The 82,240-nt window shown below is 55.5% G+C and carries 78 protein-coding genes and 2 pseudogenes; 34 read left to right on the forward strand and 46 right to left on the reverse strand.

What is annotated here, in order from left to right; translation table 11 throughout:
- On the forward strand, window positions 1-966 hold a 966-nt coding region (locus tag ACT3T7_RS15000), incomplete at its 5' end, for a LysR family transcriptional regulator (protein WP_444631457.1).
- A gap of 72 nt (window positions 967-1,038) precedes the next feature.
- Here ACT3T7_RS15000 and ACT3T7_RS15005 read toward each other — a convergent pair.
- Window positions 1,039-1,701, reverse strand: a pseudogene (locus ACT3T7_RS15005) (ATP-binding protein); the annotation flags it as partial.
- 141 nt (window positions 1,702-1,842) lie between these two features.
- On the opposite strand from ACT3T7_RS15005, the gene ACT3T7_RS15010 reads away from it, so the two are divergent.
- The 5 genes from ACT3T7_RS15010 (at window position 1,843) to ACT3T7_RS15030 (ending at window position 7,837) form a co-directional block, all read left to right on the forward strand.
- The gene (locus ACT3T7_RS15010; protein WP_022521280.1) at window positions 1,843-2,523 is read left to right on the forward strand and encodes a heteromeric transposase endonuclease subunit TnsA; all 681 of its coding nucleotides are present in this window, start codon (window positions 1,843-1,845) and stop codon (window positions 2,521-2,523) included.
- Window positions 2,516-4,444 (forward strand): Mu transposase C-terminal domain-containing protein, encoded by a 1,929-nt coding sequence (locus tag ACT3T7_RS15015; RefSeq protein ID WP_016916422.1) that lies wholly within the window; start codon window positions 2,516-2,518, stop codon window positions 4,442-4,444. The genes ACT3T7_RS15010 and ACT3T7_RS15015 overlap by 8 nt, the downstream gene beginning before the upstream one ends.
- Window positions 4,441-5,325, forward strand: a complete 885-nt coding sequence (locus ACT3T7_RS15020; RefSeq protein ID WP_022521282.1) for a TniB family NTP-binding protein — start codon at window positions 4,441-4,443, stop codon at window positions 5,323-5,325. The genes ACT3T7_RS15015 and ACT3T7_RS15020 overlap by 4 nt, the downstream gene beginning before the upstream one ends.
- A complete protein-coding gene (locus ACT3T7_RS15025; RefSeq protein ID WP_081139052.1) occupies window positions 5,325-6,413 on the forward strand; it encodes a TniQ family protein in 1,089 nt (362 codons plus the stop codon). The genes ACT3T7_RS15020 and ACT3T7_RS15025 overlap by 1 nt, the downstream gene beginning before the upstream one ends.
- A gap of 353 nt (window positions 6,414-6,766) precedes the next feature.
- Window positions 6,767-7,837, forward strand: a complete 1,071-nt coding sequence (locus ACT3T7_RS15030) for a hypothetical protein (RefSeq protein ID WP_444631458.1) — start codon at window positions 6,767-6,769, stop codon at window positions 7,835-7,837.
- Window positions 7,838-7,963: 126 nt separating this feature from the next.
- Here the strand turns inward: ACT3T7_RS15030 and ACT3T7_RS15035 are convergent, their stop codons facing one another.
- The 4 genes from ACT3T7_RS15035 to ACT3T7_RS15050 are packed head-to-tail and all read right to left on the reverse strand — an operon-like array spanning window position 7,964 to window position 13,284.
- The gene (locus ACT3T7_RS15035) at window positions 7,964-9,007 is read right to left on the reverse strand and encodes a L,D-transpeptidase family protein (RefSeq protein ID WP_016916424.1); all 1,044 of its coding nucleotides are present in this window, start codon (window positions 9,005-9,007) and stop codon (window positions 7,964-7,966) included.
- Window positions 9,008-9,060: 53 nt separating this feature from the next.
- Complete coding sequence (lnt, locus tag ACT3T7_RS15040; RefSeq protein WP_016916425.1) at window positions 9,061-10,593, reverse strand: apolipoprotein N-acyltransferase; 1,533 nt, start codon at window positions 10,591-10,593, stop codon at window positions 9,061-9,063.
- A gap of 4 nt (window positions 10,594-10,597) precedes the next feature.
- Window positions 10,598-11,101, reverse strand: coding sequence for a signal peptidase II (lspA, locus tag ACT3T7_RS15045; RefSeq protein ID WP_016916426.1), 504 nt, complete (start codon window positions 11,099-11,101; stop codon window positions 10,598-10,600).
- Window positions 11,098-13,284, reverse strand: coding sequence for a heavy metal translocating P-type ATPase (locus ACT3T7_RS15050; RefSeq protein WP_027965783.1), 2,187 nt, complete (start codon window positions 13,282-13,284; stop codon window positions 11,098-11,100). Before ACT3T7_RS15050 ends, lspA begins: the two co-directional genes overlap by 4 nt.
- Window positions 13,285-13,370: 86 nt before the next feature.
- On the opposite strand from ACT3T7_RS15050, the gene ACT3T7_RS15055 reads away from it, so the two are divergent.
- The gene (locus ACT3T7_RS15055; protein WP_082051477.1) at window positions 13,371-13,829 is read left to right on the forward strand and encodes a MerR family transcriptional regulator; all 459 of its coding nucleotides are present in this window, start codon (window positions 13,371-13,373) and stop codon (window positions 13,827-13,829) included.
- Window positions 13,830-13,857: 28 nt separating this feature from the next.
- Here ACT3T7_RS15055 and ACT3T7_RS15060 read toward each other — a convergent pair whose 3' ends face one another.
- The 4 genes from ACT3T7_RS15060 to ACT3T7_RS15075 form a co-directional block, all read right to left on the reverse strand.
- Entirely contained in the window at window positions 13,858-14,640 is a 783-nt protein-coding gene (locus ACT3T7_RS15060; RefSeq protein ID WP_027965781.1) for a ZIP family metal transporter, read from the reverse strand.
- Between the two features lie 111 nt (window positions 14,641-14,751).
- On the reverse strand, window positions 14,752-15,741 hold the full coding sequence (locus ACT3T7_RS15065; RefSeq protein WP_051233885.1) for a M23 family metallopeptidase: 990 nt from the start codon (window positions 15,739-15,741) through the stop codon (window positions 14,752-14,754).
- Entirely contained in the window at window positions 15,741-16,418 is a 678-nt protein-coding gene (locus tag ACT3T7_RS15070) for a DsbA family protein (protein ID WP_022521292.1), read from the reverse strand. The genes ACT3T7_RS15065 and ACT3T7_RS15070 overlap by 1 nt, the downstream gene beginning before the upstream one ends.
- A gap of 113 nt (window positions 16,419-16,531) precedes the next feature.
- A complete protein-coding gene (locus ACT3T7_RS15075) occupies window positions 16,532-17,446 on the reverse strand; it encodes a cation diffusion facilitator family transporter (protein WP_027965780.1) in 915 nt (304 codons plus the stop codon).
- Between the two features lie 205 nt (window positions 17,447-17,651).
- Here ACT3T7_RS15075 and ACT3T7_RS15080 point away from each other — a divergent pair, with 205 nt between their 5' ends.
- On the forward strand, window positions 17,652-18,137 hold the full coding sequence (locus tag ACT3T7_RS15080; RefSeq protein WP_231125682.1) for a hypothetical protein: 486 nt from the start codon (window positions 17,652-17,654) through the stop codon (window positions 18,135-18,137).
- Here the strand turns inward: ACT3T7_RS15080 and ACT3T7_RS15085 are convergent.
- Both ACT3T7_RS15085 and merR read right to left on the reverse strand, forming a co-directional pair.
- Window positions 18,134-19,435, reverse strand: coding sequence for an ISL3 family transposase (locus tag ACT3T7_RS15085; protein ID WP_027965779.1), 1,302 nt, complete (start codon window positions 19,433-19,435; stop codon window positions 18,134-18,136). The two genes, ACT3T7_RS15080 and ACT3T7_RS15085, sit on opposite strands and share 4 nt — an antisense overlap.
- A 78-nt stretch (window positions 19,436-19,513) precedes the next feature.
- Window positions 19,514-19,960, reverse strand: coding sequence for an Hg(II)-responsive transcriptional regulator (gene merR / locus ACT3T7_RS15090; RefSeq protein WP_006911920.1), 447 nt, complete (start codon window positions 19,958-19,960; stop codon window positions 19,514-19,516).
- A 73-nt stretch (window positions 19,961-20,033) separates the two neighbouring features.
- Between merR and merT the strand changes: the two genes are divergently transcribed.
- The 7 genes from merT to ACT3T7_RS15125 all read left to right on the forward strand — a co-directional run bounded on the left by merT (window position 20,034) and on the right by ACT3T7_RS15125 (window position 23,713).
- Window positions 20,034-20,384 carry a mercuric ion transporter MerT gene (gene merT / locus ACT3T7_RS15095; protein WP_027965778.1) on the forward strand — a complete coding sequence of 117 codons (351 nt, stop codon included), beginning with the start codon at window positions 20,034-20,036 and terminating at the stop codon, window positions 20,382-20,384.
- Window positions 20,385-20,397: 13 nt separating this feature from the next.
- Window positions 20,398-20,694, forward strand: coding sequence for a mercury resistance system periplasmic binding protein MerP (gene merP, locus ACT3T7_RS15100; RefSeq protein WP_022519794.1), 297 nt, complete (start codon window positions 20,398-20,400; stop codon window positions 20,692-20,694).
- A gap of 79 nt (window positions 20,695-20,773) precedes the next feature.
- Complete coding sequence (merF, locus tag ACT3T7_RS15105) at window positions 20,774-20,950, forward strand: mercury resistance system transport protein MerF (protein WP_240470511.1); 177 nt, start codon at window positions 20,774-20,776, stop codon at window positions 20,948-20,950.
- A gap of 73 nt (window positions 20,951-21,023) precedes the next feature.
- Entirely contained in the window at window positions 21,024-21,263 is a 240-nt protein-coding gene (gene merF / locus ACT3T7_RS15110; protein ID WP_027965777.1) for a mercury resistance system transport protein MerF, read from the forward strand.
- Window positions 21,256-22,905, forward strand: a complete 1,650-nt coding sequence (merA, locus tag ACT3T7_RS15115) for a mercury(II) reductase (protein ID WP_082051506.1) — start codon at window positions 21,256-21,258, stop codon at window positions 22,903-22,905. Before merF (ACT3T7_RS15110) ends, merA begins: the two co-directional genes overlap by 8 nt.
- Window positions 22,906-22,986: 81 nt before the next feature.
- The gene (locus tag ACT3T7_RS15120; protein ID WP_008957399.1) at window positions 22,987-23,121 is read left to right on the forward strand and encodes a hypothetical protein; all 135 of its coding nucleotides are present in this window, start codon (window positions 22,987-22,989) and stop codon (window positions 23,119-23,121) included.
- 97 nt (window positions 23,122-23,218) lie between these two features.
- The gene (locus tag ACT3T7_RS15125) at window positions 23,219-23,713 is read left to right on the forward strand and encodes a bile acid:sodium symporter family protein (protein WP_246638315.1); all 495 of its coding nucleotides are present in this window, start codon (window positions 23,219-23,221) and stop codon (window positions 23,711-23,713) included.
- A 110-nt stretch (window positions 23,714-23,823) separates the two neighbouring features.
- On the opposite strand, the gene ACT3T7_RS15130 is transcribed toward ACT3T7_RS15125, so the two are convergent.
- The 6 genes and pseudogenes from ACT3T7_RS15130 to ACT3T7_RS15155 all read right to left on the reverse strand — a co-directional run bounded on the left by ACT3T7_RS15130 (window position 23,824) and on the right by ACT3T7_RS15155 (window position 31,415).
- Window positions 23,824-25,593 (reverse strand): hypothetical protein, encoded by a 1,770-nt coding sequence (locus ACT3T7_RS15130; protein ID WP_128082404.1) that lies wholly within the window; start codon window positions 25,591-25,593, stop codon window positions 23,824-23,826.
- Between the two features lie 80 nt (window positions 25,594-25,673).
- Window positions 25,674-26,522 (reverse strand): annotated as a pseudogene (locus ACT3T7_RS15135) (YifB family Mg chelatase-like AAA ATPase); the annotation flags it as partial.
- A 137-nt stretch (window positions 26,523-26,659) separates the two neighbouring features.
- Window positions 26,660-27,541 carry an ABC transporter substrate-binding protein gene (locus ACT3T7_RS15140; protein WP_444631459.1) on the reverse strand — a complete coding sequence of 294 codons (882 nt, stop codon included), beginning with the start codon at window positions 27,539-27,541 and terminating at the stop codon, window positions 26,660-26,662.
- 141 nt (window positions 27,542-27,682) lie between these two features.
- Window positions 27,683-29,800, reverse strand: coding sequence for a TonB-dependent siderophore receptor (locus ACT3T7_RS15145; RefSeq protein WP_444631460.1), 2,118 nt, complete (start codon window positions 29,798-29,800; stop codon window positions 27,683-27,685).
- A 111-nt stretch (window positions 29,801-29,911) separates the two neighbouring features.
- A complete protein-coding gene (locus ACT3T7_RS15150; protein ID WP_444631461.1) occupies window positions 29,912-30,835 on the reverse strand; it encodes a helix-turn-helix transcriptional regulator in 924 nt (307 codons plus the stop codon).
- Window positions 30,836-31,034: 199 nt separating this feature from the next.
- Window positions 31,035-31,415, reverse strand: a complete 381-nt coding sequence (locus ACT3T7_RS15155; protein ID WP_444631462.1) for an accessory factor UbiK family protein — start codon at window positions 31,413-31,415, stop codon at window positions 31,035-31,037.
- Window positions 31,416-31,767: 352 nt separating this feature from the next.
- Between ACT3T7_RS15155 and ACT3T7_RS15160 the strand changes: the two genes are divergently transcribed.
- The 3 genes from ACT3T7_RS15160 (at window position 31,768) to glnK (ending at window position 33,903) form a co-directional block, all read left to right on the forward strand.
- A complete protein-coding gene (locus tag ACT3T7_RS15160; protein ID WP_444631463.1) occupies window positions 31,768-32,106 on the forward strand; it encodes a P-II family nitrogen regulator in 339 nt (112 codons plus the stop codon).
- A 46-nt stretch (window positions 32,107-32,152) separates the two neighbouring features.
- On the forward strand, window positions 32,153-33,400 hold the full coding sequence (locus ACT3T7_RS15165) for an ammonium transporter (protein WP_444631464.1): 1,248 nt from the start codon (window positions 32,153-32,155) through the stop codon (window positions 33,398-33,400).
- 164 nt (window positions 33,401-33,564) lie between these two features.
- On the forward strand, window positions 33,565-33,903 hold the full coding sequence (glnK, locus tag ACT3T7_RS15170) for a P-II family nitrogen regulator (RefSeq protein WP_027337179.1): 339 nt from the start codon (window positions 33,565-33,567) through the stop codon (window positions 33,901-33,903).
- Window positions 33,904-34,065: 162 nt separating this feature from the next.
- Here glnK and ACT3T7_RS15175 read toward each other — a convergent pair whose 3' ends face one another.
- Entirely contained in the window at window positions 34,066-34,842 is a 777-nt protein-coding gene (locus tag ACT3T7_RS15175; RefSeq protein ID WP_087110558.1) for a ferredoxin--NADP reductase, read from the reverse strand.
- A 166-nt stretch (window positions 34,843-35,008) separates the two neighbouring features.
- Between ACT3T7_RS15175 and ACT3T7_RS15180 the strand changes: the two genes are divergently transcribed.
- Window positions 35,009-35,935: a LysR family transcriptional regulator gene (locus ACT3T7_RS15180; RefSeq protein ID WP_087110560.1), complete on the forward strand. Its 927-nt coding sequence runs from the start codon at window positions 35,009-35,011 to the stop codon at window positions 35,933-35,935.
- A 4-nt stretch (window positions 35,936-35,939) separates the two neighbouring features.
- Here the strand turns inward: ACT3T7_RS15180 and ACT3T7_RS15185 are convergent, their stop codons facing one another.
- The 8 genes from ACT3T7_RS15185 to phnD form a co-directional block, all read right to left on the reverse strand.
- The gene (locus tag ACT3T7_RS15185) at window positions 35,940-37,796 is read right to left on the reverse strand and encodes a methyl-accepting chemotaxis protein (RefSeq protein WP_192527778.1); all 1,857 of its coding nucleotides are present in this window, start codon (window positions 37,794-37,796) and stop codon (window positions 35,940-35,942) included.
- A gap of 97 nt (window positions 37,797-37,893) precedes the next feature.
- Complete coding sequence (locus ACT3T7_RS15190) at window positions 37,894-40,005, reverse strand: methyl-accepting chemotaxis protein (RefSeq protein ID WP_444631465.1); 2,112 nt, start codon at window positions 40,003-40,005, stop codon at window positions 37,894-37,896.
- Window positions 40,006-40,056: 51 nt separating this feature from the next.
- Window positions 40,057-41,928, reverse strand: coding sequence for a methyl-accepting chemotaxis protein (locus tag ACT3T7_RS15195; protein WP_444631466.1), 1,872 nt, complete (start codon window positions 41,926-41,928; stop codon window positions 40,057-40,059).
- Between the two features lie 119 nt (window positions 41,929-42,047).
- The gene (locus ACT3T7_RS15200) at window positions 42,048-42,479 is read right to left on the reverse strand and encodes a host attachment protein (protein WP_172116903.1); all 432 of its coding nucleotides are present in this window, start codon (window positions 42,477-42,479) and stop codon (window positions 42,048-42,050) included.
- 65 nt (window positions 42,480-42,544) lie between these two features.
- Window positions 42,545-43,354, reverse strand: a complete 810-nt coding sequence (gene phnE, locus ACT3T7_RS15205) for a phosphonate ABC transporter, permease protein PhnE (protein ID WP_172116904.1) — start codon at window positions 43,352-43,354, stop codon at window positions 42,545-42,547.
- Entirely contained in the window at window positions 43,348-44,160 is an 813-nt protein-coding gene (phnE, locus tag ACT3T7_RS15210; RefSeq protein ID WP_193054097.1) for a phosphonate ABC transporter, permease protein PhnE, read from the reverse strand. The genes phnE (ACT3T7_RS15205) and phnE (ACT3T7_RS15210) overlap by 7 nt, the downstream gene beginning before the upstream one ends.
- Window positions 44,147-44,944 carry a phosphonate ABC transporter ATP-binding protein gene (phnC, locus tag ACT3T7_RS15215; protein WP_172116906.1) on the reverse strand — a complete coding sequence of 266 codons (798 nt, stop codon included), beginning with the start codon at window positions 44,942-44,944 and terminating at the stop codon, window positions 44,147-44,149. The genes phnE (ACT3T7_RS15210) and phnC overlap by 14 nt, the downstream gene beginning before the upstream one ends.
- Window positions 44,945-44,997: 53 nt before the next feature.
- On the reverse strand, window positions 44,998-45,984 hold the full coding sequence (gene phnD / locus ACT3T7_RS15220) for a phosphate/phosphite/phosphonate ABC transporter substrate-binding protein (RefSeq protein WP_172116907.1): 987 nt from the start codon (window positions 45,982-45,984) through the stop codon (window positions 44,998-45,000).
- Window positions 45,985-46,166: 182 nt separating this feature from the next.
- On the opposite strand from phnD, the gene ACT3T7_RS15225 reads away from it, so the two are divergent.
- Entirely contained in the window at window positions 46,167-46,763 is a 597-nt protein-coding gene (locus tag ACT3T7_RS15225; RefSeq protein WP_193054096.1) for a histidine phosphatase family protein, read from the forward strand.
- A gap of 20 nt (window positions 46,764-46,783) precedes the next feature.
- Here ACT3T7_RS15225 and ACT3T7_RS15230 read toward each other — a convergent pair whose 3' ends face one another.
- The 13 genes from ACT3T7_RS15230 to ACT3T7_RS15290 form a co-directional block, all read right to left on the reverse strand.
- Window positions 46,784-47,512 carry an amino acid ABC transporter ATP-binding protein gene (locus ACT3T7_RS15230; protein ID WP_193054108.1) on the reverse strand — a complete coding sequence of 243 codons (729 nt, stop codon included), beginning with the start codon at window positions 47,510-47,512 and terminating at the stop codon, window positions 46,784-46,786.
- Between the two features lie 95 nt (window positions 47,513-47,607).
- On the reverse strand, window positions 47,608-48,708 hold the full coding sequence (locus tag ACT3T7_RS15235; protein WP_193054095.1) for an amino acid ABC transporter permease: 1,101 nt from the start codon (window positions 48,706-48,708) through the stop codon (window positions 47,608-47,610).
- Between the two features lie 20 nt (window positions 48,709-48,728).
- The gene (locus ACT3T7_RS15240) at window positions 48,729-49,919 is read right to left on the reverse strand and encodes an amino acid ABC transporter permease (protein WP_444631467.1); all 1,191 of its coding nucleotides are present in this window, start codon (window positions 49,917-49,919) and stop codon (window positions 48,729-48,731) included.
- Between the two features lie 88 nt (window positions 49,920-50,007).
- Window positions 50,008-51,033: an amino acid ABC transporter substrate-binding protein gene (locus tag ACT3T7_RS15245; protein ID WP_193054093.1), complete on the reverse strand. Its 1,026-nt coding sequence runs from the start codon at window positions 51,031-51,033 to the stop codon at window positions 50,008-50,010.
- 224 nt (window positions 51,034-51,257) lie between these two features.
- The gene (locus ACT3T7_RS15250) at window positions 51,258-52,268 is read right to left on the reverse strand and encodes an amino acid ABC transporter substrate-binding protein (RefSeq protein WP_193054092.1); all 1,011 of its coding nucleotides are present in this window, start codon (window positions 52,266-52,268) and stop codon (window positions 51,258-51,260) included.
- Window positions 52,269-52,351: 83 nt separating this feature from the next.
- Window positions 52,352-53,212, reverse strand: coding sequence for a polyamine aminopropyltransferase (speE, locus tag ACT3T7_RS15255; RefSeq protein ID WP_193054091.1), 861 nt, complete (start codon window positions 53,210-53,212; stop codon window positions 52,352-52,354).
- The gene (gene hemE / locus ACT3T7_RS15260; protein ID WP_193054090.1) at window positions 53,212-54,324 is read right to left on the reverse strand and encodes a uroporphyrinogen decarboxylase; all 1,113 of its coding nucleotides are present in this window, start codon (window positions 54,322-54,324) and stop codon (window positions 53,212-53,214) included. The genes speE and hemE overlap by 1 nt, the downstream gene beginning before the upstream one ends.
- Window positions 54,325-54,545: 221 nt before the next feature.
- Window positions 54,546-54,953, reverse strand: coding sequence for a monovalent cation/H(+) antiporter subunit G (mnhG, locus tag ACT3T7_RS15265; protein WP_193054089.1), 408 nt, complete (start codon window positions 54,951-54,953; stop codon window positions 54,546-54,548).
- Window positions 54,950-55,228, reverse strand: coding sequence for a K+/H+ antiporter subunit F (locus ACT3T7_RS15270; RefSeq protein ID WP_087110601.1), 279 nt, complete (start codon window positions 55,226-55,228; stop codon window positions 54,950-54,952). The genes mnhG and ACT3T7_RS15270 overlap by 4 nt, the downstream gene beginning before the upstream one ends.
- Window positions 55,229-55,240: 12 nt before the next feature.
- Window positions 55,241-55,738 (reverse strand): Na+/H+ antiporter subunit E, encoded by a 498-nt coding sequence (locus ACT3T7_RS15275; RefSeq protein ID WP_444631468.1) that lies wholly within the window; start codon window positions 55,736-55,738, stop codon window positions 55,241-55,243.
- Complete coding sequence (locus ACT3T7_RS15280; protein ID WP_444631469.1) at window positions 55,735-57,354, reverse strand: monovalent cation/H+ antiporter subunit D; 1,620 nt, start codon at window positions 57,352-57,354, stop codon at window positions 55,735-55,737. Before ACT3T7_RS15280 ends, ACT3T7_RS15275 begins: the two co-directional genes overlap by 4 nt.
- Window positions 57,354-57,695: a Na+/H+ antiporter subunit C gene (locus tag ACT3T7_RS15285; protein WP_172116917.1), complete on the reverse strand. Its 342-nt coding sequence runs from the start codon at window positions 57,693-57,695 to the stop codon at window positions 57,354-57,356. The genes ACT3T7_RS15280 and ACT3T7_RS15285 overlap by 1 nt, the downstream gene beginning before the upstream one ends.
- Window positions 57,695-60,601, reverse strand: a complete 2,907-nt coding sequence (locus ACT3T7_RS15290) for a monovalent cation/H+ antiporter subunit A (protein ID WP_444631470.1) — start codon at window positions 60,599-60,601, stop codon at window positions 57,695-57,697. The genes ACT3T7_RS15285 and ACT3T7_RS15290 overlap by 1 nt, the downstream gene beginning before the upstream one ends.
- 260 nt (window positions 60,602-60,861) lie before the next feature.
- On the opposite strand from ACT3T7_RS15290, the gene ribA reads away from it, so the two are divergent.
- The 4 genes from ribA to trhA all read left to right on the forward strand — a co-directional run bounded on the left by ribA (window position 60,862) and on the right by trhA (window position 64,246).
- Window positions 60,862-61,497, forward strand: coding sequence for a GTP cyclohydrolase II (gene ribA / locus ACT3T7_RS15295; RefSeq protein WP_172116919.1), 636 nt, complete (start codon window positions 60,862-60,864; stop codon window positions 61,495-61,497).
- A gap of 159 nt (window positions 61,498-61,656) precedes the next feature.
- Complete coding sequence (locus ACT3T7_RS15300; RefSeq protein WP_193054085.1) at window positions 61,657-62,826, forward strand: zinc-dependent alcohol dehydrogenase; 1,170 nt, start codon at window positions 61,657-61,659, stop codon at window positions 62,824-62,826.
- 22 nt (window positions 62,827-62,848) lie between these two features.
- Window positions 62,849-63,385, forward strand: coding sequence for a hypothetical protein (locus ACT3T7_RS15305; protein WP_444631471.1), 537 nt, complete (start codon window positions 62,849-62,851; stop codon window positions 63,383-63,385).
- Window positions 63,386-63,574: 189 nt separating this feature from the next.
- Entirely contained in the window at window positions 63,575-64,246 is a 672-nt protein-coding gene (gene trhA / locus ACT3T7_RS15310) for a PAQR family membrane homeostasis protein TrhA (protein WP_444631472.1), read from the forward strand.
- A gap of 14 nt (window positions 64,247-64,260) precedes the next feature.
- On the opposite strand, the gene ACT3T7_RS15315 is transcribed toward trhA, so the two are convergent.
- Together ACT3T7_RS15315 and djlA are read right to left on the reverse strand one after the other, a co-directional pair.
- The gene (locus ACT3T7_RS15315; protein ID WP_444631473.1) at window positions 64,261-64,881 is read right to left on the reverse strand and encodes a glutathione S-transferase family protein; all 621 of its coding nucleotides are present in this window, start codon (window positions 64,879-64,881) and stop codon (window positions 64,261-64,263) included.
- A gap of 153 nt (window positions 64,882-65,034) precedes the next feature.
- A complete protein-coding gene (gene djlA / locus ACT3T7_RS15320) occupies window positions 65,035-65,802 on the reverse strand; it encodes a co-chaperone DjlA (RefSeq protein WP_172116922.1) in 768 nt (255 codons plus the stop codon).
- Window positions 65,803-66,462: 660 nt separating this feature from the next.
- Between djlA and cheZ the strand changes: the two genes are divergently transcribed.
- A complete protein-coding gene (gene cheZ, locus ACT3T7_RS15325) occupies window positions 66,463-67,146 on the forward strand; it encodes a protein phosphatase CheZ (RefSeq protein ID WP_444631474.1) in 684 nt (227 codons plus the stop codon).
- A 125-nt stretch (window positions 67,147-67,271) separates the two neighbouring features.
- Here the strand turns inward: cheZ and dxs are convergent, their stop codons facing one another.
- The 3 genes from dxs to ACT3T7_RS15340 are packed head-to-tail and all read right to left on the reverse strand — an operon-like array spanning window position 67,272 to window position 70,366.
- Window positions 67,272-69,194, reverse strand: a complete 1,923-nt coding sequence (gene dxs / locus ACT3T7_RS15330; protein WP_444631475.1) for a 1-deoxy-D-xylulose-5-phosphate synthase — start codon at window positions 69,192-69,194, stop codon at window positions 67,272-67,274.
- Entirely contained in the window at window positions 69,195-70,085 is an 891-nt protein-coding gene (gene ispA, locus ACT3T7_RS15335; protein WP_444631476.1) for a (2E,6E)-farnesyl diphosphate synthase, read from the reverse strand.
- Window positions 70,079-70,366 carry an exodeoxyribonuclease VII small subunit gene (locus tag ACT3T7_RS15340; RefSeq protein WP_172116926.1) on the reverse strand — a complete coding sequence of 96 codons (288 nt, stop codon included), beginning with the start codon at window positions 70,364-70,366 and terminating at the stop codon, window positions 70,079-70,081. Before ACT3T7_RS15340 ends, ispA begins: the two co-directional genes overlap by 7 nt.
- Before the next feature lie 262 nt (window positions 70,367-70,628).
- Between ACT3T7_RS15340 and serA the strand changes: the two genes are divergently transcribed.
- Window positions 70,629-71,873, forward strand: coding sequence for a phosphoglycerate dehydrogenase (gene serA, locus ACT3T7_RS15345; RefSeq protein ID WP_172116927.1), 1,245 nt, complete (start codon window positions 70,629-70,631; stop codon window positions 71,871-71,873).
- Between the two features lie 116 nt (window positions 71,874-71,989).
- Here the strand turns inward: serA and ACT3T7_RS15350 are convergent, their stop codons facing one another.
- Window positions 71,990-72,679 (reverse strand): pirin family protein, encoded by a 690-nt coding sequence (locus tag ACT3T7_RS15350; RefSeq protein WP_444631477.1) that lies wholly within the window; start codon window positions 72,677-72,679, stop codon window positions 71,990-71,992.
- A 240-nt stretch (window positions 72,680-72,919) separates the two neighbouring features.
- Here ACT3T7_RS15350 and trhO point away from each other — a divergent pair, with 240 nt between their 5' ends.
- From trhO to ybiO, 4 genes are all read left to right on the forward strand, one after another.
- Window positions 72,920-73,879 carry an oxygen-dependent tRNA uridine(34) hydroxylase TrhO gene (trhO, locus tag ACT3T7_RS15355; protein WP_444631478.1) on the forward strand — a complete coding sequence of 320 codons (960 nt, stop codon included), beginning with the start codon at window positions 72,920-72,922 and terminating at the stop codon, window positions 73,877-73,879.
- Between the two features lie 177 nt (window positions 73,880-74,056).
- Window positions 74,057-74,878, forward strand: a complete 822-nt coding sequence (locus ACT3T7_RS15360) for an IclR family transcriptional regulator (RefSeq protein ID WP_172116930.1) — start codon at window positions 74,057-74,059, stop codon at window positions 74,876-74,878.
- 18 nt (window positions 74,879-74,896) lie between these two features.
- Window positions 74,897-75,334, forward strand: a complete 438-nt coding sequence (locus ACT3T7_RS15365; protein ID WP_444631479.1) for a YqaA family protein — start codon at window positions 74,897-74,899, stop codon at window positions 75,332-75,334.
- Between the two features lie 171 nt (window positions 75,335-75,505).
- On the forward strand, window positions 75,506-77,893 hold the full coding sequence (ybiO, locus tag ACT3T7_RS15370) for a mechanosensitive channel protein (protein WP_444631480.1): 2,388 nt from the start codon (window positions 75,506-75,508) through the stop codon (window positions 77,891-77,893).
- A gap of 107 nt (window positions 77,894-78,000) precedes the next feature.
- On the opposite strand, the gene ACT3T7_RS15375 is transcribed toward ybiO, so the two are convergent.
- Window positions 78,001-78,747 (reverse strand): SDR family oxidoreductase, encoded by a 747-nt coding sequence (locus ACT3T7_RS15375; RefSeq protein ID WP_193054074.1) that lies wholly within the window; start codon window positions 78,745-78,747, stop codon window positions 78,001-78,003.
- 160 nt (window positions 78,748-78,907) lie between these two features.
- On the opposite strand from ACT3T7_RS15375, the gene folK reads away from it, so the two are divergent.
- From folK to ACT3T7_RS15395, 4 genes are all read left to right on the forward strand, one after another.
- The gene (gene folK / locus ACT3T7_RS15380) at window positions 78,908-79,354 is read left to right on the forward strand and encodes a 2-amino-4-hydroxy-6-hydroxymethyldihydropteridine diphosphokinase (protein ID WP_193054073.1); all 447 of its coding nucleotides are present in this window, start codon (window positions 78,908-78,910) and stop codon (window positions 79,352-79,354) included.
- Window positions 79,355-79,459: 105 nt separating this feature from the next.
- Window positions 79,460-80,272: a flagellin N-terminal helical domain-containing protein gene (locus ACT3T7_RS15385; protein WP_444631481.1), complete on the forward strand. Its 813-nt coding sequence runs from the start codon at window positions 79,460-79,462 to the stop codon at window positions 80,270-80,272.
- A 190-nt stretch (window positions 80,273-80,462) separates the two neighbouring features.
- Window positions 80,463-81,722 (forward strand): 2-aminoadipate transaminase, encoded by a 1,260-nt coding sequence (locus tag ACT3T7_RS15390; protein WP_444631482.1) that lies wholly within the window; start codon window positions 80,463-80,465, stop codon window positions 81,720-81,722.
- Window positions 81,719-82,240: FAD-binding oxidoreductase (locus ACT3T7_RS15395; protein ID WP_444631483.1), on the forward strand; the 522-nt coding region annotated here is incomplete at its 3' end. The genes ACT3T7_RS15390 and ACT3T7_RS15395, both read left to right, overlap by 4 nt.

Here is an 82,240-nt window from a genome sequence, read left to right on the forward strand (position 1 = left end):
TATAAGTTTTTGTTTAGATGGAATGTCTTTTTTTATCTCACGGTGAGTGGTTTTATGTTTGAGCTTAAACAGTTACGTTATTTTGTTGCAGTAGCAGAGGAGCTTAACTTTAGGCGGGCGGCCGAGCGTTTACACATAACCCAGTCGCCACTAAGTCAAACAATAAAAAATTTAGAGGAGATGCTAGATGTAAAGCTATTTTTAAGAAATACGCATGGGGTACAGCTAACGCGTGCAGGTGAGGTTTTCTTGATAGAGGCGATTAATCTTTTATCATCGGCAAGGCAAAGCTTGAGCCTTGTTCGACAAGCTGATGCCGGTGAAGCAGGTTCTCTCCACATAGGTTACTCCGCGAGCGCTATTTTTTCGCCAGTGTTTACCTCAGCGCTGGCCACAGTGCTTGAAAAAAGGCCTCATCTTACACTTCAGCTTCATTACGGAAATGCGCTTGACCACCTTTCCTCGCTGCGTTCGGGCCATCTGGATGCGGCTGTTTTAAGAGCAGATATACCTGAAACTGCTACCAAGGGCTTGAGAAAACATCTCTTGGGAGAAGAGCCACTTTATGTCCTCATCCATCCAGACCACCATCTTGCCCCAGCCCATCGACTCTTTCTTAAAGACCTAAGTAACGAGCGATTACTTTTACAACCTGCCACCCAGCAAACCTTTCTTCGACGTCAGATCGAATGCTTGTCAGAGAGTGCCGGGCTATCATTGGCGAATGCTTTAGAGGTGCCTGATATTTCAAGCATGCTTTGCTTCGCCATGGCCAGGATTGGCATAGCCGTGCTGCCTAAGAGTGTGGCTGAAATTTCGTCCAGTTTAGTCGCAGTCCCCTTGGCAGATATTGCATCCAATTGCCCGCTTATCCTTGTTACCGCTTCTGAAAGCCCTGTTGTAGTAGCACTGGAAACGTTGATTGATAAGAAGTGCCTGGATTTTTCGCTGCCAGGTAAGCAATGACATACCTATAATTTGATGACCTGACAGGCAATGCCTAATTCAGAGAACTATATACGCTGCTCAGCCACTTCATTAAGCACCCTTCAACAGCCTATCCAGCTGCCGATAGCCAATGGCCTCGATCAGGTGCGGTTGGGAGGGCTTGGGCTCGCCCTGTAGGTCAGCCAGCGTCAGTGCTACGCGCAGCACGCGGTGGTAGGCGCGGGCGGAGAGCTTGAGCTTTTCCAGAACGCTGGCAAGCCAGGCGCGCTCCTCATCGTCAAGTGCGCAGGCGGCTTCCAGGACTTTACCGCTTAACTGGCTGTTGAGTGCGCCGCGCGCCATTTGGCGCTCTCTTGCGGCCATCACGCGCTCGCGCACTGCTTCTGATGATTCGCCCTGGGTCTGGGCGGTGAGTTGTTCGGGCGGTAGCGCGGGAACTTCGACCTGTAGATCAATACGATCCAACAGCGGGCCGGAAAGCCGCGCTTGGTAGCGCTGAATCTGGCTGGCGGTGCATTGGCAACGCTGGCGTGGGTCGCCCAAATGCCCGCAAGGGCAAGGATTCATAGCGGCTACCAATTGAAACTGAGCCGGGTATCGGCGTTCGTGGCTGGCCCGGGCCAGATGTATTTCGCCTGTCTCCAGTGGCTGGCGCAGAACTTCTAGCACGTTGCGGGAGAACTCCGGCAGCTCGTCTAAAAAAAGCACACCGTGATGGGCAAGCGAGATTTCTCCTGGTTTGGGTTTTGAGCCACTGTCATTTTCAGCAATTAGTGCGACCCTCAGGGCGTAATATCGGGCTATTATGGTAGTCTGTACAGGATTGAGTGCGACAGAATTAATAGCAATTGATGCGACAGGTCTTGTTTTATTCAACATTTGGTGCGACTGCCCATGCCACTGCCTACATCCGTTCGTAAAATCGGCCCTACCCGACGAAGTGTGTCTGGCTACTATGCCTTTCGCGGGGAGGAGTCTATTGCGTTCGAGTCGACGCTCGAACGTGATTTCCTCATCAAGGCTGACTTTGATGTGAGCGTCCTTGGTGTGATATCCCAGCCGTGCGAGATCCCGTTTCATCATCCCGTGACCGGTAGGCGCTACACCTACACACCTGACTATTTGGTTTATTACCGTCTCGGTAACCGTCATTACAGGGATTACCCAAAACCTCTCCTGGTGGAGGTCAAACCACGGGAAAAGTGGCAAGCACATTGGCGTGAATGGTCGCCTAAATGGAAGGCGGCGATACGGCATGCCAACAATGAGGGCTGGGCGTTTCGCATTCATGATGAAAGCCGCATTCGTGATAAGACCTTGGACAACATTACCTTCCTAGCGCGCTACAAGCGGATGGTGTTTCCCTCTGTCGAAAGCCAGGCAGTCCTCAACACGGTGAGGGAAATGGGGGTGGCGACCTTGGATTACCTGCTTTCTCGGCACTTTATGGGCGATATTTACCGGGCAGAGGGGATTGCGCATTTATGGCATCTACTGGCGACTCGGCAGTTAGATTGCGATATGGCCCAATCCTTCAGTCCTCTATCGGAGGTATGGGTACCCGATTATGAATAACCATCGTGGCAGCGCAACTGAACCCAATAACGGCGTCGCCCAAACACGCCAACACTTGCAGATTATGGTGGGTGAGCAGGTTCAGAAAGATGGCACCGTTTACCGAATTTCCCAGGTGCTCGATTTTGAGACAGTCATTGGCATTGCCGTTGAGTCCGGGCGTAGTTGCCCGCTTCGCATCAAAGAACTAGCGCCTCTCAATAGCGGGTCCGTATCCCCTGAGCAGGATATGTCCGAGATTGGGGATGCCGATTGGCGGGAGGCCGAGCATCGCTTTTCCATCATTAAGCCCTTGGTGGATCGCCATACGGTGGGGCGGGATGCAGCGGAGGAGCGTGCGAAACAAACGGGGGTTGATACGGCTACGATCTACCGTTGGTTGAAGCGGTATAAAGCGACGGGCTCGGTGCTCGCATTGATTCCTCAAAAGCCAGGGTGGAAGAAGGGAAAGTCGCGTATTCCCGCGCATGCCGAGGCAGTGATTCAGGAAGTCATCAAAGAGGTGTATTTGACGCTGCAGCGTCCGTCCGCACAAAAAGCGGTACAGGAAGTCATGCGGCGCTGCCATGAACGGCGCATCGACCCGCCGAGCCCTGGTACCGTTCGTGCTCGTCTGCGTGATATCCCAGAGCGTGACCGGTTGCGTGGCCATGGTTTTAGAGACAAAGCCATTAACAAGTTCCAGCCGGCTGCCGGAAAATTTCCCAATGCGGACTATCCGTTAGCCGTTATGCAGATTGACCACACGCCTGCCGATATTATTTTGGTCGATGACGTGTATCGCAAGCCGATTGGTCGCCCATGGATTACGTTGGCCATGGACGTGTTTACTCGCATGGTCACGGGGTATTACTTGTCGTTTGACCCGCCCTCTGAAACATCTGTCGGCATGTGTGTGGCGCACTCCATGCTTCCTAAAGATGAGTGGTTGCTACTGCATAATGTGGAGGCTGAGTGGCCGGTATGGGGCACACCCGCCACGATTCATGTCGATAACGGCCCAGATTTTCGCTCTGAGACGTTTCGGCGCTCATGCCTAGCCTATGGGGTCAACCTTGAGTTTCGGCCTGTTAAGCAGCCTCGTTATGGTGGCCACATTGAGCGGGTACTGGGCTCTCTTCTAAAGGAAATCCATAACCTGCCTGGGACGACCTTCTCCTCCATTAAAGAGAAAGAGGGATACGATCCAGAGAAGCACGCGGCCATGACGAAAAGCGAGTTTGAAGAGTGGCTGGTGACGTTGATTTGCAAGGTTTACCACCAGCGCCTTCATTCTGGGATTGGTATGTCGCCGATGAAAAAGTGGGAAATTGGTGTGTTTGGCAATGCGGATGTGCAGGGAGTGGGATTAGCGCCGAGGCCTGCTGACAGGCTCTCTGTATTGCTCGATTTTTTGCCCAGCTTTCAGCGTACGATCCAGACCTTTGGTGTGACCATCGATGGCATAAACTATTACGATGAAGCGCTAAGACCTTGGATCAATGCCAAAGATCCAGACATGCCAGACAAGAAACGCACCTTTGTTTTCCGGCGCGACCCTCGCGACATTAGTGTCATTTGGTTCAAAGACCCGGAGCTCGGGCACTATTTTCGCGTGCCCTTTGCCAATCTTGCCCTCCCCTCGATGAGTGTTTGGGAGTATGCCCAAGCTAAAGCGCGCCTTCGGCAGGAAGGAAGAAACTCGGTCAATGAGACTGAAATTCTACGCGCTATTAGTGAGCTGCGAACCCATGTGGAGGAGTCGCAAGCACGTACTAAGCGAAGTCGCCGTCAGGCACAACGACGTAAAGAGCATGAGAAGAAGGTGACGCCTGCAGATCCCCTTTTACATGCGCCCTCAACTGCGGCCCCTAAAGAGACACCCGCTCAAGGGGACGGTCTTTTAACGGGTGATATCGATGTGAACTGGGACATAGCATGAGCACACACCTTCATCCTGATCTTCGTCACGTCTTGGGGCTGTCCGCTAAAGAGCGAATGGAGTTTATGGATCAACCGCGCTGGTTGGGCTATCCATTGGCCAATCGTGTCATTGAGGTCATGCGTGGGTTGATGGAGAAGCCCAGTCGTCCTCGTATGCCTAACCTCTTGCTCGTGGGTGACTCCAACAACGGAAAGACAACCATCGTTCAACGGTTTCGTAAGCAGTACGGTGAAGGCTACGTGAATGAAGACGTAGAGCCCGTGAAGCCTGTTGTTGTCACTCAGGCTCCCCCGAGTGCCGATGAGAAAAGTCTGTATATCGCAGTGCTAGAGAGTTTCTGGGCTCCCTACCGGCCTACAGATCCTGTTCCCAAGCTGCGCTACCAGGTGATTCATCAACTGCGTGCTTGCCATACGCGCTTACTGATCATCGATGAGTTTCACTCTCTGTTAACCGGTGGTGCTGTTAAGCAGCGCGAAACGATGAATGCCATTAAGCTTTTATGCAATGAGCTAATGATTCCCATCGTTGGTGTGGGGACGCAAGATGCTGTGCGTGTGCTGCATTCAGACCCACAGCATGCGAGTCGCTTTGATGTGGTCGCGTTACCAAAGTGGGAGCTCAATCAGGAGTTTCAGAAGCTGCTCGCTGGCTTTGAGAAGATATTACCTCTCAAACATCCTTCCCAACTGCATGAGCCCCAATTGGCGACCCAGCTCCACGCGATTTCTGGCGGTAATTTGGGTGACCTGCACCGGCTGCTGATTGAGTGTGCAAATGCCGCTATTTTGTCTGGAGCTGAGTGCATCGATGAGAAAATTATTCAGAGTAAATCATGGGTGCGGCCCACCCGTGGCATTAGGGAAGTGATGCTGTAATGACCTGGGCGCTGAGTGTGCCCCTGCTGCCTGAGGAGTCCCTTTCATCATGGCTCGTTCGGGCGGCGTTGCGACAGGGGTGTGATCCTTTGTCGCTCACCGGGGCTATTTGGCCAACATGGCGTATATGGACGAGGGACATTGATAGGGAAATACCCCTCGCAAGAATGCGCCCATTAGTGAATGCCTCGGGGATATCTTCCGCTAAGTTTCAGAAAGCGGGGATGCGGGACGATTGTGAGAAAGTGGTCGGTTACTCGTTACCGGAAACCCGGACTTGGCCCTGGTTGTTGGCACTCGGCAGCCGAAATCGAACCCGCCATGGAGGACAACAGGTATGCACGTTGTGCTTGGCAGAGGACTCAACCCCCTACTTGCGCCGGCACTGGCGATTCGCTTGGCACACTGGGTGCCGCTTTCATGGGGTGCAGCTGGTAGATGAGTGCCCAGCATGCAAGGCCCCTATAGAGCCCCATCGCCTGACAGCGGAAGATCAACATTTAGCTCAATGCAGCCGGTGTCATAACGATTTTAGAAAGGCGGTATGCACGTCGCCTTTACCTGAAGCGTTCAGTGTTCAAGTGATGGCTGATCGTGTGTTAGAACAGGATAAGGTGACGTTTAGGCAGGCCTCTATCGCACCCGCCGATTGGTTTTCTATGGTGGCCTTTTTTATTGGCGTTATACGGCGTGCAAGTCGGCGGCCTGTGTCACCCCTGGCCGATGCGCTTCTTTCATTGGGCATTTCGGTTACGGATTGCCGAATGCCTGTGTCTGGCCTGGCGTTTGAGCTGCTGGCTGTCAGCGAGCGTAGTGCCTTATTGGTAGCGTTGGAACGCTTGCTCAGTATGGGCCTTGAAGAAACGTTCAGCGTTCTGGTCGCGTGCAATGTCAAAACGAGCGCGCTTCATGATCCCCGAAGGTCGCCCCCCGTTGTGTTGTTGCCGCTGCTATCACGGTTATCTCACCACCCTCATGGGCCGCATCGCCGCCGTGTTCCCCCGGCTTGTCGCCCCATGTCGGAACGCGCTGTTAGAGCCTCATGGGCGCGTTTAAAACGCAGAATGAAAGCGGAGCCAACCTCTTGAATCAACACCAAACGGTCGACTGCGATGAGTGTGGCCGAGAAGTCTCCAAATTGTGGCGACGCCATAAAGGGCACGGCTACTGTTCAACTTGCTATGCTCGTGTGTTTAAGCGGCGGATGTGCCCACGATGTGGTGAGTTAGCCCGTCTGCCTAAGAATGACCCAGACGCCGTCTGTCGTCAGTGCAACGTTGACAAACCGTGTGCACGATGTGGAAAAGCCAGTTCAGACTACAACATCGGCAAGGTCACTCCCTACGGCCCTGTCTGTATCGCCTGCGCTCCCTATTTCAAAGAACCAGAGCCCTGCGAGGCGTGTGGGAAAGCATCTCAACGTCTTACCCGAGTGGCGCGTATGGGGCATGATCATCGCTTATGTCCACGCTGTTCGACAGCAGACCACGGTACCTGTTCTGCATGTCGTCGACATCGTTTATTGGTGGTGGCACCCAACGGGGATGCGTTGTGCAAAGCCTGTAATGAGCAAGGGGAAATTGCCTGCCCATCGTGTGGTAATCCCATGCCAGCGGGTCGAGGTGATGCCTGTGAGCCCTGCTATTGGACGCGAACATGCCGTAAACGCATCACCATTGGCCAAGCCGGTATCACTACCAAAGCGTTAAGTGAGGCCTTTGGGGAATTTGGTGAATGGCTGATTCGTATCACTGGGCCGCATAAGGCTGCCCTCAAGATCAATCATTTCTTCTCGTTCTTCCTTGAGCTCGACCAGGCATGGTCACGGATACCGAGCTATTCGGAGCTACTTCATCACTTCGGGGCGGAGGGCTTGCGGCGTGTGAGGCTTCCCATGCGATGGTTGCATGAAGAGCAAGGGGTAGAGCCGGATCACCAAGCAAAGCGGATCGACTCAGAGAAAAGACGTATTCAAGCGTGTCTCAGTTCTATGCCGTTCGCTTCGCTATCAGACCAAGTGCTGCAAGCCTATTGGCTGCAATTGGAAACCCGTATAGAGGCGGGCAAAACGTCCCACACCTCCGCACGACTTGCACTAAGAGCGGCAGCCGCATTGCTACTCGCTACTGACCGGGAGGGGCAGCGACTGCCTCAACAGGGCGATGTGGACAACTATTTGCATGCGGTGCCCGGACAAGCAGCCTCGGTCACGGGGTTTACTAATTTCTTAAATCGCCAACATGCCACCACGTTGGCTCCTCGGGTGGATGTAAAACGGGCAAGAAAGCGGCGAAAAGAAACACTAGCCCGCACCCTGATGACGATGGCCCGGTGTGCTGATCAAGGAGAGGCCTGGAGGGAGGCATGGATCGTTGCTGCCATGGAGTATTTCCATGACACAAAATTAACGCAGAAAATGCTTCGACAACAGACCGTAGAGCGGACGACAGACGGGATACAGGTGGTAGTGGGTGGCGTTACCTACTGGCTGCCTCTGGATATTGAGTGCTAAGACACTGATAGCGCGCAGTCACTTGGAGGGCCCCGCGACTCTGTAGGCGAATGTCGCCCCGCCGTTTGGACGGGGCTATGGCTCTCTACCTATATGCCAGGGCTCAACGGGGTGCCAAAAGGCGTGTCATGACCGTTGAGATGACGTCAAAACCAGGTCTTCATAAATGCCCTTGATAGCCTTCTCTTCTGGGCTGTGGCGCTGTGGCTCCTGTTCCTGCTTTGGATGTAGTGGGGTTATAAGCCCGTTAGAGAGTGACAGGACATCGCTGAGCTGCTCGTAATCGAGGTTTACGTTATCGACATTGTATTGGTTAAGGCGTGTCATGGTCTCTGTGAGTGCGGTCATACTGTGCTCTTCTTCTCCAAGCGGCGGAAAGGCTTGAATCAGCGGCTGACCGCCTTCCCAACCTATCTTGATCGGCTGATTGATGATGTTGACTTGGGTGCCGGGTGGAATGCGGTCAAATATAGATTCGATGTCTTTGGGTAACATGCGGATACAACCTCGGCTTGCGCGCATGCCAATGCCATCGGGCTGGTTGGTGCCGTGAATCAAATAGCCATCGAAGCCTAGGATGATGGCATGGTCTCCTAGCGGGTTATCGGGGCCGGGCGGTACAACGCTTGGTGCGGTTTCGCCGCGTGCTTCCGCTTCACGTTTTACCGACTCAGGCGGGTACCATGCGGGGTTTTTAATGTTCATGGTAGTCTCGGTCACACCAAGGGGTGTATCAAACCCTTCGCGACCGATGCCGATAGGATAGGTCTCAACGCGCGGTGTCTCACCGGTTTTGACATCTGGGTAGTAGTAAAGCCGCAGCTCGGCGATATTGATGACGACCCCAGTACGCTCGACATTCGGCAGGATGAAGCGTCCTGGAATGGTTACTTCAGTACCCACTCCGGGCACCCAAATACTGACCTCTGGGTTAGCACGTACAATCTCCTGGTAGCCAAGGTTGTGACGTCTGGCAATATCAATCAGAGTATCCTCGTAATTCTTCACGATGAAGGTGTCAGCCTCTCCGATAATATTGCCTTCCTCAGGTAGCGGGTAATGCCCCTTGGGCCATTCCGTCTCCTGGGCAGTGGAAGGTTGTGCCGCCATGGCGACAGGGAGCCATGCCAGAAACGAAACCATCACACTCACGATGAAGCCGATCTGCATTGGCCATGGGAGGAATCTCTTAAGTATTGCTGCGTTCTTTGCCAAGAGCATCGCTAGGTTCCTTTTTCATCTAATGCGTCGTTTTTTGATCGAGATAAGTTCAGTTGTAACCCGAGCAGTGTCAGCACCGCAGCGAGTATCCAAGCGGGGCCACTACCGGTGCGTGTGAAAGGAGTTAGGCCCTGCATCGGGGTCACCTCGCCCGTTAAACTGGCCTGTTCAAACTGTGGGGCACGGGCTGTGACGTGACCTTGTGAATCGATGATGGCCGTCACGCCATTACTGGTAGCTCGAAGTAGGTGACGACCATTTTCTAAGGCACGTAGACGCGCCATTTGAAGATGTTGGTGTGGGCCAATGGAGCGCCCAAACCACGTATCGTTGGAAACCGTTAATAGCAGCTCGGCATTACGCGCCTGTTGGGCGACATGGTCGGCAAAAATGATTTCGTAACAAATGGCATTGCCAATGGTGGCTCCAGCCACGTGTAACGGAGCCTGTTCGCCTGACCCTGGGGTCAGGCGAGGTACTGGCAAGTCGAAAAAAGCAAGGGTGCCAGCGAGGAGACTTTGGAATGGCAAATACTCGCCAAAGGGCACCAAGTGCGCCTTCTGGTATTCGCCCTGCACATCATTTAGCCCTATGACGCTGTTATAAGAGCGCCCTTCACTGTCGCGTTGCAAAATGCCGGTCAACAAGGCGGTGTCAGGCCCCAGGTCGGACGCTACTTGCTCAAGTATTTGCTGTGCTTCCTGCTCAAGCATGGGAAGGGCTGCCTCAGGCCAAACGATGAGATCGATATCCCTTGCTTGCTCCCGTGTCATCGTCGTGTAGATACTGATCGCTTCGCGCTGCCCTTGGGCAGTCCACTTAATGCGCTGGTCAAGATTCCCTTGCAGCAATGCCACCCGGATGGGCTTGCCAGCCGGGGTTGTCCATTGGGCGGGCAATAGGAATGGAACGATCCACAAGGCGGCCATTGGGACAAGGAAACTCCAGCGGCGACGCAGTACCTCTACCCCTAACGTACCTGTCAGCGCGGTCATGAGTGACAGCAAGTACACACCACCAACGGGCGCCCATGGGGCTAGTGGAGAATCAATCTGAGAGGTGCCCAGCAATAACCAGGGAAAGCCGGTGAGCATCCAAGTGCGTAGCCATTCGCTCACCACCCACATACCGGCAAAGCTAAGAAAGGCGAACCGTGGCCCCGTGATGCGTCGATAGAGCCCAAAGGGGACTGCAAAGAAGAGCGCCAGGACGCTGACAAAAAGAGTGGTGAGGAGCATCGCCACCAAGGCCCCGGTGCCACTGAAATCGTGAATAGCAACGAAGACCCACGACGTGCCTGAACCGAACAGGCCTACCCCATAGCACCACCCACGCAGGGTGGCCATGGCGGGCGTTAGCGACGCTATTCTCCAATAGACCAGTGCCACGCTCACTGGGCCAAGCCACCATAGGGAAAAGGGGGCGGCACTCAAGGTGGTCAGCACCCCAGCGGCGAGCGCTACAACGCAATCGACTATTGGTGAGGAGCGCCCAGCAAAAAGCGTATATTCTTTATCTTTATCGACCACATCCATAGCGTTACTCAGAGCGCTTAAAAGCAGGACTTTCACGCCATAACGCCACCGCGAACATCAATACACCGGCAAATAGCGCGATATCGGCCATGTTAAAGGCGGGCCAATGCCATTCGCCCCAGTAAATGTCCAGATAGTCGACGACGTACCCTCGCGCTAAGCGATCAACAGTATTACCGAGCGCGCCGCCAAGAATCAGGCTGTACGCACAGGCCTCCAAGCGCGACAGGGGTTTGCATAGCTGCACAACCAATACGACGACCACCACCAACGCTAAACCAAGAAAGAGGTAGCGCTGCCAACCCCCTGCTTCTGCGAGAAAGCTGAAAGCGGCTCCTGTGTTCCCGGTATAAACCCAGTTAAAAAACGGCGTTAGCGGAATGACTTGGCCAAACGACATCTGGGCATGCACAATTTCCTTGACCAGTTGATCGGCTAGAGCCATCACGCAAGCTAATGTGAACCATGGCCAGCGACGTGAAGGGCTATCGTTTGGCGCTGTTCTCATGACGTTGTTTTTCCTTGTGACAGGCCTGTCATTGCGGTACTGGGCGAAAAGCGGTAACCCAGCAGTCGCATGGCGTTCAACGTCACCAGGACGGTAGCACCGGTATCGGCCATCACCGCAATCCACATGCCGGTAATACCCAGCGCCGTTGTAACTAGGAAAATGGCTTTTAAGCCAAGGGCGAGAACAACGTTGGTTTTCACATTGCGCAGCGTGGCACGAGAGAGGTCTATCAGCTCAGCGATGCCGGTAACGCGGTTCTTGAGCAAGGCTGCATCGGCGGTTTCCAACGCCACATCCGTGCCACCCCCCATCGCGATACCCACATCTGCTGCCGCGAGTGCCGGTGCATCGTTGATGCCATCGCCTACTTTACCGATGGGGCCACGGCCTGCCGCTTGCCAGTCTCGAACATACGCTGCCTTGTCTTCAGGCATTAGTTCGCCGTACGCTTCAATGCCTAAGCGACCCCCCGTGGCAGCGACGGTGCGGGCATTATCACCGCTGAGCATGACCGCCTGTACGCCTAAACGGGATAGCGCCGCTAGGCCTTCCATGGCATCTTCGCGTGGCTCATCGCGAACCGCGATCAAGCCCAGTAAACGCTCGCCTTCGACGAGGAGAGCGAGGCTCTTACCGGCTTCTTCTAACGCGACAATCCGAGCACTGAGACTTTCCTCAAGGATGACTTTCTCGTGAAGGTGACGAGGCGTCATTAAGCTCAGCTCGCGACCCTCCACCTGGCCGGAAACACCGCGCCCCGCCAGAGCGCGGCCGCCGGTGACGGTGGGGAGGTTGATGCCCGACTGTCGGGCATGCTCAACGATAGCCGTGGCGATAGGGTGACTGGAATCCCGCTCTATTGCGGCGGCGAGCCGCAATACGCTGTTATCGTCTTCCTCAGCAATCCAAGACTCCACATCTGTGACTCTTGGGGTACCCGCAGTGAGGGTGCCCGTTTTATCTAATGCCACCAAGCGAAGCTTACCTAACTGTTCAAGAACGGCTCCCCCTTTGATCAGTAGTCCGCGCCGAGCTCCCGCCGAGAGACCGGCGGCGATGGCGGCAGGGGTGGAAATGACTAACGCGCAGGGGCATGCGATTAACAGCAATGCTAACGCACGGTAAATCGACTCCGACCATGCCATGGTCGATACCAGCGGTGGCACTATCGCCATCAGTAGGGCGAGTAAGACGACGGCGGGCATATAGTAATACGCAAAACGATCAATAAAGCGTGCTATCGGTGCCTTGGCGGCCTGTGCTTCTTCAACCAGACGAATAACGCGTGCGATCGTATTGTCATCAGCGCCTCGTGTTACCTCCACCTCCAGGGCGGCATCAAGATTCACTGTGCCAGCAAAAATGTCATCACCAGGCGCTCGCGAACGAGGTATGGACTCGCCGTTTACCGGCGACTCGTCAATGTCGGAGGTGCCCACCAGGATGCGTCCATCGCAGGGTACGCGATCACCGGGCCGCACCAGCACACGCTGACCGGGTTTAAGTGACTCCGCCGAGACATCACGCAGATGGCCGTTGTCCATCAGCCTCGCCGTTGAGGGTGTTAAGTTTGCCAAGGCTGAGATACTGCGGCGCGCCCGTGACGCAGCTACCCCTTCGAGTAGCTCACCTACGGCGAACAAGAACACGACCATCGCAGCTTCAGCAGCAGCATTGATGGCCAATGCGCCAACCGCAGCGATGCACATCAGCATCTCGATGGTAAAGGGGTTGCGCATTTTGAGGGCGCCCCAGGCACTCTGCGCAATGGGCATTAAGCCGACCAGCGTGGCCAGAATGAACGGCACATTACCCAGCGCAGGCCATGCTAAACGAAGCGCGAAGGCTACGATCAGCAGATTTCCCGTGATAATGACCAAGCGCCCTTTAGCGGTTTGCCACCAAGAGGATGAAGCACCAGATGCGCGTGTTTGGCCAGCAGGGGAAGTCACTTGATAGCCTAGTTCGTTCAGGATGCCCTCAATGGTCTGTTGCGAGGGGCCTCCATGATCGCGCTGGTGAATCTTCACCGATCCTGTGACGGAGCTTGCCGTGACTTCCTCAATGCCGTCCAGCCGCTCTAGCGCCGACACAACCTTGCGCTCACAACCGCCGCAGTCCATGCCTTCAACACGCAGTGTCAAGACGGTAGGCGCTGTCGCCTGCGTTGATGTTTTCATGGTGCCTCTTCTCCCAATGAGCTATGGTTTTGAAGTGTAAACCTTGTAGCAACTACAGCTTCAAGCCCTGCGTAAGGAGTTTTACCATGTCGATGATGGGGCAAAGTATCAGCATTGGTGAGTTAGCACGACGAGCCGATTGCAAACCTGAAACGGTTCGCTATTACGAGCGTATTGGGCTGTTGCGCGATGCGACACGAACCGGCGGAGGACAGCGCCGCTATGGAGACGACGCTGTGCGGCGCTTGACCTTTATTCGTCATGCCCGTGACTTTGGCTTTTCGGTGGAGTCAGTGCGAGAGCTTTTGGCCATGTCAGATCAACCTGATATGCCTTGCCAAGAAGTCGATGCCATCGCCACGCATCACCTAAAGAAAGTGGAGTCCCGCCTTCAACGACTGTCCATACTGCGTGAGGAGCTTCAACGGATGGTCACACAGTGTGCCGGTGGTAAAGTGGAAAGCTGCCGAATCATTGAGGTCATCAGTGATCATCAGCTCTGTATCACTGAAAAATCGCACGGAGGGGCTCACGACTTGGGTTAGCACTAACGCTACGCCCCACGCCCAATGGTTAGCCCAGCGAAACATCCAAAAACAGCATGAGTACCAATCCGATGGAGAGGCCCAGCGTGGCCTTTTTTTGGTGCCCGCTCCGATGAGTTTCGGGAATAATCTCATGACTGATCACATACAACATCGCCCCCGCTGCAAAGGCCAACCCCCAGGGCAGTAGCGCTTGTGACATGCTGATGACTCCAGCGCCTAATAAGCCACCCAACGGCTCAACAAGCCCCGTAAGGGCGGCAATCGTCCATGACCGCCAACGTGAATAGCCCACGCTTAGCAGTGATACTGCTACGGCCAGTCCTTCTGGGGCATTCTGAAGTCCAATGCCAATCGCTAGCGGCATGCCTCCTTCGCTTCCCCCTGCGCCAAAGGCCACGCCAACGGCCAGCCCTTCTGGCAGGTTGTGTATCGTAATGGCAATAATAAACAACCAGATACGGCGTAGTGAGGCAGCCTCTGGCCCTTCTCGCCCCTGTTCGAAGTGCTCATGAGGTAAGAGCTCGTTCAGTAGTGCGACCATTCCAATCCCTAGCAAAATGGCCGCACAAGCAATGGCAGCAGGTACCACGCTACCGCCATAACGCAGCTCCGAGGCTTCTAAGGAGGGTATGATCAGTGAGAAGAAAGAGGCCGCTAGCATGACACCAGCGGCGAACCCCAACGCTAAATCGCGAACACCACGATTCGGTGTTTTGGTAAACAAGACAGGAAGCGCCCCTACAGCCGTCATCAAGCCCGCCGCAAGGCTTGCCAATACCCCCATGGTGACGGGAGAAACCTCTTCCATACCGATTACCTGTGTTGTGATAGATGAGTGATTACACGGCTTGGGTTCCATAACGAGACAAGCGCACGTTCACGTTACTAACCCCCATGCAACGTTGTTAAGCACGAGTGGTTACGGCTCGTTAAACGAGATCAAGTCATAAAGTGACGCCGTACCGATAGCTTGTTCTAAGCGATCTCTTGCCTCGTAAAGTGACGCTTGATATTCACTTTGAGTCGGCTGTTCGCCTAGCATGATGCGTTGACCTTGACCAAGGGGGTCAACAGGCTGGTTATTGACTCTCACTTCGTAATGTAGGTTGGGCCCCGTGGCGACCCCAGAGGCACCTACCTCTCCGAGCGACTCTCCCGCATTGACTAAATCCCCAACCACTAGCTGTGGGGAAAATCGGCTAAGGTGTGTGTAGCGACTGATTGCCCCTGTGTCGTGCTCCACCTCGATCACCTGCCCATATCCCCCTTGGCGACCCATAAAGGATACGCGCCCAGGTGCGGTGGCAATGACCGGCGTTCCTGTCGGCGCAGCCAAGTCAATTCCATTATGAGGACGCATCCCTCCATACACAGGATGTCGCCGATTCCCAAAGCGAGACGTTAAGCGGGCACTAAGCACGGGCAACCGCAACGTGCCTAGCAGGGTGTCGCTTTTGAAAAGAGCTACGTCCCCCTTTTGGGTGACCGGCCATATGACCTCCAAGGGCTCTGCCTGATCAGGCAGAGCGGCATAACTGAGGCGTGGTGGCCCAACACGGGCGCCGTCCTGGCGTCGATCTTCCTCCCACACTAATTGAATACGTTCACTGCCAGAAAACTCCAGCGGCGCTGCGATAAACTCGCTGAGCAGTGTTTCCAGTTTAGTGGCGAAACGCGTTGGGACACCTTCTGCTGCCAAGGCCTCGTAGAGGGTGGTATCAATGACGACATCACGCCCAAAGGTTAGGGTATCAACGCTATCGAGCGGTAATGTGCCTTCTTGCTCGCTAGCCGCCTGTAACTTGACAGGGCTAAGTTCAGACGGAGGCAATGACAGATGCGTTTGCCAATTGGCTTCGGCTAGCAAGGGGTAAAAGCCCACCAAGCCTAGTAACCACCAGCGCTGCATCACTGGCCATCCTCTTCCCCAGAGATCTCCGCTACTTCACTCTCGACGGCATCAATCAGCTCTTGCATACCAAAGGGGTCTAAAGGCTCGCCATTGACAAAAAAGGTAGGTGTTTGGCGAATCTGATTGGCTCTGACATCCGCCATGTCTTGGTCAATCACCGCCTGCACCTCAGCAGAAGTCAGTTGCTCTTCGGCAGCCGCTAAATCAAGGCCTCCTTGGCTCGCGATATCGAGGATAGCGGATTCATCAAAACTGCCATGTGAAGCCCATTGATCCTGGCGAGCCAGCAGCCTCTCCAGTACCGGTTCAAAGACGCCCTGACGACGAGCAACTTCTAATACCCGAATGGCCTTGTCCGATACGTCGCCGTGGAAAGGAGTGTAGCGCACGATGAGCCGCACTTTTTCTGGGTAGGTTTCCAGAATACTTTTTGTCAGGGGATAGAAAGCACGGCAGGCTTCGCAAGCCGGATCGAAGAATTCCACAATCGTCACCGGCGCGTCTTCTCGTCCCAAGATGGGGGAGTGTGAACGCACCAAGGAGTCCTCGGCCTGGACACCGCTCTCTTTTGCTGCCTGAGCTTGCATGTCTAAGAGGGCAGGCTTCGATACGGCGACGATCGCAGCGGTCAGCATTAACGTACCGGCCAATATAAAAGACGCTTTTTTGAACATGTTTCTCTCTCTGTCTCAACGATGGGGTGGAAAAGTAGGGTTGAAAAATAAGCCAATCGCTATGGGAGTAAGCTGCTCGCTATCTACCTGAGCTGGGAGCCGGCCTCGGTCTGTCACTCATGCCCATATAGATTGGCATTTTGATGCGCGTGGTCACTATGCTCAAACTCTAGGCTGGAATGAGCAATACTGAAGCGCATTTTAAGCTGCTCCTTGATCTCTGCTTTGACGGATTCAAGCTGCTGCCAGCCGGTTTCTGTCAGAACCACGTGGCAGTCAAGGGCTGCCATGTTTTCCTGCATCTGCCATAGATGCACATGGTGAATATCCTGGACTCCCTCGATATCTCGTACGGTCTCAACGACTGCCTGCCCGTCAATGTCCGGGGGAGATCCCAGCATTAGCGTACGGATAGGGCCGCCAATTTCAGAGAAGGCTAGGTAAAGAATATATAGCGCAATCCCTATCGTGATCGCGGGGTCTACCCAGCGCATGTCGTACAGTAAAATAAGCGAACCACCGATAATCACGGCGATGGAGGCAAACGCATCCGATAAGTTATGCAGAAAAAGGGCGCGGATATTGACACTCTCTTTTTGCATTGACCACGTGAGCATGGCGGTAAGGGCATCGACGACGAGCGCGACGCCACCAATAATCACGATCGTCCATCCCTCTATCTCAGGGGGATCGACCATCCGCATAGCGCCTTCGTAAATCAGGTAGACACCGACAATAATGAGGGTGGTGTAATTGATGAGTGCTGCCACTATCTCGATGCGGCCATAGCCAAAGGTCATATGCACATCGGCAGGCCGTCTGGCGATTTTACGAGCAGCAAAGGCAATGACTAATGCTGCCATGTCAGAAAAGTTATGTAACGCATCAGCGATCAGCGATAGGCTCCCCGCCATAATGCCACCGACGATTTGAGCGATGGTTAAGAGCCCATTGGCCCAAATGGAGATGCTGACGCGCCGGTCGCCAGAGGCAGGATCAATGTGGGGATGATCATGATGATGTCCCATCTGTTACCTTCTCTCGAATTATCTGTTCTTGGTACTATAAAACCTCTAGCAACTAAAGCTTCAACCCTTGAGCATTATCTATTTGCATCGCTGGATTGGGAAGCACGTCCCTAGCTACCAAGCGAGCCATGGCGCGCTGGGCCGAAGGTGATCATGTTTTAGGTGCGGGGCTCAATCCACTTCAACCGGTAACGTCTAATCCACCATGGGTAGATTCATTTATTTTGTCGAGGCGCACCTTGTCTGGTTTGTAATCGTCGTCGCGGGGGGAGGCTTACTCTTTCCGGCCACCGGAATAATGCTTAAGTTCGCGATTGGGCCATTACTGGCATTACTGATGTTGATTATCAGCCTCACATTCGATGCGCATGCAGTGCGCATCGTGTTCCGAAAGCCGTCACGGCAGTTGTTGGCATTGGGGCTGGTCTATGGGCCTATGTCGATTGCCGGGTGGCTAACGGGCCGTCTATTTTTTGGAAGCGGCCCGCTGGCTGCTGGCCAAACCTTGCTCGGCACGCTGCCGACAGATGTGTCCTCTCCTCTTTTGGTACTGATGGCAAAAGGCAATGTGGCGCTTGCCGCTGTTTTCAACGCAGTCAACACCGCGTTATGTCCGTTTATTGTTCCCTTCCTGTTTTGGGTATCCGGATTAAGTGGTAGATGGAGCCCCCTTGCTCCTTCGAACCCTTAACTCTCCCAGAAGGTTGATAGATCGACGCCGTAGTTTTTCTCAGGCTCGGGAAGACCCATGCTGTAGGTCATGGTGGCCTTGCCCAGGAAGGGGGATTCCTTGATCTGCGGCACCTTCTTCTTGTGCTTGGTGGTGTAGAGCATCCGGGCCCGCATCACCTCGAATGAGTAGCCCCGGCCATCGCGGTTCTTGTCCTTGGCCAGCCGATTGATCGACTCCGTGAAGGCGTTGGTGATTGGGGTGTCGGTTTCGAAGTAGGCCAGCACCTCCTCGCGCCATCCGCTGACGGCGCTGACGAGATCCTTCCACACCTCTTTCTGCCCCTGTGGAATGTCGTCAATCCAGCGGGCCAGCGCCTTTTCGGCATCACGCCGGGTGGTGCTGTCCCAGATGTGGTAGAACCGCTCCTTGTGCTCGTAGGCCGCCAGGAGCTGAGGGAAGGCCCCTGTCCATGTCTCCATGATAAGCTGCTCGCGATCTGAAACGTCGTGGGCACGCTTCAGCAGGATCTTCCTATCGCCCTTGAGGGTCCGCCGCTGGTTTGGCTTCAGATCCTTCCTGAGTCCCTTACGCACCTTCTCCAGGGCTTCGTTGGCCATCCGCACCACATGGAACTTATCGACCACAATGCGAGCCTGCGGCAGTACCGCCTGGACAGCACGGCGGTAGGGTTTCCACATATCCATGCTGACGATCTCGACCTGGTGGCGCTCGGTCATGCTCATGAGGCGCCTCGTCACCGCGTCCTGCTGGCGACCGGGCAGCAGGTCCAGTAGGGTACGCTCCTCCAGGTTGGTCAGGATGCAGCGGTAGCGGCGGTTCAGGTACAGCTCGTCGATCCCCAGGCAGCGGGGTGTCTCGAAACGATGCCAGGCTGCCAGGAACTCAGCCTTCTTCTTGAATATCTCGCGGACAGTCTTCTCGTCGAGGCCCGTGGTATCAGCCACGTAGGCGTAGGGGTGATTGAAGGCTTCCTTCTCGACGTGGTTGTAAAGCCTCCGCGTCATGCGGTGATCGTCTACCATTTCCGGAAGAGCTGGCCGGAACGTCCTTCCACACGCCCGGCAGGTGTAGCGGCGACGGACCACCCAGAGGGTGACCCGCTTTCCGTGGATGGGTAGGTCGCGATAGGCCACATCGCGCTTGCCGAACCTGACAAACTCACTCTCAACGCCGCATTCCTCGCAAGCTAGAGGCTCAGGAGCTTCGACCTGGTAGTGGAGATCATGCTCTTCCATCTTGGTGCCTAGGACGTGGTACTCGGGAAGGTGAAGGATGTTGTCAGGCAAGCTAGTCATGCAAACTTTCCTTGTCGACATGGTCCATAGATGATCGCGACTCTTTGACCGCGTTGTTTTCAACGAACTGAAGGTGAGTTACTCCCTTGGGTCTTCTGCTTCTCTGAGCCCTTCATGCAATGACGCAATTAGCGGGCAAGTGATATTGCCTTGTTGTGCATGGCATCTGTCGACCATTTCGCTCAGCACCTTCTCAATTCTTTCAAGCCTGTCGATCTTCTCGCGAACGTCCCCTAACTTGTGCTCTGCGAGAGCACTGGCTTCTTGACAGTGGGCGCCATCTTCCAGCCGAAGTAGGTCACTGATCTCATCCAGACTAAAGCCCAGCTGCTGCGCCGTTTTCACGAACGTCAACCTGTCGATATCGGCGGCACTATAGCGTCGAATACCTCCGGGAGGGCGTTCGGGCTCCGATAATAGCCCTCGTCGCTGGTAATAGCGGATTGTCTCGACATTGACGCCGGCCGCCTTGGCCAGGCCGCCAATGGTCATGGTGTCCGCCACTTTATCTGCATGTCTCTTCATGATGCTTGACTCCGTACCAAGCTACGGAAGTAACCTTATCGTAGCTCCCCCCATCCCGAAAGGAGAATCGTCAATGCGGACATCTAAAACGGGGCGAGGGCCCCTGGCCGCCGGAGGAGTCGCGGCCCTCCTGGCCTCGGCGTGTTGCCTCGGCCCGCTGGTGCTGATCACGCTGGGCGTTTCCGGCGCCTGGATCAGCAATCTGGCGGCGTTGGAGCCCTATCGCCCGCTCTTTATCGGCGTCGCGCTGGTGGCGATGTTCTTCGCCTGGCGTCGCGTCTTTCGGCCAGTGGAAAAGTGCCAGCCGGGAGAGGTGTGTGCCGTGCCACGGGTCAGGACGGGCTACAAGGCGATCTTCTGGCTCGTATCGCTGCTGGTGCTAATCGCCCTGGTATTCCCCTACATCTTGCCCCTGTTCTATTAAAAGGAGATCTACCATGAAAGCTCGTTTCGCCTTCATCGCGCTACTCGCCCTGCTCAGCACGCCCGCCTTAGCGGCCCTGCAGACCGTGACGCTGTCGGTGCCGGGCATGACCTGTGCCGCCTGCCCGATCACCGTCAAGGCCGCCCTCAACAAGGTGGACGGCGTCTCGCAAGTCGACGTGAGCTACGCGGATCTCGAGGCCGTGGTCACCTTTGACGACGCCCGAACGTCGGTGGAGGCATTGACCGAGGCCACCATCAACGCTGGGTATCCATCAACCCCGACATCCTCGCAAGCGGATCGAGAGTGATCATGAAGAATCCCAAGCCCCTGCTGCGCGTGAGCGTGATCGGCACCGTCCTGGTGGCATTGTCTTTACGCCGATCCTGGTGATCCTGCTTGGCACGGTGGGCCTGGCGGGGCTGACGGGCTATCTCGACGTTGTGTTATTGCCGGCCCTGGCCTTCTTCATCGGCCTGACCATTTATGCGATTTGGCGTAAGAAGCAGTTCGACGCCTGTTGTGACAACGGCTCTATCAAATCAAGGAATACGCCCCCTGAGTGACATCAAGCAGCTGCACATCGCGGTCATCGGGTGAGTTGTTTACGAGCTTGCCCGCCACGGTGAAGGAATAAGCGTGAAAGATTCGCAGAAATTTTTAAGCGTCGTGCTTGGCACCGGGTTGATGGTGCTGTGTTGCGCCGCGCCAATCGCCCTGGTGCTATTCGGTACGGCGGGCCTGGCCGCGTTGGCAGGCTATCTCGATTACCTGCTGTTTGCCGCCCTGGCCATCGGCTTACCTCTCTACGCGCGATACCACAAGCGGAAGCAGGATGCCGGCTTTACTAATGAAGACTCGGAGAAACGTGATGATTGAACTCAACGTGAGTGGCATGACCTGTGACCGCTGTGCGGATCATGTCAGGGAAGCCCTGGAGAAGCTGCCCGGCGTGCAGTCGGTGGAGGTATCCTATCCTCAGGGGACGGCATCGGTAGCCGTTGATCCGGAGACACCGGCCTCGGCGTTGACGTTTGCCGTGACCCGACTTGGCTACCAAGCTCGACTGGCCAACAGTGGGCCCACTTCCCCGGCAGGCGCATCGGTGTCCAAGGGCCGTGATGAAGACGCCCCGCACATCGCGGTGATCGGCAGCGGCGGCGCCGCCATGGCGGCGGCCCTGAAAGCCGCCGAGCGCGGCGCCCGGATCACCCTGATCGAACGCGGCACCGTCGGCGGTACCTGTGTCAATACAGGCTGTGTGCCTTCGAAGATCATGATTCGCGCGGCCCATATTGCCCACTTGCGTACGGAAAGTCCCTTCGATGCAGGCCTGAGCGCCCAGGCGCCGGTGGTGGATCGGGCCAAGCTGCTCGAGCAGCAGCAGCGACGTGTCGAGGAACTGCGTGACGCCAAGTACGAGGGGATTCTGCGCGACCACCCGGCCATCACGGTCCTGCACGGCGAGGCCCGGTTTATCGATGCCCATAGCCTGATGGTCAAGCTGAACGAGGGCGGCGAGCAGGTCGTCCACTTCGACCGCGCCTTAATCGGTACTGGCGCCCGACCGGCAGTACCGCCGATCCCGGGTCTTGCCGACACCCCCTACCTGACCTCTACCAGTGCGCTGGCCCTGGACACCCTTCCCGAGCGGCTGATTGTGATCGGCGCCTCGGTGGTGGCCCTGGAACTGGCCCAGGCCTTCGCCCGGCTGGGCAGCCGGGTCACGGTGCTGGCCCGCAGCCGCCTGCTCTCCCAGGAAGACCCGGCGGTAGGGGATGCGGTGGAGGCGGCGTTTCGCCGCGAGAGCATCGAGGTCCTCAAGCAGACCCAGGCGAGCCGCGTGGACTACACCGACAATGAATTCATTGTCGATACCAACGCCGGCACCTTGCGGGCGGATCAACTGCTGGTGGCCACCGGACGGACACCCAATACCGAGGCCCTGAACCTGGCGAGCCTCGGCGTGGAAACCGCACGTGGGGCGATTCTGGTCGATGAGCATCTGCACACCACGGTGCCGGGGCTCTATGCCGCCGGTGACTGCACCGATCAGCCGGAGTTCGTCTATGTCGCCGCCGCCGGGGGCAGCCGGGCTGCCGTCAACATGACCGGGGGCGAAGCCACCCTGGACCTGAGCGCCATGCCGGCGGTGATCTTCACCGACCCCCAGGTGGCCACCGTCGGCCTGACGGAAGCCGAGGCCATCGAGCAAGGCTTCAGCGTCGATACCCGCGAGCTGGACCTGGAAAACGTGCCGCGTGCGCTGGTGAATTTCGACACCGGTGGTTTCATCAAGCTGGTGGCCGAACGCGACTCGGGCCGGTTGCTGGGGGTGCAGGCGGTGGCGGGGGAAGCCGGTGAGCTGATCCAGACGGCGGTGATGGCGCTACGCGCACGCATGACCGTACACGACATCGCCAATGAGCTATTTCCCTACCTGACCATGGTGGAAGGGCTCAAGCTCTGTGCCCAGACTTTCACCAAGGATGTGACGCAGTTGTCCTGCTGTGCCGGGTGAACGATATGAGCGCGACCGTGGTGCCACTGGGCGGCGGCACCACGGGTTTTGGGCATGGACACCACAGGGAGCTCTGTCACGATGAACACGACACTACCCGATTGCGGGATGATGGGGGCGATGGGCTGGATAATGCCAGTGATCGGAATTGCCCTACTATTGCTGCTGGTCCTGGGCATCGCCTGTTTGGTGAAGTATCTGCTCTCTAGCAAGTGAGCGTACTGAGCGAGCCATCAACCAGCTAATCCGTTGTGGGTTGAGTTTGTCGGCCACCTTTCTCTCTCGCATACCAACCAGATAATCCGGATACCCCCTGTTTTTATGGCTCACCGGCCTTCAGTTAGACGTGCCGCTTGGATCAATTATTCTTGAATTAACACTAATCGTGCTTCTTCCTACCGTGATTGGGGTCAGCTTGCGTACAAAGTTCTCGGCTTTCTTTGCACGGCATGATTCAGCGTATGCAGGGATAGGGTCGATTCTGTATCTGCTGATCCTACTCGCCGTGGTCGGGCCGAATGCCACCACGATCATTGGCTATGGCTGGTATGCGTTTGTGATTGCGGGCGCGGCCCTGTGCCTCAATTTGATTGGGTACCTGGTAGGTATGTCCTCACGGTTACTCACCTCTGATCGCAAAGAGGTGATTACCTATCTTTTCACGGTCAGTAAAAAGGAATTCAGCATCGCTGCAGCGTTTGTCGCTGTTTCCGGCTTGCCATCAGAGATCGCGATTCCAGCCGCTTTTTTTGCCGTGATTCAAATGATCACTTCGCCCATCGCAGCGAAGATCCTCGCCCGCCACTGAAGGGATGGCCGTATCGGCTCTTCGTCAGAAGAGCAACCTGCACACGGGGTGTACAGGTTGCTCTTAGCGACAAAACAGACACCGCTACTCATAAAGGTGGCAAATAGTACCTATGCTAAGTCACTGCGACCAATACTGACCTTGCTAAAAGCATTTAACACAGAGGCTTCGCAGGGTATCTGTTCCTTTTTGGATTTAGGGTGCTTGAACGTATCGGCGAATCCTGGGCAGTGACCAACTAGTTTTTGGACAACACCTTCTACGTGCCGCACGTTAGACAGCACTTGGCGTAACCACTGCTCGAAGCTGCCTTGGTGGCTCAGCGTGAAGACTAAACCTTTATAGGAAGGAGGCTTGGATGCCTCCTCGCTACCGCCAGCTCTGGGTTTTGGAGGGCGTCGTTGGATCTCCATGAGATAGAGCGTTTGATCTAACACATGCACCCGAACGACGAGCACCCCGCGAGGTACCTTGGTCTGAGTATCAATGTAAACCCAATTAGCGACTGACGTTTCCACCTCCTCGTCTATTTCGAAAGGTTCGAGGCTGATCAACCGAGGGTCGGGGGAAGTGCTAAAGCCGTCTTCAAAGGTAAACCAGCTAACGCCACGAATCGTTTCGGGATAGGCCGATTGCAAATAGAGAAGCGCATTCCACATATCACGTAGAAAGCCCTGTGATTCCAGTGTAATAGGAGCATGAATAGAGGCCTGTCCGACCCCTTTTCCTGATCCATGCGGCTCCCCAGTGGAGAAAATAGTTTCGTCACCCGGAACGGGGACGCCTCGTGTATCGGGCACATTTTTTCGAGTATATCGTTTATCCAAGACGGCGCGAGGCTTACCTAAAATAACGAATTCGTCCTCAGGAAGGTCTAGCCAAGAAGAGCCATGGTCGGGCTCTTCATCATCCGTCAGGTCAATGACATCGGGGATGTCTTGAAGCTGATGATAGGGAAATTGAGTGGGAGCATCATCGCCATCGGTGGCTGGTACTGTCGTTGACTTCTCTCTTTCGCGGTGGATCGTGGCACCATCGGGCTGCGTACAGCCTAATATCTGCAAGCCTAGGAATGTGTTGCCACCATCAATTGGAACGCCAGAAACAGAGATTTCCCCGCTGCCTTGAAACCATGGGGTGGCTTTTAAAAGCATCTCATCTGGCGTGGAGCTGGTTTCAAATTGTGAATATATATATTTTGCAGCGCGCTTGGCATACGGATCGTACAACATATGCGCGAGCAAAATGGCATCGTGTTTATGAACATGATAGGTAAATTTGACAGGCCACGTACCTGGGGATGCAGGCGCATCAAGCGGTCGATAAAGACGTTTTTTGACTTCTTCCCAAGGGTAAGTGGCGAGCACTCGCTTGATTTCAGAAGATCGGCCGTAAACGCGAATAAAAAATTCTGTGCAAGGGATGAGCAAGTGTTTGCCATCTGGAAGGTCAAATTCAATCAGGTATGTTTTGTGCTGATTTTTCTGGGGTAAGTAGTTCGAGTCATGAAAAGCGGTATAGAGGCTTCGTCCTGATTGTCGTAAATCATCTAAGGTGACAATTCGCCAGCCGCCTGGAGAAAAAGAAACGGAGAATTTTCTTTCCTCGTAGGCAATACGCGAGCTACTCACGCCCTTTTCCCATACTGACCCTATTCTCAATAGCCCAAGATGCGTTAAGACAGTCTCACGTCTCATCACGCCTCCTAAGTTATTTTCATGGTCGATGGTTCTTAAGAAGATATGGATTTTAGGGACGCTTCGTAAGCGATTGTTCTTAAATATAGGCCCGTACCACCAAACGACCAAGCGCTCTGCCTCGTTTTTTAGGGTGCCATCATGGAAGCTAAAGGTTCTGGATTGTTTAAGAGAAACGGTCACAAAGGCGCACTCTATGTAAACTCAACATAGAGATTGTCGCAGCAATTATTGTTTAGTCGCAACAATTGTTGGAAATGACAGCCACCGCCCACCAGCGCAGCGGCGCTGGCGCTATGATGCGGTTGGCGAAATGGGCGCTTGCCCCAGTCAGCATCCAGCGACAGCCCACATACCGAGCGCACGGCGGCGACCGCCAAGGCGTCTTCTTCTGAAAGCGGCGGTAGAATGCCCGGCAGGCGGCTGGCCAGCATGGTTTTACCCGTGCCAGGCGGGCCTGCGAACAATAAATTGTGGCCTCCCGCCGCGGCGACTTCCAGCGCGCGACGCGCCTGTTGCTGGCCGCGTACATCGGCTAAATCGGCCATTGGCGTGGTGGTTTTTACTGAGGCGGGCAGGCGGTGGGGCGGGATTTTCTCCTGCCCAAGTAGGTGAGCAACGACCTGCCAAAGCGTATCCGCTGGCAATACCGGTAAGTCACCGGCTAGTGCGGCCTCGTCGGCGCAGGCGCGAGGAATGATCAGGGCGTTTCCGGCCCGGCGCGTTGCCAGCGCGAAAGGAAGCATACCGGGTACGGCGCGCAGCTTGCCGTCCAGCGCCAATTCGCCCGCGCACTCCATGCCTTCTAGCGCGTCTACTGGAATCTGGCCGGAGGCCGCAAGAATGCCGAGTGCGATGGGCAAATCGAACCGGCCGCCCTCCTTGGGAAGGTCCGCAGGCGCCAGGTTGAGTGTAATGCGCCGGGTGTTGGGAAAATCAAACCCGGCATTAACCAATGCGCTACGCACGCGTTCACGGCTTTCCTTGACTGCTGTTTCGGGTAACCCAACCAGCGTAAGCCCCGGTAAGCCGTTGGCAAGATGTACTTCTACATGGACGGCTGGTGCATCCAGGCCCACGCCCGCACGCGTGGCCACAATGGCTAAGGTCATTCCGCTTCCTCGCTTATTTCCTAATTCTACTTGATCAAAATAGTTAACTTACCGTAACTAAGAAAACTTTGATAGCAGGCAGGGCTTTAGGCGTGATGAGCATAGCGGGGATATGATGCGATGTGCGGACGCCATTTCTAACGGGTGGGCTGGTTGTGGTGGGAAAAGTCGTCCAAAGCGGTAGACAACACACGGGCAAAGCGTTGGGCGGAAGGTAGCGCTCCAAAGCTCCATACGGGTGGCAGGCGCAAAAAGTTGCCGCTTTGCACAACGGGCAGCTGTTGCCACAGGCCACTTTCTGCCAGCTCTTCTTCTACGCCCATGGGCACCGGGTCAACAATCACCAGCGTCGCTTCTGAATAGCGGGCAAGCACTTCGATACCTGCTAAGGCGAACCCCCAGGCGTTGGTGGGTTGGTCCCAGGCATTGTCCAGGCCAAGCTGCTCAAGCACCGCATTGTAAAGGCTGTTATCCCCGAAGATCCGCACATGGCGTGCATCCATAAACTGCACCATCAATAGCGGTGCGGTGTCAGGTTGCGCTTCACGTAGTGATGCCATTAGCGTCTGTGTGTCGGCAATTAATTGTTCTGCCTGGGGCTGTCGCTCGGTGAGCTCACCCAGTTGGCGCGTTAATGCCTGGATTTCCTGCCAGGTATCGGCACCGGGGGAGTAAAGCGGAATGGAGGTTACCGGTGCGATGCGCTCCAAACGAGGCGTGAGTGCAGCAAACATCGGCGAGATCAATATCTGCTCGGGAGCCAGCTGGGCCAACAATTCAAAATTGGGCTGGGTGCGCAGCCCAAGGTCGGTCACACCTTCTGGAAGTCGCGGCTCGCCGACCCAGTCGTAGTAGTCCTTCTGTTGGGCCACGCCGCTGATCGGCGCGTCGATAGCCACCAACGTCTCGGCAATGGTCCAATCCACCGTGGCAAACTGGGCATGGGCGCTGGTAAACGCTAGCAGGCTGGTGAGCAGAAGCGCGGCTCGGGCGAAAGAAAGCGTCACGGTACGGCGCATGAGGAAGAGCCATTTTGAAAGAAGAGCTGTATTTAAACGATAATCTTTCTTGCTTGCAACGCCGTGCAAGCTTGTCGTTAGCTAAACCCCGACGACGTGTGGTTAAACAGGGTGACGGGGCTCAGCGGCTCTCTTAAGTGTTTAGAAACGGTAGTGAACGCTTGCTGTAATCCCGCGCTCAGCGCCAAAGTAGCAGTAATCTAGTGAGTTGCATGACGCTACGTAGGATTTATCCAGTACGTTGTTGACGTTAAGGCGGGTTTCGACGCCGTTAACGCCCACATGGCTGAGGTCGTAGCCGATGGTGGCATCGACCAGCGTGTAGTCGGGTACGGTTTCGGTGTTTGCGCGGTCTGCGGCGATATCCGCGTAATGCCTCACACCAACACCTACATCCACGCCGTTTAGCCAGCCGCTGTTTGCTTCATAATGTCCCCATGCCTGTAGCTGGTGCCGGGGCGAGTAAATCGCGTTGTTGCCCTGGTTGCCGTCGTCACTTTTAGCGTAGGTAATATCGGTAAAGCTATAGCCTGCTTGAAGCGAGAGCGTTTCGGTCAGTTGGGTCTGGGCCTCCAATTCAAGTCCTTGGGATTCAATTTCGCCCACGGCGCGGTAAGGGTCAGAGGGCTGCTCTTTGGTGGCTACGTTTTCCTGACTGATATGGAAAATGGCCGCGCTGTACTGGTTGGCGCTACCGCTGGGTTGATACTTCACCCCGGTTTCCCACTGCTCGCCTTCCATGGGCGAGAGCAAATCGCCGCTTTCATCCACAAAGCTTGTGGGAGTAAACGCGGTGGAGTAACTCAAGTAAGGCGCTACGCCGTTATCGAATAGATACACCACGCCCGCACGGCCGCTAAGTTGAGTATCGTTTAGCGAGCTTGAATCGTCGGTATCCTTGTTCGTGTTATCAATGCTCACCCAGTCATAGCGTCCGCCCAGCGTGAAGCGCCAGTTGTTGAGTGCAATTTGGTCCTGTAGATAAACACCGGTCTGTTCAATGTTATGTTGTTCCCGAGTAGGAGCATAAAATGCGACGGGATCACTGCCATAAACGGGCTCAAAGGCGTTAATGGGCTGGAAGGCACCGGAAGGCCATGACACGTTGTTTTCGCGCTGCTGATAGTCCACGCCAAAGAGCAGTGTATGCGCCATAGCACCGTTATCAAATCGAGCTTCAAGCTGATTATCGATGGTCCATGCTTCAAGGGACTCGTCGCTGCCGGAGTAATAGCGGGTTAATTCGTTGGAAGCGGGCGATGTCCAGCCAAAGCCATATACCTGATTAAGTACTACGTCCGAATTCAGGTAACGCAGCATCTGACGGCCAGTGACCCGGTCATTAAAGCGGTGCTCAAGCGAGTAGCCGAACATACGCTGGGTGCGCTCGTAGGCGTCGTAATCTTCTTCGCCGTCAAAGAAATTATTGCTGATTTTACGCCCGTTGCGGGGTATTACGGCACCTTCATAAGGTACGCCGGAGTGATAACCGCCTTTCGGTTCATCCTGCAGGTAGGCTTCAACCGTCAGGCTGGTGTCGTCGGTCATGTCCCATGTCAGGCGTGGGGCAATGGCAAAGCGCTGCTCTTCGGCGGGCCCGAACTGGGTGTCCGCACCGCTGGCGATACCCGTTAAGCGAAATGCTATGCGCTGCTGCTCGTCAATCGGCCCGGTTAGGTCGAACGCGGCGCTACGCTGGTTATTGTTGCCCACTTGCAAGCGCAGCTCGCCGCCTTGCTCAAACTCAGGACGCTTGCTGTTCAGCGCTACCATGCCGCCCGGAGAGGCGCGGCCATAGAGCACGGAGGCAGGCCCGCGAACGACTTCGATGCTTTCCAAAAACCAAGGGTCGATACGCATCGAACTGTGGGAGTTAGCATCGCCCATCACTTTCAGGCCATCCAGAAACGTGTTGCTTAAGCTGCCATCGGAAAAACCGCGCAACACTAAATAGTCGAAGCGGTTTGAAGCGCCCACCTGATTGGAGTAAACGCCTGGCGTGTAGTCGGTTGCGCGCTGGACGGTCGTTACGCCACGCTCTTCCATCTGCTTCTGGGTAATGGTTGACACACTTTGCGGCGTCTCGATAAATGGCGTTTCTACCTTGGTGGCAGCCTGCTGAGCAGTGACCGTGACCGTCGTTAGCTGACGAGCTACATCCGGTGATGTTTGGGCATAGGCGACAGATACCGAGCCGCCTGCCAAGGCAATGGATAGCGCAAGGTGGCGATAGGACAAGCGGTGCGGGAGCATAAGCATGACAATAATTCTCTACCGTTTATAGTAATGAGAATTATTGCTTTTTAATGGGGTGTTGAGCTATGCAATATGCCAAATCAGCTATGCGTAATGTCAGTATTAATGATGCGCTTATTGTGTTCTGGCCCTGCTGATCACTTCTGTTGGTGCAATACCGAAGCGGCGTTTGAAGGCCGTCGTAAAATTGGTGGCATGGCGATAGCCACAGGCATGCGCTGTCTGTTGAACACTATAGCCTTTTTCCAAGTGGCTATAGGCTTGTTGAAGCCGACAGTGGCGTAAGTGATCAAAAATTGAGCAGCCGTAAAGTGTACTAAATTTCTGCCGCAAGCTGCTGGGACTCATCGCCGCACGACGAGCCAGACCGCTCAGGCAGTAATCGGTCATTGGGTTATTACGCAGCTCGGCATGCAATTGAGCAAGCTGCTCGCGTTCGCGGGCCTTGATGCCCCGTGTAGATTTACTCTCCCTGGTAGGCGGCGTGGGTAAGCCGTGTCCAAGAAGCTGGAGGGCAAGCCCCTGCCAAACTAATGAATGCCGCCAGTCGTCCAGTGGCGTTTCGCAGCTAGCGCGTAGCTGAGCAAAGAGTGTGGAAGGTGGTGCCCAAGCATGCAATTGAGGCGCTTGAGCGCTAGGTAACGCATTGGGAATAGTGGCCAGCACCGCAATATTGAGGGTACGCAGCCGTGGCTGTGCCGGTTGTTCAACGATCAACGGCGCCTGCGGGGTAAAGTGCGCGCAGAACCCCTGCCCCGCGCCTATGGTCAGCCGCTTCTGGCCTTGGGCGATGTCAATCCAGCCTTCCAAAACAACACTTAGAAACCAGGGCACTGTCTGCGTAGAGCGGGAGACATAGCGTTGATGAACATCAAGGTCGGACAAGGTGAGATGCAGCGCAGAAGAGAGCGGTAAATCACTGACGCTGCCTTGGGCAATCGGGTCGTCAATCCCTTCCCCGGCATACAGGTAGTCAATGCCGAACGTTTGGCCCAGTTGGCTAAGTGTCGATGGTGTTAACGACGTAAAGGTTGGCATCAATAGGGACCCTGCTGCTTGGTCATCCAGTGATCAACCCAGCGAGAAAACGCCGCCCAAAAGAGCGACGCTTGAAACGAGGTGCGGTTCGTGGGTTATCCAGAGAACGCGTGAATCATCGTGATCCTATCATCGTTAGATTAAAACGCAATGATAGATGTTCTCATTTTGGTGGCGGCAGGTGTTACCAGTGCTGTACTTACGTATCGCTTTTCTTATCGTCATTCAGTGTGCTGCTGGCAGCCGGTTTTTGGGCAGCGGGAGCATCCATATCGGCGTTGGGATGAGCGCTTTCAGCGGCCTTAGTGGCGACTGGCAGGTGCTTCTCAGGCTGACTCGCTTCCATCGTGGCTTCCAGTTGCGCTACTTGCCTCTCCAGGGCTTCTACCCGCGAGCGCGTGCGCTGCAGCACATCCATCAGGATATCGAAGTCTTCCCGCGATACGAGCTCCAAGCGATCAAAGGCACCACGAACCACCTGTTGAACGCCTTTCTGAATATCTTCGGGCGCTTGTGACGCATTTTGTAAGCGGTCGCCAATCTGTTGTGCCAAACGGCTAATACGGTCCTGGGGCGTCATGGTTCTCTCCTTAAATAGTGATGCTTTAAAAGTGGGCACTATTTTAAGGATACGCAACCCGCCGCCAGTACGCATGTATTGCGTGTGGCATTGGCGCATTTATCCGTTTATCTCGTTGCCCAGTAATAGTGCGTTAATCGTTCGCGCCGGTTCTTTTTTGGTGCAATCGGTTGGGCCCTACGCCTTTCCTGATCTCAACGTTTGTGTAAAAGCGCCTTGTTTTTTATTAAGTCGCTAAAAATTAATAAAAAATTAGCTAGTGGCACGGTATGCGCATTGGTAGAGCATCGCCATTTTCAGCGGCAACGCCGCTACCCATTCAGCAGGACTTATCCAGCAGGGGAGATACGGGATGAAACTCATTACCGCCATCATCAAGCCATTCAAACTTGACGACGTTCGCGAAGCACTGGCCGACAACGGCGTGCAGGGCATTACCGTGACAGAGGTAAAAGGTTTTGGGCGTCAGAAAGGGCATACCGAGCTCTACCGTGGTGCCGAGTACGTGGTCGATTTTCTGCCCAAGGTAAAAGTAGAAGTGGCGGTTGACGATGCGCGGCTGGAAAGCGTGATGGATGCCATTTGCAATGCCGCCAACAGCGGAAAAATCGGCGATGGCAAAGTATTCGTCACGCCGCTCGAAGATGTCATCCGAATTCGTACCGGTGAACGCGGCGCTGATGCCGTTTAAACAGGGACTTACCGGGATACTTCGTAGTTCAACGGGGAACTAACAAATGAACGAACTGGCTGATCTGAGCTACGCGCTCGACACGTTTTACTTCTTGATTTGCGGTGTATTGGTCATGTGGATGGCCGCGGGCTTCTCCATGCTTGAAGCGGGCATGGTGCGCGCTAAAAACACCGCCGAAATCCTGACTAAAAACATCGCGCTGTTTGCGATTGCCTGCACCATGTATCTGCTGGTGGGGTACCACCTCATGTACTCCAGCGGCGAAGGCGGCTTCTTGCCAAGTCTGGGCTTTCTGCTGGGCACTGAGAACAGCGTAGATTCGGTGCTGGCGGGTGGCGAGGATGCGCCCTACTACTCCCAGCGCGCTGATTACTTCTTCCAGGTTGTCTTTGTGGCTACTGCTATGTCGATTGTCTCCGGTGCGGTCGCTGAGCGCATGAAGCTATGGGCCTTTTTGGCCTTCGCTGTGGTCATGACCGCCTTTATCTATCCGGTTTCTGGCTACTGGACCTGGGGTGGCGGATGGCTGAGCAGCGTGGGTTACTCGGATTATGCCGGTTCGGGTATCGTCCACATGGCCGGCGCTGCCGCTGCTCTGGCAGGCGTGCTGATTCTTGGCCCGCGTAAGGGCAAGTACGGTAAAGATGGCGCTATCCATGCCATTCCAGGTGCCAACATGCCGCTGGCAACGCTGGGTACGTTTATTTTGTGGATGGGTTGGTTCGGCTTCAACGGAGGCTCTGAGCTAAAAGTCTCGGATATCGAGTCGGCCAACAACGTCGCCCAAGTGTTTGCCAATACCAATGCGGCCGCTGCTGGCGGTGTGATCGCCGCGCTGGTCCTGGCCAAACTGTGGTTCCGTAAAGCGGACCTTACCATGGCGCTTAACGGTGCGCTGGCAGGCTTGGTGGCGATTACCGCTGACCCGCTCTCACCAACGGCATTAGGTGCCACCATTATCGGGGCTATTGGCGGTGTCATCGTGGTAGTAGCGATAGTGTCGCTTGATAAGCTCAAACTGGATGATCCGGTCGGTGCTATTTCCGTTCACGGCGTGGCGGGTATCTGGGGCGTATTGGCGGTGCCTATCACTAATGATGGCGCGTCCTTTAGTGCTCAAATGATGGGTATTGCCGGTATCTTCGGTTGGGTGTTCCTGGCAAGCCTGGTGGTTTGGCTGGTGCTGAAAGCCATCATGGGCATCCGGGTTAGTGAAGAAGAAGAGTATGAAGGTGTGGATATCGCGGAATGCGGTCTTGAAGCCTACCCTGAGTTTAGCGTTAAGAAATAAGCATAATGCACACCCAGTGAGCTGACATGCGCGTGATGGCCTTCCTTTCGAGGAAGGCCTTTTTTATTCTCCGCCTGTAGCGGTGTATGCTTAGCACCAGAGGTGGCTGGCTTTCGCCGCACCCAATAGACAATACAATGGCCACCAAGCTAGAGGATGTCGCAATGAAATTGATCTCAGCCATTATCAAGCCGTTCAAGCTTGATGACGTACGCGAATCGCTCTCCGATATCGGCGTGCAGGGCATTACTGTCACAGAAGTAAAAGGGTTTGGTCGTCAAAAGGGCCACACGGAGCTTTATCGCGGTGCTGAGTACGTGGTGGATTTCCTGCCCAAAGTGAAACTGGAAGTCGCTGTCGATGACGATATGGTTGAGCAGGTAATTGATGCGATTACCCAAGTCGCCAACACGGGTAAAATCGGCGATGGTAAAATCTTCGTGATGCCGCTTGAGCAGGTCATTCGTATTCGTACCGGCGAAACGGGTAAAGACGCGGTTTAAGCGGGTGAAGGGTGAGTAGTGAAGGGTGAGGGGTAAGTAGTAAGTCATGAATCAAAGCCCTGCGGAGTATCTCCGCAGGGCTTTTTATCAGCGAGTGACGTATGAGGGGGCAGTGATCTGGTTCGACTATTCGCACCTCACTCTTCACGACTCACCAGCCCATCACTTCTCAACAAACGCACGCTCGATCACATAATCACCCGGCTCACCCATACGCGGTGAGATATTCAACCCCAGCTCATCCAGCAGCGCGCTGGTGTCATCCAGCATCGCGGGGCTGCCACAAATCATGGCACGGTCTTGGCGCGGGTCGATCGGCGGAAGGCCGGTATCCTCGAAGATTTTACCGCTACGGATATGGTCGGTTAAGCGGCCCATGGTATGGAACTCTTCACGCGTTACCGTGGGGTAATAGACCAGCTTATTGGTAATATCTTCACCCAGATACTCATGGGCAGGCAGCTCTTTGGTAATAAAATCAGCGTAGGCCAGCTCAGAAACTTCACGCACACCGTGTACCAGCACGACTTTCTCATAGCGCTCATACACTTCTGGGTCCTGAATCAGGCTCATAAACGGTGCAAGGCCCGTTCCGGTCGAGAGCATATACAGGTTGCGGCCCGGCAGTAGGTCGTCGCACACCAGCGTACCGGTCGGCTTACGGCTGACCATGATTTGATCGCCTACTTTCAGATGCTGTAAGCGTGAGGTCAGCGGGCCATCGGGCACCTTGATGCTGAAAAACTCAAGGTGATCTTCATAGTTCGGGCTGGCGATGGAGTAAGCACGCATCAGCGGTTTGCCGTTCACTTCCAGACCGATCATGACAAACTGGCCGGTTTTAAAACGCAGGCTGCGCTCGCGCGTAGTGCGGAAGCTAAACAGGGTATCGTTCCAGTGGTGAACGCTGAGAACTTCTTCCAGAGCAAACTTACTCATACCAATGTCTCCCTATAGCGATGCTGGCCGGAAATCACAGCATCTATATTCTTTAAAAGAATAAAAAATCATGAAATATGTTGTCATCAATTCTAAGTAAAGGTGATATATCTGTTAAGCGAATTATATTGATAACACTTATCTTTAAAATCGATATAGGTCCTGTATGCACTATACCCTCCGGCAATTGGAAGTCTTTGTCGCGGTCGCTCAGCACGAGAGCGTCTCGCAAGCGGCGCGTGCGCTGGCCATGTCTCAATCGGCCACCAGCACGGCGCTTGCCGAGCTTGAGCGTCAGTTCGACTGCCAACTGCTTGACCGCATGGGAAAGCGGTTAAAATTAAATGCGCTGGGCTTTCAACTGCTGCCCAAGGCGGTAGCACTGCTTGACCGCGGCGAGGAGATCGAAGAACTTCTTCGCGGCCAGCAAGGCGTTGGGGCGCTGGACGTGGGGGCCACACTAACCATTGGCAACTACCTGGCAACGCTTCTGATCAGTGATTTTATGCAGCGTTACCCCGGCAGCCGGGTGCGCCTTTCGGTACGTAATACGCGCCACATTATTGAGGGCGTGCGCCAGCATTCACTGGATCTGGGCCTGATTGAAGGCCAGTGCGATGACGAAATGATCATCAGCCAACCCTGGGTTGAGGATGAGCTGTGTGTTTTCTGCTCGCCGCGCCACCCGCTGGCGGGAAAAGAGCACCTTGAGCTTGAGCAACTGCTGCGCGAAGACTGGATCATGCGCGAAGAGGGGTCAGGCACCCGCATGACACTAGAGCACGCCGCACGCCACCGGCGCAGCCGGTTTAATACGTTGTTGGAGCTTGAGCATACGGAAGGGATCAAGCGGGCGGTAGAGTCGGGGCTTGGCATCGGTTGTGTCTCACGGCTGGCGCTACGTGATGCCTTCCGGCGAGGAAGCCTGGTACCGCTTCCCACGCCGGAGCTGGATCTAAAGCGTCAGTTCACCTTTATCTGGCACCGCCATAAATACCTCACCACGGGCGTGCGTGAGTTCCTGCGCTTGTGCCGCGAAATGACCGCAGGCGCTAAACGCAGTGACGATATTGAGCTGCCGCCGGTGCCTTAAGCATTCAATGCGCGGTCACAGCATTGGGCGAGTGCAATGCCAAGGGTGCTGATGAGTGCTGCGATAACTTAAAGCTACCAATGGTGGTGGCCAAATGATCGGCCTGCTCTTTTAACTGCTCGGCGGCGGTGGTGGACTCCTCCACCATGGCGGCGTTCTCTTGGGTCATGCGGTCCAGTTCGGCAACTGCAATGTTGACCTGGTTGATACCGTCGCTTTGCTCGCTGGTGGCCGCTCTTATCTCTTCTAGTACGTCCGAGACGCGCGTGATGTGGGCCACAATATCCTTCATGGTGACCCCCGCATTACGAACAAGCGTGGTGCCGTTATTGACCTTGCTTTGTGAATCTTCGATCAGCTTTTGGATATCGTTGGCCGCTTCGCTGCTGCGTCTGGCCAGCTTGCGTACTTCCTCGGCGACCACTGCAAAACCACGCCCATGTTCGCCTGCGCGGGCGGCTTCCACCGAGGCGTTGAGTGCCAGAAGGTTGGTCTGAAACGAAATACTGTTCATCAAGGTAACGATGTCACCGATTTTATCGGACGCGCGGGTAATGTCTTCCATGGTGGTGACAACATCCGCGACCACTTGGCCGCCTTCATTGGCGACTTCTGAAGCGGTTTGCGAGAGCTTGTTGGCTTCCTGAGCCGAGGCAGCGGTGTGTTGTACGGTGCTGGTGATCTCTTCAATAGACGCCGACGTTTGCTGCAGGCTGGCCGCGGTGTTGTCGGTGCGGCGGGATAAATCCTGACCACCCATGGCGATTTCATTCGCTGCGTGATGCACCGATACGCTGCTGGTGCGTACATCTATCAACACAGCTTCCATTTTGCCGACAAAACGGTTGAAGGCACCACTTATCTGAGCGACTTCGTCACGCCCATGCTCGGGAAGTCGACGAGTCAGATCCCCTTCGCCGCTGGCAATATCGTCCAGCGCGTCCCGCGCTCGTTCAAGGCCAGAAAAAGCACGTTTGAGCCACAGGCTTAGCAGCAGCACCGTCACGGCGATGATTGCTAACAGGGTGATCAGCGAAGAGCTCAGAATAGCGCGCAGGCCAGACGTCGCTTCATACTCATCAAGCGCGACACCTAGCTCCCAGTCGGTACCGGCGATAGACGTCACAGACAAACGTTTGGTCTGGCCGCTTACGTCAATAGGCTCCCAAGCGCCCTGGGTGGCACTCAGTCGTTGAAGGGCGCTAGGCGTTAAGGCGTTGCTGATTTGGCTTAGCGGCTCAAGCGTTAGCGCCGCATCAGGGTGCGCAATCACCGTCTCGCCACCGCTACTCAGGAAAGCGAAGCTTGATGGGGTGGGTTGAATAGCGTTGACCTGACTAACTAGATTATCAATCACCACATCACCGCCGATGACGCCGTAAAGACGGCCATCGCGTTTGACCGGTGTTGCGAACGTAACGACCAATTGATTGCTGTTGGCATCCACGTAGGGTAGCGAAACGATAGTGCCATCCTGGGCCACCGCCGCCTGGTACCAGTCGCGCTGGCGCGGGTCATAATCATCACCGGGTATCCAGCCATCGGACGAGAGATGGCTGCCATCAGGCTGGCCAAAAAACGCCGCCAGAAACCCGCCAGATTCCGCTAGCTGCACCAGCGGTGCGAGCGGGTCGTTATCAATCACCGGCGTGCGCGCTGCTTCCAGTATGGCTGCACGGGCGGCCACCCACTCCTCAATGGCTAGCGCGTTACCCTGTGCGATGGATTCGAGCTGCTGGGCGACCTGCTCGTCGTTATGAGTTTGTAGGGTCGAATAGCTGACAAAAGCGTTGATGGTTAACGCCAGAGTGATCACAACCAACGTGATTACCAGAATGCGCAAGCGTAGGGACGACAGCATGAGTAGAGCCTCATTAATAAGGAAAGCAAGGGGTAAGGCCTTCGTGCATCCATCCAATACGGCGGCGATATAGCAACCTATCGCCGCCACTGATGGGTTAGTAGGACGAAGAGGGTGGAGGCGGCAACTGATGGCGAGAAGAAGTGTTGCTGGCTTCAAGCGTAAAGCCACCGACTAATGCCGAGAGCCGTTCAGACTGATCCTTGAGCTGCTCGGCAGCCGTGGTGGACTCTTCTACCAGTGCCGCGTTTTGCTGGGTCATCTGGTCCAGGTCGGTCACGGCGATGCTGACCTGGCTGATGCCGTCGCTCTGCTCGCTTGCCGCGGTGCTTATCTCGGCCAGCATTTGGGTGACGCGTGTGACACTTTCCGCCAGCTCATGCATGGCCGTTTCAGCGCCCCGGACCAACTGGGTGCCACTTTCCACCTTGCCCGTTGAGGCATCAATGCGCTGGCGGATATCTGCGGCGGCGTCGCTACTGCGAGACGCCAGTTTGCGGACTTCATCGGCGACCACCGCAAACCCACGGCCATGCTCACCCGCACGCGCCGCTTCTACCGACGCGTTCAAGGCCAGCAGGTTGGTCTGGAAGGCGATGCCGTCAATCACGGTTACAATTTCCTGAATTTCAGCCGAGGTAGTACGAATGTCATCCATTGTGACCACCACCTGCTCAAACGCCGAGTTGGTCCGCGAGGCCAGCTGTGAGGCCGTTTGAGAAAGCCCACTGGCTTCCTGGGAGGCACTGGAGGTATGGCCGACGGTGCTGCTGATCTGCTCCATGGCCGAGGACGTTTGTTGCAAGCTGGCCGCGGTCTGGTCGGTGCGCCGAGAAAGATCCTGGCCGCCCTGGGTAATCTCATTGGCCGCATGATGAACGGATTCACTGCTGGCGCGTACATCCACCAGCACATCATGAATCTTGACCGCAAAGGCGTTGAACTGGATGGCAAGTTCGGCGCTTTCATTGCGCCCACGCACCGGCAGGCGCTGGGTTAAGTCGCCATCGCCCGAGGCGATATCACGCATACGCTCGGCGAGGTGTCGCAGCGGGCGAGAAATGCTGCTGCCCAACACCCAACTGACCAGCAAGCCCAGAAGCGCGATGACAAGGCCCATGCCCAGCATGCTCAACATGGAGGCCGTGCGTTGCTCTTGCATCTGCTCCTGCATGTTGTTTAAGCCAGCAAACACGGCTTGCTCGGGTAAGCGAAGCATCAATACCCAGGGCGCTTCAGTACCGCCGATGGTAAAGGGCCAATAGAGTTCGATCATCCCCTGCGCCTGGTCAACGTTACGGACCACGTCGCCCTGTTGAGCACGGCGAATATGCGTCTGTAGGGAGGGATTAAAGGCTTCGTTTGCAGATTTCCCAACCAGGGAGGCATCGCTGGTGTAGGCCGTGACGCCTCCCTGCGAGGCGATAAGCGCTATTTCGCCCGCGCCGCTGTATAGCGTTTGGTTGGCCTCGTTAAGTATCGACTGAATAAAGTCGACCGTATAATCAACGCCTGCAACGCCACGAAACTCTCCATCAACGATGATAGGGGCATTGAACGAGGTGACCAACGTGAGCTTGCCGTCGTAATCGAACTGCGCCGGGTCAACGATACAGGGGGCAAGCGTTTCACGCGGGCATAGATAGTACTCGCCGCTGCGCACGCCGCTTGCCTGAATAGCCTCACTCTCCATAGTCTCTCCTAGAGGAAGCGCGGCTAAATCACCGTTCTCGGTGCGATACCACCAGGGTTGGAAACGGCCATCGTCACCGTAGCCAAGACCCTCGCGCCCGGCAAACCGCGCATCCAGACCAAAGGCGTTTGGTTCCCAGCCGATATAGGCATCCAGTATTTCGGGGTTGGTGATCACCGTTTGGCGTACCAGCAGCGAAATTTCGCGGCGGCTGAGGTTCAGTGCCGGTCGGCCGTTGTTATCCCGCTGTCCCAGCATGGCATTGGTGGCGGCCAGGTTTTCGGCAATCTTGAGGGTTTTTTCAAACTGGCCCTGGATAAGCTCAGCCTGCGCTGAGGCAACCGCCGTTAAGCGTGCTTCGATATTGCGCTCAAGCAGCTCTTTGGTCTGGTCTTCTACCACCGCCTGAGAGCGCTCATTGGCAACCAGTGAGTAGGCGGCCAATGCCGCCACCACCAGCAAGATACAGCCGCCTACCAGGAGGGTAATTAACGTACGGACTGACTTGAAATTCATGGTTTTTATTGCCCTCAGCACTTGGTTATGTCGTGACTAGCCATGCCGTGATTAGCGATGGCGTGACGCGAGAGTGGGAGAGGGCGGTATAAGCCGGCCATGTTGGGATGCTGAACCGTTTGATAGGGTGAAACCGCCAACGACATCGGAAAGGCGCAGTGACTGCTCTTTTAGATGCTCGGCGGCGGTAGTGGACTCTTCCACCATCGCGGCGTTTTGTTGGGTCATGCGGTCAAGCTCAGCCACCGCGATATTAACCTGATGGATGCCGTCGCTCTGCTCGCGCGTGGCGGCACCAATCTCACCCAGCACATCGGTGACACGGGTAATACTCTCCACAATGTCACGCATGGTGGCACCGGCGCTTTGAACAAGTTCGGTGCCGTTGGTGACCGTCTGGTGTGAGGTATCGATCAGCGTTTTGATGTCGTTGGAAGCATCGCTGCTGCGCTGTGCAAGCTTACGAACCTCATCCGCCACGACCGCAAAGCCCCGACCATGTTCACCGGCACGGGCTGCTTCAACGGAGGCATTCAGGGCTAGCAAGTTGGTCTGGAAAGCAATGCCATCCATCAGTGACACAATATCACTGATTTTATGCGACGCTGCCGAGATGTCGCCCATGGTGGCCACTACCTGATCAACTACTTGACCGCCTTTGTTGGCCACTTCAGAGGCATTCATCGAAAGCTGGTTGGCCTGTTGTGCAGCCTCTGCCGTGTGTTCAATGGTGCTGGTAATCTCTTCAATAGATGCCGAGCTTTGTTGCAGGCTGGATGCGGCATTATCGGTGCGGCGAGACAGGTCCTGCCCGCCCATGGAAATTTCATTGGCGGCGGTCTGTACCGACTGACTACTGTCGCGAATGGTCAGCATCACCTCATCCATTCTGGCGACGAATCGATTGAAAGAGTGGGCGATTTGGGTGACTTCATCGTTGCCTTCTTCAGGCAGGCGTTGGGTCAGGTCCCCCTCACCAGAGGCAATATTATCCATGGCGTTACGCACACCCAACAGGCGGCGCAGCAGTAGCGAAAGCAGTAGGCCAAAGGCGAGCGCCGTTATAATCGCGACCACCACCAGGATAATAAGGGAAGAGGTAGTAATGGCGCGTAATCCTGCGGTGGCTTCGTACTCGTCCAACGCGACAATAAGGCGCCAGCCGTTTTCACCGCCAATCACGTGGCCTAGCAATAGCTTGTTGTCGCCTTGCAGGGCAAGAGGCAGAGGCGTGGTAGCGCCCATTAATTGATTGATGGAGCCTGCCGTAAGCTGTTCGTTAATGGCTGACACAGGCGTCAGTATCAAGTCAGCATCGGGGTGGGCGACCAGAGTGCCATCGTGGGTGGTGAGAAAGCCAAAGCTTGAAAGGGTCGGTGAAATGCCTGTCACTGTCTCGACGATGTTGCTGATAGGAATATCAGCACCTACCACGGCAGTCAGTTCACCATTCAGGTAGAACGGGCGAGCGAACGTGACCACCAGCTCGCGAGTTTGAGCGTCAATATAGGGCGCGGTAATAATCGCTTCTTGTGTGCTTACTGCCGCTTTGTACCAAGGGCGTTCTCGTGCGTCGTAGCCGCTTGGGGGCTGAAAGTCGTTATCATAGGTAATCTCTCCCGCCCCAGGGTAGCCAATATAGGTGGAAATAAACCCACCTGAAGTAAGGAGCTGACGAAGTGCCGGGCCGGGGGCGTTACTGGTGGCTGCTGTTTCCATGCTTTCCAGCATATCCAGTCGAGCGTTAAACCACTCGTTCAAGGCTTTGGCATTGCCGCTGACCACCGCTTTAAGGTTACGTGCTATCTGTTCATCGTTGTGATGTTTTACCGTTGCGTAGTTGACCACGCCATTGATTATCAAGCCAAGGGTGATCGCTGCAAGAGCGGCCAGAAGAATACGTACACGAAGGGAGGAAAACATGATCGCTCTCTTTGTCGATAAGCAACCGTATGCGCTGCTGCATACGGAGTAAGGGTGATTAGCTTATCGGCGAAAGCGACCACTACTTTAGTAGAAACCCCATCATTGCCAGAAATTATTTACCGCATGTCGCTAACGGCTTCCTGGATGTCGTTAAGTGATGCTTTGCTAAGATCTTTCGAGAGCGTATGGAGTACCAGTTTCTGGGTTGGCGCATCAAGCTTTTCGCGCAGCAGGCCCAGGAATTTGGGCGGTGCGACGATAATCAGTTTTTCCATACTGTTATTGACGCGGGCATTATAAAGGCATTGAGCCACCTCTTTGGCAAACAGCTCGTTCTCATGTTTTAACGCTGTCCCCCCTTCGGCAGACGAACGTGAACTCGATGACATGGACTCATGTACATCCGCGCCTGCACTGTCTGTAATCAGATCCCCCTCATGCAGGCGCCCTTCGGCATGAACCAGGCTCTCTTTCTCCTTCAGATGAAGAAAGTCACGAGTGAAAATGCGTGCTCGAGCGGCATCCGCTACCACGATATAGGTTGTCATCAGTCAACGTCCTCCATGCCGTTAGGGATATATTAACCATGGCAAGCGTTTGGCATTCGGTCAAACTAGAGCACTTTACGTCGTAAGAGACTGGTTATTGCTTCACCAATCAGCACTAGCACAATAATTGCGATCAGAATGGTCGCCACGGTAGGCCAGGCAAAGGTATCAATGGCACCCTGCAGAATGACGCCGATCCCGCCTGCGCCCACCAGTCCCAGCACGGTAGATTCGCGAATGTTGATATCCCAGCGCAGGATCACGATGGCGAAAAACGCTGGCATCACCTGGGGCACGATGGCATAGACAATTACCTTGGCCTTGGAGGCGCCGGTGGCTTCCATGGCTTCGACCGGTCGCTTATCGATTTCTTCGATTGCTTCGCCCATCAACTTGCCGATAAACCCGATAGAGCGAAACACAATGGCGAGAATGCCTGCCAGCACGCCGGGGCCGAAGATCGCCACGAACAAGAGCGCCCAGATGATGGTGTTCACCGAGCGGCTGGAAACCAGAATGAACCGCCCCAGCCACAGGCAGGCCCGGTTGGGCGTAGTATTCTGTGCGGCGATATAGGCCACCGGCAATGCCAGAAAAATGGTCAGGAAGGTGGCAAGCGTGGCTATGTGTACCGTTTCGATCAGGGCATTTACGATATTGCCAAGCCCGGCAGCGCTGGGGGGCCACATGCGCGCGCCCAGCCCGGAAATCTGGTTGGGCGCATCCCACACCCAGGGCCAGAAGATATCGATATCGCGAACCGCCCATACCACCACCATCAGAGTGATGAGCAGCACGGCAAAGCGAATAAGACGTTCCTTGCGATCAAAACGTTGCCAAACGTGGTCGGCGAGTTTCTGTGCATGATCTACCATATTTTTTTCCTCACCCAGCCGCTGATACCTTCACTGAGTAAAATGACCGCGATGATGACCAGCAGGATCGCAAAGGCGAAGTCATAGTCATAGCGCCCGAAGGCGTTCATCAGCGTGCCGCCAATGCCGCCGGCACCCACGATACCCACCACGGCAGACGCCCGCAGGTTGCTGTCCAGCTGGTACATGGAAAGCCCTACCTGGCGCGGTAGAATCTGCGGGAACACGGCGTAGAAGAGCGTGGCCAGATACCCGGCGCCAGCGGCGCGCATGGCCTCTACTTGGCCCCAGTCTATCTCCTCGATCTCCTCGGCCAGAAGCTTGCCGACAAAGCCGATGGAGTAGAGCGTGAGCGTCAAGATGCCCGCCAGTGGGCCAAACCCCACGGCGGCAACGAACAGAATCGCCACGATCACCGGGTGAAAGCTACGCGAGATAATGATGACTGCACGGCCAATCAGGTAGATCGGCATGGGCGCAATATTACGCGCCGCCATCACGGCAAAAGGGATCGACAGGAAGACGCCCAGTAGCGTGGCCAAAATGGCGATCTGAAAACTCTCCTTGAAGCCGGTCAGGAGAAGTTCGTAGCGCTCGAGGTTGGGTGGAAAGCCGCCGCTGAAGATACGTGCGGCGCGGGGCAATCCTTCAGAGATGCGCGCCCAGTTGAACGGTAGCGAACCAAATGCCCACACCAGATACACTGCCACGACGATGATCAGCCCGTAGCGAAGTAGAGGATTGGCAATGAACGGCGGTTTCTTCCAGGTGCGCGGCGTGCTGGATGAAGCCTCAGGCGGGGTCATGGGCGCGCTCCTCTGATGGGGCGTCGCTTATCGCATCGTCCGGTGCTTCGATGCCGCCGTAAATGGCGTCCAGCGCGTCTTTATTGAAATCACTTGGCACGCCATCAAAAATCATCTTGCCGTGGCGCAAACCCACAATGCGCTCTGTGTAGGTTTTGGCCTGGGCCACGTTGTGGATATTGATCAGCACCGGCAGTGAAAGCTCGCTTGCCAAGCTCTGCAGTAGCATCATGATCTGCTCGGAGGTGCGCGGGTCAAGCGAGGCGGTGGGTTCGTCGGCCAGCAACACGTCGGGCTCCTGCATCAGCGCCCGTACCACGCCTACCCGCTGGCGCTCGCCACCGGAAAGCTCATCGGCGCGCTTGTTGGCGTAGTGGGCAATGCCCACACGCTCCATCAGCATAAATGCGCGCTCAATATCCGCCTGCGGGTAGCGGCGGGTAATTGCCTGATAGAGATTCACGTAGCCCAGCCGCCCAGCCAGCACGTTCTCCATTACCGTCAGGCGGTCCAGCAGGTTGAAGCCCTGAAACACCATGCCGATCTTGCGGCGCGCACGGCGCAGGTCAGCGCCCCTGAGATGCACAAGCTCGGTACCGTTGAGAGTAATGGAGCCGGAGGTCGGCTCCACTAGGCGATTGATACATCGCAGCATGGTACTTTTACCGGCGCCGGAGGCGCCCACAATCGATACCACGCTATTGCCCTCAACCTTCAGGTCGAGACCTTCCAGCACGGCTTTGTCGCGGCCATACCGTTTGACCAGATTCTTGATTTCCAGCATGTTTTCGCTTCCATCGGTAGCTAACAAACCGCGCCACGCGGGCGCGGTACGTTTTACTCTTCCAGATTGTCAGGCGTATAGCTCACGCCATTGGCAGCCTGGATGGTGCGAATTACCTGCCAGTTATCCTTGTAATTGATGGGAATGAACTTCTCGACACCCTCAAACTCTTCGCCAAGCTCTGTGCCTTTAAAATCGAAGCTGAAGAAGGCCTCTTCGATCTTCTCGACCAGGTCCGGGTGCAGATTGTAGGCGTAGTTATAGGAGGTGGTGGGGAAGCGGTCGGATTCAAAAATCATGCGGACGTCGTCGGTGTCGTAAAGCCCGCGCGCGGCCATTCGATCAACCACTTCCGAGGCCACTGGGGCGGCGTCGTAATCGCGCGCCACGACGCCCAACATGGATTGGTCGTGGCTGCCAGAGTAGACCACTTCGTAATCTTCGTCAGGTGTTATACCCAGTTCAGGCAGTAGTGCCCGAGGCGCCAGATTGCCTGAATTAGAAGTGGGTGATGTATGGGCAACCCGTTTACCTTTCAGGTCTTCCAGTTCATGGATGTCGGAGTCTGCGTGGGTGAAAAGCTGTAGGGTATAGCCAAACTGGCCGCTATCTGAGCCCATTAATGCAAAGGGAACTGCCCCTGCCAGGTTGACTGCAAAGGGCGTGGGACCGGTAGAAAAGCCCGCGATATGCAGTCGCCCGCTGCGCATTGCCTCCACTTGGGCCGCGTTGGACTGAACGGCGAAGAAGCGCACATCGCGGCCGGTCACCTCTGACAGGTGGTCGATAAAGGGCTGCCATATATCGGAATAGATGGCTGGATCTTCCACCGGGGTATAGGCAAAGATAAGCGTGTCGGGATTTAGCCATTGCGCCTCATCGGCGGGACGGTCCGCGACCATATCGGAGTTTTCGTCACAGTAAAGCGCATCAAGGTCGCCGCGTTCGCATTCGGCGTAGGCATGACTGGAAAGCAGTGCCAAGAGCGTAGTTGTGGTCAGTAGGGCAAGCGGACGCTTGCAAAACGTCATGGAAGTCATAAGGGGCCTCATTCATGAATTATTTTTGTGTTCTTGCAGTTGCTCAGCAGGCTAATGATGTTCTTTTATATACTTTGTGCCATGATCAAAAGGCGTCAAGTGTTTCGAAAATGTACATTTAGCCATCAAAATATTTATTTTTCGAAAATCGACACTCTCAATCTAGGGTTTGTTACAAAGTTATGTCAAACACTTTTCTTGCCGCCTCCTACCATTGGCGTAATCGTTACCTGTTGATGCGTCATGGTCATAGCCAGGCAAACCAGCAAGCGTTGATTATCAGTAGTCCCGGGCGGGGTGTTGAAGCGTTTGGACTCTCCACTATCGGCGAGCAGCAACTGGCGAGCGCCGTGCATGCATGGGCCTGGCCGGTGCCAACGCAGGTGGTGCATTCTGATTTTTTGCGCACCACCCAAACGGCTGCCCGCGTGGCCGAGGCCTTTAAGCTTACGATGACGGCCGACAGGCGCCTTAGAGAGCGTTCCTTCGGTGAGTTGGAGGGCGGCTCGGACGAGCGTTATCCGGATGTGTGGGCGCTGGATGCCCAGAATGCCGACCACACTTCACACCAAGTGGAGGCTGTGAGCGCGGTGGCTGCGCGCATGATGGCGGTGATAGAGGAGCGGGAGCAGCAGTGCGAGGGAGAAACCATCCTGGTCGTTAGTCACGGCGACCCGCTACAGATACTGCTGACCGCCTTGCAAGACAGGCCACTCACCCAACACCGTGAGCAGCCTGCTCTGTTACCGGCCAGCATTACCCAAGTGGGCGCGCCTTAGATCGCGCCTCCCCGTATGCCTTAGTGCCCCAGGATCTGGCTCAGGAACAGCTGGGTGCGCTCGGACTGCGGGTTATTGAAGAGCGGCTCCGGCGCATTTTCTTCGATGATCTGCCCCTGATCCATGAAAATCACTCGGTCGGCGACGGTTTTGGCAAAGCCCATCTCGTGGGTCACGCAGAGCATGGTCATGCCCTCTTCGGCAAGCTCGACCATGACGTCCAGCACCTCTTTGATCATCTCCGGGTCGAGTGCCGAGGTAGGCTCATCAAATAGCATCACATCCGGGTGCATGCACAGCGAGCGGGCAATCGCCACGCGCTGTTGCTGGCCGCCGGAGAGTTGGCCGGGGTACTTTTGAGCCTGCTCGGCGATGCGTACGCGCTCCAGGTAGCGCATGGCCTGCTCTTCGGCCTCCCTGCGCGGCTTCTTTTGAACCCACATGGGCGCGATGCAGCAGTTCTCCAGCACTGTCAGGTGGGGGAACAGGTTGAAGTGCTGAAACACCATACCCACGCTGCGGCGTATCTGCTCAATACGTTTTACGTCTTGGGTCAGCGGCACCCCGCCGACTACGATATCGCCCTGCTGGTGCTCTTCCAAGTGATTAATGCAGCGAATCAGCGTTGATTTACCCGAACCGGACGGGCCACAGATAACGATCCGCTCGCCGCGTTTTACTTCGAAATCTATATCGCGCAGTACGTGAAAGTCGCCATACCACTTGTTAACGCCGCGCATTTCGACCATTAGGTCAGACGTGCTTTTAGACATGCTGTTGCCAGAGAGGTTGGTGGCTGCTTGTGTCATGATTAAATCCTGCTCAAATTCTTGAAAAAGCGGCGTTAGCGCTTGTGGCCGGTGTTCAACTTGCGTTCCAGATACTGGCTATAGCGCGACATGCTGAAACAGAAAATCCAGAACACAAACGCGGCAAACACGTAGCCTTCCAGCGAAAAGCCCAGCCAGTTGGAGTCGGAAAGCGCCGCCTGCACGATCCCCAGCAGGTCAAACAGCCCAATGATCATGACCAGCGTGGTGTCTTTAAATAGCGAGATAAACGTATTCACGATGCCTGGAATCATCATCTTCAGCGCCTGGGGCAAAACGATCAGGCCCATGCGCTTCCAGTAGGTCATGCCCAGTGCCGCGGCGGCCTCCTCTTGGCCCTTGGGGATCGCCTGAAGACCGCCACGAATGACCTCGGCCATGTAGGCACTTTGAAACAGCGTTAAGCCAATCAGCGCCCGCACCAAGCGGTCAACGCTAATACCAGAGGGTAGAAACAGCGGCAGCATCACCGAGGCCATGAACAGTACGGTGATTAGCGGTACACCGCGCCAGAACTCAATGAAAATCACACAGAAGCTTTTCACGATGGGCATGTTAGAGCGCCGCCCCAGAGCCAGCACGATGCCAATCGGCAGCGCCCCGATCATGCCTACAGATGCCAGCAGCAGGGTCAACATCAAACCGCCCCAGCGATGGGTAGGTACGCGTGGCAGGTCAAAGTAGCCGCCGTGAAGCAATACGTAGGCCGCGATGGGAAAGCCCACCAAGGCAAACACGGCTACCCAGCGCTTGAATGGCAGGCGCGGGATAGCAAGCCAGGCGATCAGGGAGAAAAAGCCGCCAAACACAATATTGGCGCGCCAGATCTCGTCACGCGGGTAAAGCCCATAGATGAACTGCGTAAAGCGCGCATTAACGAACACCCAACAGGCGCCCTCTCGCGAGCAGTCGTCCCGGGTGGTGCCTACCCAATCGGCGTTGATGAACGCCCACTGAATGGTCGGTACCAAAAGCAGGTAAAGAACGTACAGCCCTACCAGCGTAAACAGCGTATTGAGCGGGCCGCTGAACAGGTTGGCGCGCAGCCAGGCCACGGGCCCCAGGGTATTGCTGGGGGCAGGCCGCTGATCAATCATTGTTTGATTATGAATCATAAAGCTATCCTCACCGGCGCCTAGCGCTCAACCAACGCTACGCGGGCGTTGAACCAGTTCATGAACATGGAAACCAACAGGCTGATGGTCAAATACACCGCCATGGTCATGGCGATTACCTCAATGGCCTGCCCCGTTTGGTTAAGCGTGGTGCCCGCAAACACGGAGACCAGGTCGGGGTAGCCGATGGCCGTGGCAAGTGAGGAGTTCTTGATCAGGTTCAGGTACTGGCTGGTGAGGGGCGGAATAATGACCCTCAGCGCCTGCGGAATGACCACTAAGCGCAACACCAGGTTACGCGGCAGGCTCAGTGCCTGGGCGGCTTCGGTCTGGCCATGGGAAATGGCCTGAATACCCGAACGGACAATTTCAGCAATGAACGCGGCGGTATAGATGGAAAGTGCCAGCCACAGCGCCAGAAATTCCGGGATCACGGTAAAGCCACCGCGGAAGTTAAAGCCGCGCAGTTCCGGAATATCCCAGGTGATCGGTACGCCGGTGGCGACCGTAATCAGCAGCGGCAGCCCCAGAATCAGCGCAAGCGATATCCACCCGGCTGGGATGCGTTTACCGGTTGCCTCTTGGCGACGCTTGTTCCACACACACAGCGCAATACTGGCGATAACCGCGACGATAAAGGTCGCTGGAATCATCCCGAAGCCTGACTCAAAAAGCGGCTCAGGCAGATACAGACCGCGCACGTTAAGAAAAACAACCTCGCCAAACGAGAGGCTGTCCCTTGCACTGGGTAGCGTGCGCAGCACGGCGAAGTACCAGAAAAAAATCTGTAGCAGTAACGGGATATTGCGGAAAGTTTCGATATAGGCGGTGGCCAGGCGTGCCAGTAGCCAGTTGGGCGACAGGCGAGCAATGCCGACAATAAAGCCAATCAGCGTCGCGGCCACCACACCCAAGGCGCCGACCAATAGCGTATTGAGCAAGCCCACCAAAAAGGTGCGGCCGTAGGTATCCTGAGAGGAGTAGTCGATCAGGCTTTGTACGATACCAAAGCCTGCGGTGTTATTTAAAAAGCCAAAACCGGTGGTGATACCCCGGGCGGATAGGTTGTCCTGAGTATTGCCGACGATATACAGCAAAAATACGACAACGGCTGCCGTTAAAAGCAGCTGAAAAACAAGTGCGCGTTTGGCACGGTCTCGCCAAAACGGTGGCTTGTGGCCAGCGGGGCGAGTGTTGGGTCTTACGGACATGGGTGGCGTCTCCGCTACACGGAAGGTCAATCAAATGGCCCGTCGGCACTCATCTGCTAAGCGCGACGGGCCGGGTCAAGCGAGATGCTTAGCGAATCGGCGGAGCGTACTGGAAACCACCCTGGTTCCATAGCGCGTTGGCACCGCGTTCAATCTCAAGCGGTGAGTCCATGCCAACGTTGCGCTCAAAGCTTTCGGCATAGTTACCGACCTGGCTAATAATGTTGTAAGCCCAATCCGCATCAAGCCCCATGCCTTCACCGTAGTTACCGTCCTGGCCAAGCAGGCGGGCGATGTCGGGGTTTTCGGAGCTGGTCATTTCCTCTACGTTTTCACTGGTCACGCCGTACTCTTCAGCATTGAGCATGGCAAACAGTGACCATTTCACGATGTTGAACCAGGTGTCATCGCCCTGGCGAACTACCGGGCCCAGCGGCTCCTTGGAAATGATATCGGGCAGAATGACGGCGCCATCCGGATCATCTAACTGAATGCGCAGCGCCGCCAACTGAGAAGTATCCGAGGTTAGAACGTCACAGCGGCCAGCCTGGAAGCCGCCCACGGTCTGCTCTGAGGTATCAAACACGATAGGATCAAATTCCATATCGTTGGCGCGGAAGTAATCGGCCACGTTAAGTTCGGTGGTGGTGCCCGTTTGGATACAGATCGCCGCACCGTCCAGCTCATCAGCACCGCCGATGCCCAGGTCACGGCTAACCATAAAGCCGATACCGTCATAGAAGTTGACGCCTGCGAAGTTCAGACCCAGCGTGGTATCGCGGGTGGTGGTCCAGGTCGTGTTACGAGAAAGCAAATCGACTTCGCCAGACTGCAGCGCAGTGAAACGCTCAACGGCATTGAGAGAGATGTAATTGACGGCATCTGCATCACCCAGCACGGCAGCGGCGACCGCACGGCAAACATCGACATCCAGCCCTTGCCAGTTGCCATCACCATCGGGTGCCGAAAAGCCTGGCAAACCGTCGCTGACGCCACACTGCACGGCTCCACGTTCAATGGTTTCTTCAAGTGTTGCTGCGTTAGCGTTAGTGGCGCCTGTCAGTGTGATGGCGCCTGCAGAGGCCAGTAATACCCAGTGTTTCTTGTTCAACATGGTAATTCCCTTCCTCAATTAATATTGTTATGCATGCGAAGGCATGACATATAAAGCTAGCAAGGAAGATGCCAATGTGGGTACAACGCCAAATTCAGCGCTTTTCAACGCAAAATGATTCTGCTTCTACGAAAGTTTAGGTGCAAAAAAATAGAAACGGTTGCCGCATGCGCTGTTTTGGTGCGACAACCGATGGTTGATGGCAGAGTGCTGACCGGTAAGCCCTAGCGAATGGGCGGGGCGTACTGAATGCCGCCATCGCGCCACAGAGCATTTAAACCACGGGTAATATTGAAGTTAGAGTCCACGCCCACGTTGCGATCATACATTTCGGCGTAGTTGCCCACCTGTTTGACGATTTGGTAAGCCCAGTCGTCATTAAGTCCCATGCCTTCACCAAAACTGCCGTCCTGGCCCAGCAGGCGGGCAATATCTGGATTATCGGAATCCGCGTGTTCATCAATATTGGTGCTTGAGACACCCAGTTCTTCAGCGTTGAGCATGGCAAACAGCGACCATTTTACGATATTGAACCACTGGTCATCGCCCTGGCGTACGGCGGGGCCAAGCGGTTCCTTGGAAATAATCTCGGGCAGCACTACCGCCATGTCGGGGTTGGCAAGCTGCATGCGTTGGGCATACAACTGAGAAGCATCGGAGCTTAAGACGTCGCAGCGCCCGGCTTCAAAACCGGCAATCGACTGTTCGGGAGAATCAAACACCACTGCGTCATAGTGCATGTCGTTAACACGGAAATAGTCTGAAAGGTTCAGCTCGCTGGTCGTGCCTGACTGCGTGCACACCGCCGCGCCGTCCAGGTCTTCGGCACTTTGCACGCCCAGGTCGCTTGCGACCATGAATGCTTGGCCATCGTAATAGCTCACCCCGGTAAAGTGCATACCTTGGGTGGTATCGCGGCTAGAGGTCCAGGTCGTCGTGCGGGAGAGCAGATCCACTTCGCCGGATTGCAGGGCGGTAAAACGCTCCACCGAATCGAGCGGTACGAAATCAACCTTGCTGGCATCGCCTAATGCCGCCGCGGCAATCGCGCGGCAGACATCGGTGTCCAGGCCGCGATACGTATCGTTATCGTCCAGTGAGGAGAAGCCGGGCTGGGCGGCGTTCACCCCGCAGCGTACGCTATCGCGGGATTGAACGGTTTCTAACGTGGTGCCCAAGGCAACCGTCGGGGCCAGGGCGCACGCGCCAATGCTTATCCATTTAAGGGTTTTCATTGTTGGTTCCTTAACGTGGTGACACAAAAAAGGCCGAGCAGTGCCCGGCCTCATCGCTTACTGGCGTGCTATTCAAATAAACGTCAGCCGAACGCTTTACGCATGAACGGTGGCAGCGCCAGGGCGCCCCGGTGGGCATCCACTGTGTAGTACTGTAGCGGCATTTTGTGGCTAGCGGCAGCCTCTTCGCGGAAGGTTTCCACGTTGGTGCCTTTACCGGCAAGCGTCACACTCCACCAGCCGGAAGGATAAACCGGCTGGGGGAAGGGCAGTGTGGCGACACTGGCAAAGCCCGCTTCGCGCATGTCATGGCGCAGCTCACGAATAATCGAGCCGCTGTGATAAAGCGGTGATTCGCTCTGCTGTACCATCACGCCATCGGCTTTCAGAATGCGGTGGCAGCGCTTAAGGAAGTCAGTCTTGAACAACCCTTCGGCGGGGCCGACCGGATCGGTAGAGTCGATAATCAGCACGTCGATGCTTTCATCGGCAGCGTCATCCACCCACTTCACACCATCAGCGAACAGCAGCTCAGCACGCGGGTCGTCGTTGGCTTCCACCAGCGCCGGGAAGAAACGCTCTGCGGCCTTGGTGACTTCTTCATCGATATCGATCTGGGTGACTTTTTCAACGCCCGGGTGGCGCAGCACTTCTTTCAGTGTGCCGCAGTCGCCGCCGCCGATAATCACCACGCGCTTGGGCGCCGGATGAGTAAACAGTGCCGGGTGGGCGATCATTTCGTGATACAGGAAGTTGTCACGGTCGGTGAGCATCACGCAGCCGTCCAGCACCATCAGGTTGCCGTAGGTCTCGGTAGCGTACACTTCCAGGTGCTGGTACTCACTCTGCACATCCAACAGCTTTTCAGAGATCTTCAGCGAGAAGGCGCTGCCGTGGCTATCAAACACTTCGGTGAACCACTGGTCGCCGCGTAATTCGCTCATCAATTGGCTCCTGGTTGTGATGGGGTGGATTGGGCCGGAATGCCTTGGTGATACTGCGGGCTTAACTCGTGCAGCGCTTCCATAAAGGCGGTGACGTTATCCGGATTGGTAAACTGGCTGATGCCGTGGCCCAGGTTGAACACGTGGCCCGGCCCGTGACCGTAGCTTTCCAGCACGCGGGCGACTTCGGCACGAATCGCCGACGGGCGTGCAAACAGCACGTTAGGGTCGAGGTTGCCCTGAAGCGCAACCTTGTGGCCCACACGGGCACGGGCGCTGGAGAGCTCGGTCGACCAGTCGATACCCAGTGCATCAGCACCAGCGCAGGCGATGTCTTCAAGCCACTGGCCGCCGTTTTTGGTGAACAGAATCACCGGTACGCGGCGCCCGTCGTGCTCGCGGATCAGCCCGGAAACAATTTGCTCCATATAGCGTAGCGAGAACTCCAGGTACGCGGGGGTGGAAAGCGCTCCGCCCCAGGTATCGAAGATCTGCACCGCCTGGGCGCCTGCGCGAATCTGCGCGTTCAGGTAATCGGTCACCGACTGGGCCAGGGTATCCAGCAGTTGATGCATGGTGTCTGGCGTATCGTAAAGCATGGTTTTCAGGTGACGGAAGTCTTTGCTGGAACCGCCCTCCACCATGTAGGTTGCCAGCGTCCAAGGGCTTCCCGAAAAGCCGATCAGCGGCATGCGCCCGTTCAGCTCACGGCGAATGGTCGATACCGCACGCATGACGTAGTCCAGGTCGCGCTCGGCGTTGGGCACGCTTAGCGCCGCCACTTCTTCCGGGGTGCGCACGGTTTTGCGAAACTTGGGACCTTCACCGGTTTCAAAATAGAGCCCCAGACCCATGGCATCGGGGATCGTCAAAATATCTGAAAACAGAATCGCCGCATCCAGCGGGTAACGCTCCAGCGGCTGGAGCGTTACTTCGCAGGCCAGGTCCTGGTTGCGGCACAGGTCCATAAAACTGCCCGCATCGGCGCGGCGCTCACGATACTCAGGCAGATAGCGGCCTGCCTGACGCATCATCCATACCGGCGTGCGGTCAACGGGCTGGCGCGCCAGGGCGCGGAGAAAACGATCATTTTGCAACGGTGTGGAAGTCATAAACACGTGCCCTTGGGGAATTTACCTGTAGTGTATTTTAAAGGGTATACAAACCAGTGCTGATACTTTACTTGAAACATGATTGAAAAGGCGCTTGGCTCGGGTCTCTAAAGCTTAAGGCAGAGGTGAGAGTGTACTTGAGAACGCCCAACTAAGCGGCATGGCGACGTGTAAAACGTGCCCAAACCTATCCGCTACGCAGAGGCCGGTGTGGCACGAAGCTACGGCTCTTCCTTCGCAGAAAAGGGATAAACCTCGGTCGTTGTCTTGCTCTTGTTCTCGTTTGCGCTAATGGTTGGGCGGCGGTCACGAGCACGCAGGTCACGATAAACAGCGGTGCGCATCAGCAGCATGGCCACCACCGGCGCAGTGAGCATCACAAAGGCAGTGATTAATAGCTCATGAATGACCAGTCGTGACTGTAGCACCGAGAAGTAGATCATGGAGGCAATCAGAATGGAGCCGGTGCCTAGGGTGATCGTAATGGCGGGGCCGTGAATGCGCTGGAAGAAGTGCGGCAGCCTAACAAGGCCCAATGCACCGATCAGTACAATCGCGCTTCCAAGTAGCAATAGCAGGGTAATGGGCAGGCTGGCCCATAGCGGCAGTGACTCCAGCTGTGGGTTCATTCAATTACCTCGCCACGCATAAGAAATTTGGTAAGCGCGATGGTTGATACAAAGCCCGTCAGGGCAATCAGCATCGCGGCCTCAAAATAGATCACGCTGCCAAACCGGATGCCCAGCGCTAGGGCAAACAGCATGGCGCACATCCATAGTGTATCGAGTGCCAGTACACGGTCTTGTGCGGTTGGCCCACGCAGTAAGCGCACCGTACACAGCAGCATGGCTAACAAGACGCTAAGTAGCGTGATATTAATTGCCAGAGAGAGCAGTGTGGTCATACTGAGCGCCTTTTATTCATGTTCAAAGATCTCGATTAATGGCTGTTCGTAGCGCGTTTTAATCGTGTCGATCCACCACTGCTCATCGTGGAGGTCAAACACATGCAGCGCCAAATCATTAGAGTCTGGCAGCTGTTCTACCCACACGGTGCCGGGAGTTGAATTGATCAGGCACGAAAGCAACGCCAGGCCGTGCGGGTCTTTAAGATCCAGTGGCACTCGGACGAACTGTGATTTTACACCCTTGGCATTGAACAAGATGATGCGGCTGACGTTAAAGCAGGAGCGTATGATTTCGATCATCGACATAAACAGCAGGCGTGCCAACACCAGCGGTTTACGCAGTGGTGCTGGGGCGAGTGGGCGCAGTGGTCTGGCGAGCAGCGGTGCGGCAATGGCCAGGACACTGCCCAGCAACACCTGTGCAGGCGCAGTGCTTTGATTCAGCAGTAGCCACATGATTAACAAGGCGCCCGATAAGGCAGGAGAGGGAAGCCAGCGCAGCGTCATTGGGCCGACTCCCCGAACGTACCGCCCACCGCAGCGGTTGAGCCTAGACGGTTTAAATAAACCTCAGGCTGGTTGAGCGCGTCTGTGCTGCGCTCCAGATACGCCATCGTCGGGCCTGCTTGAACGGTGAGCAGCAGGCAGGCCAGTAGCAGGGTGATGACAGGCATGACTTCGGAGCGTTGCAGATGAGGCGCGACCGGGTTCTGGACGGCCCAGAAGGTCCGTACCCCAAAACGCATTAACGAAATAATGCCTGCCAACCCGGAAAGTACGACCAGCGCAATAACGACCCAAGTGACGATTCCCCGCTCAATCAGCAGGTCGGTAGGATTCAACAGCCTATGAAAAAGACTGAATTTGGCGATAAACCCTGACAGCGGCGGCAGCCCGGTAATAATCAGGGCGCAGCAGGCGAAGGCCAGCCCCAAAAAGGCCAGCGCGCCAGGAATCGCCTCGCCGACGGGCTCCTCCGGCTTATCCTCCACTGCGAAAGCCTCCATGGTTAATGCCAGCATCGCGGCTCCCGGTGTGCGGATACGCTCAATTAACTCTATCAGCAGCAAAAACGCGGCAACTGCCAGTGTCGAGCTGATCAAGTAAAACAGCGCCACGTTGATAAGCGCCGGTTGGCCATAACCAACGGCGGCCAGCAGCGTGCCTGATGAGATGACCGCCGCATAGCCTGCCATGCGGCCAGGTTCCTGGCTTGCAAGAATACCGATGGTGCCGAAAGCAAGCGTGACAAGGCCTCCCCAGAGCAGCAGGTCAAAGCCGAAACCGGCGGCAGGGCCTTCCGAGAACAGCAGTAACCACAACCGAATCAGCACGTACACGCCAACTTTGGTCATCAGTACCATCATGGCAGCCACCGGCGGCGAGGCCGCCGAGTACGTCGTGGGCAGCCAGAACCCCAGTGGCCACATGGCGCTTTTGGTGAGAAAGGCTAACGCCAGAATAACCACGCCAATTTTTAACAACATGAGGTCTTCCGGCGATAGCATGCTCAAGCGCATCGCCAGGTCGGTCATGTTTAGCGTGCCGGTCGTCGCGTAAATCAGGGCCACGCCAATCAGGAAGAAAAACGACGCTAACAAATTCACCACAATGTACTGCATGCCTGCTCTTATACGCACGCTGTTATAGCCATGCAGTATCAAGCCATACGAGGCCGCCAACATGACCTCGAAGAACACAAACAGATTGAACAGGTCATTGGTAAGAAAGGCCCCGTTAATGCCCATTAACAAAAACTGGAATAACGAGTGAAAGTGCACACCAATGCGGCTCCAGCGGATCATGGCAAAGATCAGAGAAGCGCTCGCCAATATTGACGCAAGCAGCAGCATCACCGCCGTTAGCCGGTCAACCAACAAGACAATGCCAAAGGGGGCTGTCCAGTTAGCAGAGAGGTAGAGGCCAATGCCATCGGGCCAGTATTCGTGGTCCGCCAGCAAAAGCAGTGCGACAGAGGTCGCCAGCATCGCCAGCGTGCTGGCCAGGTTAATAAAAAACTTTTTTTGGTGATGACGTTCATTCACCAGGATCAGCCCTGCCCCGAATATCAAGGGCAGTAAAACAGGTGCCAACATTAAATGGTGCAGCCAAGGAAGACTCATCAATGGGGCTCCTTGCCATCAACGTGGTCGGTGCCGGTAAGGCCGCGAGCACCAATCATCACCACCAGATAAAGGGCTGTGGTGGCAAAGCCGATCACGATAGCCGTTAAGACCAGCGCCTGGGGCATCGGGTCGGCATACAAAGCGGGATCAATAGTGCCTTCGGCAAGCGTTAAGGGGGGCTGGTTGATGGAGAGACGCCCCATGATGAAGATAAATAGATTAACGGCATACGAAATAAGCAATAAGCCCGTAATGACCTGAAAGGTACGTGGACGCAGCAGCAGCCACACCCCGGAGCCAAACATGATGCCCATTGCCATGGCCATAACAGCTTCCATTAGCGGGTCTCCTGTTGAGGGTTGAGGGGCGCTGGCGCCGTGGTAGCGGGTAAGCGGTGGCTGCGTACGGATTGGTGTGCCAGCGCCACAAGCATCAGTATCGAGGAGCCAACGACCACGCCAAAGACACCTAAATCAAACAGGAATGCACTCGGCAGGTGCACCTCGCCAAGCACAGGAAGCGTGAAGTGTGCGGTGTGGGTGGTCAGGAAAGGATAACCCAGCAGCCATGCGCCCAGGCCCGTTGCGCAGGCCGTCAGTAGGCCAAATGCAATCCAGCGGTGAGGGCGTAGGCGTAGATGCGTTTCAACCCACTGCGTACCGGCCAGCATGTATTGAACAATAATCGCAACCGCAAAGATCAAACCGGCAACGAAACCGCCGCCGGGCAGGTTGTGGCCCCGAATAAAGAAGTAGGCCGCGATGACGCCCATCACGGGCAGCAGCAAGCGTAAATAGACGCTGGGGATCCTGAGATAGCCTGTTGCCACTTGCTGGATAGGTGTTTGCCCGGCCGCAGGGTCAACGCTGTTGGTCTGTTGAGCGGGAATGGGCAGGCTTTCAGGGGCGGGACGAAAGCGCCGCAGCAGTGCGTAAACGGTCAAGGCGACAATGGCCAGCACCGCAATTTCGCCCAGCGTATCGAAATTGCGGAAGTCGACCAGCAGCACATTGACCACGTTACTTCCCCCGCCTTCACTTAAGGCATGGGTAAGGAAAAAGTCAGAAATACCGCCTTCTGAAGGCGTGCGTAGCAGTGCCGTATAGCTGATTAAGGCCATTGCCAGCCCCGCACACACCGCAATGACGATATCGCGTGAGCGACGAAATAGTGCGCGTTTAGTGGCGGTAATGTTCAATTCTCGCGGCGTGATACGCGGGGGAAGCCAGCGTAGTCCCAGCAGGATCAGCACCGTGGTAATGGTTTCCACCATTAGTTGGGTAAGCGCCAGGTCGGGCGCCGATAGCCACAAAAACGACAGGCTGGTAATAATGCCCACACCGCCCACTAGGCTAAGTGCTGCCAGGCGATGGTATTTTGCCTGCCAGGCCGCCGCGACAGCGCAAATCGCCCCCATCAGCCATAGCCCGGCAAAGAGCCAGGAGAATTCCCCATTGGCAGGCAGAGCAAGCAGCGAGATAGGGCGTATCAGCAAAATGGGCACCGCCAGAAGCATCACCACCATAAGCAAGAGCTGAGGCTGCAAGCGCCGTGTGCTGAGTATTTTTTCCAGCAAAGAGGCGATGGATGAGATCCGCAGCATGGTGTTTTCGTAGGCTTGCTTGCCGTTAAAGCGCCCCAGCAACGGAACATGGGTGGCTTGAATTAGCCCATAGCGGACACGCAGCCAAATATACAACGCCACACCGCCGATTAACGCGACGAAACTCATTGCCAAAGGTAGGTTGAAACCGTGCCAAACGGCGAGACTGTAGTAGGGCGTTGCCTCGCCTAATACCGAGGTGACGGCAGCGTGCAAGAAGGGGCCGATACTCAGGCCTGGAATAATGCCCACCACCAGGCAGCAAAGCACTAAAAACTCAACAGGAAAGCGCATCCAGCGCGGTGGCTCATGCGGTTGGCGAGGCAAGTCATCGGGCAGCTTGCCGAAGAAGACGTAGGTAAAGCGAAGCGAATACGTAACGCCAAAGACCCCCATCAACACGGCCGCAATGGACATCCCCCAGTTTTGCGCGGAGCCAACGCTTAGCGCTTCGGCAAAGAACATCTCCTTGGAAATAAACCCGTTAAGAAACGGGACGCCGGCCATCGCCGCACTGGCGACGATTGCCAGCGTCGACGTATAGGGTAGCGCTTTATAAAGGCCGCGCAGGTGGCGCATATCTCGGGTGCCCGTCTCATGGTCAATAATGCCTGCGGCCATGAAAAGCGAGGCTTTAAACGTGGCATGGTTAACGGTATGGAAAATCGCGGCTACCAGCGCCAAGGGGGTGCCAATGCCCAGCAGTACGGTAATCAACCCCAGGTGGCTGATGGTTGAGTAGGCCAGCAGGCCTTTCAAATCGTGTTGGAAAATAGCTGTGAAGGCACCAATCAACATGGTGCATACGCCAGCCCCCATGATGATCCAGCTCCACTCAGGCGTTCCTGACAGCGATGGCCAAAGCCGCATGAGTAAAAAAAGGCCCGCCTTGACCATGGTGGCGGAGTGCAAAAACGCCGATACCGGTGTTGGCGCTGCCATGGCATGCGGCAACCAGAAGTGAAAAGGGAACTGCGCGCTTTTGGTCAGCGCCCCTAACGCGACCAATAGCAGCATGGGCCGATAAAGCGCGTGATTACGGATGAGGTCACCCGAGGCCAACACAACATCAAGCGAGTAGCTGCCTACCATATGGCCAAGCATCAAGACACCGGCCAGCAGACAAAGCCCCCCGGTTGCTGTCACGGTGAACGCCATACGTGCGCCGCGGCGGGCATCGGCGCGGTGGTGCCAATAGCCAATCAACAAAAACGAGGTGATGCTGGTTAACTCCCAGAACAGCACCAGCTGTATGAGGTTGCCCGATAGCACCACCCCCAGCATTGAACCCATAAACGCGAGCAGAAACGAAAAAAAGCGAGGTACGGGATCAGCAGGCGACATGTAGTAGCGGGCATAGATAATCACCAGCAAACCGATACCCTGGATCAGCATGGTAAATAACCAGGCCAGGCCATCCATACGCAATACGACGTTTAGGCCGACACTGGGTAGCCAGCCAAATTCACTCCGTACAACCTCCCCGGCGCCTACCTGGGTATAAAGAAAACCGGTAATCAGCAGCCCTAAAAGCGTTACGCCACCCGCCAGCCACGCTTCCCGATTACGGGCATTGGCGGGCATTAATGCGGCCATTATGCTGGCGATAAAAGGCGCTGTGATAAGTATAAGTAGCAGCATAATGTTCCGTCAGATGGTGAAAATTCTGGTGTCTCAGCGGTTATCACGCTGCGGGTAAACGGCTTGTCTGTGGAGTAGTACTATCTTAATCCACGCGCGGTAAATGTATATGCCTGAACAGGGTGAGCCACGCTTGCTCTTCTCTGCTTTAATTTTAGCGAGTAACAGCCGTGAGGCATAGCTCGCTTCCTGATAAACTACCCGCCCACTTTGCTCATACTGTTGTGGTTAACTGGTTTGGTTAATCTGCGAGGTAACCTGTGACCATTCGCTTCATTGCTGCTTCCCAACTGCCCACTCCCTGGGCCACGTTCACCATGCACGGTTTCGAAGACAACGCGACCGGTAAGGATCATATCGCCCTGACGCTGGGCGACCTCACGGGGGACGCGCCGGTACTGGGGCGTGTTCATTCCGAATGCCTGACCGGTGATGCGCTGTTCTCCATGCGTTGCGACTGTGGCTATCAACTGCAGGAAGCGCTTAAGCGTATCGCCGAAGAGGGCCGCGGCGTACTGCTTTACCTGCGCCAGGAAGGCCGCGGCATCGGGCTGCTCAACAAGATTCGCGCCTACCACCTACAAGACCAAGGGGCGGATACGGTAGAAGCCAACGAACAGCTCGGGTTTGGCGCTGATATGCGCCGCTATGACCTGTGCGTACCGATGCTCAACCACCTGGGCGTCACCGCGCTTAAGCTGATGACCAATAATCCGCGTAAAGTGGATGCGCTGACCCGGGATGGCGTTAATGTGGTCGAACGGCTGCCCATCACTACCGGTTTAAATCCACACAATGAACAGTACCTTGCCACCAAGGCAGGCAAGCTTGGCCATATGATGGCGCTGGGTGATTTTACTCAGGCAAGCGATGTCGATATTGAAAGAAAGGGCTGAAATAACGCTTTATTGCCGCTAAAACCTCGAAAAATTGCTTTTTCTTAAACTTTTTTGCCTAGCGTCTGAGCTATGTTGATACAAACCGATATTGGTACAGATCGGTGTTGATACATAGCAGGATGCTAATTATCTGTAAAAGAGTAAGGAGGAGCAATCATGAAAGCACTTTGCTGGCACGGCAAAAACGACGTGCGCTACGACACAGTTCCTGATCCCGAAATAGAACACCCCCGCGACGCGATTATCAATGTAAGCAGCTGCGCCATCTGCGGCTCCGACCTTCATCTTTACGATCACTTTATCCCCGGTATGCAATGTGGTGACGTGCTTGGTCATGAGTTTATGGGCGAAGTCATGGAGGTGGGCAGCGCTAACAAGAAGCTTAAAGTTGGCGACCGCGTGGTGGTGCCGTTTACTATTTTCTGCGGCGAATGCGAGCAGTGCCAGCGCGGCAACTACTCGGTTTGCGAGCGCTCTAACCGTAATAAATCCTTGGCTGATAAGGCTTTTGGCCACGGCGGTGCCGGGCTGTTTGGTTACTCACATTTAACCGGCGGCTACGCAGGCGGCCAGGCGGAGTTTGTCCGCGTGCCGTTTGCCGATACCACGCATATCAAGGTTCCCGATACGCTCACCGACGAGCAGGTACTGTTTTTAGGGGATATTTTCCCGACCGGTTGGCAGGCGGCCGTACAGTGCGATATTCAGCCCACTGATACGGTCGTTATTTGGGGAGCGGGGCCGGTTGGCCAGTTCTGTATTCGCAGTGCCGTTTTGCTGGGCGCCCGCCAGGTCGTGGTCATCGACAATGTGCCTGAACGTCTCTCCATGGCCCAAGCGGGCGGGGCAATCGTCATTAATTTTGATCATGAGAGCGTGCTTGGCCGCCTGCAGGAACTTACCAACGGCAAAGGCCCGGAAAAGTGTATTGATGCGGTCGGCCTTGAAGCGCATACCACGCGCTCGCTGGACTCCGCCTATGACCGAGTCAAACAAACGCTGATGATGGAGACGGACCGCGCCCACGTGTTGCGTGAAATGATCTATGTATGCCGCCCGGCGGGCACTCTCTCTATCCCCGGTGTATACGGCGGCCTGGTCGATAAAATTCCCATGGGCGCGCTGATGAACAAGGGGCTCACCGTGCGGACTGGCCAGACCCACGTCAAACGCTGGACGGATGATCTGCTGCGGCGAATCGATGAGGGGCAAGTTGATCCCTCTTTTGTGATTACGCACTCAATGAGCCTGGACCAGGGCCCTGAAATGTATAAAACCTTCCGCGATAAACAGGATGGTTGCGTCAAGGTGATTCTCAAACCTTGAACAACACGCCATGGAGGTAGCCATGCATCATCAATATCATCAATCAAACAACATGACCCGCTCACTCAGCACGGCCGACAAGGTCGCCCGTGGAATTGGCTGGCTAAGCTTGGGCCTGGGCCTTTACCAGCTGCTGGCACCGCATAAGCTAGGTGAACAGTTGGGGTTGCGCGGGCATGAAAATAAAATGCGCGCCTGTGGCGCTCGGGAAGTGATCAGCGGCATTGGCGCACTTTCCGACAACCCCGCACCGTCGATCTGGAGCCGGGTAGGCGGCGACATGCTTGACCTTGCCGCACTCACCTATGTCTTGCAGGATCGGCATAATCCCAAGCGCGCCAACGTTTATTGGGCACTGACAGCCGTCGGCATGATGACCGCCGTGGATATCTGCTGCGCCCAAGCCTTAACCAAGCGGCATGCCCGCCAGGCGGGTATCACGCCGGATTACAGCCACCGTAGCGGCTTTCCCCAAGGCCTGGAAAGCGCTCGTGGAGCCGCTGCAGGATTTGAAGCGCCCCGTGGAATTGAAAACACGCTGCCCTACCCTCCTATTTAAGCCACCTATTTAATCCACTCATTCAACCGCCTATTCACGGCGCGCATCAACGTCCAAACAAAACCCCGGCGCTGTCTCTTCGTTTGGGTTTTGTCATATTTCAGCGCTATGGTGATGACTCTATTATCCAGAACTCTATTATCCAGGTTAGCCGCGTCGTTCGCTGCTTTAACATACGGTGGAGGGGATATGAGCCACACAGCCAGCGTCAAGTCTGAAGAGTTCAGCGCGTTAGAAGAGCGCTTACACAGTATTAGCCACGGGGTGGGCGCATTGTTAAGCGTCGTTGGGGCAGTGGTGCTGCTGGTCATGGCGAGTATTGCCGCTCAGGTAGACCCATGGAAACTGACAAGCCTTGGCTTGTACGGCATGACGCTGGTATTGCTATATACCGCCTCTACGCTTTATCACGGCATCCCGCATCGGCTGTGGAAGCAGCGCTTTCAGCTGTTGGATCACTGCGCGATTTACTTGCTGATTGCAGGTACCTATACGCCTTTCTTACTGGTGAATATGCGTGGCCCGACGGGCTGGACACTGTTTGCCGCCGTGTGGTCGCTGGCGCTGATAGGTATTACCTGCAAGCTGCTATGGCCACAGCGGCTGTCGATTTTCCGCGTGGTTATTTATTTGCTGATGGGGTGGATGATCCTGCTGGCATCAGAAGAAATGGCGGCGAAGCTCTCGGTAACTGGCATCGCCTTACTGGCCGCGGGCGGCATCACGTATACGGTGGGCGTCATCTTCTATGCCGTGCGTGCGATTCCCTACAATCACGCTATTTGGCACCTATTTGTGGTGGGAGGAAGCATCTGCCACTACTTTGCAGTAGTAGCAGCGGTGCTGCCTCATACGGTGTAAAACGCGGTGCTGGCTTACTGAGCGGCAGCTTGCTCGCGCTCACCGGCTTTTGCCAAGCTCGGGCGCTGCGTATGGCGTTTGTGGTAGATCAAGAACGGCTCGGGCAGGCGATGCTGCATGCCAATGGCCCAGGAAAGCGTATGGGTGAGAAACAGGTCGGCCAAGGTGAAATCGCCTCCAAGCAGCGTTTCCTGGCCCTGAAAACGGCGTTCAAGAGCGCCCAATGCGCGTTGAAACTCCCACTCTGCGGTAGGAATCACGGCCGGTACGCGTTTGTCTTCAGGTAGCGCAAAGGTGTGCTTGGCTTGGGTCCAGAGCGGCTGTTCGACTTCGGTCACAATAAAGCTTAACCACTGGTCGACCTGGGCACGCTCGGCGGCGTTAGTCGGCAGTAGTTTGCCGTTACCGTAGTGCTCGGCCAGGTAGCGGCAAATGGCCGACGATTCAAACAGGGTAAGTTCGCCATCCTCCAGCACCGGTACTTTGCCATCCGGATGACGTGCCAGATACGCCGAGGTTTGGCCTCCCCCTTTCTCCAGCGCAACATGCTGGCACTGGTATTCAAGGCCCAGCTCTTCAAGCGTCCAGGCGGCACGTAGCGAGCGTGAGCGGGGATAGGTGTATAGCGTGATCATGGCGCGCTCCTGACAAGGTGCCAGCCGAGGCTGGCGAAAAGAAGACGCTTTCAATTTAGCGGCCTGGTGTCAGGATGTCGATATTGGCAGGATGATGGACGCGGCCTTTGCGGGGCCGCGTGCTCTTGGACTGACCTTCATCTTATAAGCAGCTTACGCTTGGTTATCGCGCGCCTTGCGAATGCGTTCGTAGGCATTGCCGATTTCACTGGTGCGCGCTTGGGCCACTTCACGCATGCTTTCAGGCAAGCCTTTACCGGCCAGCTTATCCGGATGGTTTTGGCTCATTAAGCGACGGTAGGCTTTCTTGATCTCGGCATCGCTTGCCTCTTCACTCACACCCAGCACGCGGTAGGCGTCCTTAAGTGCCTCTTCACTGGCTCCTTGGGAGTTGGCGGCTGCGCCATGCAGCATGGCTTCAATCTGCTGTACCTCTGCTTCACTACAGCCAATGCCCCGCGCTACCCGCACGATCATTTCATGCTCTTCAGGATGCAAGACACCGTCAGCGGCGATAGCCGACAGCTGAACCTGTAAAAACACCTGGCGCATAACCGGTTGATGGCGGGTTAGGCGCCCGACGTTGGCAAGCTCAGCGTCCAGATCAAAGTTATCCGCACGGCCTCGCTCAAAGGCAGCGCGTGCCTTGGCCCGCTGCGCCCCCTGCAAATGCATCTGGTCAAACAGCTTTTCGGCAACGCTAAGCTCGCCTTCGGTCACTTTGCCATCGGCCTGGCAAAGGCAGCCCATAACGGAAAAAATCGACTCTAAAAAGCCTTCCTGAAGGCGCATGCGCGCCTCTCTTAACCGCTTGGCGAGGCGTCGTGCTAGCCACCAGCCCAGTACACCGCCAATTAACAGGCCAGTGGCGCCGCCGATGGCATAACCCACCAGGGCAAAAAATATAATCAGTAGTAACATGGCTCTCTCTAAGCGTCAGAAGTCGTGGGTTTGCAGCTGAGGGCGGCATTTTCAGCTATTGTCGCTTGACCAAACGGCGTTTTTCGCTGCGTAAGGCGGTAAAAGAAAGCGTGCTAACTTTTGTTGCCAGGCTTTCTGCCCTTTTGTTTGGAGAAGCGCAATGCCCTCGTTCCACCCGAGTGCCCCAAAAAAACTCTACGGTACACGATCTCAGGGTTTTTGAGTATCACAACCCGGCAGGCGGCCAACGCCCGTGCCCGTTCACTGTTTAAACTCAATCAGCCCGATGGGTTCGATTGCCCCGGCTGCACATAGGGCGACCCTGATATAGAACTCCTGGTTTGAGATCTTCGAGAACGGGGTAAAAGCCGCTTGAGATGCTGCATAACGGCAGCCATGGGATCACCTCGCACTACTTCTTTCCCAAGCTGGGTGGCGCGTGCTAGCGCTGCGTGAGTGATCCCATCCGTTGAATAGGTCTAAAAGCGCCAGACAAGGGCTTTCAAATAAAGCAAACGCTCAAGTTTTAGGAGGGTACGCCGAAGATAGTTAACGGGCTTTAACGCTTGTCTGTCTGAAAACCATAGCGGATACGTATATTGATGGTGACCAGATCATCAACAGCGACATTCAACAAGTTTTTTCCACAAGAGGATTGTCATGAGCACTGTTAACAACGCCCACGACACGACCATGCCGTCGGTGCTGGGTAAAAAAGACAGTAATGATGAGATGGTGCATCGTATAGGCCACTTGACCCGCCTGCTGCGGGATAGCATGAAGGAGCTGGGCCTGGATCAGCAGATCAGCCAGGCAGCGCAGGCCATACCCGATGCCAATGACCGGCTCAACTATGTGGCCTCAATGACGGAACAGGCGGCTGAGCGGGCACTGAATGCCGTTGAACGTGCGCAACCCGTGCAAGACAAGCTTGAGGAGGAGGGCGCCGCGCTTAATACGCGCTGGCAGGCAGCGGCGGCTCTAGTCGTTGTAGAAAGCGACCCATCGCTTATCAAGGACACGCAGCTCTATTTGAGTGATTCGCTTCCGACCGCCACGGGGTCTACGCAGAAAGAGCTGCTTGAAATCATGATGGCTCAGGACTTCCAGGATCTTACCGGTCAGGTGATCAAGAAGATGATGGAGGTTATCCAGCTAATTGAAGAGCAGCTTGTTCAAGTGTTGGTCGACAATGTTCCTAACGTCACCGATGGGGTGAACATTGATGATAATCGCGATGAGCATGCCAAACTGCGCAATGGCCCGCAGGTAAGCGAAGGCAAAGTGGATGCCGTGTCAGGGCAGGACCAGGTGGATGATTTGCTGGATGAACTCGGTTTTTAAACCAGCATCTCTTTCCCGGTGGCTTGGCGCCCATTGTCTGGCACTTGCTTTGCGATGGCCGCCCGTAATAGGGCGGCGCTTATCTCGCTATTGAGGGTGCTTGTCGATCAGTCGCGGTGCTGCTTTTAACTTGAGAGTGAAGGCAGCCGCTGGCGAATGGCGGCTTCGATGCCTTCTGCGTCCAGACCACAGTCCCGCAGCAATTCATCCGGCGTGCCGTGCTCTACAAATGCGTCGGGCAGGCCGAGATTGAGCACTTCTACCTGCACGCCTTCAGCGTTGAGTAGTTCGTTAACAGCGCTTCCCGCGCCACCCGCAACGACGTTCTCTTCAAGCGTTATTAGAAGCTCATGCTCGTCGGCCGCGTGGAGGACCGTGTCGCGGTCCAGCGGCTTGATAGAGCGCATATTGATATGCGTGGTGTTGAGCTTTTCGGCAACTTCAGCGGCTGCGGTGTTTAGGCTACCAAACGCGAGTAGCGCAATGCGCACGCCATCGCTTTGTGACTGACGGCGTACCTCCGCCTTGCCAATCGGAAGCGATTCCAGGTGCTCAGGAATTTCCACGCCGGGGCCAGTGCCGCGCGGGTAACGCACTGCCGCAGGGCCAGGATGATGATAGGCCGCACTCAACATGGCGCGACACTCGGCTTCATCGGCAGGTGCCAGGATGACCATGCCGGGTACGCAGCGTAAAAAGGACAAATCCATGCTGCCGTGGTGAGTGGGGCCGTCTTCACCCACAAGCCCTGCCCGGTCAATGGCAAAGGTGACGTCCAGCTCCTGCACCGCTACGTCATGAATGAGCTGGTCATAGCCGCGCTGCAAAAATGTTGAGTAGATTGCCACCACCGGCTTCATGCCTTCGCAGGCCATGCCCGCCGCGAGCGTCACGGCGTGCTGTTCGGCAATGGCTACATCAAAGTAGCGCGCTGGGTACTCTTTGGAGAAACGAATCAGGTCGGAGCCTTCGCGCATGGCGGGGGTAATCCCTATCAGGCGTGAATCGCTTGCGGCCATATTGCACAGCCAGTCGCCGAATACGTTGCAGTACTTTCTCTTGGGGGCGGATGGCGCTTTGAAGGGTGGGGCGGGCGCCACGCTGGCTTTCTCAAGTTTGGTGATGGCGTGGTAGCCAATCTGGTCCGCCTCGGCGGGTAAAAAGCCTTTGCCTTTGCAGGTTTTGATATGCAGAAACTGCGGGCCATCCAGCTCGCGCAGGTTATGCAGCGTCTCGGTCAGTGACTCAAGGTCGTGCCCGTCAATCGGGCCGATGTAGTGAAAGCCCATTTCCTCGAACAGCGTGGCGGGGCTCACCATGCCTTTCATGTGCTCTTCGGTGCGCTTGGCAATTTCCAATGCGCCGGGCAGATGAGAAAGTACTTTTTTGCCCTCTTCGCGCATTTTTAGATAGGGTTTGCTCGACATCATCCGGGCGAGGTACGTCGCCAGGCCACCGACATTTTCCGAGATCGACATCTCGTTGTCGTTGAGCACGACCAGCATGTTGGCGTTGACGTGGCCGGCATGGGCCAGCGCTTCAAAAGCCATGCCCGCCGTGAGCGCGCCATCACCAATAATCGCACAGACGCGGCGATTATCGCCTTTGGCCTGAGCAGCCAACGCCATGCCGAGCGCTGCGGAAATCGAGGTGCTCGAGTGGCCCACGCCAAAGGTGTCGTATTCGGATTCAGCGCGGCGCGGAAATGCCGCCAGGCCGCCGTGCTGGCGAATGCTGAGCATCGCCTCACGGCGGCCGGTGAGAATCTTGTGCGGATAAGCCTGATGGCCCACATCCCACACCAGGCGGTCCTTGGGCGTATGAAAGGCGTGGTGCAGGGCCACGCTCAGTTCTACTACCCCCAAGCCTGCGCCAAAGTGGCCGCCGGAAACGCCCACGCTATAAAGCAGGTAAGCACGCAGCTCGTCAGCCAGTTGGGCAAGCTGCTGGGTATTCATGGCCCGCAGCGCAGCGGGGTGATCAAAAGAGTCGAGCAGCGGCGTTGCCGGACGCTCGCGGGGAATCTCGTCGAACAGCTTCATGGGCATCTAGTGGTCGCGCTCGATCATATAGTGGGCTAATTCGGCCAAGGGGGCGGCTTGCTCGCCTAATGGGGCGAGAGCGGCAATGGCCTCGTCAATCAGGGTGCGCGCTTTTTGTTGCGCGCCTTCCAGCCCCAACAGGCTGGGATACGTCGGCTTGGCGCGTGCAGCGTCAGCGCCGGATGTTTTGCCGAGTGTCATGGTGTCACCCGTCACATCAAGGACATCATCATGAATCTGGAAGGCTAGACCAATGGCGCGCGCGTAGCGAGTCAGGGCGTTTATACGCGGGTCGCTCTCGTCAACGGCAACCAGTCCGCCCATACGCACCGCCGCCACAATCAGCGCACCGGTTTTATGAGCGTGCATGTGCGCCAGGGCGTCCACGTCAGGGTGGCCGCCGATAGCCGCCAAGTCCAGTGCTTGGCCTGCCACCATGCCCTCACGGCCAGACGCCGTGGTAAGCGTCGTGATCAGGCTGCCAAGCCGCGGGTGAGCGGTGCGTGCCAGCACGTCAAAGGCCAGGGTTTGTAGCGCGTCGCCTGCCAGAATCGCGGTCGCTTCGTCATAGGCGATATGCACGGTGGGCTGGCCTCGGCGCAGATCATCGTCATCCATGGCGGGCAAGTCGTCATGAATCAATGAATAGGCGTGGATGAGCTCAATGGCGGCGGCCGGGGCGTCGAGGTCTTCTTCGCGTGCCCCCAGCGCCTGCCCAGCAAGATAGACAAGCAGCGGGCGCAAGCGCTTACCGCCGACTAAAAGACCGTGGCGCATGGCGTTATCAAGCCGCGGGACCACGGCGCGCTCGTCAAAAAGCGCGTTTAGCGTGGCATCTACCCGGGCATTGCTGGCCTGACGTAAGGCGGTCAATGAGGGGGCGTTGGTCGCTACCATGGGGGCGTCTCCTTACCCTCGTCAGTGGCATCCTTGGGCGATTCACTATCAGCAAACGGCGTGACGTTTAAACGGCCTTCGCTATCTTCGCTCAGCGCGCGGACTTTTAGCTCGGCGCTGTCCAAGCGTTGCTGGGCATCGCGCGTCAACCGTACGCCCTGCTCAAAGGCGCCCAGCGCATCTTCCAATGACAGCTCGCCTGACTCCAGGCGTTCTACGATGGTTTCCAGCTGGTCAACCGTGGCCGCAAAATCCTGCGGTGAAGGTGTGGTGTCGCTCATTGGTTAATGCCTACTGTTTTCTGGCGCCCCATCAAAAAGGCTGCGCGTTGCCTGCCATGACAAACGCACAGTATACACCGAGGCCAGGGGGTGGCGTCTGCCCCAGGCCGCTTTGTGCGTATGACTTGCACTGTTTTCATCTTGATAACGCACACATTTCATCAGTTCGTATCGGCCTGATGGGCGTGCGGTATGCTACTATACGGCCTTTTCGTGAACCGATACACGGCGCACGCCGCCGACCATAGAGGTTGATTCAGCCATGGCTAAAACGTCCCTGGAAAAGAGCAAGATCAAGATCCTGCTACTCGAGGGCGTCCACCAAAGTGCGGTGGACAATTTTCAAAATGCCGGATATGAAAATATCGAGCATCTGCCGACATCGCTAGATGAAGCATCGTTGATCGAAAAGATCCGTGATGTACATTTCATCGGTATTCGCTCGCGTACCCAGCTTAATGAGCGAGTGTTTGCAGCGGCAGAGAAGCTGGTCGGCGTTGGCTGCTTCTGTATCGGAACCAACCAGGTGGACCTGAATGCGGCGCTAAAACGTGGTATTGCCGTGTTCAACGCGCCTTACTCCAATACTCGTTCGGTCGCTGAGCTGGTATTGGCAGAAGCGATCATGCTGTTGCGTGGCATTCCTGAAAAAAATGCCCGTGCTCATCAGGGCGGCTGGCTGAAATCAGCCAAAAACTCGCACGAAGCACGCGGTAAAACGCTGGGTATTGTTGGCTACGGCAGCATCGGCGCGCAGCTTTCTGTGCTGGCCGAGTCGCTGGGCTTTAACGTTATCTACTACGATATCATCACCAAACTCGGCATGGGTAATGCAAGCCAGGTCACCAGCCTTGAAGAGCTGTTAAACCGCTCGGATGTGGTGAGCTTGCACGTACCGGACTTGCCCTCTACCCGCTGGATGATTGGCGCGAAAGAGATTGCTGCGATGAAACCAGGTGCCATCTTCATCAATGCCTCACGCGGCAGTGTCGTGGAAATTGAACCCTTGGCGGATGCCATCAAAGCAGGCCATCTCAATGGCGCTGCGGTGGATGTGTTCCCGGTGGAGCCCAAGGGCAACGATGAAGAGTTTGAAAGCCCGTTACGTGGTTTGGAAAATGTGATCCTGACCCCGCATGTGGGTGGCTCTACGCTCGAAGCCCAGGAAAATATCGGTATTGAAGTGGCCGAAAAGCTGACGACCTACTCGGATAACGGCACCACGATCACCTCGGTCAACTTCCCCGAAGTGGCGCTGCCTGCCCACCCCGATAAGCACCGCTTGCTGCATATTCATGACAACGTGCCGGGCGTACTGTCGGAAATTAACCGCGTGCTGTCCGAAAACGGCATTAACATCTCGGGCCAGTACCTGCAGACCAACGATAAGGTCGGCTATGTGGTCATTGATGTCGACAAAGCTTACGGCCCGCAAGCGCTGGAAGCATTGAGGCAGGTAGAGCACACGCTGAAAATCCGTGCACTTTACTCAGCGCACAATAGCTAGGATTGGCAGCAGCGAGGCTTGGTGACAACGCAAAACACTTGGCTGATGGCGTAAAAAAACGGCTCCCGACAGGGGGCCGTTTGGGTTGTTAAGGCGGGTAGCACTGAGCAAAAGGGCTAAGCAAGATCAAACAGCAGTACTTCGCTTGTATCCTGGCCGGTCACGCTGATCGCGTCGCCAGGCTCAAACGCAGCGGCATCGCCGGTGCTGAGCTGTTCACCATTAACCTCGACCGCGCCCTTGACCACGTGCAGCCAGGCATAGCGCGTAGCCGGTGTCTTCACGCTGTCGCCTGCATCAAATGAGCCTGCATAAAGATTAACGTCCTGGTTCAGGCTCACTGAGCCTTCACGGCCCTGCTGTGATGCTACCAGGCGCCACTGGTTTTGGCGGTCTGCGGCTGGAAATGCTTTCTGCTCGTAACTGGGCTTAATGCCAAGTGCCTTGGGCTCAATCCAGATCTGCAGGAAGTGCAGTCCGTTCTCTTTGGAGTGATTAAACTCGCTGTGCACAACGCCGGTGCCCGCTGACATGCGCTGTACATCGCCCGGGCGCATGACCTCGCCATTGCCCATGTTGTCCTTGTGCTCCATTTCGCCTTCCAGCACATAGGAGATAATCTCCATGTCCCGGTGCGGGTGGGCACCAAAGCCATGACCACCGGCGACGCGGTCTTCGTTGATTACCCGTAGGGCGCGAAAGCCCATATGCTTGGGGTCATGGTAATTGGCAAACGAGAACGTATGGTAAGAACGCAGCCAGCCGTGGTCTGCATAGCCCCGCTCATCCGCACGACGAATTTTCATGGTGTGCTCCCAGTTGTGTTGAAGGAGTAGCTATTGAAGGAATGCGCTCAATATACGCCTGAAATCGCACGGCGTGGGGTGAAGGTTTCTGCACGATAACGTCGATTAAATCGACGAATTTTTAAACCGCGAGTGACCTGCGTCAATCTGGCAGGATTCAAGCGCTGCGCCGTTTGCGCTAGACTATGCGCGTTTATTAACCCGGTCCGCCCTTTACGAGGGTGACTACTGGAGCTTGTTATGTCTGCACCTGTTTCTGAAGCTGGCGATATGCCGCGTATTGTCGTGGCGGCATTGTATAAATTCGTTACGTTAAATGACTTTGAAGCGCTGCGTGAGCCGCTGCGCCAAACCATGGTCGATCATGATGTTAAAGGCACGCTGCTGCTCGCTAAAGAGGGCATCAATGGCACCGTCGCGGGGACTCGCGAAGGTATTGATGCACTGCTTGGCTGGCTGACCGCTGACCCGCGCCTGACCGATATCGACCATAAAGAGTCTTACTGTGACGAAACCCCGTTCTATCGCACCAAGGTTAAGCTCAAAAAAGAGATCGTGACGCTGGGCGTACCAGGCATTGATCCTAACGACACCGTTGGTACCTATGTTGAGCCTGAAAACTGGAACGACGTGATTTCAGACCCCGAAGTGCTGGTGATCGACACTCGCAATGATTACGAAGTGGCGATTGGTAGCTTCGAAGGCGCGGTTGACCCAAAAACCACCACGTTCCGTGAGTTTCCCGACTACGTGCGTGAGCATTACGACCCAGAGAAGCATAAAAAAGTCGCCATGTTCTGCACCGGCGGTATTCGCTGTGAAAAAGCCTCTAGCTTTATGCTCAAAGAGGGGTTTGACGAGGTCTACCACCTCAAGGGTGGCGTTTTGAACTACCTGGAGAAAGTCCCGGAAGAGCAGTCGTTATGGCGTGGCGAATGCTTTGTGTTCGATAACCGCGTCACCGTGCGTCACGACTTGAGTGAAGGCCTGTTCGAGCAGTGCCACGCCTGTCGTATGCCGATTTCCGAAGACGACATGCAGTCGTCAGCCTACGAGCCTGGGATTAGCTGTCCTAATTGCATCGATTCACTGCCCGAGAAAACGCGCGCCGCGGCCCGTGAACGTCAGCGCCAAATTGATCTTGCCAAAGCGCGTGGCCAGCCGCATCCGCTGGGTTATAACCATCGCGAGAAGGCCTGATAGCGGCGCCAAGGAGTGGCGTAATGTCGGCGGCCACGCCTGTGGCCGTTTTCTATCTATAGCGATGTTCTGCCATTCGCTAGCTTCCTCCATTAGTGGAATTCGTTTCCGTAAACGCGACAGCGGCCTTTGCGGCACGTTATCCTGTTACTCTTTACGCCTTTAGGAGAGAGCAGGGTGAGTGAAGCCAAGCGTAGGACGGTCGGGCGTCCGGCAAATGCCGCTAAAGCGAGTGGCGGGCATAGCCAGTCGCTGGTACGCGGCTTAACGTTACTGGAGTTTTTAGCGGCAAGCCCACTAGGGCTTGCGCTGTCAGACGTGGCTGAAAAAGCCGAGTTAGCCCCTTCTACCACCCACCGCTTGCTCCAGGCTCTGCAAAGCCAAGGGTTTGTTAGCCAGGAGAACGAGCAGGGCTTATGGCGTATTGACGTCAAAACCTTCCGTATCGGTAACAGCTTTTTAGAAGCTCGCGATGTGGTGGCATCAAGCCGCCCCTTTCTACGCCGCTTAACCGCTGAAACCGGCGAGACCGCCAATTTGGGGATCCGTGATGGGGATACGGCGGTATTTCTGGCCCAGCACGAGTCGCCTCAAATGATGCGCATGATTACCCGCTTGGGCTCACGCGCCCCACTGCATGCCTCTGGCGTGGGTAAAGCGCTGTTGGCATGGATGCCCACTGACGAACGCGCTCGCTTTTTGGATAACCGTGAACTCACCCGCGTTACCGACAATACACTGTGCAGTCCAGACGCACTGACCGCCGAAATGCACCAGGTGTGTGATCAAGGCTTTGCCTGCGACCGCGAGGAGCACGCCATTGGCCTGCATTGCGTCGCGGCCTGTATCTTCGACGAGCACGCCACGCCGCTGGCGGCTATTTCCGTTTCAGGCCCCATGGCGCGTATCCCTGAAGCACGCCTGCTGGCGCTGGGTAAGCTGGTGCGCCAGGTCGCCGATGAAATTACCGCTCAACTTGGGGGGCAGGTGCCGCAGTAACGTTCGGCTACCCGTTACATGCTGAGTCTTTTCCTTGTTGCGTTTGTTAGTGCGACCCTGCTGCCTGGCGGCTCTGAAGTTTGGCTTGCCAGACTTTGGTGTTTGGGGGAGCCGGCTATTTTACTCTGGGCGGTAGCAACGGCGGGTAATACGCTGGGCAGTCTGGTCAATGTGGCGATGGGCCGCTATGCACGTCAGTTTCAGGATCGCCGGTGGTTCCCTGCATCGCCTAAACGCCTTGCCCAGGCCGAGCGCTGGTACCACAAGCTTGGCGAGGCCAGCCTGCTGCTTTCCTGGCTGCCGGTGGTGGGCGACCCACTGACGGTACTGGCCGGGTTGTTTCGGCTTCCCTGGTGGCGTGCCTTTTTATGGATTTTAGTTGCAAAAGGCGCCCGCTACGCGGTTGTGCTGGTTCTGGCACACCAGTGGCTATTGCCGCTTTGTCAAATTAAGTAACGCGCTGCTACTTCTCATATTCGTAGTGTTAACGGTCAAATCATCTTATGTTCCCATGTTACTCTGTGGGCTTTGTATGTTATCAACATGCTCGGTGAGCACATTTGTGTTTGCATAAAGCGGGCTAACAATTAAATTTAATAAAGCATTTATCTAAATGGAGGTTAAGGCGTGACGCCATTACGTATATTTCCCTGGCTAGGCATTTGGCTAATGACACTGCTTGTGTTTTTTGCCACGCCAGCATTAGCCCAAACGACGACGGCTGAAAGTGATCCTGCATCGCCTCCAGCGGAAGTGCCCGCTTCTTACGAAGCGCTTGCTGATCTCCTCGAAAATGAGCAGTCGCGCCAAGAGCTAATTGATGTATTACGTCAACAGGCATCCGCGTTGCCCGCCGGTTTAGAGGCTGAGTTATCCCCTGAAGCCGCCGCTCAAGGAAGCGATTTGGCTCCAGAGGATGTCTCATTGCCACGCCAGTTGGCAGAGCTGACAAGCGATGTTGTCAGTAATATTGGCCTGCAGATTGAGCAAGCTTTTTCCATCATGGGTAACCTGTTTACCGGGCAAGGCGCGAGTGCTTTTGATTCGTCAGCTTTCGTCCAGGCCGCGATTAATCTGGGCCTCGTGATCGTTGCGACCTTCGTGATTTTCTTCGCACTGCGTCGGATGGCCAAGTCTGCCTTTACCCGGGTGAGCAAATGGTCGCTCAATGGCACCGGAATGACGCCAGTGCTGCGCTTGATTTGCTGCGTCATTATTGCGGCACTTATTGACTTTATATTGGTGGGACTTGCGTACGTGGGCGGTAACCTAGTGGCCACGTTCGCGATTGGTGAAACGGGCGAGCTTTCCACACGGGCCTCGCTGTTTCTCAATGCCTTTCTGGTCATTGAGTTGATGAAAGCAGTGATGCGGATGCTGTTTTCCTCACACTACGAAGGCCTACGATTGTTGCCAATTTCAACCGGTGAAGCCTCCTACTGGAACCGTTGGATAGCACGTCTTATCGGCATGGTCGGTTACGGACTAATGGTTGCCGTGCCGCTGATCAATTTCTACCTGGCTGCCAGCGTAGGCCAAGCGGCTGGCACATTAATTATGATTGTGGCCTTTGTTTATGCGGTCAGTGTGGTGCTCAAGAACCGTATTCGCATCCGGGGGCACTTGAATGATGCGGCGGCCAATACGTCGATGGTGGCAAGCCGTGTATCGCTTCAGCTCTTTGCACGTACCTGGCACTTTTTTGCGCTGACCTACTTCTTAATGGTCTTCGTTTTGATACTGACGCGTCCTGGCGATGCACTGCCTTTCGTGCTTTTTGCAACACTGAAAACATTGGCTGCGGTGGTTATAGGGCTTCTGGTATCGACTTTCCTGACCCAAACGATTGGGCATCGCATTCGCTTGTCGGACGATTTGCGTCGTAAGCTGCCGCTGCTTGAGCCGCGTCTTAACAGCTACGTTCCCAACGCGCTGCGTGTGCTACGCACCATCATCCTGGTCGTCGTTATCATGGTGGTGCTGGATGCCTGGGGTGCGTTCAATTTAGCCAATTGGTACGCTTCTGAACGCGGAACGATGCTGGTAGGGCGACTGGTCAGCATTGCCTTGATTCTGATTGTTGCGCTGGGCGTGTGGTTAGGGCTTGCGAGCCTGATTGAGCATAAGCTCAACCCGGAAACCGGCGGTGGTGAGCCCTCTCCTCGAGCCAAAACGCTGCTGAGCCTGTTCCGCAACGCGCTGGCTATCGCCATGCTCACGATTACCGGGATGATCCTACTGTCCGAAATCGGCATTAACATCGGCCCGCTGATTGCCGGTGCCGGGGTACTGGGTTTAGCTATTGGTTTCGGTGCGCAGAGGCTGGTACAGGATGTTATTACCGGGGTCTTCATTCAGATCGAGAATGCCATGAATACAGGCGATGTGGTAACGCTGGGGGGCATCACCGGGACTGCAGAACGATTAAGCATTCGTTCGGTAGGCATTCGGGACCTTTCGGGCACCTATCACATCATTCCCTTCTCAAGCGTTGACACCGTTTCTAACTACATGCGCGACTACGGTAACCATGTCGGTGAGTACGGCATTGCTTATCGTGAGAGCATTGATGATGCGATTGAGCAGCTCCAGCTTGCCTTTAATGACCTGAAAACCAGCGAAGAGCATGGCTATAAGATCCTTGCCGATCTAACCGTGGCCGGTGTTGTAAGTCTGGGTGACAGTTCTGTCAATATTCGTGTGGTTATCAAAACCACCCCGGGCGATCAGTGGGGTGTTGGTCGGGCGTATAATCGTCTGGTCAAGCTGCGCTTTGATCAGGCGGGCATTGAGATACCGTTCCCGCATACCACGATGTACTTCGGCCAGGACAAGTCCGGTTCAGCGCCGCCTGCCAACCTGCGCATTATGCAGCAGGACTTCACTATCGATGGTAGCCCTGCTGGGCAGCCAAAGGCAGCTGAAAGTGAGGTAGATGACCGTTTTTCACCTCGCCGGAAAGATAAAACGAGTGAGACGATTGATCAGAATCTACCCACAGGTGACGATGTCTAATGCTTGAGTGTTAGCACACCTACCTTGCATTTTGGGGCCGCCTTTGGGCGGCCCCACTGCGTTCTACGTTATTAAAAATGTTCTTGGAACGGCTGTTAATCTGGTTGTCACTCTAGATAGTTCTCCGAATGCCGACCTTCCAGGTAGATCGACTCACCGCCATCGACACATAACACTTGGCCGGTAACAAAATCGTTTTCCAGCAGGTAGTACAGCGCCTTTGTTAAGTGGGTGGGCGTTCCCCGCCGGTTAAGGGGAATGCCTTCCAGACGCCATGCAATATAGTCGTGGCTACGCTGGGAAGTGGGCAGTACTACGCCGGGAGAAATACCATTGACCCGGATATGTGGCGCGAATTCGAGTGCGGCCATTTGGGTCATCTCTTTCAGCCCCTTTTTAGACAACAAATATGCCGCATAAGGGTACTGATGATAGGCCACTTTATTATCAATGATATTCACCACACAGCCTTTAGACACCGCGTTAGCAAAATGCTGAATTAACAACATCGGGGTAAATAGATTGACGCGAAACTGCCTCTCGAGGAGTGCCATGTCCGTTTGAGCAATGGGGGCGGCCTGGTACGTGGAGGCGCTATTAACCAGCACCGTTAAATACGGAAAGCGCCGCATGGCGGCTTCAATCAGTGTATCCAGCGGGTCGTGCAAAAAATCACAGGGTAGTATTTCGCACTCGCGCCCTTTACTGCGGATCGTGCGTGCTACCTCTTCAGCTTCATCTCGTGAGCTATTAACGTGAAGTGCAATGTCGTAACCTGCATCTGCTAACACTTCTGAAAAATGCCGTCCCAAACGGGTAGCGCCCCCGGTCACTAATGCTGCTTTAGTCGTCATTGTTATCCCTGTCTTTAATCATTATATGGCGTGCTTCGTTTATCTTGCGTTTGTTATTAGTTATTTGGTTGCTTGCACACTTAGAGCATAGCGCTAGTCTGAGGTATGATCATTACAGTGCTTAAGAATATTTCGACTTCTCTCTAGTTGAGTAATCGTTATGTCAACAACGGCGTTACGAGCCGGGCGAGATACACGGCTGCATGAATGCCTCATCTCGATAGGCTCGAATATTGAACCTGAGCTGAATGTCACACGAGCGTTGTCTCTTTTAAACAGCGAATGCGACCTGGTCACGCACTCTCAGCCAATCCGTACCTCCCCTGTTGGCTTTTTACAGCAGGCCGATTTTCTCAATGCCGCGCTATTGGTGCGCACGCCGCTTCCCTATGCAGCGTTTCGGCTGTATTTAAAAGCGGTCGAGAACCGCTTGGGTCGCGTACGAGGTCTGAATAAATCAGGCCCACGCACCATGGATCTGGATATTGTGGCGTGGAATGGCGAGTTAATGGATCAGGGATACCTTGAGTATGATTACGTCAGGCTCCCTATTGATGAAGTGTTGGCCGCTAGTGGGCGCTCATTAACGATAAAGCATGAGCGGTAAAAATAATTAATGCTTTACCCGTTCAGGCCGATAAATACGTCACTGACGTTGTTAATTGGCAAGTCAGACCTGCGTATTGCGCCTTGCACTTAATGAGGGCCTGAATTGTTCAGCCTAAATACCAATGTGACCTCGCTACGGGTGCAGAGCAATTTGCGCAGTAGTCAGCAAGCGATTCAGACCTCTATGCAGCGGCTATCGTCGGGCTTGCGTATTAATAGCGCCAAGGACGACCCGGCCGGGCAGGCGATTGCCAATCGCATGAACGCGCAAATCCGCGGCATGAATCAGGCCATTCGTAATACCCATGACGGAATTTCGCTGGTGCAAACGGCCGAAGGCGCGCTGAACCAGATCAATGATAATTTGCAGCGCATTCGTGAGCTGAGCGTGCAGGCCGCTAACGGCACTAATAGCAATGATGATCTCGTTTCCATTCAGGGCGAGATCGACGGACTTCTGGACGAAATTGACCGTGTCGCCGGACAAAGTAGCTTCAACGGCATTGATCTGTTTGAGAAGCGCGATCTCACTATCCAGGTGGGAGCCAACTCAGGCAATACCATCAGCATTCGCATGGAAGGCATGGGCCGTAATGCCTTGGGACTTAGTGACTTCAGCGTGCTTTCGGATGGTACGCTCAACCCGATGGGGGCGATGGACGACGCCATTAAGCGGGTGGATCGCCAGCGTAGCTACTTTGGTGCGATGCAAAACCGCTTTGAAAGCGTCATCGACGGGCTCAACAACAATATCGTCAATCTATCAGCGGCCCAGTCGCGTATTCAGGATGCAGATTACGCCCGGGAAGTTTCCAACTTGATCCGCGCACAAATTCTCCAGCAGGCGGGCATGGCGATTCTCGCCCAGGCCAACCAGCAGCCGCAGATGATCCTGCGTTTGCTGGAAAGCTTGTAGCGTTGCTCTGCCATTTCATAAACGTTATCCATTCCTTTTTTTGACCTGCCTTTCGACATGACGGTTTAGAGTGCATGCTTCTCTGCTTATGCATTCCGATTTGGCATGCGTTAAGCGTTTTTTTTCGTTTGTGGTCTTGTCTGGTAATTTGCTTTGATAACGCCATTCACCCCTGAACGGCAGGAAAATAATGGCGATGGAACTTTCTCATGTGAGTGCTGCGTTAGGCGTTTTGCACCCGATTTGTATAGCCCGTGGGCGTAATGCGGAGGTTTGGGATGAATCGGGGCAGCGTTATATCGATTTTATCGGCGGTATTGGTGTTCTTAACCTTGGTCATAGCCATCCGGCAGTAGTGGAAGCCGTTCAAAGCCAGGTAGAAACGTTAATGCATTCTGCATTTAACGCAGTGCCACATCGCGGTTACCTGTCGGTAGTCGACGCGTTAAACCAGTTTGTACCGGTTTCTTATCCGCTCTCTTGTATGCTCACCAATAGTGGTGCGGAAGCAACTGAAAATGCTCTTAAAGTTGCCCGGGGTGTCACTGGACGACAAGCAGTTATAGCCTTTGACGACGCTTTTCATGGTCGAACGCTGGCTGCCTTGAACTTAAATGGCAAAGTGAAACCGTACAAGTCGGGTCTTGGCGCCTTGCCGGGCCCAGTTTACCATCTGCCGTTCCCAAGCCGTGATAGCGGCGTGACTGATGAACAGGCGCTGGCCGCGCTGGAACGGCTATTTGAAGTTGAAATACCTGCCGATGAAGTGGCTTGCATGATCGTCGAACCCATCCAGGGAGAGGGTGGCTTTCGTCTACTGTGCCCTCAGTTCGCCAAGGCAATGCGCGAAATCTGTAATCAACACAACATCATACTAATATTTGACGAAATTCAATCAGGATTCGGGCGTAGTGGTAAGCGCTTTGGCTTTTCACATTTAGGCGTTGAGCCAGATCTTCTTTTGATGGGCAAAAGTATCGCCTCGGGGTTGCCACTGGCGGCGTTAGCGGGGCGGGTAGAGCTGATGGATGCGTTACCCAAAGGTGCGCTGGGTGGCACATACTCAGGCAATGCAGTGGCATGCGCAGCCGCACTGGCCGTCATGGACATCATGCAGGAGAAGGAGCTTGCTTGCTGGGGAGAGCAGCAGGAAGCACTGATAGTTGAGGCTTACCAGGCGTGGCAGTCAAGCGGCCGCTTTCCTATGCTGGGAGCCATGACGGGCGTTGGTTCAATGCGGGGTATTGTTTTTAACGATACGCAAAATGCCACAGGTGCCGAGCATCTGACGGCGCTATTGACCGCCGGACGTAACGCTGGCGTTCTGCTGATGCCCAGCGGACGCAAACGCAATATTCTACGTTTATTACCCCCGCTCACCATCGAGCCAGAAATATTAAAAGAAGGTCTAAGCCTTATTGAACAGGCGTTGGAGACGCTAAGCGCATGATCGCTATGGAAGCCGGTGAAGGTGTTAGCGCGGTATACCAGTGCTTTCTGGAAGCCCTTAAAACACGCGGCTTCGATGGTGAGATTGCCCCTGACTATGCCCACCGCACGGTGCTGGCAACCGACAACTCGATCTATCAGCGCCTGCCCCAGGCGGCGGTGTTTCCCCGCCATGCAGAAGACCTGGAATGCCTGGCCAAACTGGCCGCTGAAGTGCCTTACCGCGAGGTGGTGTTAACGCCAAGAGGCGGCGGCACCGGCACCAACGGTCAGTCGCTTACCGATGGCATCGTGGTGGATATCTCCAGGCACATGAATCAGGTGCTGGACATTGATGTCGAGAACCGTCGGGTGCGCGTTCAAGCAGGGGTGGTGAAGGATCAGTTGAATGCCGCCTTAAAGCCCTACGGGCTGTTTTTTGCCCCGGAACTCTCGACCTCCAATCGAGCGACCATCGGCGGCATGATTTCGACCGATGCCAGCGGTCAGGGTAGCTGTGCTTACGGAAAAACCCGTGAT

Origin of the sequence: Halomonas sp. 111 (assembly GCF_052379685.1) — a bacterium.
GTDB classification, from domain to species: domain Bacteria; phylum Pseudomonadota; class Gammaproteobacteria; order Pseudomonadales; family Halomonadaceae; genus Vreelandella; species Vreelandella citrativorans.

What these genes read in the sequence shown, in the direction of transcription:
- mnhG (WP_193054089.1), bottom strand. Translation starts at nt 54,953, where the DNA reads ATGAACCCACAGCTGGAGTCACTGCCGCTATGGGCCAGCCTGCCCATT.
- ACT3T7_RS15015 (WP_016916422.1), top strand. Translation starts at nt 2,516, where the DNA reads ATGAATAACCATCGTGGCAGCGCAACTGAACCCAATAACGGCGTCGCC.
- ACT3T7_RS15060 (WP_027965781.1), bottom strand. Translation starts at nt 14,640, where the DNA reads ATGGAAGAGGTTTCTCCCGTCACCATGGGGGTATTGGCAAGCCTTGCG.
- ACT3T7_RS15290 (WP_444631470.1), bottom strand. Translation starts at nt 60,601, where the DNA reads ATGCTGCTACTTATACTTATCACAGCGCCTTTTATCGCCAGCATAATG.
- ACT3T7_RS15245 (WP_193054093.1), bottom strand. Translation starts at nt 51,033, where the DNA reads ATGTTGAACAAGAAACACTGGGTATTACTGGCCTCTGCAGGCGCCATC.
- trhA (WP_444631472.1), top strand. Translation starts at nt 63,575, where the DNA reads ATGAGCCACACAGCCAGCGTCAAGTCTGAAGAGTTCAGCGCGTTAGAA.
- ACT3T7_RS15250 (WP_193054092.1), bottom strand. Translation starts at nt 52,268, where the DNA reads ATGAAAACCCTTAAATGGATAAGCATTGGCGCGTGCGCCCTGGCCCCG.
- merP (WP_022519794.1), top strand. Translation starts at nt 20,398, where the DNA reads ATGAAAGCTCGTTTCGCCTTCATCGCGCTACTCGCCCTGCTCAGCACG.
- dxs (WP_444631475.1), bottom strand. Translation starts at nt 69,194, where the DNA reads ATGCCCATGAAGCTGTTCGACGAGATTCCCCGCGAGCGTCCGGCAACG.
- ACT3T7_RS15270 (WP_087110601.1), bottom strand. Translation starts at nt 55,228, where the DNA reads ATGACCACACTGCTCTCTCTGGCAATTAATATCACGCTACTTAGCGTC.
- cheZ (WP_444631474.1), top strand. Translation starts at nt 66,463, where the DNA reads ATGAGCACTGTTAACAACGCCCACGACACGACCATGCCGTCGGTGCTG.
- glnK (WP_027337179.1), top strand. Translation starts at nt 33,565, where the DNA reads ATGAAATTGATCTCAGCCATTATCAAGCCGTTCAAGCTTGATGACGTA.
- merR (WP_006911920.1), bottom strand. Translation starts at nt 19,960, where the DNA reads ATGAAGAGACATGCAGATAAAGTGGCGGACACCATGACCATTGGCGGC.
- ACT3T7_RS15305 (WP_444631471.1), top strand. Translation starts at nt 62,849, where the DNA reads ATGCATCATCAATATCATCAATCAAACAACATGACCCGCTCACTCAGC.
- phnC (WP_172116906.1), bottom strand. Translation starts at nt 44,944, where the DNA reads ATGCTGGAAATCAAGAATCTGGTCAAACGGTATGGCCGCGACAAAGCC.
- ACT3T7_RS15140 (WP_444631459.1), bottom strand. Translation starts at nt 27,541, where the DNA reads ATGCGCCGTACCGTGACGCTTTCTTTCGCCCGAGCCGCGCTTCTGCTC.
- merT (WP_027965778.1), top strand. Translation starts at nt 20,034, where the DNA reads ATGCGGACATCTAAAACGGGGCGAGGGCCCCTGGCCGCCGGAGGAGTC.
- ACT3T7_RS15145 (WP_444631460.1), bottom strand. Translation starts at nt 29,800, where the DNA reads ATGCTTATGCTCCCGCACCGCTTGTCCTATCGCCACCTTGCGCTATCC.
- ACT3T7_RS15120 (WP_008957399.1), top strand. Translation starts at nt 22,987, where the DNA reads ATGAACACGACACTACCCGATTGCGGGATGATGGGGGCGATGGGCTGG.
- ACT3T7_RS15025 (WP_081139052.1), top strand. Translation starts at nt 5,325, where the DNA reads ATGACCTGGGCGCTGAGTGTGCCCCTGCTGCCTGAGGAGTCCCTTTCA.
- ACT3T7_RS15150 (WP_444631461.1), bottom strand. Translation starts at nt 30,835, where the DNA reads ATGCCAACCTTTACGTCGTTAACACCATCGACACTTAGCCAACTGGGC.
- ACT3T7_RS15055 (WP_082051477.1), top strand. Translation starts at nt 13,371, where the DNA reads ATGTCGATGATGGGGCAAAGTATCAGCATTGGTGAGTTAGCACGACGA.
- phnE (WP_193054097.1), bottom strand. Translation starts at nt 44,160, where the DNA reads ATGACCCCGCCTGAGGCTTCATCCAGCACGCCGCGCACCTGGAAGAAA.
- merA (WP_082051506.1), top strand. Translation starts at nt 21,256, where the DNA reads ATGATTGAACTCAACGTGAGTGGCATGACCTGTGACCGCTGTGCGGAT.
- ACT3T7_RS15020 (WP_022521282.1), top strand. Translation starts at nt 4,441, where the DNA reads ATGAGCACACACCTTCATCCTGATCTTCGTCACGTCTTGGGGCTGTCC.
- ACT3T7_RS15240 (WP_444631467.1), bottom strand. Translation starts at nt 49,919, where the DNA reads ATGTCCGTAAGACCCAACACTCGCCCCGCTGGCCACAAGCCACCGTTT.
- ACT3T7_RS15085 (WP_027965779.1), bottom strand. Translation starts at nt 19,435, where the DNA reads ATGACTAGCTTGCCTGACAACATCCTTCACCTTCCCGAGTACCACGTC.
- ACT3T7_RS15160 (WP_444631463.1), top strand. Translation starts at nt 31,768, where the DNA reads ATGAAACTCATTACCGCCATCATCAAGCCATTCAAACTTGACGACGTT.
- ACT3T7_RS15065 (WP_051233885.1), bottom strand. Translation starts at nt 15,741, where the DNA reads ATGCAGCGCTGGTGGTTACTAGGCTTGGTGGGCTTTTACCCCTTGCTA.
- speE (WP_193054091.1), bottom strand. Translation starts at nt 53,212, where the DNA reads ATGAGCGAATTACGCGGCGACCAGTGGTTCACCGAAGTGTTTGATAGC.
- ACT3T7_RS15185 (WP_192527778.1), bottom strand. Translation starts at nt 37,796, where the DNA reads ATGCTGTCGTCCCTACGCTTGCGCATTCTGGTAATCACGTTGGTTGTG.
- ACT3T7_RS15080 (WP_231125682.1), top strand. Translation starts at nt 17,652, where the DNA reads ATGGGTAGATTCATTTATTTTGTCGAGGCGCACCTTGTCTGGTTTGTA.
- ACT3T7_RS15175 (WP_087110558.1), bottom strand. Translation starts at nt 34,842, where the DNA reads ATGAGTAAGTTTGCTCTGGAAGAAGTTCTCAGCGTTCACCACTGGAAC.
- ACT3T7_RS15365 (WP_444631479.1), top strand. Translation starts at nt 74,897, where the DNA reads ATGCTGAGTCTTTTCCTTGTTGCGTTTGTTAGTGCGACCCTGCTGCCT.
- folK (WP_193054073.1), top strand. Translation starts at nt 78,908, where the DNA reads ATGTCAACAACGGCGTTACGAGCCGGGCGAGATACACGGCTGCATGAA.
- ACT3T7_RS15300 (WP_193054085.1), top strand. Translation starts at nt 61,657, where the DNA reads ATGAAAGCACTTTGCTGGCACGGCAAAAACGACGTGCGCTACGACACA.
- ACT3T7_RS15155 (WP_444631462.1), bottom strand. Translation starts at nt 31,415, where the DNA reads ATGACGCCCCAGGACCGTATTAGCCGTTTGGCACAACAGATTGGCGAC.
- ACT3T7_RS15010 (WP_022521280.1), top strand. Translation starts at nt 1,843, where the DNA reads ATGCCACTGCCTACATCCGTTCGTAAAATCGGCCCTACCCGACGAAGT.
- hemE (WP_193054090.1), bottom strand. Translation starts at nt 54,324, where the DNA reads ATGACTTCCACACCGTTGCAAAATGATCGTTTTCTCCGCGCCCTGGCG.
- ACT3T7_RS15180 (WP_087110560.1), top strand. Translation starts at nt 35,009, where the DNA reads ATGCACTATACCCTCCGGCAATTGGAAGTCTTTGTCGCGGTCGCTCAG.
- ACT3T7_RS15200 (WP_172116903.1), bottom strand. Translation starts at nt 42,479, where the DNA reads ATGACAACCTATATCGTGGTAGCGGATGCCGCTCGAGCACGCATTTTC.
- serA (WP_172116927.1), top strand. Translation starts at nt 70,629, where the DNA reads ATGGCTAAAACGTCCCTGGAAAAGAGCAAGATCAAGATCCTGCTACTC.
- ACT3T7_RS15375 (WP_193054074.1), bottom strand. Translation starts at nt 78,747, where the DNA reads ATGACGACTAAAGCAGCATTAGTGACCGGGGGCGCTACCCGTTTGGGA.
- ACT3T7_RS15390 (WP_444631482.1), top strand. Translation starts at nt 80,463, where the DNA reads ATGGCGATGGAACTTTCTCATGTGAGTGCTGCGTTAGGCGTTTTGCAC.
- ACT3T7_RS15070 (WP_022521292.1), bottom strand. Translation starts at nt 16,418, where the DNA reads ATGTTCAAAAAAGCGTCTTTTATATTGGCCGGTACGTTAATGCTGACC.
- djlA (WP_172116922.1), bottom strand. Translation starts at nt 65,802, where the DNA reads ATGTTACTACTGATTATATTTTTTGCCCTGGTGGGTTATGCCATCGGC.
- ACT3T7_RS15075 (WP_027965780.1), bottom strand. Translation starts at nt 17,446, where the DNA reads ATGGGACATCATCATGATCATCCCCACATTGATCCTGCCTCTGGCGAC.
- ACT3T7_RS15340 (WP_172116926.1), bottom strand. Translation starts at nt 70,366, where the DNA reads ATGAGCGACACCACACCTTCACCGCAGGATTTTGCGGCCACGGTTGAC.
- trhO (WP_444631478.1), top strand. Translation starts at nt 72,920, where the DNA reads ATGTCTGCACCTGTTTCTGAAGCTGGCGATATGCCGCGTATTGTCGTG.
- ACT3T7_RS15315 (WP_444631473.1), bottom strand. Translation starts at nt 64,881, where the DNA reads ATGATCACGCTATACACCTATCCCCGCTCACGCTCGCTACGTGCCGCC.
- phnD (WP_172116907.1), bottom strand. Translation starts at nt 45,984, where the DNA reads ATGACTTCCATGACGTTTTGCAAGCGTCCGCTTGCCCTACTGACCACA.
- ispA (WP_444631476.1), bottom strand. Translation starts at nt 70,085, where the DNA reads ATGGTAGCGACCAACGCCCCCTCATTGACCGCCTTACGTCAGGCCAGC.
- ACT3T7_RS15350 (WP_444631477.1), bottom strand. Translation starts at nt 72,679, where the DNA reads ATGAAAATTCGTCGTGCGGATGAGCGGGGCTATGCAGACCACGGCTGG.
- ACT3T7_RS15275 (WP_444631468.1), bottom strand. Translation starts at nt 55,738, where the DNA reads ATGACGCTGCGCTGGCTTCCCTCTCCTGCCTTATCGGGCGCCTTGTTA.
- ACT3T7_RS15195 (WP_444631466.1), bottom strand. Translation starts at nt 41,928, where the DNA reads ATGTTTTCCTCCCTTCGTGTACGTATTCTTCTGGCCGCTCTTGCAGCG.
- ACT3T7_RS15030 (WP_444631458.1), top strand. Translation starts at nt 6,767, where the DNA reads ATGGGGCATGATCATCGCTTATGTCCACGCTGTTCGACAGCAGACCAC.
- lnt (WP_016916425.1), bottom strand. Translation starts at nt 10,593, where the DNA reads ATGGATGTGGTCGATAAAGATAAAGAATATACGCTTTTTGCTGGGCGC.
- lspA (WP_016916426.1), bottom strand. Translation starts at nt 11,101, where the DNA reads ATGAGAACAGCGCCAAACGATAGCCCTTCACGTCGCTGGCCATGGTTC.
- ACT3T7_RS15235 (WP_193054095.1), bottom strand. Translation starts at nt 48,708, where the DNA reads ATGATTCATAATCAAACAATGATTGATCAGCGGCCTGCCCCCAGCAAT.
- ACT3T7_RS15050 (WP_027965783.1), bottom strand. Translation starts at nt 13,284, where the DNA reads ATGAAAACATCAACGCAGGCGACAGCGCCTACCGTCTTGACACTGCGT.
- phnE (WP_172116904.1), bottom strand. Translation starts at nt 43,354, where the DNA reads ATGGTAGATCATGCACAGAAACTCGCCGACCACGTTTGGCAACGTTTT.
- ACT3T7_RS15230 (WP_193054108.1), bottom strand. Translation starts at nt 47,512, where the DNA reads ATGGTCGAAATGCGCGGCGTTAACAAGTGGTATGGCGACTTTCACGTA.
- ACT3T7_RS15280 (WP_444631469.1), bottom strand. Translation starts at nt 57,354, where the DNA reads ATGAGTCTTCCTTGGCTGCACCATTTAATGTTGGCACCTGTTTTACTG.
- ACT3T7_RS15165 (WP_444631464.1), top strand. Translation starts at nt 32,153, where the DNA reads ATGAACGAACTGGCTGATCTGAGCTACGCGCTCGACACGTTTTACTTC.
- ACT3T7_RS15225 (WP_193054096.1), top strand. Translation starts at nt 46,167, where the DNA reads ATGTCAAACACTTTTCTTGCCGCCTCCTACCATTGGCGTAATCGTTAC.
- ACT3T7_RS15035 (WP_016916424.1), bottom strand. Translation starts at nt 9,007, where the DNA reads ATGCAGATCGGCTTCATCGTGAGTGTGATGGTTTCGTTTCTGGCATGG.
- ACT3T7_RS15285 (WP_172116917.1), bottom strand. Translation starts at nt 57,695, where the DNA reads ATGGAAGCTGTTATGGCCATGGCAATGGGCATCATGTTTGGCTCCGGG.
- ACT3T7_RS15190 (WP_444631465.1), bottom strand. Translation starts at nt 40,005, where the DNA reads ATGAATTTCAAGTCAGTCCGTACGTTAATTACCCTCCTGGTAGGCGGC.